Origin of the sequence: Burkholderia stagnalis, assembly GCF_039848545.1 — a bacterium.
Taxonomy (GTDB): Bacteria; Pseudomonadota; Gammaproteobacteria; order Burkholderiales; family Burkholderiaceae; genus Burkholderia; species Burkholderia stagnalis.
In genome coordinates this window covers 1688945-1803869 of the sequence record NZ_CP156685.1, presented here as the reverse complement: position 1 = coordinate 1803869, position 114925 = coordinate 1688945, and the positions used below count along the sequence as shown (strand labels likewise).

Here is a 114925-nt window from a genome sequence, read left to right as displayed (position 1 = left end):
GCAGTTCCCGGGCAAGATGCTGTCGTACAACTGCTCGCCGTCGTTCAACTGGAAGAAGAACCTCGACGACGCGACGATCGCGAAGTTCCAGAAGGAACTCGGCGCGATGGGCTACAAGTTCCAGTTCATCACGCTCGCTGGCTTCCACGCGCTGAACTACTCGATGTTCAACCTCGCGCACGGCTACGCCCGCACGCAGATGAGCGCGTTCGTCGAGCTGCAGCAGGCCGAATTCGCGGCAGCGGACAAGGGCTTCACCGCGGTGAAGCACCAGCGCGAGGTCGGCACCGGCTACTTCGACGCGGTGACGCAGACGGTCGAACGCGAAGCGTCGACGACCGCGCTGCACGGCTCGACCGAAGACGAACAGTTCTTCGACGGCAAGAAGGTCGCCTGAGACGCCCCGGCGTCATGCCGACGCCCGCCGGTCATGCGGCGGCGGGCGTCGGCGCCCGAATCACGAAAGAGCATCAGGGAGAAGACGGCGGGCGCGCGACGGCAGGCGCGCGACCCGCCGCGCGGCCTGCGGGCCGCACACGACGACGCGCGCCGGCCCAGCCGGCCTGCGCTGCTTTCAGCCTCGGCCGGAAAGCCCGCCCCGCATCGCGCGGGCCGGTGCCTGGCCTACCGATAGACGATCACCGGAATTTTCGTATGGGTCAGCACGCGCTGCGTTTCGCTGCCGATCAGCAGACTGCCGAGCCCGCGTCGCCCGTGCGACGCCATGAAGATCACATCGCAGCCGCCTCGTTCGGCCGCCTCGATGATGCCGAGGTATGGCGACGGATGAACGCTCGTCCAGGTGTCGCAGTGGACGCCCGCCTGCCGCGCGGCAGATTCCACCTCGTCGAGATGCGTGCGTGCCTCGCGCTCGCTGCGCGCCCGGAAATCGGCGGGCGGCTCGATGATCACCTCCGAGAACGGCGAGTACGGATACTGCGGCAGGCACGCATAGGCCGTCACGCGCGCGCCGACCGCGCGGGCGAGATCGATCGCGCCGTCGATCGCCTTCTTCGACAGGTCGGACCCGTCGGTCGGAACGAGGATGTGCTTGAACATCGCGCCCTCCATCGTCAATCGCACGTTGTGCGCCGCGCCGCCTGCCGCGGCCGCGACGCCACCGGTATGCCTGTTTCGATTGTAGTGTGCGAAAACGTGCCGCCAGCCGGGGCAGCGGGTTCGCCCTCATATCGGAAACACGCGGGTCGGGCGTCCGCGCCGCTCGCCCCGCTGCCGCTAGCCCCAATAACCGGGCCGCTCGTACGTGTGCTTCAGGTAATCGAGAAACAGCCGTACGCGCAACGGCAGGTGCCGGCGCTGCGGAAACACCGCGTGGATGCCGATCGGCGGCGCGGCGAACGCGTCGAGCACGCTGACGAGGCGGCCGGCCGCGATGTCCTCGCCGACTTCCCACCACGAGCGCCACGCGAGGCCGTGGCCCGCCAGGCACCACTCGTGCAGCACCGCGCCGTCCGAGCACTCCATCATGCCGCTCACGCGGATCGACACGACCTTGCCGTCCTCCTGGAATGCCCAGCCGCGCTGCTGGTTCGCGTTCGCGGCGAGCGCAAGGCAGTTGTGCCGCGCGAGCTCCGCGAGCGTCGCCGGCGTGCCGCGCCGCGCGAGATACGCCGGCGACGCGACGCACACCCGGCGGTTCTCGCCGAGTTTCAGCGACACCAGCGACGAATCGGGCAGCTCGCCGAGCCGCACCGCGCAATCGAAGCCCTCGTTGACGAGGTCGACCATCCGGTCGGACAGGTCGAGCGTGACCGACACGTCCGGATGCGCGCAGCTGAATTCGGGCACGAGCGGCGCGACGTGCCGCCGGCCGAAACCGGCCGGCGCGGAGATCCGCAGGTGGCCGCTCGCCTTCACGCCGCCCGCGGACACGCTCGCCTCCGCGTTCTGCATGTCGTTGATGATGCGCTGGCAATCCTCGAGGAACGCCGAGCCTTCGAAGGTCAGCGTGAGCTTGCGCGTCGTGCGCACCAGCAGCTTGACGCCGAGCCGCTCCTCGAGCGCGTCGAGCCGGCGGCCGATGATCGCCGGCGCGACCCCTTCCGCGTGCGCGGCCGCCGACAGGCTGCCTTTCGCCGCGACCGCGGCGAACGTTTCGATCTGTTTGAACCGGTCCATGAATCGGGAGGACGGCGCCAACCGTCCCTCATATTGACTGAAGCGGCTCCAGATTAGGTATATGAAAGTAAAAGATCAAGTGATGTTTAGCGTCTTTTTTAGCACTGACGAGCACGAATAAAATCGTTTCCGACCTCTGATACTGGAGCGCAAGGCTATGTCGGCCACAACGACACTCTCTCCTGACGCCATTCTCTTCGACGCATACGGCACGTTGTTCGACGTGCATGCGGTCGTGGCCGCGGCAGAGCAGATGTTCCCCGGCCACGGGGAACGGTTGTCGCAGCTGTGGCGACGCAAGCAAATCGAATACTCGCAGCTGCGTACGCTCGCCGATCCGGCCGGCGCACGCTACCGCCCGTTCTGGGACATCACGCTCGACGCGCTGCGCTTCGCCGCGCGCGCGCTCGGCCTCGCGCTCAACAGCGCCGCCGAGAAACGCCTGATGGACGAATATGCGTGCCTGTCCACCTATCCCGATACCGTGCCCGCGCTGCGCAAGCTGCGCGCGCTCGACCCGCGCCCGCAACTCGCGATCCTGTCGAACGGCAACCCGCAGATGCTCGACATCGCGATCAAGAGCGCCGGCATGAACGGCCTGTTCGACCGCGTGCTGTCGGTCGATGCGGTGCGCGCGTACAAGCCGTGCCCGGCCGCCTATGCGCTCGGCACCGCCGCGTTCGGGGCGCACCCGCGCGACATCGTGTTCGTGTCGTCGAACGGCTGGGACGTGACGGGCGCCGCATGGTTCGGCTACACGACGTTCTGGCTCAACCGCACGGGCGCGCCCGCCGAGGAACTCGGCGCGCCGCCGGACGGCACCGGCGCCGGCATGGCCGACCTGCTCGCTTTCCTCGCCACCCCGGCTCCGTCCGGCAGACCTGCCAGCCGCGCGCGCCCCGGCCCGGGCGCGTAACGCCTGCATCGCTGCCGGCCACTTCCCCCTTTACCGAAACCGCAACTGACCGACCAAGGAGATGAGACTCATGACCACCCCGCTCACGCTGCCGCAAGGCATGGCGATTACCGGCGAGATTCGCCCGGGCTACGAAGCAATCCTGACGCCCGACGCCCTTGCGCTCGTCGCGGCGCTGCACCGCACGTTCGAACCACGCCGCCAGATGCTGCTGCAGGCGCGCGCCGAACGCACGAAACGCCTCGACGCCGGCGAGCGCCCCGACTTCCTGGCCGACACGAAGGCGATCCGCGAAGGCGACTGGAAGGTCGCGCCGCTGCCGGCCGACCTGCAATGCCGCCGCGTCGAAATCACCGGTCCGGTCGAGCGCAAGATGATCATCAACGCGCTGAACTCGGGCGCCGATTCGTACATGACGGACTTCGAGGATTCGAACGCGCCGAGCTGGACGAACCAGATCGACGGGCAGATCAACCTGAAGGACGCCATTCGCCGCACGATCTCGCTCGAGCAGAACGGCAAGTCGTACAAGCTGAACGACAAGGTCGCGACGCTGATCGTGCGCCCGCGCGGCTGGCACCTCGACGAGAAGCACGTGACGGTCGACGGCCAGCGCGTGTCCGGCGGCATCTTCGATTTCGCGCTGTTCCTGTTCCATAACGCGAAGGAGCTGATCGCACGCGGTTCGGGCCCGTACTTCTACCTGCCGAAGATGGAAAGCCATCTCGAGGCGCGCCTGTGGAACGACATCTTCGTCGCCGCGCAGGAAGCGGTCGGCGTGCCGCGCGGCACGATCCGCGCGACCGTGCTGATCGAGACGATCCTCGCCGCGTTCGAGATGGACGAAATCCTGTACGAGCTGCGCGAGCACAGCTCGGGCCTGAACGCGGGCCGCTGGGACTACATCTTCTCGGCGATCAAGAAGTTCAAGAACGACCGCGACTTCTGCCTCGCTGACCGTTCGAAGATCACGATGACCGTGCCGTTCATGCGCGCATACGCGCTGCTGCTGCTGAAGACCTGCCACAAGCGCAACGCGCCGGCGATCGGCGGCATGAGCGCGCTGATCCCGATCAAGAACGATCCGGAAGCGAACGACAAGGCAATGGGCGGCGTGCGCTCGGACAAGCAGCGCGACGCGACCGACGGCTACGACGGCGGCTGGGTCGCGCACCCGGGCCTCGTGCCGATCGCGATGGAAGAGTTCGTCAAGGTGCTCGGCGACAAGCCGAACCAGATCGCCAAGCAACGCGACGACGTGCAGGTCGACGGCAAGAACCTGCTCGACTTCCAGCCGGAAGCGCCGATCACCGAGGCCGGCCTGCGCAACAACATCAACGTCGGCATCCACTACCTCGGCGCATGGCTCGACGGCAACGGCTGCGTGCCGATCCACAACCTGATGGAAGACGCGGCGACGGCCGAGATTTCCCGTTCGCAGGTGTGGCAGTGGATCCGTTCGCCGAAGGGCGTGCTAGACGACGGCCGCAAGGTGACCGCGGAGCTCGTGCGTGACTACGCGAAGGCCGAGCTCGAGAACGTGAAGAAGTCGGTCGGCGGCAACACCCAGCCGTACGAGCGCGCCGCGGCGATCTTCGAGCAGATGTCTACGTCGGAAGGCTTCACGGAGTTCCTGACGCTGCCGCTGTACGAGGAGATCTGACGCGGCCGGCTAGGTGCGGCCGGCTAGGTGCGGCCGGCCAGGTGCGGCCGGTTGGGCGCGGCCGGTTGGGCGCGGCCCGCGGTCGCACCTTTCACACCGCGCACGGCACACGAAAAAGGCGCCCTCGGGCGCCTTTTTCTCATGCTGCGTCGACCGTCACGCGCTCACGCGTTCACGCTCGCGCCGATGCTGAACCCAGTCGCCCGACGCGATGCGCGGCTTGTCCGTCACCGCGTGCGCGGCAATCGGGTAATACAGGCATGCGTACTGCCGGCCGCCCAGCTCGACGGTTGCCGTCTCGGGCTTGAACAGGCTGTCGACGCCCGGATAGACGCGCTCGATCTCGTCGAGCACCGGCACGAGCCGCTCGTCCACTTCGTAGACGTCGCCCCAGACGAGCGCCCTGGCATCGGCCGCGGCGACCATGCCCGGATACGTGCCGCAATCGTAGAGTTCGCCCGGCAACGCGGCCGCACCGACGAGCGTCGGCGCGGCGATGCCATGCTTCGCCGCCGCGTGGCCGATATCGTTGGCCTCTCCCGCTCTCAACGTGCCGTAGACGAAAACGTGGCGCATCGTGTTCCTCCTTCTTCGATTCGTGGGTTGCCGTGTCAGGTCAGCGGCGTCGCGCTGACGAGCACGCCGTCCTCGTCGGCGTAGATCCATTCGCCGGGGGCGATCCGCGTGCCGAGCACCGTGACGGGAACATCCCGTTCGCCGGCGCCGCGCTTGTCGCTCTTGCGCGGATGCGTCGCGAGCGCGAGCACGCCGACGTTGCAGGCGCGCAATTCTTCGGAATCGCGCACGCATCCATAGACCACGATGCCGGCCCAATGGTTCTTCTCGGCCAGCGCACCGAGGTTGCCGCCGACCAGCGCGCAGCGCCGGCTGCCGCCGCCGTCCACGACCAGCACGCGCCCGCCGCCGTCCTGCTCGAGCGCCGCGCGCACGAGCGTGTTGTCCTCGAACAGCTTGAGCGTCGCCGCGGGGCCCGCGAAGCGCGCCGCGCCGCCGTACGGGCGCAGCGCCGGCTCGAGCACGCGCAAGGTGCCGGCCGCGAGCTGGCCTTCGTGGGCATCGCAGAGGTCGGTCGTGGCAAACGTCATGTCATCGTCTCCTGTCGATCGAACCCGGCGCGCCTGCGCCCGATTCGGTCGCGTGGTTCACACGCGGGGTCCATGCAAGGGGCATTCGAACGCTGCATTATCGGCGGAAAAACCACCGCGTGCGTTTGCACGGCGCCTTCTACAATAGCGGCATCGCTGCGTATCGCCCGAATCGCCCATGAATTCGCCCGCCCGCGCCGACGAGCGCGCCCATCAGGACGTCATCGACATTCCACCGGAATTCGCGCCGACTCCCGCTCATCCGATGCGCGTGCGCGCACGGCCGCTTCCCGCCGGCGTGCGTGTGCCGCGTCACACGCACGCGTGGGCGCAGCTCGCGTACGCGTCCCGCGGCGTGCTGCGGATGGCGACGACAGGCACGACGTGGATGGTGCCGCCGTCGCGGGCGATCTGGGTGCCGCCGCGCGTGACCCACGAGGTCGTGATCGTCGAGGATGCCTATCTGCGCACGCTGTACATCGACGCGTCGATCGTGCCGGACGGGCTCGACGCGTGTCGCGTCGTCGAGGTGACGGGGCTGCTGCGCGAGCTGGTCGTCGCGCTCGATGCGCGCGACCTGAGCGCGACGCGCGAGCGCATGCTCTGCGCGCTGGTGCTCGACGAGCTGAGCCGCGCCGAACCGTTGCCGCTCGCCGTGCCGATGCCCGACGAGAAACGGCTGCGCACGCTGTGCGAGGCGATGCTCGCGCAGCCTGCGCATGCGGAATCGCTGGAACACTGGGCGAGCGAAATCGGCGCGAGCACGCGCACGGTTTCGCGGCTGTTCAAGCAGGAGCTCGGCGTGAGCTTCTCGCAATGGCGGCAGCAGGCGCTGCTTGCGCGCGCGATCCCGCTCCTGAACCAGGGGCGCCCGCTGTCGCATATCGCGCGCGAGCTCGGCTACCAGAGCCAGAGTGCGTTCTCCGCGATGTTCCGGCGGGCATTCGGAGAGAGCCCGCGCGCGTTCATGCTGCGCGGCCACGAACACGAGGCCGCCGAAAACCCTGCGGGAGACGACGAGCATCTGCCCGACGACACGGCGGACGCGCGACGCTGACGCCGCGCCCTCGCATCAGACTCGCCGCACCATGTGCCGGATCGAGCCGAGTTGCGCGAAGCGCGCGCCGGTCACGCGATAGCCCATGCGCTGGTAGAGGCGCGCGGCGGGATTGTCGACGAACACGCGCAGCTGCAGCTCGCTCAGCCCGCGCGCCCTCGCCCAGCGATGCGACATCTCGAGCAGATACGTGCCGGCGCCCTGCCCGCGATGGCCGGCCGCGATCTGTACGTCGCGGATATGCAGCGAATCGCCCTCTTCCGTAATGCGCAGCACGCCGATGCGTTCGCCGTCGGCTTCGAGGATGAAGTTCTCGGACTCGCGCCAGCTCGCGTAGAACAGGTCGCTGCGCCATACGAGCCCGTGGCGCTTGTAATAGCCGCCCATGTTGCCGTGCGTCAATGCTTCGGCAAACGGAAAATCGCCGGGCTCCGCGGGGCGGAGCTGGTACAGGATTCGCAGGTCGGTAGGATCGAGCATCGCGCAAGGGTCAGGGACGCATCCCGCCAAGATAGCGCAGTCCGATGCGGATGCAATCGCGGTTTTCGCGTAGCCGAACGACACAAACAAAAATGCCCGCACGAGGCGGGCATTTATTGTTTTGGCGGAGCGGACGGGACTCGCCTACATCCCGCAGGCCGCGGATGCGCCTGCAGGCGCATCCCTTCGACTCCCGCCGGAAGCCGCGCAGGCGGCTTCCTCCACTCCGCAGTCACGCGCCCGCAAGCGGGCACGACCGAACGACACAAACAAAAATGCCCGCACGAGGCGGGCATTTATTGTTTTGGCGGAGCGGACGGGACTCGAACCCGCGACCCCCGGCGTGACAGGCCGGTATTCTAACCGACTGAACTACCGCTCCAGTCTTGCTGCTTGCCTGGCAGGCGTCGGTTGCTTCCTGCCGGCGCATCGTTTGTTCGAACGACGCCGAAATCTGGCGTCCCCTAGGGGATTCGAACCCCTGTACTCACCGTGAAAGGGTGATGTCCTAGGCCTCTAGACGAAGGGGACAACATACTGCTTACATCTTTAATGCAAAAGCCCGTTCAAAAGACGCTTGAACGGGCTTCGTTCTGGCGGAGCGGACGGGGCTCGAACCCGCGACCCCCGGCGTGACAGGCCGGTATTCTAACCAACTGAACTACCGCTCCAGCTTTCTTCACCCAACCTGCAGAACATTGCTGCGCGCCTGCAGGCTTTGCGACACTTCCAACGAAACGCCGCTGAATCTGGCGTCCCCTAGGGGATTCGAACCCCTGTACTCACCGTGAAAGGGTGATGTCCTAGGCCTCTAGACGAAGGGGACAACGTACTGCTTACACCTTTAATACAAAAGCCCGCTCAAAACACCTCTTGAGCGGGCTTCGTTCTGGCGGAGCGGACGGGACTCGAACCCGCGACCCCCGGCGTGACAGGCCGGTATTCTAACCGACTGAACTACCGCTCCAGCTTTCTGCACCCTACCCGCAGGACGTCGGTTACGTTCCTGCCGGCTTCGCGACACTTCCAACGAAACGCCGCTGAATCTGGCGTCCCCTAGGGGATTCGAACCCCTGTACTCACCGTGAAAGGGTGATGTCCTAGGCCTCTAGACGAAGGGGACAAAATCTTTTCAGATCTGTCTGGTTTTCGCTATTAATTTTTCATCAACAGCGAAGACCGAAATTCTAACTGCTTTAAATCGTTTTGTGAAGCATTTTTTAACTACCCTGCTTCGCGTCACGACTTGTTTGTTCTGTTGGTGGAGGTAAGCGGGATCGAACCGCTGACCTCTTGCATGCCATGCAAGCGCTCTCCCAGCTGAGCTATACCCCCTTGCAGAACAGAAATGAGATTATATGGACCTGCTTTGAACTTGTAAATACCCTTTTTGCGATTCGAGCAGATTTTTTTGCGAAACCGCCGAACGACGGTTCCGCAACGGCTCGGACCTCAGGCCAGCGCGGCCTCGATACGCGACACGACGACGTCACGGCCGAACAGCATGAGTACCGCGTCGATCGACGGCGTATGCGTCGTGCCCGCAACCAGCAGGCGCACCGGCATCGCCAGTTGCGGCATCTTCAGCTTGTGCGCGGCGAGCGTCGCCTTCAGCGCAGCCGCGATCGCTTCCTTGCTCCACTCGGCCGCCTTCAGCGCGGCAGCCAGTTCGGCCAGCGCCGGACGCACCACGTCGGTCACATGCTGCGCAAGCGCATCCGCTTCCGGCGCGGGCACGCGGTAGAACATCGCCGCGCCTTCCGCGAGCTCCTTGAGCGTCGACGTGCGATCCTTCATCAGGCCGATCACCGATACGAGGTCCGGGCCGGCCGCGAGCGCCGCGTCGTCGACGCCGAGCGCCGCGAAGAACGGCTTCGACAACTCGGCGAGACGCGCGTTGTCCGCTTCCTTGATGTAATGGTTGTTCAGCCAGTTCAGCTTGCTGTGGTCGTACTGCGCCGGCGACTTGCCGAGGTGCTCGAGATCGAACCATTCGACGAACTGCTCGCGCGAGAAAATTTCGGCGTCGCCGTGCGACCAGCCGAGACGCGCCAGGTAGTTCACGACCGCTTCCGGCAGATAGCCTGCTTCGCGGTACGCCATCACGCTCATCGCGCCGTGGCGCTTGCTCATCTTCTCGCCCTGCTCGTTGAGCACGGTCGGCAGGTGGGCGTACACCGGCACCTCGCCGCCCAGCGCACGCAGGATGTTGATCTGGCGCGGCGTGTTGTTCACGTGGTCGTCGCCGCGGATCACGTGCGTGATCGCCATGTCGAGATCGTCGACCACCACGCAGAAGTTGTACATCGGCGTGCCGTCCGGGCGCGCGATCACGAGATCGTCGAGCTCCTCGTTCGAAATCTCGACGCGCCCCTTCACCGCGTCATCCCACGCGACGCTGCCGGTCAGCGGGTTGCGGAAGCGCAGCACCGGCTTCACGCCGGCCGGCGGCTCGGGCAGCACCTTGCCCGGCTCCGGGCGCCACGTGCCGTCGTAGCGCGGCTTCAGGCCGGCTTCGCGCTGGCGCTCGCGCAGCGCGTCGAGCTCTTCGGTCGACATGTAGCACGGATACGCGAGCCCTTCCGCGAGCATCTTCGCGAGCACCTCGCGATAGCGGTCCATCCGCTGCATCTGGTAGAACGGGCCTTCGTCGAAATCCAGGCCAAGCCATTCCATCCCCTCGAGGATCGCGTCGACCGCCTCCACCGACGAACGCTCGACGTCGGTATCCTCGATGCGCAGCACGAACGTGCCCTTCGTCTTGCGGGCGAACGCCCACGGATAGAGCGCGGAGCGGATGTTGCCGAGGTGGATGAAGCCGGTGGGGCTCGGCGCGAAGCGGGTACGGACAGGACGGGTCATAAACGGTAACTCGAACGCCTGGGGCGCGTGAATGATTCGACGCGGGGCCGGCAGCGGCTGCCCGATTGCTGCGGATGCAGTAACGGAGCCGGCGGCGCCCGGAACGGAAATGAAGCCGGAATTATACCCGCGCCGCCCATCGCGCCAAGCGCGCCGCTTGCTTTATGATGTGCGCGCCGCGGCCGCCAGCCGGCGCCGCGCCGGCCGCGCGGCGGATGTCGCGCCGCCGCCCGGAACCTACCGCCGCGGCGGGCCCGTCGCCCGCCGCCCGACGCTGGAGAACCCTCGATGTCGTCCCCTCGCCTGTCGCGCCGTCAATTCACGATCGCCGCCGCTTCCGCCAGCCTCGCCGCCTGCACGTCGCTCGGCGGCAAGAGCCGCCCCGACAATGCCGCCACGACGGCCCAGCCGCACGAGAAGCCGGTGAAGATCGGCATCGCGCTCGGCGGCGGCGCCGCACGCGGCTTCGCGCACATCGGCGTGCTGAAGGGGCTCGAGGCGCGCGGCATTCCGCTCGACCTCGTCGCCGGCACGAGCGCGGGTTCGGTCGTCGGCGCGCTCTACGCGTCGGGCATGAACGCGCTGCAGCTGAACAAGCTCGCGCTCGAAATGGACCAGACCGCGATCAGCGACTGGGCGCTGCCGTTCCGCTCGCGCGGCCTGCTGCAGGGCGTCGCGCTGCAGAACTTCCTGAACAAGTCGCTGAACAACCGGCCGATCGAGAAGATGGCCAAGCCGCTCGGCGTGGTCGCCACCGATCTGCAGAACGGCCAGCCGATCCTGTTCCAGCAGGGCAACACGGGGCTCGCGGTGCGTGCGTCGTGCAGCGTGCCGTCGGTGTTCGAGCCAGTGAAGATCGGCAGCCGCGAGTATGTCGACGGCGGGCTCGTGAGCCCGGTGCCCGCATCGTACGCGCGCAAGATGGGTGCGACCTTCGTGATCGCGGTCGACATCTCTTCGCGCCCGGACGGCGCGGCGACCGGCAACCCGATCGAGATGCTGCTGCAGACCTTCACGATCATGGGCCAGACGATCAAGACCTACGAGCTCGACAAGTACGCCGACGTCGTGATCCGGCCGAACCTCAGCGCGATGGGCGGCAGCGACTTCAACCAACGCAACGCGGCGATCCTCGCCGGCGAGGAAGCGGTCGCGCGCATCATGCCCGAACTGCAGCGCAAGCTCGCGGCAGCGCGCGGCGCGGCCGCGTAAGCGACGCCGGCCGGCGGCAGCGGCATCAGCCGCTACCGCCAAAACAAAAAACCCTGCCGCCTTTCGGGCGACAGGGTTCTGTCTGATCCAACTGCCTGCGAACGCTCAGTTGCTGCCGTTCGCCGTATCGTCGCCGAGCGTCGCGCGCACGCGCTGGCGCAGGTCGTCGGCCTTCATCGGAAACTGCGACTCGATCCGGCGCGCGCCGTTGAAGCGCTTTTCCCAGTAGGTGCTGTCGAGATCGTCGACGCGCACCGTGCTGCCGGTCGACGGCGAATGCACGAACTTGTTGTCGCCGATGTAGATCCCGACGTGCGAGAACGTGCGGCGCATCGTGTTGAAGAACACCAGGTCGCCCGGCTTCAGCTCGCTCACGCGCACCTTCTCGCCGACCCGGCTCATCTCTTCCGCGCGGCGCGGCAGCGACATGCCGAGCGTGTCCTGGAACACATAGCGGACGAAGCCGCTGCAGTCGAGGCCCGAATCCGGCGTGTTGCCGCCCCAGCGGTAGCGCACGCCGATCATGTTCAGCGCGCCGACGACGACGTCGCCCGCCTTGCCCGCCATGCCGGACAGGAACGACTTCGCGCCGCCGCCCGACGACGGCTGGCTGCTGGCTTGGGAATTCTGGGCGGACGCCGACCCGGATTGGGTCGAGAATGCGGCATTCTGGTTAAAACTGCTTGCTTCGTCGGCGAACGCGCCGGAACTCGCAGCCAACAGGACGCCGATAAACATCCCGGCGACGGCGCGCGCGCATGCCTGGGTCAGGGATCGGTGCTGCATTGGTCGATGGATTGTGCTTAAAAATCAGCTGATTGGCGGAAAATTTCGGTCGATACTAGCCAGCGCGTATCCGTTTGTCAAAACAAATTAAAAAATACAATCGAGATGGTCAGACCATTGGCGGCCTATCACGCTTTCCAGACGGCTTTCAACAGCTTTTGTGTGTAAGGATGTGACGGTTTGCCAAAGATGTCGGCGACCTCGCCGGACTCCACGATCGCCCCGTCCTGCATCACCGCGACGCGGTGCGCCATCGCGCCGATCACCTCCAGGTCGTGGCTGATGAACACATAGCCGAGGTTGTATTTCTGTTGCAAATTCGCGAGCAGCTTCAGCACCTGCTGCTGGATCGACACGTCGAGCGCCGACGTCGGCTCGTCGAGGATCAGGATGCGCGGCTCGAGCACCAGCGCGCGGGCGATCGCGATCCGCTGCCGCTGCCCGCCGGAGAATTCGTGCGGATAGCGATGCATCACGGTGCGGTCGAGGCCGACCTCGCGCAGCACCGCGAGCGACTTCGCGCGCCGCGCGTCGGCCGACAGGTCCGGGCGGTGCAGCTCGAGCCCCTCGCCGACGATCCGTTCGATCGTGTGACGCGGCGACAGCGAACTGTAAGGATCCTGAAATACGACCTGCAGGTTCGAGCGCAGCGCGGTCTGCTCGCGGCCGCGATAGCTCGACAGCGCGCGCCCCTGGAATTCGATCTCGCCGTGCGCCGTCTTCTGCAGCCCGAGCAGCGCCATCGCGAGCGTCGACTTGCCGGAGCCCGACTCGCCGACGATGCCGAGCGTCTCGCCCTGCCGGACCGACACCGACACGTCCGCCACCGCGGTGACCGGCGCCGTGCGGAACCAGCCGGCGATGCCCGGCCGCTTGCGCGCGAACTGCACGCTCACATGGCGGGCGTCGAGCAGCACGGGCGCGATCGGCATGACCGGCGCGACCGCGCGCTGCGGCCGGCTGTTCAGCAGGCGCTGTGTATACGGGTGCTCGGGCGCCGCGAAGATCCGCTCGACCGGCCCGCTCTCGACGAGCCGGCCCCGCTCCATCACCGCGACGCGCTGCGCGAAGTGCCGCACGAGGTTCAGGTCGTGCGTGATCAGCAGGATCGCCATCCCGCGCTTCTCGGCTTCCTCGCGCTGCAGCGCGAGCAGCAGCTCGACGATCTGCGCGCGGATCGTCACGTCGAGCGCGGTGGTCGGCTCGTCGGCGAGCAGCAGGCGCGGCCGGCACGCGAGCGCCATCGCGATCATCGCGCGCTGCCGCTGGCCGCCCGACAGCTGGTGCGGATAGCTGTCGACGCGCTTGTCGGGCTCGGCGATGCCGGTGCGCGCGAGCAGCGCGATCGTGCGCTTGCGCGCCTCGGCGGCCGTCACGCCGTCGTGCAGCACGATCGTCTCGCCGATCTGCGCGCCGATCGTATACAGCGGGTTGAGCGCGGTCATCGGCTCCTGGAAGATCATCGCGATGTCCGAGCCGCGCAGCCCGCGCATCTCGCGCTCGCTGCGCGCCGCGAGATCCTGGCCGGCGAAGCGGATCGTGCCGCCCACCTCGGCGTCGCGCAGCAGCCTCAGGATCGACAGCGCGGTCACGCTCTTGCCCGAGCCCGACTCGCCGACCAGCGCGACGCGTTCGCCGCGCCCGATCGCGAAGGTCACGTCCTCGACCGCGACGGTGTCGCCGAAGCGCACCTGCAGGCGTTCGAGCGACAGCAGCGGCTCGCCGTCCGGCGGCGGCATCGTCGAGGCGTTCATCGCTGGCCTCCCGCAGCCCGCACCGAGTCGGAGATCCGCGTATCGAGCGCATTGCGCAGCGCGTCGCCCATGAAGGTCAGCAGCAGCAGCGTCGCGACCAGCACGCCGAAGGTCGACAGCGAGATCCACCACGCATCCAGGTTGCCCTTGCCCTGCGCGAGCAGTTCGCCGAGGCTCGGCGTCGGCGGCGGCACGCCGAGGCCGAGGAAGTCGAGGCTCGTGAGCGCGAGGATCGCACCGCTCATCCGGAACGGCAGGAACGTGATCACCGGCGTCAGGCTGTTCGGCAGCACGTGGCGCCAGATGATCTGCGCGTTCGACAGCCCCATCGCGCGCGCCGCGCGCACGTAGTCCTGCGTGCGGTTGCGCAGGAACTCGGCGCGCACGTAGTCGGCGAGCCCGATCCAGCCGAACAGCGACAGCAGCACGATCAGCAGCAGGAAACTCGGCTCGAAGATCGACGCGAAGATGATCAGCAGGTACAGCTCGGGCAGCGAGCTCCAGATCTCGATCAGGCGCTGCCCGACGATGTCGATGCGGCCGCCGAAGAAGCCCTGCACCGCGCCCGCGGCGATGCCCAGCAGCGTGCCGATCAGCGTCAGGACCAGCCCGAACTCGACCGACACGCGAAACCCGTAGACGAGCCGGGCCAGCAGGTCGCGGCCCTGCGCGTCGGTGCCGAGCCAGTTCTCCCGCGAGGGCGGCGCCGGGTTCGGCACGCGCGAGAAGTAGTTCAGCGTGTCGTAGTGGTAGCGGTTCGGCGGGTAGACGACGAAGTTGCCGGGCGCGTCGAGGCGCTTGCGGACGTACGGATCGAGATAGTCGGCGGGCGTCGGGAAGTCGCCGCCGAAGGTCGTTTCCGGATACGCCTTGAACATCGGGAAGTAGTACTGCCCGTCGTAGCGCACCACCAGCGGCTTGTCGTTCGACCACAGCGGCGCGGCGAGGCTCGCGGCGAACGCGACGACGAAGATCACGAAGCTCCAGTAGCCGAGGCGCTGCTGCGTGAAGCGCCGCCACACGCGGCGCACGGGCGACGGCGACACGCGCGCGCGGGCGGCGTCGAGGCGGGACGAGGCGGCGGCCTGGCTCATGCGCGCGCCTCCGGGAGGGCCCGGCGCGCGCGGGCGGCCGGATGATCGAAGCGCCGCGGAGAGCGCGGTCGTGCGAGGTGCGTCATGTCAGCGCTCCAGGTTCTCGAATTGAATCCGCGGGTCGACCCACACGTAGCACAGATCGGAGATCAGCTTGGTCGCCAGTCCGATCAGCGTAAACAGGTACAGCGTGCCGAGCACCACCGGGTAATCGCGCCGCACGACCGACTCGTACGACAGCAGCCCGAGGCCGTCCAGCGAGAACAGCGTCTCGATCAGCAGGCTGCCGGTGAAGAACGCGCCGATGAACGCGGCCGGAAAGCCGACGATCAGCGGCAGCAGCGCGTTGCGGAACACGTGCTTCCACAGCACGGTCCGCTCCGACAGCCCCTTCGCGCGCGCGGTCAGCACGTATTGCCGGCGGATCTCGTCGAGGAATGCGTTCTTCGTGAGCATCGTCACCACCGCGAAGCTGCCGACGACCGACGCCGTGATCGGCAGCGCGATGTGCCACAGGTAGTCGAGCACCTTGCCGGCCATCGACAGCTGCGCGAAGTTGTCCGACGTGAGCCCGCGCAGCGGGAACAGTTGCCAGAACGAACCGCCGCCGAACAGCACGAGCAGCAGCACGCCGAGCACGAAGCCGGGAATCGCGTAGCCGACGAGCACGACGAGGCTCGTCGCGACGTCGAACGGCGAGCCGTTGCGCACGGCCTTCGCGATGCCGAGCGGCACCGAGATCAGGTAGGTGAGGAAGAAGGTCCAGAGCCCGATGCTGATCGACACCGGCAGCTTCTGCACGATCAGCGACCACACGCTCTGGTGGCGGAAGTAGCTGTCGCCGAGATCGAAGCGCGCGAAGCGCTTCAGCATCAGCACGTAGCGCTCGAGCGGCGGCTTGTCGAACCCGTACAGCGCCTTGAGCTGCGCGACCTGCTGCGGGTCGACGCCCGTATGCGCGCGCATCCCGAACGGCACGGCGCCCTGCTCCGTCGCGCCCTTGCGCAGCTCCTGCACGGCCTGTTCGACGGGGCCGCCCGGCACGAACTGGATCACGAAGAAGGTCAGCGTCAGTACGCCGACGAGCGTCGGGATCATCAGCAGCAGGCGTTTGAGGATGTAGCTCCACATAGGCGTCGACTCGCGATCGATAAGCAATGGTTGGGACGGCGGCCGCCGTGCTCAGCTGCCCGGCTTGATCCACCAGGTCGACACGACCCAGTCCTCCGCCGAATAGTACAGCGGCAGCGTCTGCGGATAGGCAAGCGTGCGCTTGTACGCGACCCGGTGCGTCGTGCTGTACCACTGCGGGATCGCGTAGTGGCCGTGCATCAGTACGCGGTCGAGCGCATGCGTCGCGTCGAGCAGCTGCTCGCGGGTCTCGGCCGCGCCGAGCGCCGCGAGCAGCGCGTCGACGGCCGGCGACTTGAGCCCGATCACATTGGACGAGCCCGGCTCGTCCGCGAACTTGCTGCCGTAGCGCGCCAGCTGCTCGGGTCCGGGCACCTGCACCCCGAGGTAACGGATCGTCGTCATGTCGTAGTCGAATGCGTCGAGACGCTTCTGCAGCAGCGCGTAGTCGGCGGTACGAAACTTCACGTCGATGCCGAGCTTCGCGAGGTTGCGCTGGTATGCGATCACGACCGGCTCGAACGCGGAGCCCGCATCGTCGAGGATCTCGAACGTGAACGGCTCGCCCTTCGCATTGCGCAGCGCGCCGTCGCGATACGTCCACCCGGCCGCGGCGAGCAGCGCGCGCGCCTTCAGCAGGTTTGCGCGCAGCGAGCCGGGCGGGTTCGTGTTCGGCTGCACGACCATCGGGCCGAATACTGCCGGGTCGAGCTGCGCGCGAAGCGGCTCGAGCAGCTTGAGTTCGCCCGGGCCCGGCATGCCGGTCGCCTGCAGGTCGGTGTCGGCGAAATAGCTGTCGAGGCGCGTGTAGCCGCCGTAGAAGAGCTGGCGGTTCAGCCACTCGAAATCGAACGCGAGATCGAGCGCCTGGCGCACCCGCACGTCGCGAAACTTCGGCCGCCGCAGGTTCAGCATGAAACCCTGCATGCCCGCGCCGTTGTGCTGGCGGAATTCGCGCTTGACGAGCTCGCCGCTGTCGAAGCGCTTGCCGACGTCGCGCCGCACCCAGTTGCGCGCGATGTATTCGACCAGCACGTCGTACTCGCCGGCCTTGAACGCCTCGAGCCGCGCGACGCCGTCGCCGTACAGCTTGTAGACGATCCGCTCGAAGTTGTGGGTGCCCACCCGCACCGGCAGGTCGGCACCCCAGTAGGCGGGGTTGCGCCGGTACGTGATCGTGCGCCCGTTGTCGTAGTGCTCGATCAGGTACGGCCCGCTGCCGATCGGCTGCTCGAACGCGATCTGGTCGAACGGAACGCGCGTGCCGTCCGCGCGCAGCCCCCATTTGCGCGAGAACACCGGCACGCCGCCCGCGATCAGCGGCAGCTCGCGGTTGCGCCGGCGGAACTCGAAGCGCACCGTGGCCGGATCGACGATCACCGCGCGCGCGATGTCCGCGAAATACGCGGCGTACTGCGGCGCGGCCTGCTTGCTCTTCAGCATGTCGAACGAATGCTTGACGTCGGCGGCCGTCACCGGGTCGCCGTTCGAGAAGCGCGCGCGCGGGTTCAGGTGGAACGTGACCGACAGGCCGTCCGGCGCGACCGCGATATCGTCGGCGAGCAGGCCGTACGCGGACGCCGGCTCGTCCGAGCTGCCGGTCGCGAGGCTTTCGAACAGCAGGTCGATGCCGGGCGCGATGTTGCCGCGCATCGTATACGGGTTGAACTTGTCGAACGACGTCAACCGGCTCGGGTTCGCGAGCACGAGCGTGCCGCCCTTCGGCGCATCCGGGTTCACGTAGTCGAAGTGCTTGAAGCCCGGCGGATACTTGGGCTCGCCGTACTGGGCGATCGCATGGGCGGCATGCGCGGCGGTCGCGGCCAGCGCCGTCTGCACCAGCAGCGCCGCAGCCGTGCGGCCGGCGGCCCGCACGGCACGCGCGATGCCGGAACGGGCGCACGCGGCGGCCCGGGGCGAACCTTGCGTCATAAGGCTCCTGTCGGTCGATTGAAGGTGGCGATGTGCGGGAATTCTACCTATTCGCACCCGCTTGCAGCCACTGCGCGCCATGCCGCCACGGATGCGGGCTGCGCGCCCATAAAAGAAAACCGCCCCGAAGGGCGGTTTCTCACGAACCTGCGACGCGCGTGCGTATCAACGCCAGCCGTTGTGGCGGCCGCGATCGTGATCCCAGTGGCCACGGTCATCCCAGCCGCGGCCGCGATGGCGATACCACTCGTCGCGGCCCCAGTAGCGGCGGCCGTCCCAGTAGCGATCGCCGTGCCAGCCGATCACGATGGCCGGCGCGGGCGCGACGTACACCGGCGCGGCATACGCAGGCGCCGCATACACCGGCGCCGGCTGGTAGACGACCGGCGGCGGCGGCGGCGCGTACACCGGCGCGGGCGCGACGTAGACCGGCGCCGGCACGCCGACGTTGATCCCGACATTGACACCCGCCATTGCTGCGCCCGACACGAGCAAGGTCGCCATACCGGTCATGAGCGACGCAATACGCAAGGTCTTCATGGAGTCCTCTTCTGGTTGTTTCGTGGGTGATTCGACTATAGCGGGATGCCCCGCCCGCGCATATTTCAAGTTTGTAAGAACTGATGCGCGGGATCGCAACCGGGAAGCAGCGCTAACGTCTTGTAACATTCGCCCCGCCGCGGCCGGCCGGAATGATAGCGCAGCGGCTTGCCCGTGCCCCGCGTGCGGCGCCGCAACGACAAAGAGCGGCACATGCGTGCCGCTCTTTTCATCATGCCCGGAAACCGCTGCGCGCTAGCGCGACATCATGTTCATGCTGACGTTGTGCATCACCCACATCGTGCCGACGATCAGGATCGCGGCGGTCAGCACCGTGTAGCTGAACGCCATCACGTTCCAGCGCTGCCCGGACGAGCTGTTCATGTGCAGGAAGTACACGAGGTGCACGACGATCTGCACGAACGCCAGCACCGCGAGCGCGACGAGCGACGCATGCGGCGACAGCACGCCGCCCGTCACGAGGCCGAACGACGCGGCCGTGAGCACGACCGACAGGATGAAGCCGGCGACATAGCCGCCGACGCTGCCGTGCCCTTCTTCGAGTTGAGACGAATGCGAATGGGCCATTTAGATCACGCTCGCGAGATAGACAAAGGAAAACACGCAGATCCAGACGATGTCGAGGAAGTGCCAGAACAGGCTCAGGCACGTCAGGCGCCGGATGTCGCGATCGCTCAGCTCGGGCCGGGCGACGATCTGCGCGGCCAGCACGATCATCCAGATCAGGCCGGCCGTCACGTGCAGCCCGTGCGTGCCGACCAGCGTGAAGAACGCCGACAGGAACGCGCTGCGCTGCGGGCCCGCGCCGTCGGCGATCAGGTGCGAGAACTCCCGCATTTCCATCGCGAGAAACGCCGCGCCGAGCACGAACGTCACCGCGAGCCAGCCGAGCGCCGCGCCGCGCTTGCCGCGGTGCGCACCGAGCATCGCGAAGCCGTACGTGATGCTCGACAGCAGCAGCGCCGCCGTCTCGAGCGCGACGCCCGGAATGTCGAACAGGTCCTTGCCGGTCGGGCCGCCCGCATACTGGTGGCCAAGCACCGCGAAGGCTGCGAACAGCGCCGCGAAGATCACGCAGTCGGTCATCAGGTACAGCCAGAAACCGAACACCGAATGCGACGGCGGATGATCGTCCGCGTGCTCGTGCACGTGCAGGTTCACGTCGAGGGTTTTCTGCAACATCAGTTGGCCTCCAGTTCCACGTCGTCGACGCGCGCGGCCACGCGCGCCGTGTGTCGCGACTCTTCGATCCGCCGCACCGTCGAGGCGGGAATGTAATAACCGTCGTTGTCGCGCGAGCTGTAGATCGCCAGCGTCGCGACGATGCCGACCAGGCCGGCGATCGCGAGCCACCAGATGTGCCACACCAGCGCGAAACCGAGCGCCAGGCTGAAGATCCCGATCACGAGGCCCGCGCACGTGTTCGACGGCATGTGGATGTCGCGGTACGTCGCCGGATTCGGCCGGCCGTCGCCGCGCGCCTTCATGTCGGCGAACGCATCGAGCGCGCGCACCTGCGGGATGGCCGCGAAGTTGTAGTCCGCCGGCGGCGACGTGGTCGCCCACTCGAGCGTGCGGCCGCCCCACGGGTCGCCCGTCGTGTCGCGATTCTCGGGCAGGTTGCGATTGCGGATGCTGACGACGAGCTGCAGCAGCTGGCACGCGATGCCGACCGCGATCAGCACCGCGCCGAATGCGGCCACCAGCAGCCACGGGTGCCAGGCCGGGTTGTCGTAGTGGTTCAGGCGGCGCGTCATGCCCATGAAGCCGAGCACGTAGAGCGGCACGAACGCGACGTAGAAGCCGATCTGCCAGAACCAGAACGCGGCCTTGCCGAGCGTCTCGTTCAGCTTGAAGCCGAACGCCTTCGGGAACCAGTAGTTGAAGCCCGCGAGATAGCCGAACAGCACGCCGCCGATGATCACGTTATGGAAGTGCGCGATCAGGAACAGGCTGTTGTGCAGCACGAAGTCCGCGCCCGGGATCGCCATCATCACGCCGGTCATCCCGCCGAGCGTGAACGTCACCATGAAGCCGATCGTCCACAGCACCGGCGTCGTGAATTCGATCCGGCCGCGGTACATCGTGAACAGCCAGTTGAACACCTTCACGCCGGTCGGGATCGCGATGATCATCGTCATGATCCCGAAGAACGCGTTCACGTTCGCGCCCGAGCCCATCGTGAAGAAGTGATGCAGCCACACGAGGAACGACAGCACCATGATCGCGCAGGTCGCGTACACCATCGTCTTGTAGCCGAACAGCGGCTTCTTCGCGAACGTCGCAATGACCTCCGAGAAAATCCCGAACGCCGGCAGGATCAGGATGTACACCTCCGGATGCCCCCACGCCCAGATCAGGTTCAGGTACAGCATCGCGTTGCCGCCCGCCTCGTTCGTGAAGAAGTGCATGCCGAAGTAGCGGTCGAGGCCGAGCAGCGCGAGCGTCGCGGTCAGGATCGGGAACGACGCCATGATCAGCACGTTCGTGCAGAGCGCCGTCCACGTGAACACCGGCATCTTCATCAGCGTCATGCCCGGCGCGCGCATCTTGATGATCGTCACGAAGAAGTTCACGCCCGTCAGCAGCGTGCCGACGCCGGAGATCTGCAGCGCCCACAGGTAGTAGTCGACCCCCACCCCGGGGCTGTACTGCAGCTCGGAGAGCGGCGGATACGCGAGCCAGCCCGTCTGCGCGAACTCGCCGATCACGAGCGAGATGTTGATCAGGATCGCGCTGACCGCCGTCATCCAGAAGCTGAGCGAGTTGATGAACGGAAACGCGACGTCGCGCGCGCCGATCTGCAGCGGCACGACCAGGTTCATCAGGCCGACCATGAACACCATCGCCATGAAGAAGATCATGATCACGCCGTGCGCGGTGAAGATCTGGTCGTAGTGGTGCGGCGGCAGGAAGCCGGGCGCGTTGTACGACAGCGCGAGCTGCATGCGCATCATGATCGCGTCGGCGAAGCCACGCAGCAGCATGATGAATGCGACGATGATGTACATCACGCCGAGCTTCTTGTGATCGACCGACGTGAGCCATTCGCTCCACAGCCATTTCCAGCGGCCGGTGATCGTCAGTGCGGCGAGTATGCCCAGTACGACGAGCCCCATGAAGGCGCCCGCCCCCATGATGATGGGCTGATCGAACGGGATCGCCGAAAGTGTCAGTTTGCCGAACATGCGTTACCCCTTCGTGCCGCAGGCGGCGTCCTTCAGGTCGAGGACGTGGCCATCGTTGTATTTCGCGATGATGTTGTGAAAGAGCCGTGGATCGACCGACGAGAAGTAGCGCACCGGCGCCTTCTCGCTCGGCTGCGCGACGGTGCCGTACGCGGTCATGTCGAGCCGGTCCGGCGACGCCCTCACCTTCTTCACCCATGCATCGAACTGCTCGCGCGGCTCGGCGAGCGTGCGGAATTTCATGTCGGAGAAGCCGCGGCCGCTGAAGTTGGCGGACGTGCCCGCGTAGTTGCCGGGTTCATCCGCGATCAGGTGCAGGCGCGTCTGCATGCCGGCCATCGCATAGACCTGGCCGCCGAGCTGCGGGATGAAGAACGAGTTCATCACCGAATCCGACGTGATGCGGAAATTCACCGGCGTGCCGACCGGAATCGCAAGCTGGTTCACCGACGCGATGCCGAGCTCCGGATAGATGAACAGCCATTTCCAGTCGAGCGCGACGACCTCGACGTCGATCGGCTTGACCGACGACTCGAGCGGCTTGTACGGGTCGAGCTCGTGCGTGGTCTTCCACGTGAGGATGCCGAGGAACAGGATGATCAGCGTCGGCACCGTCCAGATCACGACCTCGATCGCGGTCGAGTGCGACCAGTCCGGCGCATAGGTCGCATTGCGGTTCGACGCGCGGTAACGCCATGCGAAGAACAGCGTGAGCAGGATCACCGGCACGACGACGAGCAGCATCGTCCATGTCGAGGTCGCGATCAGCGCTTTCTCCGCGACGCCCACCGCGCCCTTCGGATTCAGCACGTCGAGCTTGCAGCCGGACACGCCCAGTGCAGCGGCGAGCGGCAGCAGTCTCGACGCGCCTTTCAAAGCCTTTTCATTCATCACACAGCCTGATTGTCATTGAATCCATCCACGCCCGATGCGCATTCGATCCACGAAAGTGGCCGCATCTTACGGCGATAGGATTTGTCGAAAATCAACAAATGTGACAAATCATCGTTGCAGGATTTGTCGTGTGTCAGATTGTCGCGGGGTTGTGCGGCGCGCGCGCCGAGAAGGATGCGCGCGCAACCATGCGCGCCCGCGGTCTCCCGCATGCGACGCATGAAGCACGACGACGATGACGCTCAGCTGTTGGGCGCGGATGCCACGTACGACGATTGCGCGGGCGCGGGGCCGTCCCCTGCCGGCATCTTCGAATGATCCGCTTCGTCGATCAGGCGCGCGACGGTTGGGTCGATCGCGTCGGTGAACGGCTTCGGATACAGGCCGACCATCAGCACGATCAGCGCGAGCGACGCGAACATCGCGATCTCGCGGCGGTTCAGGTCGACGAGCTGCGCGATGCGCGGGCTCTTGATCTTGCCGAACACGACGCGCTTGAGCATCCACAGCGTGTACGACGCGCTGAGGATCAGCGTCAGCGCCGCGATTGCGCCGATCCAGAAGTTGAAGCGGATCGCGCCCATGATGATCATGAATTCGCCGACGAAACCCGACGTGCCGGGCAGCCCGACGTTCGCCATCGAGAACAGCAGCGCGAACGTCGCGAAACGCGGCATCACGCTCGCGACGCCGCCGTAGGCCGCGATCTCGCGCTGCTTCGTGCGGTCGACCAGCACGCTCACGCACAGCAGCATCGCGCCCGCGACGAAGCCGTACGACACGAGCTGCACGATCGCGCCTTCGACGCCGATCTGGTTGAACAGGAACAGGCCGAGCGTGACGAGCCCCATGTGCGCGACCGTCGAATACGCGAGCAGCCTGGTGAGATCGGTTTGCGCGAGCGCGAGCAGGCTCGCGTAGATGATCGCGAACAGCGACAGCGCGAGCACGGCCGGCGCGAAGAAGTGGCTCGCGTCCGGCGTGATCGGCAGCGCGAAGCGCAGGAAGCCGTAGCCGCCGAGCTTCAGCATGCCGAGCATCAGCGCGGCGCCGGTCGGGCCGTCCGTGTACACGTCGCGCAGCCACGTATGCACCGGCCACATCGGCACCTTGACCGCGAACGCCGCGAAGAAGCCGAGGAACACCAGCAGCTGCGGCGCGAAGCCGAGCCGCAGCGTGCGCCACGCGTTCATGTCGAACGTGTGCGACTGCGCGTACAGGTACAGCATCGCCATCAGCAGCAGCAGCGAACCCGCGAACGAGATGAAGAAGAACTTCACCGCCGCATGCACGCGGTTTTCGCGGCCCCACGTGCCGATCAGCAGGTAGAGCGGGATCAGCGTCGCCTCGAAGAAGATGAAGAACAGCAGGCCGTCCTGCGCGGCGAACACGCCCACCATCAGCCCCGACAGGATCAGGAACGATGCGAGGTATTGCGCGACGCGCACGGTGACGGATTCCCACGATGCGACGACGATCACGAGCGTGGTGAATGCCGTCAGCACGACGAGCCACAGCGATGCGCCGTCGATGCCGAGGCGCCAGCCAGCGTCGAACGCCGCGAGCCAGTTGCGATGCTCGACGAACTGCATCGCGGCCGAATGCGAGTCGAAGCCCGTGATTAGCGGCACGACAGTCGCGAGCCCCGCCACCGCGCCGGCAAGCGCGATCAGCCGCGTGCGGCGCGGATGGCGGTCGGAACCGGCGCGCAACAGGCACGCGCCGAACAGAATCGGAACCCAGATCGCCAGGCTCAGAATGGGGAGATCATGCATGTCAGTAAGGCCCACAGAGTGCCGCGCGCTGGATCGGGGGCAGGCGCGGCGAAAGGAACGAAATCAAAAAGAAAGGTAGATTTCGTGGATCGCCGGTGTCGGGCAAATGTAAAGCGGCATCGTGCGAAAGCTTGATGCCGCTCAAACGCTACCGGGTTAACCAGCATAATTCGGTTGATTATTTTTTGCAGCGCAGCAATGCACCCCTGTGGAGCGGGTATTTAAATCGATGATTTTTCTGCGCTAATTTGTGCAGGACAGCAAAACAAGATTTGCCGGTTTCGTACGAGGACAGGTTATTTTGATATATCGGGGCGGCGCCGCGGCTCGCGAGCAACGTCACGGATTGCACGGTGTGCCGTGAGTTGCGCCGGCGTTTCCTTACATCGAAAATTACATAATCCATTCATTTCGTCCGACACCGCGCGCATCGAACATGTCGATCGCAGTGCACGCCGACGCTTCAAGGTCACTCTGCGCGCACGCCTGTTTCCTTGTCAGACGTTTCACGCCCGAAACACCGTGCGCCACGCAACGTTTCGTTCGGCGCGTTTTCAGTCGTAACGCACTGCCCCGACACCGGGAAAGCCGGGCGCACCGTGGCCCCAACGATGCCGCATGTTGCAGGACTGAAACATTTCCGCCTTCGAAATCCCCGCCGCATGTGAAGCGGCAGCCGATCGTCAGGCAGCAGGCTCGTCCCGGCCAATTGGCACGCTCCCTGCGTGCGGGATTGATCAGCCCCACCGGCGATACGCAACCCGCTAGTCGGAGGATTTGCGTAAACGCTGGTTGGGCGGCGCATGTAGACGCCATACACTCAGATAAAACATTTCGTATTCGGGGTGAATATGAAAACCAGAGCGAAAGCCGCATGGGCGGCGAATTCGGGGTTGAGCAGCATGCTGCGCTCATTCATTTCGGCATGGCGGAAAACATGCCGTTTCGGCAGCCCTTTCCGGAATCGGCTTGCGCCTTCCCGCAGCCGTGGCCGCACACGCTTCGACACACCCAGCCATATCGCGCCGTGGCCCGCAGCGTCCTACGCGACCGTCCGCGTGCGGCCGCCGCATCGCCGCACGCGATCGCAGTCAGGATGGTGATGACGCCGGCACCGGCCGCACCGGATGCCGGTGCGGTCCGCCGTCGGGCCCTGCGCTGAACACCACGCATTGCATTCGCCGCAGATGGGCGAAATGGCGCCGACGCGTCGGCAGGTGACGTCGGGCCGGCCCGCCATCGAGCAAGAACCAGAAAAAGCACGAGACCAATCGGGAGATCCAGCATGGCGAGCGATATTCTTCTGCGCCCGGATTACGGCAGCACGTCGGGTTCGCCTCGCGCCGCGCCGGCCGCAGTCGCGAACGGGGCCTCGTCCGGACGAATCCGGGTGTCGGCCGTCATGCCTTGCCTCAACGAGGAAATGACGCTGGCGATGTGCATCGAGAAGGCGCAGCGCAGCTTCGCCGAGCTGGGCGTCACCGGTCAGGTCGTCATCGCCGACAACGGCTCCACCGACCGCTCGGTCGAGATCGCACGCCAGCTCGGCGCGAAGGTGGTGCACCAGCCGGTGCGCGGCTACGGTGCGGCGCTGATGGCCGGCATCGCGGCGGCCGACGGCGACATCGTCATCATGGGCGACGCGGACGACTCGTACGACTGGTCGAACCTGCGCGGCTTCATCGAGAAGATCGACGAAGGCTACGAGTTCGTGATCGGCAACCGCTTCAAGGGCGGCATCATGCCGCATGCGATGCCGCCGCTGCATCGCTATCTCGGCAATCCGGTGCTGTCGACGATCGCGCGGCTGATCTGCCGGGTTCCGGTCGGCGATTTCCATTGCGGGATGCGTGCGTTTACGCGCGAGGCGTTTGCGCGCATGGAACTTCAAACGACCGGCATGGAGTTCGCGTCGGAAATGGTGATGAACGCGGCGCGCAATGGACTACGCATCGTAGAGATTCCGACGGTTCTGTACCCCGACAAACGCAACCGTCCGCCGCACCTGCGTTCGTTCCGGGACGGGTGGCGACACCTGCGCTTCCTCCTCACATACGCACCCAACGAGGTCTTCCTGGCGCCCGGACTGTTGCTGCTCGTGGTCGGTCTGCTGTTGCTGGGCATGCTGACCGGCGGGCCCATCACCGTCGGCGGGCACTTCTTTGGCCCGCACTTTCTCGCGCTGGGCAGCCTGCTGTCGTTGATCGGCTTCAACTTCATCACGATGGGTGTGCTCGCCACGGTCATCATGGCCGGCAAGCATCCCTCATTGCGCGGGCGCATCGTTCAATGGGCCACGGCGCCCTTTGCGATGGAGGCCTGCATGCTAGGTGGCGCAGCGATCGCAATCTTCGGCATCGTCCTCGATGCAGGCATGCTCGCCAAATGGTTGGCCTACCCGTTGCACCCGATGGAAAGCACCGTGCATCTCTCGATCGTGGCCACGACGTTGATCGTGCTGGGAACGAATGCGGTCTTCTCCGCCTTCATTCTCAATCTGGTCGCCTCGGAACGGGAAAGGAGGAAGAGCCGGGATGCCAATGCGCCGGTCCAACACGTTCAAAACGGATTCCTCTAACCATGTCCAGACTGCACCCACCCATATGGCGGCACGACGCCTATGTTCTGCGTCGACTGGCAAACACGATCGGCGCCGTCCTCGATCGCCACTTGTCCGATTCTTCGGGCCATGTCGCGGACATCGGTGCCGGCGACGCGCCATACAGGTCGCTGTTTGAACAGAAGGGCTTCGACTACCTTTGCCTGGACCTTGCGGAAAGCAAGTGCGATCTGATTATCGAACCCGGACAGCCTCTGCCCGTCTCGGATGAATCCATCGCGGTCGTGACGTCCTTTCAGGTTCTGGAGCATGTTTGGGACCTTGACTGGTACCTGTCGGAGGCTCGCCGAATTCTTGCGCGAAACGGGAAGCTGGTACTTTCGACCCACGGCGTCTGGCTCTATCACCCGCATCCCGGAGACTATCGCCGATGGACCAGGAATGGCCTCGTGTCGGAGACTGAATCCCGAAGCTTCAGAGTCTGCGAAATCGTCGGTGCCGTGGGCCCCCTCGCATGGACCACCCTGTTCCGTTCAATCGGAATGAGCAAGCTGCTGTCGAGGATTCCGGCCGTCGGCGCGCTGCTGAGCGCATTTTTCTGCGGCTTCGGGTATTTGAGAATGGCCTTCGAAGACAGGATTACCCCATCGTCGTGGAAGCAAGATAATGCCGCGGTCTATGTCGTCGTAGCCGAACCACTTCCGGGTAACGGTCCACTATGAACCTCTATCGTCAACGCACCTTCAGCATGATGGATCAGATCCTGCGCCCTCACGGACCATTCGGCGACACCCTCGATTTCGGCTGCGGAGATGGCTGGTTCACGTCTCGCATGAAAAGCGAGGGACTCGCACACGCCATCGTTCCGCTGGATGTCACGCGCCGGAAAAAGAATTACGCCGACACGGTGCTCTATTCGGGCGACACCTTGCCCTTTCAGGATCGGACGTTCGATCTCGTATATGCCATCGATGTTCTGCATCACTGCCCCGATCCGGCCCATTTCGTTCGGGAAATCGCTCGCTGCAGCCGCCGCTGGCTACTCATCAAGGACCATACCTATCGATCGTTGATGGGCTGGCTAACCCTCTGCGCACTAGATGAACTCGGCAACCGGCGATTCAGCATCCCTTCTCTTTACAAATATCAGCGCCAGTGGGAATGGCTTCCGTTGATCGAGGAGCAGGGTTTCAAATGCGTCACCACGATTCATCCTGCTCCTTGTCATCAGGGGTTGTTGGGATCGTGCACAAACTCCCTGCAATTCATCGGGCTCTGGTGCAAATCGTGATGCCCTGCGAGCCGATGGTTGATTGCGAGGTCGAACGTGCATCCCGAGCACCCGGCATCGATTCAACGGGCGCAATGCGACGCGCCTGCTTTCCCTGACGACGAAGATGGAAGATGCCGGCTCACTCACGCGTGCGGGCAACGACAGGATGATTTGCGGAGGCCTTGGCCTATGCTTTCGAAAATGGTGAATCCGACAGAATGGTTCCAGTTGGCCCGCTATGGCGGAGTCGGCGCGCTCTGTGCAGCAATGAACCTGGCCATTCTCTACGTTGGCACTGGAATCTTCGGCCTCCACTATCTACTTTCGTGCGTGTGGTCATTCGGCATTCTCGCGCCGTTGAGCTACGTCCTGCACAAGCGCATCTCATTCAGGGGCGACGATCCGAATTCGGCCGCGCAGTTCATGCGGTACGTCGCGAGCCTGCTGACCAGTACGTTCATGAACGTAGGGCTTCTGGCTCTGCTGGCGAATGTATTCCATATTCATTATCTGCTTGCAGCAGTTCTTTCGACGGCGCTGTCCTTCCTTTGCGGCTATGTCTACCAATCGTCCAGAGTATTCTGCCGTGGCCTCTGAAGCCCCAGGTAACGCACCATGCCTTCGCCCGGTGCGCATCGCATTGATCACCCACTTCTTTCCTGCCCACCGAGGCGGCATAGAGATCGTCGCGGGTCATCTTGCGGAGACGCTGACCCGCGACAAGAGGACGATCGTTACGTGGTTCGCCAGCGACTGCGATCCCGCTCCGGCGCTTGGCGGCGTCAATTGCCTGCCGGTGCGTGCATGGAATCCTCTGGAACGCCGATTCCACATGCCTTACCCGATTTGGTCCCCACTGCGCCTGAAGTCACTCTGGAACGCGGTTCACGAAGCCGACCTCGTGTACCTGCATGACTACATCTACATCGGCAGTCTCGCGGCATTCGCGATCGCAAAAGTCCTGCGCAAGCCGATCCTCATCACCCAACACGTCGGCGAAGTTCCGTTTCGCAGCAGGCTGATTTCCCGGTTGCTCGCCGTGGCGAACCTGACGCTCGGAAGATCAATGCTCAAGTACGCCGACGCCGCCGCCTTCGTTAGTGACACCGTCAGGACATTCTTCCTGCCCGATGGCAGGACCGGCCGCAGGGGCCTGTTGATTCCCAACGGTCTCGACCTTTCCACGTTCTCACCCATCACCGACGCTGCGCGTGACCAGTTGCGCGTCAACCTGAATATTCCTGCCGGCCACGCATGCCTGCTCTTCGTCGGCCGCTTCGTCGAGAAAAAGGGTTTGGGTCTACTGGAAAAATTGACGGCACTGCTCCCGGATGTCACCTGGATTTTCGCTGGCAAAGGCGAGATGGATCCGGAGAAATGGGCGCGAAACAATGTCCGGGTTTTCCGTGATCGTTCTGGGGCCTCGCTCGCCGAGCTATATCGCGCTGCCGATCTGCTCGTACTGCCGAGTACTGGCGAAGGCTTTCCGCTCGTCGTACAGGAATCGATGGCCTGCGGCACGCCAGCCATCGTCGGTCGCGATACGGCTTCTGCCCTACCCGGCGTCGACCAGATGCTTTTTTTCGAAAGCGTCGATGTCGATAGCGCATTGCCGGCCTGGCATCGCCGTCTGACCACACTCGTCGCCGACCCGCAGCAGCTCGCCCGACGACGCCGCGAAGTCGCAGACTGGGCCTCCAATCATTGGTCCTGGGAACGCTGTGCCAATGCCTACCTCGAAGTCATCCGCGAAATCCTCGAGCGGCGGAGATAAAGCATGACGACCGCTGAGAAAGCCGAGCCCCGCGCTCGAAGCCTGGCATCCCCGGTCACGCAGCTGGCCATCCGGACAGGCATCGTCGGAACCATCTGCGCCCTGCTGCTCGCGTTCGACCCGCACGTGCCGGGCCTGATGTCGTCGTTCTTCTTCTACCTGCTCTACACATACGATCGCCCGGTGGCCGAAGCGAGCGTCTTGCTGATCCTGCTGGCCACCGCGATCGCCCCGTTCTGCGGCCGCGTGTCCACCGTGGCCGCCGCGTGCGGGCGCCATCCGTGGCGTGTGGCCGCCGTGACCGGCGCCGTGCTCGCGCTGGCCGCGCGCTATGTCTATCACGCGCATCCGCTGTCGATGGACGAATACACCGCGTGGTTCCAGAGCCGCATCTTCGCGAGCGGCGCGCTGTCGGCGCACTTCCCGCCGTCGTGGCTCGACCGGCTCATCTATCAGCCATTCCAGAACTACTTCCTGGTCGTATCACGCGCCAGCGGCGATGTGACCTCCGCCTACTGGCCCGGTTTCGCCCTCGCGATGGCGCCGTTCAGCCTGATCGGCGCCGAATGGCTGTGCAATCCGGTGCTGTCGGCGCTGACCATCGTCGCGATCGCGCGCACCTGTCGCCTCGTGTTTCCGGAGAACGAAGCGGTGGCCGGCTGGGCGATCCTGTTCACCGTCGCCTCGCCCGTGTTCGCGGGCTCGGGCATTTCATACTTCGCGATGACCGGCCTGCTGCTGGCCAATCTCGTGTTCATCTGGGGTTTCCTGCAACCGACCGCGCGCCGCCTGTTCGTCAGCGGCATCGTCGGCTCGCTTGCGCTGACTTTCCACAATCCGCTGCCCCACGCGCTGTTTGCACTGCCGTGGCTGATCTGGTTTCTCGGCCGCCGCCCACCGCTGCGACAAACGGCCGCGCTCATCGCGGGATACGCGCCGATCACCCTGCTGCTCGGCCTGGGCTGGGTTCTGTTCAAGGCCCACGTCGCCGCCGACGGGGCCGGCCAGCTGGCGCACGCGCCGTCCCAAGGCTTCCTCGCGCTGGTCGCGTCGGTGTTTTCGTTGCCCAGCGCATCGATATTCGTCATCCGCGCGGCCGGCGCCATCAAATTGTGGGTATGGGCGGTGCCGGGCCTCCTGATCCTCGCATGCATGGGATACGCACGTTGGCGGGAGAACCGCGCGGTGCAACTGCTCGCCGCATCGGCCCTCTTGACCTTCTTCGCCTACTTCTTCGTGCCGTTCGATCAGGGGAACGGCTGGGGATACCGCTATTTCCATCCTGCGTGGGGCGTGCTGCCGATCCTCGCGGGCGCCGCCGTCGCCGGCGGATTGCGCAACGACGACGGCGAAGCGCTGCCGGCATTCCGTAACCTGGCCGGCGCCTTCATCGTGTGCAGCCTGCTGATCCTCGTGCCGTGGCAGTTGCGGAATATCGAAACGCACATCAGCACCCAGCTCGCGCGGATACCCGACGCGCCGGCGAACCGGCGCAGCATCGTGTTCGTGTTCGTCGATCGCAACGTGTTCCTCAACGACCTCGTGCAGAACGACCCGCTCCTGCGGAATCGATCGATTCGCATGGTCGGCAAGGGGGAACAGGCGGACGGGGAATTCCTGCGCAGCGCGCACATCGCGGCGACGCCGCTGCCGGCCACCGAATTCGGGCAGATCTGGCTGATCGGGCAATGAAGCGAAACGACTGCGCCGCGTGCGGCAGTCGGCGCGGCGGAGCCGGAAAAAGAAAAGCCCCGCAAGTCCGAGAACTTGCGGGGCTTGTTCCGCCATTTCTGGCGGAGACGGAGGGATTCGAACCCTCGATCCAGGTTTTGGCCCAGATGCTCCCTTAGCAGGGGAGTGCCTTCGACCTCTCGGCCACGTCTCCCAAACTTTCGCTCGCACCAGGGAGGCAGTGCGACGAGAACGAAATAATATAGGGTTTCGAACTGCGCGTCAATTTCCGTGATGCATTTTCTTCAACGCATCACGAAAATTTCATCATGCCTGGTCGAGTTCGAATGCCTTGTGCAGCGCGCGGACGGCCAGCTCCATGTATTTTTCGTCGATCAGCACCGAAATCTTGATTTCGGACGTCGAGATCATCTGGATGTTGATGCCCTCTTCCGACAGCGTGCGGAACATCTTGCTCGCGACACCGACGTGCGAACGCATGCCGACGCCGACGACCGACACCTTCGACACCTTCGGGTCGCCCTGCACCTGCTCGGCGTTCACGTGGCCCTTCACCTGGTTGGTGAGGATGTCCATCGCCTTCTGGTAGTCGCCGCGGCCGACCGTGAACGTGAAGTCCGTCTTGCCCTCGACGCTCTGGTTCTGGATGATCATGTCGACGTCGACGTTCGCGTCGGCGACCGGGCCGAGGATCTGATACGCGATGCCCGGCTTGTCGGGCACGCCCATCACCGCAATGCGTGCTTCGTCGCGCTGGAACGCGATGCCGGAAATGACTGCCTTTTCCATGGTCTCGTCTTCTTCAAAAGTAATCAGGGTGCCCGAGCGCATTTCCTCGTCGAGCGCAATCATCGGATCGGTCAGGCTCGACAGCACGCGCGTCTTCACCTGGTATTTGCCGGCGAATTCGACCGAGCGGATCTGCAGGACCTTCGAGCCGAGGCTCGCCATTTCCAGCATCTCCTCGAACGTCACGCGATCGAGGCGGCGCGCCTCCTCGACGACGCGCGGGTCGGTCGTGTAGACGCCGTCGACGTCCGTGTAGATCAGGCACTCCTCGGCGCTCAGCGCGGCCGCGACCGCCACGGCCGACGTGTCCGAGCCGCCGCGGCCGAGCGTCGTGATGTGACCGTCCGGGTCGACGCCCTGGAAGCCCGTGATGATCACGACCTTGCCTGCGTCGAGATCCGCCTTCACGCGCTCGTCGTCGATCGAGTGGATGCGCGCTTTCGTGAATGCGCTGTCGGTCTTGATCGGCACTTGCCAGCCGGCATAGCTCACGGCCTCGACGCCGATCTCCTGCAGCGCGATCGACAGCAGGCCGACGCTGACCTGCTCGCCGGTCGACGCGATCATGTCGAGCTCACGCGGGCTCGGCTGGCTCGAAATCTCTTTCGCAAGACCGAGCAGACGGTTGGTTTCGCCGGACATCGCCGAAGGCACGACCACCATCTGGTGCCCGGCCTGATGCCATTTTGCAACGCGTTTCGCGACGTTCTTGATGCGCTCGACCGAGCCCATCGAAGTGCCGCCGTATTTATGTACGATGAGTGCCATTGTCGTTCTGAACTGGAGGAGAGACCGCACGGGCGCGCTGGACAGGCCGCGTTGCCGTTCGGTCACGCGGCTTGTGGCTGTGGACGGACGACGAGAGGGACGGCTGGGACGCAACACGCAAGCGTGACGGATTTTGCCCGGAAGGCCGATCAGGCCGCGCAAACCGGGTACGTCACGCGGAAAACCTGCACAAAATGCTCAAAAATCGAGCCGAGCAAACAACTGAGCGTACCCGATCGACGCCCGCTTGACAAGCCGAAGGCCGCGCTGGCGCGCGTTCCGCCGCTGTTTACCGAATAGTGAAAATTGGCGCGGCATCGCCCGCCACACAAGGCCCGCTCACGCGATCAGCAAGTCCGGGCGCCATTCGATCCGGCGCCACGCGCCGTCGCCGGCCGCGCTGCCGTCGCGGTTCACGCCGAGCCGCGGCACATAGAGCAGCCGGTCGCCCGCGAACAGCAGCGGCACGTCGCGCTGCCATGCCGGCACGCCGCGCTCCTGGAACAGGTTCTTCAACGTGCGGCCCGGTGCGCCGGGGGCCACGCGCATCCGTTCGCCGCCCGCGCGGGCACGCGCCACGAGCGGCGCGGCGCGCAGCAGCGTCTCGGGCACCGCATCCGCGTCGCCCGCGCCGGCCGGCGCGAATACGTAGGTGCCGCGCCACGCGGGCAGATGCCAGACCTCCTGCCCGCTCCACGCACACGCGCTGTCGGGGCGCGGCGTGCCGCGGCCGTCATCCGCCGGCTCGCTGCTGTCGCCCGCTTCCCAGTACACGGCGCCGCGGTACAGCCGCAGGCATTGCCCCGCGTGATCGACGCGCAGCGCGTGCGCGTCGTGCGCATCGCGGAGCTGCCGCATCATGTTCGCGAGCCGTGCTGCCGATGCGCCCGGCAGGCCGAGCGTGCGCATCCAGAAGCGCAGCAGGTTCGCGCCGCGCGTATCGTCGAGCGCGACCAGCGCGTCGCGCGACAGCGCGCGCCCGTCGTCGCGCGCCGCGCCGGCAAAATCGAGCTCGGCCAGGTCGTCGAGCAGGCGCTGCGCCGATGCCGCATGCTGCGCGGCGCGGCCGAGCGCATCGCGAAAACCGGGAAAGTGCACGGCGAGCGCCGGCAGCACGTCGATGCGCAGCGCATTGCGCGCATAGCGCGTGTCGAGGTTCGATTCGTCGTCGATCCACACGAGCCCGCGCTGCACCGCATAGCGCTCGAGTTGCGCGCGCAGCAATCGCAGCAGCGGCCGCACGCGCTCGACGCGCACCGCCGCAGGCCGGTAGCGTGGCGCCATCGCCGCGATGCCGGCAATGCCCGCGCCGCGCAGCAGCTGCAGCAGCACCGTTTCGGCCTGATCGTCGGCGTGCTGCGCGAGCCACAGCACGTCCACGCCGTGCCGTTCGCACATCGCGTCGAGCGCCGCGTAACGGCTTTCGCGCGCGCTCGCCTCGATCCCTGCGCCGCTGTCGCGCGGCACGTCGACGCGCAGCGCGTCGAACGCGACGCCCAGCGACGCCGCGGTCGCCTCCGCGTGGGCAGCCCACGCATCGGCGTTCGCGCTCAATCCGTGATGCACATGCAGCGCGATGCAGCGCGACGCGCCCGCGACGCGCACGGCCGCGTCGAGCAGCACCGACGAGTCGAGCCCGCCGCTGTACGCGACCGCGATGCGCGCGCCGGACGGCAGCGCGGAAAGTGCAACGCCGACCGCATCGAGGACGACGTGGTCGGCGGAGAATTCGCTCGGAGGGATCACGATGTGAACGCGCGCGGGCGCGCGCGCCGGGATGAATGCACGCGGCGGGTCATGCGCCCGGCGTGGTTTCCTTGAACTTGCCGTAGGCCATCAGGCGTTCGAAGCGGCGCTCGCGCAGCGCATCGATGCTCATGCCCTGGAACTGGCGCAGCGAATCGGCGAGCGCACGGCGCAGCAGCGCGGCCATGCCCTTCGGATCGCGGTGCGCGCCGCCGAGCGGCTCGTTGATGATCTTGTCGATCAGGCCGAGCGCCTTCAGGCGATGCGCGGTCAGGCCCAGCGCCTCGGCCGCCTCGGGCGCCTTCGCGGCGCTCTTCCACAGGATCGACGCGCAGCCTTCCGGCGAGATCACCGAATAGGTCGAGAACTGCAGCATCATCACGGTATCGGCCACCGCGATCGCGAGCGCGCCGCCCGAGCCACCCTCGCCGATCACCGTCGTGATGATCGGCGTCTTCAGCTCGGCCATCACATACAGGTTGCGACCGATCGCCTCGGACTGGCCGCGCTCTTCCGCGCCGATGCCCGGATACGCGCCCGGCGTATCGACGAACGTGAAGATCGGCAAACCGAACTTCTCGGCGAGGCGCATCAGGCGCTCGGCCTTGCGATAGCCTTCCGGGCGCGGCATCCCGAAGTTGCGCGCCGCGCGCTCCTTCGTGTCGCGGCCCTTCTGGTGGCCGATCACCATGCACGGATGGCCGCCGAAGCGCGCGAGGCCGCCGACGATCGACAGGTCGTCCGCGAACGCGCGGTCTCCGTGCAGCTCGTGGAAGTCGGTAAACAGTTCCGAGATGTAGTCGAGCGTGTACGGACGCTGCGGATGCCGCGCGATCTGCGAGACCTGCCACGGCGACAGGTTCGCGTACAGGTCCTTCGTCAGTTGCTGGCTCTTCTTCGACAACCGCTCGATTTCTTCCGAAATATCGACAGCCGAGTCGTCCTGCACGAAGCGCAGCTCTTCGATCTTGGCCTCGAGTTCGGCGATCGGCTGTTCGAAATCCAGAAACGTGGTCTTCATGTGTTTGAATCCTTGGGTCTTGCGGCAGCGCGTATTCTACCCGCGCGGGCGGCGCTCAAAACCGGCTCTCAACTATTGATGTTTAAAACCCGATAGCCCAGGTCAGCCCTCGGCGTCCTGCGAATCCAGGCTGCGCCACATATACCAGGTTGCGACGGTGCGCCACGGCTCCCAGTTGGCCGCCACTTCCCGCGCCTCGCTGCGCGTGACCGGCTCCCCGCTGAAATAATTGACGCTGATCGCGCGGATCAGGCCCGGATCGTCGAGCGGCAGCACGTCCGGCCGCGACAGGTTGAAGATCAGGAACATTTCGGCGGTCCAGCGGCTGATGCCGCGGATCTGCGTCAGTTCCGCGATCACGTCCTCGTCGTCCATCGACGTCCACTTGTCGACGTGCAGCGCACCCGACACGAAGTGCTGCGCGAGATCGAGGATGTATTCGGTCTTGCGCTTCGACAACCCGCACGCGATCAGCTTGTCCGCGCCGAGCTTGATCACCTGCTGCGGCGCGAGCTTCGGGCAGGCCGCCTCGATGCGCGCCCACACCGATTGCGCGGACGCCACCGAGATCTGCTGGCCCACCACCGAGCGCGCGAGCGTGACGAACGGATCGCCGCGCTTGACGAGATGCGCGGGGCCGAACTTCGGGATCAGCTTCTTCAGGATGCGGTCGCGCTTGACGAGATCGGCGCACGCCTTGTCCCAGTATGCGGGGCGCACGACGACGTCGACGCCGTCGATCTCCGCCGGCGCGATCGTGTCGGACGCGCGCGCCTTGCGGCCCGCGACATCGACTGCCGGCACGGCGCCGTCGACCTGCACCGCGTCGACGACCTTCACCCGCGCCGGCTGCGCCTGACCGTTGAGCGCGCCGTTCGGCGCGGCGCGTTTCGCGTCCGCCTTTGCCGCAAGCGCGCGCTTGGCTGCCGGACGCGTAGCGACAGGCGTCGCGCGCTTGACCGGCGCTTTTCTGGCCGTTGCCATCTTGCCTCCTACCTGACGAATCGGTCAGTGGAACGCACCGCGCTCATACGCGACGCCATTCGGTCGATCCGCCCGGTTTGTCTTCAAGCGCGATACCCGCATCGAGCAGTTCCGCCCGGATCCGGTCCGCTTCGGCATAGTCCTTTGCTTGTTTCGCCGCGCCGCGCGCGGCGATCCTCGCTTCGATCTCGTCGGCCGACAGCCCGCCTTCCTGCGCGGCACCCGCCGCCTGCTGCAGGAATGCGCGCGGCTCGCGGCCGAGCAATCCCAACAATCCACCCAGATGCTTCAGCTGGCGCGCCAGCGCCGCGTCGCGCGTGCGGTTCACCTCGCCCGCCAGCTCGAACAGCACCGACACGGCGAGCGACGAGTTGAAGTCGTCGTTCATCGCAGCCGCGAAGCGCTGTGCGTGCGGCTCGTTCCAGTCGAGCGCGGCCGCGTCGGGCGTCACGTCCTTCAGTGCGGTATAGAGCCGCGTCAGCGACGCGCGCGCATCGTCGAGATGCACGTCGCTGTAGTTGAGCGGCGACCGGTAATGCGTGCGCGTGATGAAGAAGCGCATCACTTCGGCATCGTACTTCTCGAGCACCTCGCGGATCGTAAAGAAGTTGCCGAGCGATTTCGACATCTTCTCGCTGTCGACCTGCACGAAGCCGTTGTGCATCCAGTAATTGACGAATGTCACGCCGGTCGCGCCTTCGCTCTGCGCGATCTCGTTCTCGTGGTGCGGGAACTGTAAATCCTGGCCGCCGCCGTGAATGTCGAAATGATCGCCGAGCAGCGTGCAGCCCATCGCCGAACATTCGATGTGCCAGCCGGGCCGGCCCGCGCCGTACTTCGATTCCCACGACGTGTCGGCCGGCTCCTCCGGCTTCGCGCGCTTCCACAGCACGAAGTCGAGCGGATCTTCCTTCGCGTCGTTCGCGGCGACGCGCTCGCCGGCGCGCAGGTCGTCGAGCGACTTGCCGGACAGCTTCCCGTAGTTCGCGAACTTGCGCACCGAATAATTGACGTCGCCGTCGGCCGCCTGATACGCGTAACCGTTTGCCTCGAGCGTCTCGATCATCCCGAGCATCTGCGGAATGAACTGCGTCGCACGCGGCTCGATGTCCGGACGCTCGACGCCGAGCGCATCGACATCCTCGTGCATCGCGGCGATGAAACGGTCGGTCAGCGAGCGGATCGTCTCGCCGTTCTCGACCGCGCGGCGGATGATCTTGTCGTCGATGTCGGTGATGTTGCGCACATACGTGACCCGGTAGCCGATCGCGCGCAGCCAGCGCTGCACCAGGTCGAACACGACCATCATGCGCGCATGGCCCACGTGACAATAGTCGTAGACGGTGATCCCGCATACGTACATCCGCACCTCGCCGGGCTGGCGCGGCACGAAGACTTGCTTGTCACGCGCGAGCGTGTTGTAGATGCGCAGTGATTCCATAGAGATGAACCGTGAGCCGAAGGAAACCGCCCTGGCGATGCTCGCCCAGCATGCGACACGATCGAACCGCCGCCGCGGCGTCGTGCCGCGCGTCCTCGTATCACATGGGGCGGTCAGGCTGCAAGCACAGCGGTGACGGCCACGAGAGGCAAAAAGAAAGACTGCCTGCGGCTCGCCGGAACGCGCAGACGTTTTGTTAGAATGGCTCGGAGTATAACATTCCGATTTACGCCTATGAAATCTCCTCGCGGCCGTGCGCAGAGCGCTGCGACCCTCGTTGCGACCGCCGTCATGGGCGCCGCGCTGACGCTTCTGCCGGCCGCCGCGGCCTTCGCGCAGAAGGCCCCGTCCACCGCCGACGGCACGCCCGAGATCGACTCGTCGATCGCCGGCAAGCAGTGGAAACAGGCGCTCGCGCAGCTCGACGCGCGCATCGCCGCGAGCCCGCACGACGTGCAGGCGCAATTCAAGCGCGGCACCGTGCTCGCCCGCCTGAACCGCGACGACGACGCGATCCAGCAGTTCGTCGCGATCACCCAGGCCTACCCCGAACTGCCCGAGCCGTACAACAACCTCGCGGCACTCTACGCGAAGCACGGCCGCTACGACGAGGCGCGCGCCGCGCTCGTCACCGCCACGCAGTCGAACCCGAGCTACACGCTCGCGTACGAGAACCTCGGCGACCTGTACCTGCGCCTCGCGGCCGAATCGTACAAGCGCGCGCAATCGCTCGGCCGCACGAGCGGCCCGACCGCGCAGCGCCTCGCCGATCTGCAGAAGATCATCACGCCGCCGAAACCCGCGCCCGGCAGCCGCGCCGCCGCGCCGTCGACGCGCGCGTATTCCGAGCGCGCGGCCGCGAACGTGACCACCACCACGCTGCCGCTGTCGCCGACGTTCCAGTTCGGCGGCCCGTCCGGCGCGATGGCCGCCCCCTACGTCGCGCCGGCGCAGTAAGCGGCGCGCAGCACTTCACCCACCCAACCAGAGGATCGCAATGAAACGTCTGTTGCTGGCGCTTGGCGGCGCCGCCCTGCTCGCGACCGCGCCCGCGTTCGCGCAAACGGCCACCGCACACCCTGTCGTGCAACTGAAGACCTCGCAGGGCGACATCCGCGTCGAGCTGTATCCGGAGAAGGCGCCGAAGACGGTCGCCAACTTCCTCGACTACGTGAAGGCGGGCCAGTACAACGGCACGATCTTCCATCGCGTGATCAAGGGCTTCATGATCCAGGGCGGCGGCTACAAGGCGAACTTCGACGAGAAGCCGACGCGCGCGCCGATCCCGCTCGAGAGCCGCAATGGTCTGAAGAACGCGACCGGCACGATCGCGATGGCGCGCACGAGCGACCCGAATTCGGCCACCGCGCAGTTCTTCATCAATACAGTGGACAACACCGGCCTCGATTACCCGAACCCGGACGGCAACGGCTACGCGGTGTTCGGCAAGGTCGTGTCGGGCCTCGACGTCGTGAAGAAGATCGAAGCGGCGCCGACGACCGTGCGCGGCCCGATGCGCGACGTGCCGGAGCAGGCCATCCTGATCGAATCGGCGAGCATCGTTTCGAAATAACCCGGCCGGACCCGTTCCGGCACCTCACGCGGCCGCGTCGCACGACCGGCCGCGTGCCATTTAAACCGCCCTATCGAAGGAATTCATCATGGTTGAACTGCACACGAACCACGGCGTGATCAAGCTCGAACTCGACGCCGCGAAAGCACCGAAGACGGTCGAGAACTTCCTGAACTACGTGAAGAAGGGCCACTACGACGGCACGGTGTTCCACCGCGTGATCAACGGCTTCATGATCCAGGGCGGCGGCTTCGAGCCGGGCCTGAAGCAAAAGCCGACGGACGCGCCGATCGACAACGAGGCGAACAACGGCCTGAAGAACGACACGTACACGATCGCGATGGCGCGCACCAACGATCCGCACTCGGCGACCGCCCAGTTCTTCATCAATGTGAACGACAACGACTTCCTGAACCACTCGTCGCCGACGCCGCAGGGCTGGGGCTACGCGGTGTTCGGCAAGGTCGTCGAAGGCCAGGACGTGGTCGACAAGATCAAGGCCGTGAAGACGGGCAATGCCGGCTTCCATCAGGACGTCCCGACCGACGACGTCGTGATCGAGAAGGCAGTCGTCGTCTGACGGCCGGCGACGGAGGCACTTCGATGCTGCAGGAGACTCCGCCGCGAAGCGTCTCCGCGGGCGTGCCGGGCGAGCGCGAATACGCGCAGGCCGCACGCCCGTTCCTGTTCCTGTCCGACCTGCACCTGAGCGAGGCGATTCCGAAGACGGTCGCCGCGTTCGAGCATTTCGTGCGATACACGGCGGACAGCGCCGATTCGGTGTTCATCCTCGGCGACCTGTTCGAATACTGGATCGGCGACGACGTGCTCGACGACGATCCGTTCGCCGCGCGCATGGCCGCATTGCTGCACACGTTCTCGGAGCGCGGCATCGCGCTGTACGTGATGCACGGCAACCGCGACTTCCTGCTCGGCAGGCGCTTCATGAAGGCGGCCGGCGCGATGCTGCTGCCCGATCCGGCGCTGATCATGGCGTTCGGCCAGCGCATCGTGCTCGCGCACGGCGACGCGCAATGCACGGCCGATCGCGGCTATCAGATGTTCCGGCGCTTCGCGCGCAACCACTTCGTGCAGTGGCTGTTTCTCGCGTGGCCGTTTCGCTGGCGCCGCACGCTCGCGCAGCGCATGCGCGCGAACAGCGAAGCCGGCCGCATGCGCCCCGCTTCGCCGATCTACGACGTCACGCGTGAAGGCGTCGCCGCGCTGTTCAGGAAAAGCCGTGCGAGCGTGATGATCCACGGCCATACGCATCGCCCCGCGCGCCACCTCGAACCGGGCGGCGTGCGCTGGGTGCTGCCGGACTGGGATCTCGATCACGGCGCGCCACCGCGCGGCGGCTATCTGCGCGTCGACGCGGACGGTATCCGCGCGCTGCCGCTCGACTGACGGCCGACCGGCCGTCGGCCGCCCCCGCGACCGCGGGCGGGCCGCCGCCAGAACGGCGGCCGCCCCGATCATCCTACGACTGGCGCTCGACCACCTTGCCTTCCAGCACCGCCGACAGGCGGCGCAAGTCGAGCCGCGCCGCGTCGGCGCCCTGCAGCGATTCGAGATGGGTGCCCAGTTGCTCGAGCGCCGCGACGATTTCGTCGACGCGCCGGGTTTCCTTCGCCGCATGATCGATCAGCCCATGGATCGCGAGCGACATCGGATCGTCCGCGTTCGGCGTGATGCCGTATGCGCAGAACGCCGCACGCTCGGGCTGCGGCTTCGGCTGCGCCGGCATCACCACGCGCGCCGGGTTGCCGACGGCCGTGCCGCCTGCCGGCACCGGCTTCACGACCACCGCGTTCGAGCCGATCTTCGCGCCCGCGCCCACCGTGAACCCGCCGAGCACCTTCGCGCCCGCGCCGACGATCACGCCGGCCTCGAGCGTCGGGTGACGCTTCGCGCCGCGCGTGAGCGACGTGCCGCCGAGCGTCACGCCCTGGTAGATCGTGCAATCGTCGCCGACGATCGCCGTCTCGCCGATCACGACGCCCATCCCGTGGTCGATGAATACGCGCCGGCCGACCGTCGCGCCCGGGTGGATCTCGATGCCGGTCAGGAACCGGCCGACCTGCGACGCGAAGCGCGCGACCCAGTACCGCTTCGCGCGCCAGCATGCATGCGCGAAACGGTGCAGCACGAGCGCATGCAGCCCCGGATAACAGGTCAGCACTTCCCAGGCACTGCGAGCGGCGGGATCCCGCTCGCGTATCGTCGCAACGTCTTCGCGAAGTCTCGTGAACATGATCTGATCTGGGAAAAGGGCCGGCGCGCACCGCCGGCGATGGCCGGCGCTTATTACGCCGGCTGATTTGTATATGACGCTCGGCGATTGTAGGGCGAGTCGCGCCCGCCCGCACGGCGTCGCGTGTTCACCCCGCCGACGGCGCGGGTATTCGCGCCGCGGCGCGTCAGGCGTCGCCTTCCGGCGTGCGCGACTTCAGCAGGATGTGCTTCGCGATGCCGCGCAGGATGTTCACTTCCTCCCGCTCCAGCCCCGTGCGCGCAAACAGGCGCCGCAGCCGCGGCATCAGCTTCTTCGGATTGCGCGGGTCGAGAAAATCGAGCGCGATCAACGCGTTCTCGAGGTGCACGTACATCCGCTCGATCTCGTCGCTCTGCGCGAGCGTGCCGGCTTCCGGCAGTTGCGCCGGCGCGCTGGCCTGCTCGAGAAATGCGATGCGCAGCTCATAGGCCAGCACCTGCACCGCCTGGGCGAGATTCAGCGAACTGTAGGCCGGGTTCGCCGGGATATGCGCGAGCGCGCGGCACTGCTCGACGTGCTCGTTCGACAGGCCGGTGCGCTCGTTGCCGAACACGAGCGCGATATCGCCCGTGCCGACCTGCCGGCGCGCCTGCTCGGCCGCTGCGCGCGGCGCAAGGCGCGGCGGGCCGTATTCGCGCGATCGCGCGGTCAGCGCGATCGACCAGTGCACGCCCGACAGCGCGTCGCCCAGCGTCGGCACGACGTGAGCGGACGCCAGCACGTCGTCCGCCCCGCTCGCCATCGCGATCGCGTCGGGGTCGCTCTGCACGTGCGGCACGCGCGGCGCGACCAGCACGAGCCGCGAAAAGCCCATCGTCTTCAGCGCACGCGCGGCCGCCCCGACGTTGCCGGGATGGCTCGGCTCGACGAGCACGAAGCGGGTTGACGTAAAGCCGCCGCTGAGCGGCCCGGTTGGCTGTGCCGCGTCCGACGCGGCAAGGTTCTGCAAGGTTTCCAACACCATACGACTCGTTTCACCAGAATGGCCGTATGGTATCGCCAACGCCCCGGCAAGCCCACCCGTCCGGACGGCCAGTGGGGTTTCCCCGCATGCAGGCTGCCTAATCGGGGCGAAAGTCGGGTAAAATCATGCCTTTATACGCGCCGCACCTGCAGCGGCGCGGGTTGTCCCCGCTCTTTGTCAATTCGCGTCTCATCTCGTTCCGGCACCCTGCGCGCCGGGCGGGTTGTTCCACTTTCGTGGCGGCTTGTTGCCGCCGGCTACAGGATCCAGGCTCATGCATCCCATGCTCAACATCGCTGTCAAGGCTGCGCGCCGCGCCGGACAGATCATCAACCGCGCGTCCCTCGATCTCGACATGATCGAGATCCGCAAGAAGCAGCAAAACGACTTCGTCACCGAAGTGGACAAGGCCGCCGAAGACGCGATCATCGAGACGCTGAAGACCGCCTACCCCGATCACGCGATCCTCGCGGAAGAATCGGGCGAATCCGAGAACGAATCCGAATTCCAGTGGATCATCGATCCGCTCGACGGCACGACCAACTTCATCCACGGCTTCCCGTACTACTGCGTGTCGATCGCGCTCGCGCACAAGGGCGTCGTCACGCAGGCCGTCGTCTACGATCCGAACAAGAACGACCTGTTCACCGCCACGCGCGGCCGCGGCGCGTACCTGAACGACCGCCGCATCCGCGTCGGCCGCCGCGACCGCCTGTCGGAATCGCTGATCGGCACGGGCTTCCCGTTCCGCGAGAAGGACGGCCTTGACGCATACGCGCGCCTCTTCACCGAAATGACCCAGGCGTGCACGGGCCTGCGCCGTCCGGGCGCCGCCGCGCTCGACCTCGCGAACGTCGCGGCAGGCCGCCTCGACGGCTTCTTCGAGCAGGGCATCAACGTGTGGGACATGGCTGCGGGCAGCCTGCTGATCACCGAGGCCGGCGGCCTCGTCGGCAACTACATGGGCGACGCCGACTTCCTGCATCGTCACGAGATCGTCGCGGCGAACCCGAAGGTCTACGCGCAGATGATCCCGATCCTGAACCGCTACAGCCGCGTGCATCCGGCAGCGGAATAACGCCGCCGCGCGTGGGACGCACCGACGGCCCGAGTCCGCTCCGCGCGGCTCGGGCCGTTGTTTTTTCCGGCTCGTCGAATCGCGCGATGACGTGCGAGAGGGTTCGAACCGCAGGCCCCATACCCGTCGCCGTAAAAGAGGACACCCTAATGATGAACATCGATCAAGGGGCAGCTTCGATCTTTGGCGTCGTCGGCTCGGCTGTGTCTCTTTTGGCGGCCATTCCGTACGGACTGGCGATTTTCAGGCGCGCCGTGCGTCCCCATCTGTTCACATGGCTGATCTGGTCCGCCGTCACGGCGATCGCCGCGGCCGGCCAATGGGCCGCCGGTGCGGGCCCCTCCGCGTGGTGCACGGCGGCAATCGCCGCGACGTGCTTTCTGACCTTCGTCGCCAGCATCTTTCGAGGCGAGCGCGGCTGGACCCTATCCGATTGGGTGTTTCTCGGCGCTGCCCTTTCGGCCATCCCCGTCTGGGTCCTGACCAAGGATCCGACCGCCTCGATCTGCCTCGTCACGCTGATCGAACTGGCCGGACTCGGCCCGACCGTCCGCAAGACGTTCCGCGATCCGTGGAGCGAAAGCCTCGTGTATTTCGCACTGTGCGTCGTCAAATATGCACTGGCCGTGCTGGCCCTGCGAACGTGGAGCGTGGCGGTCGCGTTTTATCCGATCGTCAACATCGCCGCATCGGTCGGCGTGTGCATGCTGATGATCGTTCGGCGGCGAGTGCTGTCGGGTGCGTGAGCATCGCCGATGGCCGTGCCGCCCCGCCTGTGGAGTCACGCGCCAGCGCCGCGCCCACCGGCCAAAAGGCGAATATCGCGCTGCCAAGTCGAGCCCGCTGATAAGCTCGGGCACCAAAGAAACTTCACGCCAGACCGATGAGCACCATGCCGACCGATGCCCTCGCCGGCCATACGCCGATGATGCAGCAGTACCTGCGCCTTATCTGACAAGGCCTAGCACACAAACCTGCGCAAAAACCTACGCTCGCCCTCTTGGGGTATGACCGTTACCGCCCGAACCCAGTCATCGCCACGAGAAACTTGAATGTCCAGAGTGCAATCGGTTCCGGTCGCTGGCGGCGACACAGTCCGCGAAGCAGGTCCGCGCGCCCAGACGCGTTGACGGCCAGCATCCCGCGTACGCGCTAGTATCGTGTTGCCAGAATGTCTGCGTCCACGGCCTTGATATCCGTATACCCGCACAGTGCCATCGAGGTATCGAGTTCGCGCGCAATGATGTCGAGACACTTCCCTACACCTTCTTCGCCCATCGCTGCGAGACCATAGAGAAAAGCACGTCCGATCATCGTGCCGCGTGCCCCGAGTGCCAACGCCTTTAACACATCCTGCCCGCTCCGAATGCCTCCGTCGAGCCACACTTCAACGTGGTTTCCAGCGGCATCGACGACGGCAGGCAACGCTTTGATCGACGATAGCGCGCCATCAAGCTGACGGCCCCCGTGATTCGATACCACAATGGCATCCGCACCTGCATCGGCCGCAAGCCGCGCATCGACTGGATCCAGTACGCCCTTGAGGATCAGTGTCTTATCCCAGCGCTTTCGCACCCACGCGACGTCCGCCCAGCTGAGAGTCGGATCGAACTGATCTTGCGTCCACGAATCGAGAGAAGACATGTCACTCACGCCCTCGACGTGTCCGACGATATTGCCAAAATGGCGGCGCCGGGTGCGCGCCATCTGAAAACACCACTGCGGCTTGCTAGCCATATTCAGCAAGTTCGGCAGCGTAATGCGCGGCGGTGTGGACAAGCCGTTCTTGATGTCTTTGTGGCGCTGGCCGCCGATCTGGAGATCCAGCGTCAGCACGAGTGCCGAGCAACCCGCGCTCCTCGCGCGCTCGATCAGATGCTCCATAAAGATGCGGTCACGCATCATATAGAGCTGGAACCAGAATGGTCCCGGTGCGTTTTCTGCCACGTCCTCGATCGAACAGATGCTCATCGTCGACAACGTGAATGGCACACCGAATCGCTGTGCCGCTCGTGCCGCCAGAATCTCTCCGTCGGCTCGCAGCATCCCGGTCAGGCCGGTCGGTGCCAGCGCAATCGGCATCGCGACACTGTGCCCCGCCATCGTCGTGCTCAGTGACCGAGTTTCAATATCGATGCCCACACGCTGCCGTAGCTTGATAGCCTGGAAATCAGCTTCGTTGGCCCGATATGTCGACTCCGTGTAAGACCCTACGTCAACATAGTCATAGAACATACGCGGAACGCGTTGTTTCGCCAGCAAGCGAAGATCTTCAATGCAGGTAATCGGGACGGGCATGGGTCGCTCCAAAAGGTGCAACCGATGCTACCGATCTCAACTGTTTCGCTGGCGGAAATATCGTCATGCCTGTCGCGAAAGAAATTCCGATGCCTGCTGCACCGCTTGCTGACAGATTTCGACGAGCCATCGCGCAAACGCCCCGGTTGCCCCTTCTGGCGAATGCGACATCAGGCAATAAGGCGTGCCGGGGCACACTATCAGAGGAAACACAGGAACGAGTGTGCCGGTCGTGAGCCAGTGGCGCGCCAGCGCGGGGCTACCGAGCGCGACGCCCTGGCCGCTCGCCGCAGCCTCCAGAAGAAGTCCAAGGTCCATCAATTTCGGGCCGTGGGGCGGCTCCGGCCAATCGAGATTCGCGACGTGGAACCACGGCATCCAATGTTCCAGCGGGGTACGCAGCAAGGGCATGGAAGCAAGGTCGGAGGGTTCGCGCATAGGCCCGTGTCGTCGCAGCAACGAGGGTGCAGCCAACGGCGTGATGCAATCGAGCATCAGCACCGTTCCACCGATGATGACCGGGTCGCCCCCGCGAATCCAGATATCGGAATCAGGCGCCGGGCTATCCGCGTTGGGTGCAGCGAGCACAATCTCGAATTCCAGCTCGGGATGCACGGCCGTGAACGCTTCAAGGCGAGGCATGATGATCTGCCGCGCGAATGTTGGGGGCGAGCAAACGCGCAGTCGTTCCTTTCGCTTGCCATGTTTCTGGTGCAGCGGCACTGCGGCGAGCAAGCGCAGCGGACCTCGCACCTGATCCAGGTACTCGATGCCGGCGGATGTCAATGTCAACGACTTTCCGTTGCGCACGAGCAATTGCACGCCCAGCAATTGCTCCACGGCCGCTACGCGCTTGGCTATGGCGCTACCGGTCACGCAAAGTTCATCCGCCGCCCGTTCGAAAGCGCCGTGGCGCGCAGCCGCCTCGAAGGCTAGCAGGCCATCGAGAGAAGGGAGTCGGAGACGTGAAGCGTTCATTCGGAGATTCTAATGGAATGGGCGCGCGCAGGCCTCGTCACGATGCATGCCCCAGCCCGTGAATGCGGCATGCCAACTTCCACGCACCGGCTGTCGCCACGCAAGATATTGCGAGACAGCTGATTCCCGGCGGCCACATCGCGCAGGAGGCGACTGGATCAGGGCGGAGTTCGGCCATTCGCTCCCCGCAGCGTACGTCCATTCGCGGCCTCTAGCGGCCTCTAGCTGTCTCTCGCCATCGCGGACAACTAATCGCTTCGATCGGCACCTCCACCGACGCGAAACACGCCGAACGCTCGGCATCGACAATCCGATACTTTCTCGCAGCCGACACCCCACCCACCGGCCAAAAGGCGAATATCGCGCAGGCAAGTCGAGCCCACTGGTAAACTCGGGCACCAAAGAAACTTCACGCCAGACCTATGAGCACCATGCCGACCGATGCCCTCGCCGGCCATACGCCGATGATGCAGCAGTACCTGCGCATCAAGGCCGACCACCCCGACACGCTTGTCTTCTACCGGATGGGCGACTTCTACGAGCTGTTCTTCGAGGATGCGGAAAAGGCCGCACGCCTGCTCGACCTGACCCTCACGCAGCGCGGCGCGTCCGCCGGCAATCCGATCAGGATGGCCGGGGTGCCGCACCACGCGGTCGAGCAATACCTCGCAAAGCTCGTGAAGATGGGCGAATCGGTCGCGCTCTGCGAGCAGATCGGCGACCCGGCCACGTCGAAGGGCCCGGTCGAGCGCAAGGTCGTGCGCGTCGTCACGCCGGGCACGCTGACCGACGCCGCGCTGCTGTCCGACAAGAACGACGTCTACCTGCTCGCATTGTGCGTCGGCCACAACAAGCGTGGCGTGACGACCAATGTCGGCCTCGCATGGCTCAACCTCGCGAGCGGCGCGCTGCGCCTCGCCGAGATCGAGCCCGACCAGCTCGGCGCCGCACTGGAACGCATCCGCCCCGCCGAAATCCTGACCGCCGACGGGCAGACCGACGCGATTCCGGCCGCCGCCGGCGCGCTCAGGCGCGTGCCGGCATGGCATTTCGACATCGCGTCCGGCACGCAGCGCCTGTGCGACCAGCTCGACGTCGCGAGCCTCGACGGCTTCGGCGCACACTCGCTGACGAGCGCCTGCGGCGCCGCGGGCGCGCTGCTGCTGTATGCGGCGGCCACCCAGGGCCAGCAGCTGCGGCACGTGCGCAGCCTGAAGGTCGAGAACGAAACCGAGTACATCGGGCTCGATCCGTCCACGCGCCGCAACCTCGAACTGACCGAGACGCTGCGCGGCACCGAATCGCCGACGCTCTATTCGCTGCTCGATACCTGCTGCACGACGATGGGCAGCCGGCTGCTGCGCCATTGGCTGCACCATCCGCCGCGCGCATCCGTCGCCGCGCAGTCGCGCCAGCAGGCGATCGGCGCGCTGCTCGACGCCCCCGCGGACGCAAGCCTCGACGCGCTGCGCAGCGCCCTGCGCCAGATCGCCGACGTCGAGCGGATCACCGGGCGCCTCGCGCTGCTGTCCGCGCGTCCACGCGACCTGTCGAGCCTGCGCGACACGTTCGCCGCGCTGCCGGCGCTGCGCGAGCGCATCGGGCCGATCGTCGGAAATGCGGATTCGCTCGCGCGCCTCGACGCGGCGCTCGTGCCGCCGGCCGAATGCCTGGACCTGCTGACGAGCGCGATCGCCACCGAGCCGGCCGCGATGGTGCGCGACGGCGGCGTAATCGCGCGCGGCTACGACGCGGAGCTCGACGAGCTGCGTGACATCTCGGAAAACTGCGGGCAGTTCCTGATCGACCTCGAGGCGCGCGAGCGCGCCCGCACCGGCATCGCAAACCTGCGCGTCGAATACAACAAGGTGCACGGCTTCTACATCGAGGTCACGCGCGGGCAGACGGACAAGGTGCCGGACGACTACCGCCGCCGCCAGACGCTGAAGAACGCCGAGCGCTACATCACGCCCGAGCTGAAGACCTTCGAGGACAAGGCGCTGTCCGCGCAGGAACGTGCGCTGGCACGCGAGCGCGCGCTGTACGACGCGGTGCTGCAGGCGCTGCTGCCGTTCATCCCCGAATGCCAGCGCGTCGCGTCCGCGCTCGCGGAGCTCGACCTGCTCGCCGCGTTCGCCGAGCGTGCGCGCGCGCTCGACTGGGTCGCGCCGACGTTCACCGACGAGATCGGCATCGAGATCGAGCAAGGCCGGCATCCGGTCGTCGAGGCGCAGGTCGAGCAGTTCATCGCGAACGACTGCAAGCTCGGCGCCGAGCGCAAGCTGCTGCTGATCACCGGCCCGAACATGGGCGGTAAGTCGACGTTCATGCGGCAGACCGCGCTGATCGCGCTGATGGCCTACGTCGGCAGCTATGTGCCGGCCAAGGCGGCCTGCTTCGGCCCGATCGACCGGATCTTCACCCGCATCGGCGCGGCGGACGACCTCGCCGGCGGCCGCTCGACGTTCATGGTCGAGATGACCGAGGCGGCGGCGATCCTCAACGACGCGACGCCGCAGAGCCTCGTGCTGATGGACGAAATCGGCCGCGGCACGTCGACGTTCGACGGCCTCGCGCTCGCCTGGGCGATCGCGCGGCACCTGCTTGCGCACAACGGCTGCTATACGCTGTTCGCGACGCACTACTTCGAACTGACGCAACTGCCTGCCGAGTTCCCGCATGCGGCCAACGTGCATCTGTCGGCGGTCGAGCACGGCCACGGCATCGTGTTCCTGCATGCGGTCGACGAAGGCCCCGCGAACCAGAGCTACGGCCTGCAGGTTGCCCAGCTCGCGGGCGTTCCGGCGCCGGTGATCCGCGCGGCGCGCAAGCATCTTGCCTATCTGGAGCAGCAGTCCGCCGCGCAGCACACCCCGCAGCTGGACCTGTTCAGCATGCAGCCGGCAGCCGACACACTCGAATGCGCGGAGGCGCCGGCGCAACCGGCCGCCCCGCACCCGGCGCTCGAAAAACTGCGCGACATCGACCCCGACGACCTGAAACCGCGTGAAGCGCTCGACCTGCTGTACGAACTGCGCGCCCTCGCGCAGTCGCACGATGTCGACGGGCTTGCGTAAGCGCACCGCGTCCGGCCTGCGCACGCGCATCGCGGCCGCGCTCGCGGCGGCGGCGCTGGCGCTGGTGCCGCCCGCGCTCGCCCACGCGGCACCCGCGAAGCGGGTCAGTGCGCCGGCGCCCTATTCGTTCGCCGTCGTCTCCGGCGTGCTGGGCTCGTCCGCGGACGAGCCGGCCGCCCAGCGAATGTTCGAGGCGATGGCGCGTGAGCGCAACCTTGCGTTCGTCGTGTACGCCGGCAACCTGAAGGGGGCGAAAGAAGCCTGTCGAGACGCTGTATACATGCAGCGCGGCGCCCTGCTCGACTCGGCGCGCGTGCCGCTCGTGTTCATTCCCGGCCATGACGACTGGGTCACGTGCAACACCACGGCGGGCGGCGGCTACGATCCGGTCGAGCGGCTCGATTACCTGCGCCAGACCCTGCTCGCCGACGCAGCGCTGCCCGACCCGGGCGCACTGCAGATCACGCGCGAGAGCGAAGTCGCGCGCTTCCGGCCGTATCGCGAGAACGCGCGCTGGGTGCGCGACGACATCGTGTACGTCGCGCTCAACGCACCCGCGCCGAACAATCACTTTTCAACGGCGGGCGGCCGCAACGGCGAGTTCGAGGACCGGATCATCGCGAACGGCTTCTGGATCGACCATGCGGCCGAATACGCGAAGCGGCGCGATGCGCGCTCGCTGGTGCTGATATTCGAAGGCGACCCGCAATTCGATCGCTATGAACGCGCGGAGCGCTTCGCGTGGCTGCGGTTCAACCGCCCGCGCACACGCGATGGCTTTCGTGAATTGAAACGCACGCTGGTGAAGGCAGCGGCAACCTTTCGCGGCCCGATACTCGTGATGCATGCGAGCAGCACGCCGCTTGCGAACGGTTTCGTGATCGACCGGCCACTGCGTGCCGATGGCGGAGAACTCGTCGGCAACGTGACGCGCGTCGCGATCGGGCCGCGCCAGCCGGCGAGTCAGTGGGTAAGGGTCGGCGTGTCGCCCGCACGGCAAACGCATTTCAACGTCAGCGTGCAGGACGTGCCGAAAAACCTGCCGGTGCCGCCGGCCCTGCCGGCCTCACCGCACGACGACGTGCCGCTGCCGCAGATGCCGGAAATCCCGGCATTGCCGGCGCTGCCGGATGCCTCGTCGGCGCCGCCGCTGCCGGGCGACAGCACGGCGCCGTATGGTGCTCCGGGCGCTTCAGGCCCTGCGCCGGCCCCCTAGCCGGCCCCGACGCAAGGCGCGCCCGCCCGCTCAGTGCAGCGTGCGCCCTGACGGTTCGCCGTCCTCGTCGTCCTCATCCTCGTCGACGATTTCCAGCCCGTCCGCGCCGTGCGCGTGCTCATGCTCGATTTCGTCTTCGGTAGCAACGCGCACGTCCTTCACGGTCAGCGAGAAACGCAGCGCCATGCCGGCGAGCGGATGGTTGCCGTCGAGCACGACCTTGTCCTCGGCGATGTCCGTCACCGTGTAGATCAGCGAATCGACCTCTTCGTCGCCGTCTTCCGGCGTGCCTTCGAACTGCATGCCCACTTCCAGCGGCTCGGGAAAACGATCGCGCGGCTCGATCTTCACGAGCTCCGGGTCGTAATCGCCGAACGCATCCTGCGGTTCCAGCTGGATCTGCGCCTGGTATCCCGGTTCCTGGCCATCGAGCTGTTCCTCGATCTTGGGGAACGTGCCATCATAGCCGCCGTGCAGATAGACCATCGGCTCGTCGCTTTCCTCGATCAGATTGCCTTGCGCATCCGACAGCTTGTAAGCGACCGACACGACGGTGTTTTTTGCGATTTTCATCCAATTCTCCCAAATACAAGTCCCATTATACGATGCGCAACCGGTCTCAAGCCGAACCGCGGGACGGCGCCGCCGCCTCAATCGGCGCGCCGCCCACCGATCTTCCCACGCCGCTGCTCGGCGGCCTCACCCCGGCGCAGTTCATGCGCCGCTACTGGCAGAAAAAGCCGCTGCTGGTCCGCCAGGCGATCCCCGGCGTGAAGCCCCCGCTGTCGCGCGACGCACTGTTCGAGCTGGCCGGCGACTACGACGCCGAAGCACGGCTGATCACGCATTTTCGTAACAAGTGGCAACTGGCTCATGGCCCGTTCGACGCCGACGCGCTGCCGCCCGTCACCCGCAAGGCCTGGACGCTGATGATCCAGGGCCTCGACCTGCATGTCGACGCGGCGCGCACGCTGCTCGAACGCTTCCGCTTCATCCCGGATGCGCGCCTCGACGACCTGATGATCTCGTACGCGACGGACGGCGGCGGCGTCGGCCCGCACTTCGACTCGTACGACGTGTTCCTGCTGCAGGTCGAGGGCAAGCGCCGCTGGCGCATCGGCGCGCAGAAGGATCTGTCGCTGCAGCCGGGCGTGCCGCTGAAGATCCTCGAGCATTTCGAACCGAGCGAAGAATGGGTGCTCGAGCCGGGCGACATGCTCTACCTGCCGCCGCACATCGCGCACGACGGCGTGGCCGAAGGCGAATGCATGACCTGCTCCGTCGGCTTCCGCGCCCCGTCCGCCGGCGAATTGGGCGCGCAGTTCCTCTACTACCTCGCGGAGCGCGGCGGCCTGCGCAACGGCGCGCGCAGCGACGACCTCTACCGCGACCCGAAGCAGCCCGCGGTCGATACGCCGGCGCAACTGCCGCCCGCGATGGTCGAACGGGTCGCCGCGATCGTCAACGGCATCCGGTGGCGCGAGCAGGACGTCGCGGAATTCCTCGGCTGCTACCTGAGCGAACCCAAATCGAACGTCGTTTTCGACCCGCCCGCACGCGCGCTTTCCGAGGCGGCGTTCATCGCGCAGGCAACACGGCGCGGCGTATGTCTCGACAGACGCGCCGCATTGTTGTATAACGCGCGCTCGTACTTCATCAACGGCGAGGAATGGCCGCTCGATCGGTCCGCCAAATGGCTGCCCGAACTGGCCGATCAGCGCCGTATGGAGGCGAAACGGTTTGTAACACTATCCCGGGATCCCTCCATGACAGCATTACTGCACGAGTGGTATTGTGCGGGCTGGATACGGGTCGGAAACCGGGATTAGTGTGAGTTGACCCGTAGCCCATGCAAATCAAAATTTGTATGGGAAAGACAACGTATTGACCCCGCATTTGTCGACGGTCGATAGGAAAGTGCATATAATTTCCGCCCAAGCCGTAGGGAAGATTCACGCTCTAGAAGTGCGTCTCCACCAGCGGCCCAGGTCGGTGTTGGAGCACATTACCGGTATTGTTTCGCGCTGTTGCTTACCCTTTAACCATAAAAGGACGTGATCATGAAGAAATCCCTCCTCGTAGCTTCCCTGTTGGCTGCTGTTGCACTGGCTGCTTGCAACAAGAGCGCTGACCAAGCTGCTTCGTCGGCTGCTAGCGACGCTGCTGCTGCCGCTTCGTCGGCTGCTTCGGCAGTTGCTGGTGCTGCGAGCGAAGCGACGGCTGCTGCTTCGTCGGCTACGGCTGCTGCGAGCGACGCTGCTGCTGCAGTGGCGTCGGCTGCTTCGGCAGCGACGGCTGCTCCGGCTTCGGGCGCAAGCCAGTAAGCCTCAGCATCAGCTGAAAAAAAACCGGCCCTCGGGCCGGTTTTTTTACGTCTGCAGGTTTTGTGCGGTAAGCGCCCGATACAGGCCGCCGCGCAAGCGTCAGCCCCGCCTACCCCAGCCCGAGCCAGTCGAAGCCCGCTTCCTGCGAAGCGACGACCACGTCGCGCCCGTCGGTGCCCAGCACGCTTCCGAACGCCTGGCGGGCCAGTTCCGGCAGGTTGTTCTGCTGGCTCAGGTGGGCCGCGACGAGATGGCGCAGGCGGCTGCGCTCGAGCGACGCAAGGATCCCCGCCGCCGCATCGTTGCTCAGGTGGCCATGACTGCCGCCGATCCGCGCTTTCAACGACTTCGGATAGCGGCTCGCGGCCAGCATCGCGGTATCGTGGTTGGATTCGAGCACCAGCGCGTCACAGCCGCTCAGGACGGCCGTAATGTGCGGCGTGGAGGTGCCCACGTCGGTCAGCACGCCGAGGCGGCTGCAGCCATCCATGAACACGAACTGGAGCGGTTCCCGGGCGTCGTGCGGCACCGTATAGGGCTGCACGGCCAGATCGCGTATCTGGGCCGTCTCGTCGCCCCACAGCACATGCAGGTCGACGTCCGCTTCGTCCGCGCCGACCGCGCGCGCGGTGCCCCAGCTCATGTAGAGCGGCAGCGACGCGCGCCGGGCAAGCGTCAGCGCGCTGCCGACATGGTCGCTGTGTTCGTGGGTGATGAGGATCGCATCGAGATCGTCGATGCCGAGATTCAGGCGGCCGAGCCGGCGCTCGACCTCCTTGGCCGAAAAGCCGCAGTCGAGCAGCACGCGGGTGGTGGTCGTGCCGCTCGCGGCTTCGACCACCAGTGCATTGCCTTCGCTGCCGCTTCCGAGGCTGGCGAATCGCACGCGCTTAGTTCAGCTGCGCGTGGAGCAGCGAGATGATCCGCTTGGCATCCGACGAGTTGTCGACCTGCCCGTTCGCGTCGACGACCGCGACCTGCGTGCCGCCGTTGCCCTGCGCACGCACGTTGACGACGTATTCCTTGCCCGGCTTCGCAGCCGACGGGCCGCCGTAGAACAGCTTGCCGAACAGGCCGTCGCGCTTGAGCTCTTCCATCGAATTCGCGTAGCGCACGCGATACACGCCCTTCTCGCGGTCGCGGCTGTCGACCGTGAAGTTGGTGCGGTCGAGCGCGAGGCCGACGCGCAGCCACGCGCGATCGAACGATTCGGCCAGTTGCAGCGTCGCCGCGCCGGCGCTCGAGTCGAGAACCTGCGCGGGCGCCGTCGCCGGCTTCGCGTCGGTCAGCATCTGCTTCGCCTGCGCTTCGGTCAGGCCGAATTTCTGCATCAGCTTGGTCAGGAACACCGCCTCCAGCACCGGGTTGCGCGGACGCTCCTCCCAGCGCGACGACGTGCCGCCCTGCGGGCCGACCATCATCTCCTCCATCGCGCTGTGCGTGATCGAGATGTCGGTATTGCCGTCCGCGGTGCGGTTCACGAGCGTGCGGAAGCGATCGCGGGTGCCGGACGAGTACACGAAGTCGACGACCTTGCCGATCGTGCGGCGGAACCAGTCGTCAGGGATGCTCGCGCGGTTCTCCGCCCAGTCGGTGACCATGATGCCGGTGGACGGCGCGTCGGTCTTCAGCGAGAAGCCGTTGTCCTGCCAGAAGTCCTTCAGGAGCGGCCACAGCTGCTCCGGCGTGCGGCCGTCGACGACGAGCCAGCGGCGATCGCCGTCGCGCTCGATGTGCATGCCGAGCGGATCCTGCGCGGTCGGCACGCCGTCCGTCGCGGTGCCGGCGGCCGTCGTCACGCGCGGCGGCAGCGAGCCGAGGCCCGCATTGACCGGCGGCGCGACGAACTGCTGGCCCGTCGGCACCGGGTTCAGGTCGCTCGGCACCGCGAGCGGCGGCGCCGAGCCGGTGTTCTTGTAGTTGACCTTGTCGGGGGCCAGATAGTCGTTCAGCGTATCGCAGCCGGCGAGCGCGCCCAGCGCAAGCGCCACCACCGAAACCTGGATGGCGCGAGAGGAAAAGGCGAAACGTTTCATGAAATCCTTCGTCTTGCTAGAACGCTCGTCAGGAGCGGCGCCGGACGGAGCCGGCCGGTGCGGGTTGATCGGGGTTGGAATCGGCGGCCGGTGCGCGGCCGCCGCATCTCACGCGAGGACGCCGCCCTCGACGAGCGCCGAGCGCACCGCGTCGTGGCAACGTTCGTCGAGCGGCGTGAGCGGCAGGCGGATACCGCCCTGCATCTTGCCCATCGCCTGCAGCGCCCACTTCACCGGGATCGGATTCGCCTCGATGAACAGGTTCTTGTGCAGCGACAGCAGCTGCATGTGCAGCTCGCGCGCCGTCTTCACGTCGCCCGCCAGCGCCGCGCGGCACAGCGCGCTCATCGCACGCGGCGCGACGTTCGCGGTCACCGAGATGTTGCCGTGGCCGCCCAGCAGCATCAGCGCGATCGCGGTCGGATCGTCGCCGCTGTAGATCGCGAAGTGCTTCGGCGCGGCCTTGATCAGCTGCGCGGCGCGATCGATGTTGCCGGTCGCTTCCTTCACGCCGACGATGCCCGGCACCTGCGCGAGGCGCAGCATCGTCTCGTTCGACATGTCCGCCACCGTGCGGCCCGGCACGTTGTACAGGATCACCGGCAGGTCGATCGCCTCGGCGATCGCCTTGAAATGGCGATACATGCCTTCCTGCGTCGGCTTGTTGTAGTACGGCACGACCTGCAGCGTCGCATCCGCGCCAACCGCCTTCGCGTGCTTCGTCAGCTCGATCGCCTCGGCGGTCGAATTGCCGCCGGCGCCCGCGATGATCGGAATGCGTTTCGCCGCATGCTCGACCGCGGTGCGGATCATCAGGATGTGTTCCTCGACGTTGAGCGTCGCCGATTCGCCGCTCGTGCCGACCACGACCAGCGCATCGGTGCCTTCGTCGATGTGCCAGTCGATCAGTTTGCGAAACGCCGGCAGGTCGAGACTGCCGTCTTCGAGCATCGGGGTGACGATCGCGGGGATGCTGCCGCGGATTTGAATGCCGTCTTGAGTGCCGTTAGCCATGAAACGCGATTGATTTAGAACCGGTAAACGTTGAGATTGTAGCGGATTAGCCGGGCAGTTCGAAACGCGGAATACCCGCCTCCGACCCCGGAGCCGCCGCGTCGCGCACTGCGCAGATGCGCTGGATGAATGCCGCGCGCGGCGCGGCGATGAAACCGTCTTCGTACGCCACCACCCGCAGCCGCCCGCGCACCGCTTCCAGCAGTTCGCCCGGCGCGAGCAGGAACGCGGGATTGGACGGCTTGCCGACCGTTTCGTTTCCTTGCGCGAAGGTTTCGTAGATCAGCACCCCGCCCGGCGCCAGCGCGTCGAGCAGATGGGGCCAGAGCGGACGATGCAGGTAATTCGTGACGACCACGGCCGCGAACTGCGCGCCGGCCGGCAACGGCCAGGGCGCACCCTCGAGATCGGCGTCGCGCGCGTCCACGCCGGGAATCGTACGCAACGCGGCAAGCGCGGCCGAATCGCGTTCGAGCGCGACGACCGGATGCCCGCGCGATGCGAACCAGCGCGCATGCCGCCCGCCGCCCGCGGCGACGTCCAGCACCGCGCCGCCGGCCGGGACGAGCCGGGCCCAGCCGGCGACCCAGCGCGACGGCTCGGCGAGCCCGACGTGCGCGCCGGCGGCCGGCATCACGGGTTCATGCGTGCTGCTCACGTGTACGACAGGCCCATCGCGTCGCGCACGTCGCGCATCGTCTCGGTCGCGTACTTGCGTGCCTTGTCGCAGCCGTCGGCGACGATCGCGCGCAGCAGCGACGGGTCGTCCATGTACTTCTGCGCGCGCTCGAGCATCGGCTGCTGCTCGCGCAGGATCCCTTCGACCACCGGCTGCTTGCAATCGAGGCAGCCGATGCCCGCCGAACGGCAGCCCTTCTGCACCCACTCGTGCGTCGCTTCGTCCGTGTAGACCTGGTGCAGCTGCCACACCGGGCACTTGTCCGGATCGCCCGGATCGGTGCGGCGCACGCGCGCCGGGTCGGTCGGCATCGTGCGGACCTTCTTCGTGATCGTCTCCGCATCCTCGCGCAGGCCGATCGTATTGCCGTACGACTTCGACATCTTCTGGCCGTCGAGGCCCGGCATGCGCGACGCTTCCGTCAGCAGCGCCTGCGGCTCGACCAGGATGATCTTGCGCGCGCCTTCGAGATAGCCGAACAGGCGCTCGCGGTCGCTCATCGACAGGCTCTGCGACTCCTGCAGCATCGCGCGCGCCTGCTCGAGCGCCTCGTCGTCGCCTTCCTGCTGGTACGCGTTGCGCAGCTCGCGGTACAGCTTCGCGCGCTTGCCGCCCAGCTTTTTCGCGGCTTCGAGCGCCTTCTCCTCGAACCCGGGCTCACGGCCGTACAGGTAGTTGAAGCGGCGCGCGATCTCGCGCGTCATCTCGACGTGCGGCACCTGATCCTCGCCGACCGGCACGAGCGAGCCGCGGTACAGCAGGATGTCCGCCGCCATCAGCACCGGATAGCCGAGGAAGCCGTAGGTCGACAGGTCCTTGTCCTTCAGCTTCTCGATCTGCTCCTTGTAGGTCGGCACGCGCTCGAGCCAGCCGAGCGGCGTGCTCATGCCGAGCAGCAGCGCGAGTTCCGCATGCTCGGGCACCTTGCTCTGGATGAACAGCGTCGCCTGCGCCGGATCGATGCCCGAGGCGAGCCAGTCGATCAGCACGTCCCACACGTTCTTCTCGATGACCTCGGGCGTCTCGTAGTGCGTCGTGAGCGCATGCCAGTCGACGACGCAGAAGAAGCACGGGTACTCGGACTGCAGCTTCACCCAGTTTTTCAGCACGCCGTGGTAGTGGCCGAGGTGCAGGGATCCGGTGGGCCGCATGCCGGAGAAAATACGATCTGGGAACATGGTTGTCGTTAGAAAAGCGAGGCGAAAGGAGTCAGGATGGCGGACACGACGTCGTAGCCCACGTTGACGAGCGGACGCAGCCAGAATTTCGTCAGCACGCCCGTCGTGACCAGCAAGAGGACGATGATGAAGCCGTACGGCTCGATGCGCGACAGCGCGATCGATTGCTTCGGCGGCAGCAGCGCCGCCAGGATGCGGCCGCCATCGAGCGGCGGCAACGGGAACAGGTTCAGCACGCCGAGCACGAGGTTCACGCTGACGCCGGCGAGCGCCATGCGCGTGAAGAACGGCTCGTCCACGCTCGCGGCGGCGAGCACGACGCTCAGCACGCCCCACAGCAGCGCCTGCACGAAGTTGCAGCCGGGGCCCGCGAGCGACACCCACAGGCTGCCCCAGCGCGGGTTGCGCAGGTTGCTGAACGCGACCGGCACCGGCTTCGCATAGCCGAACAGGAATGCGCCGCCGGTCAGGAAATACATCGCGAGCGGAATCGCGATCGTGCCGATCGGATCGATGTGGCGCATCGGGTTGAACGACACGCGCCCCATCATGTAGGCGGTGTTGTCGCCAAGCAGGCGGGCGGCGTAGCCGTGCGCGGCCTCGTGCAGCGTGATCGCGAAGATCACCGGCAGCGCGTAAACGGCGATGGTCTGTATCAGGGAAGCGTCCATATCGCGTTATTGTAACAAGCGCAATCGTGCGGAAACGGATTGGCGCGGGCTCACGCCGACAGGCCGAACGGCTCGAGCGGCCCGCGCCCGGCGCGCACGAGCTGCGGCTCCGCGTCCGTCAGGTCGATCACCGTCGACGGTTCGCGCGGGCAGGCGCCGCCGTCGATCACGAGATCGACCTGTTTCTCGAGCCGCTCGCGGATCTCGTCCGGATCGTTGAGCGGGTCCGTATCGGGCGGCAGGATCAGCGTCGTGCCGAGCAGCGGCTGGCCGAGCGACTCGAGCAACGCGAGCGTGATCGCGTGCTCCGGCACCCGCAGCCCGATCGTCTTGCGCGACGGATGCGACAGCCGCCGCGGCACCTCCTTCGTGGCCTGCAGGATGAACACGTACGGGCCGGGCGTCACCGACTTGATCAGCCGGTACTGCCGGTTGTCCACCATCGCGAAGTTCGCGAGTTCGGACAGGTCGCGCACCAGCAGCGACAGGTGCTGCTTGTCGTCGAGGCCGCGGATGCGGCGCACCCGCTCGACCGCGTCCTTGTCGTCGAGGTGGCATGCGAGCGCGTAGCTCGAATCGGTCGGCATCGCGACCACCCCGCCCTTGTTGACGATTTCCACCGCCTGCTTGATCAGGCGCGGCTGCGGATTATCCGGATGAATCCTGAAGAACTGGGACATTGGGGGAAGGTGAAGAGGGAATGATCGGGTGCGCGCCGCGCCTGCGGCACGCGCGGCCAGCGGCCGCGGCGGGTCAGAGCCAGCGTTCCCAGACCGGTTTCAGGTCGGATGGCAGCGGCGGCAGGCTGCCCAGCTCGATGCGGCCCTCGCCCGGCGCGTGGAAATCCGAGCCGCACGACGCCTCGAAGCCGAAACGGCGCGCGACGTCCGCATATTCGCGGTACTGGTCCGGCGTATGGCTGCCGGTCACGACCTCGATCGCGCGGCCGCCGAGATCGATGAACTCGCCGAAGAACGCGTCGAATTCGACCGGCGTGTAGCGGTAGCGGCCCGGATGCGCGACCACGGCCTCGCCGCCGGCGCCGCGAATCCATTGCACGGCGTCGGACAGCGTCGCCCAGCGGTGCGGCACGAAACCGGGCTTGCCGTCGCCGAGCAGGCGGTCGAACACGTCGGCCGTCGAGGCGGCATGGCCGCTCTCGACGAGAAAGCGTGCGAAATGCGTGCGCGAGATCAGGTCGGGATTCGACACGTATTTCAGCGCGCCGTCGTATGCACCGGGGATGCCGAGTGTCTCGAGCTGCGCGGCGATCGCCCGCGCGCGGGCTGCCCGGCCGTGGCGCGTGCGGTACAGGCCGTCGACGAGCGCCGGGTTCGTGGGGTCGATGTTCAGGCCGACGATGTGCACCGTGCGCGATGCCCAGGTCACCGAGATTTCGACGCCGCTCAGGTAGCGCATGCCGAGCGCCTCGGCCTCGCTGCGCGCCGCCGCCTGGCCGCCGACCTCGTCGTGATCGGTGAGCGCCCAAAGCGTCACGCCGCCGGCGTGGGCGCGGCGCGCGACATCAACGGGCGACAGCAGGCCGTCGGAGACATTCGAATGACAGTGGAGATCGGCGTTCATTTTTGGCAAGGGAAATCACGCTTCATTCTACTGCAATGCGGCATTCCGCCGCCGCTCCCCTGCCGCCGCGCCGGTCGCGCGCGTTACGCGCAGAACGCCTCGATCAGCGCGGCGATCTGCTCCGGCTGGTCGTGGTGAACCATGTGGCCGGCATCCTCGACGAGCTTTTCGCGCCAGTCCGGGAATGCAGAGAAGCGCGCCTTGAATTCCGCCAGCGGGATGTCGCCGGCCAGATGCGCGAGCGTCGGCGAATTGACCGCCTCGACATGCAGCACCTTCGCGCGCACCTGCGCCCAGGTCGCCATCACCTCGTCGAGACGGTACAGCAGCGGGCCCATCATCTTGTGCGCGGGATCGGCCAGCAGATGGAAGCGCCCGTCGTCGCCCCGCTTCGACCAATGCCCGGCCAGGAACGCGGCGCGGCGCGGATCGAGCCGTGGATTGGTCTTGACCAGGCGGGCCGCGACGTCGTCGAGCGACGCATAGGATTTCAGGGCGGGCGGCTCGCGCAGCGCGTCGAGCCAGCCGCGCAAGCGGCGCGGCGACTGCTCGGCACGGGCCGGCGCCAGGCCGAAGCCTTCCAGGTCGACGACACGCCGCACGCGCTCCGGCCGTGCGCCCGCATACAGGCACACGACGTTCGCGCCCATGCTGTGCCCGACCAGATTGACCTCGCCGGCCGGCGCATAGTGGTCGACCAGTGCGTCGAGGTCGCCGAGGTATTCATGGAACCAGTAATGGCCGCCGCCCTGCTGTGCAACCGGCCAGTCGGACAGCCCGAAGCCGCGCGCGTCCGGCGCGATCACCTGCCAGTCGCCCGCGAGCGCGTCGACGACGAACTGGAACGACGCCGCGACGTCCATCCAGCCGTGCAACATGAACAGCGTCGGCGCATCCGGCCGGCCCCAGCGCCGGACGTGCAGCCTGACGCCTCGCACCGTAACGAAATCGGAAACAGAACTCGTGGCATTCATCGCAGCCGCCAAAAAAGAATGATCGTTCGATTATAGCGGCGTCGCCTGCACCGCCGTTACCCCTGCCGACGATCATGGCGCGTGTCGAGGCACTCCTCTATGCCGGCGCGGCCGGCCCGATCAGCGGATTTCCGGGCCTCATGCCGCGCCCGCCCGGTCCTGGGCGGCAAGTTCTTCCAATTCGGCCGTGTCGAATCCCGCGCTGCGGCGCGCGTCGAAATTGAACGGCCCGCGCAGCCGCGGCGCGTGGTATTGCTCGGCGAGCTGCCGGTAGGTCGGCACCGGATCGCGACCGGCCTCGTCGCACAGATGGCGAAACCAGCGGTTGCCGATCGCGACGTGGCCGATTTCGTCGCGCAGGATCACGTCGAGGATCGCCGCCGCTGCATGGTCACCCGCCTGCGCGAGCCGCGCGCGGATCGGCGGCGATGCGTCGAGCCCACGCGCTTCGAGCGTGCGCGGCACGAGCGCCATGCGCGCGAGCACGTCGCCCGCGGTGCGCTCGCACATCTCCCACAGCCCGTTGTGCGCGGGAAAATCGCCGTATGCGTGACCGAATTCGGCGAGCCGGCCGGCGAGCAGCGAAAAGTGATATGCCTCCTCGGCCGCGACCTTCAGCCAGTCCGCGTAAAACGCGTCCGGCTGGCCGGCAAAGCGCCACACCGCGTCGAGGGCCAGGTTGATCGCGTTGAATTCGATATGCGCGAGCGCGTGCAGCAGCACCGCCCGCCCTTCCGGCGAGCGCATGCTGCGCCGCTCGAGCTGGCGCGGCTCGACCAGCACGGGCCGCGCCGGCCGCCCCGGCAGCCCGGCGGGCTCGGGCAGCACGAGCGACGGATCGATCGCCGCCTGCCCGGCCAGCAACGCGTCGCGGAGCGCGCGCACCCGGACGGCTTTTTCCGCCGGCTCGGGCACGGCGAGTGCGGCAAGCGCTGCGCGGCGCACGCAGGCCGGCGCGTCGGAGAACGAGGAAAAGTCCATGCTCATAAACGGGGACACCGTGAAAAGCGCGGCGAGAGCCGCCGGACACAACGGTTTACAATACGCAGCTGTGCCGCGGCGACGCACGCCGCGCGAAACGCGCCATTTTACCGGCGCGCCCAACGAACGAGACCAAGGAGACTCCGTGACGATCTACAAGCTGGGCGACACCGCCCCGACGATCCACGAAAGCGTGTTCGTCGCCGATACGGCGGCCATCATCGGCAAAGTCGTGCTCGAGGAAAATTCGAGCGTATGGTTCGGCGCGACGCTGCGCGGCGACAACGAGCCGATCACGGTCGGCGCGGGCAGCAACGTGCAGGAAGGCGCGGTGCTGCACACCGACCCCGGCTATCCGCTGACGATTGCCGGGAACGTGACGATCGGGCACCAGGCGATGCTGCACGGCTGCACGGTCGGCGAAAACTCGCTGATCGGAATTCAGGCGGTGATCTTGAATGGCGCGGTCATCGGCCGCAACTGTCTGGTCGGCGCCGGCTCGATCGTGACGGAGGGCAAGACGTTTCCGGACAATTCGCTGATCCTCGGCGCCCCGGCGAAGGTGGTGCGCGAGCTGTCGGCCGAGGACATCGCGCGCCTGCGCGCAAATGCGAAAACGTACGTCGACCGGCGTGCGCATTTCAAGGAGCAACTCGTGCGGATCGGCTGACACCGCGCGATTTTCAAGGAACAAGAGTGAGCGACCAGTTACAGAAATTCATGTTCAATGCGGCGCCCGTGCGCGGCGAAATCGTTTCGCTGCGCAACACGTGGCAGGAAGTGCTGACCCGCCGCGACTACCCCGCGCCCGTGCGCACGGTGCTCGGCGAGATGATGGCCGCCTGCGCGCTGCTGTCGGCGAACCTGAAATTTCACGGCACCCTCGTCATGCAGATCTTCGGCGACGGGCCGGTGAAGATGCTGGTCGTGCAATGCAGCTCGGATCTGTCGATGCGCGCGACCGCGAAGTTCTCCGGCGACGTCGCGCAGACGATCGGCGACGACACGCGCTTCGCCGATCTCGTCAACGCGAGCGGCCACGGCCGCTGCGTGATCACGCTCGATCCGGCCGACAAGCTGCCGGGCCAGCAGCCGTACCAGGGCATCGTGCCGCTCAACGGCGAACACGGCTCGCTGGAATCGATCGCGCAGGTGCTCGAGCAGTACATGCATCACTCGGAACAGCTCGACACGCGCCTGTGGCTCGCCGCCGATCGCGATCGCGCGGTCGGCATGCTGCTGCAGAAGCTGCCCGGCGACGGCGGCATCGTGCCGCGCACCGCGGAAACCGACGCCGACACGTGGGAACGCGTGTGCACGCTCGGCGGCACGCTGTCCGCGCAGGAACTGCTCGAAGTGGAACCGGAAGTCGTGTTCCGCCGGCTGTTCTGGCAGGAAAACGTGCAGCACTTCGAGCCCGCCGTCACGCGCTTCCAGTGCACGTGCTCGCGCGAAAAGGTGGGCGCGATGCTGCGCATGCTCGGCCAGGACGAAGTCGACGGCGTGATCGTCGAGCGCGGCCACGTCGAGATCCATTGCGAGTTCTGCAACCAGCGCTACGAGTTCGATCCCGTCGATGTCGCGCAGCTGTTCGCGTCGCCCGAACTCGCGAGCGGCGTGACGCCTGCCGCCGGGCAGCGTCACTGAGCCGCGCGCCCGCGCACCGGCCGGTGCGCGGGCGCATAATGACGCACGCGTATCGAGCGCGCCGCCTCGCGGCCCGAAGCGTCGGGCCGCCCCGAACCCGGCGCGCAGCTGGAGAAGGTCATGAATCGCCTGTTTCGCCCCCTCTTGTCGACGAGCGCCGCAGCCGGCCTGCTCGTCCTCGCCGGCTGTGCGGTGCAGCCGCCCTCCACGATCCTGAGCCGCCTGCCGGAGCAACGCGCGGCCGGCCAGCCGCCGACGCTGACACCCGCCGAACGCAAGCGCTACGACGAGATCGACAGGCAGGCGCTGCGCGAACAGAACGATGCGATGGCGGCGGAAGCCGCGATACGCGCATGGTCGTACTACACGCCGCCGCCCGTCACGTTCTACGGCAGCTACTACGGCGGCGGCTGGGGGCGCGGCTGGGGCACCGGCGTCAGCTATGGCTATCCGGGCTGGTGGTGGTAGCCGCCGCATCGGCCCGATTATCGACCGTCAGGAAATAAAAAAGCACGGCATTTACCGTGCTTTTTCAATGGCATTGCTGAACCTGCTTCAGCGTCTTCAGTGGTGGGCCGGCTTGCCCTTCTCGCCGCCGCGATGCCGCGACGGCTTCGCGATCGACTGCGGATTCGGCACGACACGCACCGGTGCCGCGGAGACTTCGCCGCGCGTCGACGTGTTGGACAGCGTGTTGGCGACCGGCGCGGGCTGCGCGTTCGGCGATACGAACTGCACGAACACCTCGCCGTCCTTCACCATCCCCATCTCGTAGCGCGCGCGCTCCTCGATGGCTGCCGTGCCGCCCTGCAGGTCCTGCACTTCGCCTGCGATCCGCTCGTTGCGCAGCTTCTCGTCCGCGTTCTTCCGCAACTGGCCGTCCAGCTGCTGACGCAGCTCGTGCACCCGCAACCAGCCCCCATGTCCCCACCATAGGGGGTACTGAATGAGCGCCAGCAAGGCAATCAGGACGACAGTGACAAGCCGCATGTACGAGACGCAGATATAAGAAGCGCCGCTCCACGCATCACGCAGAGCGGCGTCGAAGCAACTAACGCGATAGTAGCGTGTTAGCGCAGGTTATAGAAAGCCGATTTGCCCGGGTAGCTGGCGATATCACCGAGATCTTCCTCGATGCGCAGCAGCTGGTTGTACTTCGAGATGCGGTCGCTGCGCGACAGCGAACCCGTCTTGATCTGGCCGGCGTTCAGGCCGACCGCGATGTCCGCGATCGTCGAGTCTTCCGTTTCGCCCGAGCGGTGCGAGATCACGGCCGTGTAGCCCGCGCGCTTCGCCATCTCGATCGCCGCGAACGTTTCGGTCAGCGTACCAATCTGGTTGATCTTGATGAGGATCGAGTTCGCGATGCCCTTCTCGATGCCTTCCTTCAGGATGCGCGTGTTGGTGACGAACAGGTCGTCGCCGACGAGCTGCACCTTCTTGCCGAGACGCTCGGTCAGCAGCTTCCAGCCGGCCCAGTCGCCTTCGTGCATGCCGTCCTCGATCGACACGATCGGGAACTTGTCCGCGAGCGTCGCGAGGTAGTCGGTGAACTCGGCCGACGACAGCTGCAGGCCTTCGCCCGCGAGCTGGTACTTGCCGTCGTGGTAGAACTCGGAGGCCGCGCAGTCGAGCGCGAGCAGCACGTCTTCGCCCGCACGGTAGCCGGCCTTCTCGATCGCCTGCAGGATCGTCGACAGGCACTCGTCGTTGCTGCCGAAGTTCGGTGCGAAGCCGCCTTCGTCGCCCACCGCCGTGCTCATGCCGCGGTCGCTGAGGATCTTCTTCAGCGCGTGGAACACTTCCGCGCCGCATCGCAGGGCTTCACGGAACGTCGGCTGGCTCACCGGGACGATCATGAATTCCTGGATGTCGAGGCTGTTGTTCGCGTGCGCGCCGCCGTTGACGATGTTCATCATCGGGACCGGCAGCTGCATCGCGCCCGAGCCGCCGAAGTAGCGGTACAGCGGCAGGCCGGCTTCCTCGGCCGCAGCCTTCGCGACGGCCATCGACACGGCCAGCATCGCGTTCGCGCCGAGGCGCGACTTGTTGTCGGTGCCGTCGAGCTCGAGCAGCGTCTTGTCGAGGAACGCCTGTTCCGACGCGTCGAGGCCCATGATGGCTTCGGAGATTTCGGTGTTGATGTGCTCGACCGCCTTCAGCACGCCCTTGCCGTTGTAGCGGCCGGCTTCGCCGTCGCGCAGTTCGATCGCTTCACGCGAGCCGGTGGATGCGCCCGACGGCACGGCCGCGCGGCCCATCGTGCCCGATTCGAGCAACACGTCGCATTCGACGGTGGGGTTGCCGCGCGAATCCAGAATCTCGCGGCCGATGATATCTACGATGGCACTCATGGGTTTCCTCTGAGAATGACGATGGATTCTTCAAACTGCGACGGCGCTCGCGCGAAAGCCGCTTTCGCTACTGACGCGCGAAGCCGCCGCAAGGTTCATTCGGTCTTTAATTGAAATCGTTTTCCAGGAACGGATTGCGCTTCACCGCCTGGTCGAGCGTGACGAGCGTCTCGAGCAGCGCGCCCATCCGGTTCACCGGCACCGCGTTCGGGCCGTCCGACTTTGCTTCGGCCGGATTCGGGTGCGTTTCCATGAACAGGCCCGCGACGCCCGTGGCGACCGCCGCGCGCGCGAGCACCGGCACGAATTCGCGCTGGCCGCCCGAGCTCGTGCCCTGCCCGCCCGGCAGCTGCACCGAGTGGGTCGCGTCGAACACGACGGGCGCGGCCGTCTCGCGCATGATCGCGAGCGAGCGCATGTCGGACACGAGGTTGTTGTAGCCGAACGACACGCCACGCTCGCACGCCATGAAGCGGTCTTCCGACAGCCCCGCTTCACGTGCCGCGTCGCGCGCCTTGTCGATCACGTTCTTCATGTCGTGCGGCGCGAGGAACTGGCCCTTCTTGATGTTGACGGGCTTGCCCGAGCGCGCGCACGCGTGGATGAAATCCGTCTGGCGGCACAGGAAAGCGGGCGTCTGCAGCACGTCGACGACCGACGCGACCGTTTCGATCTCCTCGATCGAATGCACGTCGGTCAGCACCGGCAGGTCGAGCTGGCGCTTCACCTCGGACAGGATGCGCAGCCCCTCGTCCATTCCGAGGCCGCGAAACGACTTGCCCGAGCTGCGGTTCGCCTTGTCGTAGGACGACTTGTAGATGAACGGAACGTTCAGCTTCGCGCAGATCTCCTTCAGGCGGCCCGCCGTGTCGATCGTCATTTGCTCCGATTCGACGACGCAGGTACCCGCGATCAGGAAGAAAGGCTTGTCGAGACCGACCTCGAAATCGCACAGCTTCATGCTTGCACTCCGCGCGCTTGCTTGTTGGCGAGCGCGGCTTCGACGAACGACTTGAACAGGGGGTGACCGTCACGCGGCGTGGACGTGAATTCCGGGTGGAACTGGACGCCGACGAACCACGGGTGCATCGAGTGCGGCAGCTCCATCATTTCCGGCAGGTCCTCGCTCGGGGTACGGGCGCTGATGATAAGGCCGCCGGCTTCGAGCTGGGGCACGAAGCGGTTATTGACTTCATAACGGTGGCGATGGCGTTCGTTCACGTCCTTGCCATAGATTTCTTCCGCCATCGTGCCCGGCTTGATCGGGCAGCGTTGCGAACCCAGGCGCATCGTGCCGCCGAGATCGGATTCCTCGGTGCGCGTCTCGACCTTGCCTTCGCGGTCGTACCATTCGGTGATCAGCGCGACCACGCGTTCCGGCGTGTCCGGATCGAATTCCGTGCTGTTCGCCTGCTTCAGGCCGACGACGTCGCGCGCGAATTCGATCACCGCGAGCTGCATGCCGAGGCAGATGCCGAGGTACGGCACCTTGGACTCGCGCGCATAGCGGATCGCCGCGATCTTGCCTTCCGTGCCGCGACGGCCGAAACCGCCCGGCACCAGCACGGCGTCGAGATGCTTCAGGCTGTCGACACCGTTCGTCTCGATCTCTTCCGAGTCGATGTACTCGATGTTGACCTTGGTCGACGTGTGGATCGACGCATGGCGCAGCGCCTCGATCAGCGACTTGTACGACTCGGTCAGTTCGACGTACTTGCCGACCATGCCGATCGTCACTTCGTGCTTCGGGTTCTGCAGCTTCTCGACGAGCTCCGACCACATGCTCAGGTCGGCATCCTTCGGCGACAGCTTCAGCTCTTCGCAGATGATCCGGTCGAGGCCCTGGTCGTGCAGCATCTGCGGAATCTTGTAGATGCTGTCGGCGTCCCACACCGAGATCACGGCGTCTTCGGGCACGTTCGAGAACATCGAGATCTTCTTCGATTCGTCGTCCGGAATGGGGCGATCCGCACGGCACAGCAGCACGTGCGGCAGGATGCCGATCTCGCGCAGCTTCTGAACGCTGTGCTGGGTCGGCTTCGTCTTCAGCTCGCCGGCCGTCGCGACGTACGGCACGAGCGTGAGGTGCACGAAACATGCGCTGTTGCGGCCGAGGCGCAGGCTCATCTGGCGCGCGGCCTCGAGGAACGGCAGCGACTCGATGTCGCCGACCGTGCCGCCGATCTCGACGATCGCGACGTCCGGCTCACCGCAGGTGGCCGACGCGGCGCCGCGCTCGACGAACGCCTGAATCTCGTTCGTGATGTGCGGAATCACCTGCACGGTCTTGCCGAGATAGTCGCCGCGGCGTTCCTTGCGGATCACCGATTCGTAGATCTGGCCGGTCGTGAAGTTGTTGGCCTTGCGCATCTTCGTGCTGATGAAGCGCTCATAGTGGCCGAGGTCGAGGTCAGTCTCCGCTCCGTCCTCCGTCACGAACACTTCGCCGTGCTGAAACGGGCTCATCGTGCCGGGGTCGACGTTGATGTAGGGATCGAGTTTGAGGAGGGTGACTTTCAGACCGCGCGATTCGAGGATCGCGGCGAGGGAAGCGGCGGCAATACCCTTGCCGAGGGAAGAAACTACGCCGCCGGTGACGAAAACATATTTGGTCATCGCTGGATGCTCGCGGGAAAAACGGATTATACCGTAAAGCCCGCGCTTCTCTCAGCAATTGACGTGATGATCGTACCCTATCCCGATATGCCGCGCCGCAAGCGTCCGGCGCGCCGTAACCGGCCGGCCTGTCGGGCCGCGCGCGTCAGGCGCTCTGCGCGTACGCGACGCTCCCCTCTTCCGCGCGCAGCATGTTCAGCATCCGCTGCAATGCGCGCGCCGTCTCGAGCGGCCGCTCCATCGGAAACAGGTGGCTGCCCTCGAGCCATTCGATGCGCCCGCGCGTCGCCCGGCGCGTCGCATCGAGCCCGACCTGGCGCACTTCGCGCGAGCGGGTGCCGGCGAGGAAGCCGAGCGGCACCGGCACGCCGTGCGCAAGCCGCGGGCCGAGCGTATGCGGCAGCGTCCGGTAGATCAGGTATTCGACCTGGCGGTCGAACGCGAGCGTGCGCTCGCCGGCGACGTCCGCCTGCGGAATGCCGTAGTCGATGTAGTCGGCCAGCATCCGCTCGTCCCAGCGCGCGAACGCCGGCTTTTCGCGGAAGTGCCGCCACGCTTCGTCGCGGCTCGCCCAGTGCGTGCGCCGGTTGCGCGTCGCCGCGGCCGGCGACAGCCGCTCGTCGAGCCCCGCCCACTGGCTGGCGCGCAATGCACCGCTGCGCCAGCCGGCGATGATCGGCGAATCGAGCATCACCACGCCGCGCACCCATTGCGGCTTCTTCAGCGCGGCCATCAGCGACAGGTAGCCGCCGAGCGAATGGCCGACGAGCCACACCGGCCGCTCGTAGCGGCCGCCGATGTCGTCGAGCAGCTGCTCGACGAGGTGCGGCCAGTCGCGGGTGACCGGGTAGCGCCGGTCGTGACCGATCCGCTCGATGAAGCGCAGCTCGTAGTCGTCGGCCAGCTCGGCGAAGATCGTCCGGTACGTCGACGCCGGAAAGCCGTTCGCGTGCGAAAAATGGAGGATGTCCTTCAAGCGCCCGTGTCTCCTTTATCGGCCGGCGCCAGCGCCGCAGCGCGGGCTCCGGGCCCTTCCGTATGGCTATCGTCCCGCGGCGCGCGTCACCGGTCCATCCAGTAGCGGCGCTGCGCATCGCGGTGACGTTCGAGCCCGAAGCCACCTTCCGCCGGCGCGACGTCGAACCGCACCGCGCCGTCGCGATCGGTGCGCGGCAACGGAATTCCGCGCCCCGCGTAGCGCGCGAGGACGGTCGGGTGCGGATGCCCGAAACGATTGCGATAGCCTACAGGAAAAGCCGCGGCGAGCGGCCCGACCGAGTCGAGGAAAGGCTCGGTCGACGACGAGCGGCTGCCGTGGTGCGGGACGATCAGGATCTGCGCGGCGAGCGCGTCGCGATCCGCGGCGATCAGCCGGCGCTCGACGCGCGCGTCGATGTCGCCCGTCAGCAGCGCGGACGTGCCGCCCGCGTCGACGCGCAGCACGCACGACTGCGCGTTCGTCGCGCCGCCGTTGGGGCCGCCTTCCGGCCAGAGCACCGTAAACGTCACACCGTCCCAGTGCCAGCGCTGCCCCGCCGCGCACGGCACGAGGCTCGCGACGCCGGCCGCCCGCGCGTCGCGCCACAGCCGGTTGCCGGCCGGCATGCCGCCCAGCAGCTGGCGCACGTCGATGGCCGCCTGGACCGCGGCGGCGCCGCCGGCATGATCGGCATCCGCATGGCTCAACATCAGCGTATCGAGCGTATGGAGACCGCGGGCACGCAGGAACGGTACGACGATCCGCTCGCCGGCATGGGTCGATTCCGGCCCCGGTCCCGCGTCGAACAGCAGGGTTCGGCGCGCGGTCTCGACCAGCACCGACTCACCCTGCCCGACATCGAGCACGGTCAGCCGGAAGCCGCCTTCCGGCGGCCGGTCCGGCGCCGGCGCGACGAGCGGCAGCCACGTGAGCGGCGCCGCCCAGCGCAGCGGAAAGCCGCGCGGCAGCAGCGCCCATACGACGCCCGCGCATGCGAGCAGCAGCACCGGCCAATCCGGCACCGGCAGCCAGAGCACGCTTCGCGGCCAGCCGGCCAGCCAGGCGAGCGCCGCCATCATCGGTTCGAGCGCCGCATGCGCGAGCCGGAAAGCGTACGCGTCGAGCGGCGCCGGCAGCGCGATGCCGGCCAGCACGACCGGCGTCACGACGCTGCCGACCCACGGAATCGCGAACGCGTTGGCGAGCGGCCCCGACACGGAAACCTGCGCGAACCACGCAACCGTCAACGGCGCGAGCCCGATCGTCACCGCATACTGCACGCGCGATGCTTCCATCACGCGCCGGGCGCCGCGCAGGCACGCGGCGCGCAGGCGCTCGCGGAGCCCGCCGTCGGCCGGCGCGGCGCCGCTCGCGTGCACCGCGCGCCAGCCCGCAACCGCCAGCAGGATGACGGCGACCGCGCCGAACGACAGCCAGAAGCCGGCCGACAGCACCGCCCAGGGATCGGCCAGCAGCACTCCGCCGAGCGCCGCGCACAGCACCGATGACGCCGGCACGCTGCGCCCCGCCAGATACGCGGCGCCACCGGCCGCGATCATCCACCACGCACGCTGCGCCGGCACGTTGAAGCCGGCGAGCGCGGCGTACCCGAGCGCCCCCGCCAATGCCGCGAGCGCGGCGACGTAAGGCGCGGGCACGACGAGCGCGGCCGCGTGCCGCCGCCAGCGGATACGCCGCCAGACCGCCGACGCGAGCCCGCCCGCAAGGCCGCCGACCATGCCGACGTGCAGGCCCGAGATGGCGACGAGATGGCTGGTGCCGGTGTCGCGCAGCACGCGCCAGTCGTCGCCGCCGATGCCGGATTGATCGCCGATCGCGAGCGCGGCGACGATGCCGCGGTGCGGCGCATTCGCGCCGAGCGTCGCGCCGATGCGCGCCCGCAACCCGTCGCGCAGCCGGTCGATCGATGCCTGGAGGCCGCGCGCTCGCGCGTCGAGCAACGCCGCCCGTCGCGAGTCGGCCACGTAGCCGAGCGCGCGGATTCCCGCGCCGAGCCATGCCGCCTCGACGTCGCGCACGCCGGGATTCGCCTCGCCATGCGGCCGCTTCAGCCGCACCGTCAGCCGCCAGCGCTGCGCGGCACGCACGTCCGGGATGGCCGCCGGCGCCGTGCGCGCGCCGTATGTGCGCCACGACAGCCGGATCAGCGGCGGGAAACGGGCGAGCCCGGCGTCGTTCGATTCGACCGCGAACAGAAACCGCGCGCCGTCGTCACCGACGGCCGGCAGCCCCTTGACCACGCCCGTCACCGTGATGTCGCGCCCTTCCCATTCGACCGGCAGGCCGTCGCGCAGCCGCCATTCGGCCCGCGCTGCCGCATAGCCGAAGCCCGCGACGCAGGCGGCGGCCACGCACAGCGCCCAGCCGGCCGCCACGGTCGCGCGGGTCCGCCGAGCGCGACGCGCGCACGCGATGCCCGCCACCGCAAACGCCGCCAGCGCGGCTGTGCCCACCAGCCATCCCGCGACGCCCGGCAGCGCCGCCTGCCGCTGCAGCACGACGACACCGAGCGCGAACGCCACCCACCACACGCGCATTCCGCCTCCTCGCCAACCCGGCGGCGCCATCGCGAAACCGGCGCCTGCGGGAAACGATTATGCGGACGAAAGCGCGAGACGGGGCAGCGCGGCGCGCGCGTTAGCCGAAGTGGATAGGGCCAGCGCGGACGCGTCGATGCCGCGCAGTTCGGCGAGCACGTCGCCGATGCGCGGCACCTGGTCCGGCGTATTGCGGGATTTGTACGCCCACTCGGGCGCGATGTCGGGCGCATCCGTCTCGACGACGAGCGCGTCGACGGGCAGCTGCGCCGCCAGCCGGCGGATCTGCAGCGCACGCCCGAACGTGACGTTGCCGCCGAAGCCGAGATGCAAACCCTGCGCGAGATAGGCTTCGGCCTGCTGGAAACTGCCGTTGAATGCATGGGCGATGCCGCGCCGCACGCCGAAACGGCGCAGCCCCGCGAGCACGCGGTCCTGCGACTTGCGGACGTGGCACAGCACCGGCAGGTCGAACTCGCGCGCGAGCTTCAATTGGCCCTGGTAGAAGAATTGCTGCAGCGCCTCGTCGAGCCCCGGCACGAAATAGTCGAGCCCGATTTCGCCGATCGCGACGAAGCGCGGATCGTCGATGCTCGCCTCGATTTCCATGCGCAGCAGGTCGAGGTCGCCGTCGCGCGCATGCGGCGTGTACATCGGATGGATGCCGAGCGCATAGACGGCCCCCGGCGTACGCTGCGCGAGTTCGCGCACCGTCGCGAAGTTGTCGCGTCCGACGCTCGGGATCACGATGCGCGACACGCCCGCTTCGCGCGCCGCCTGCGCGACCGCGTCACGGTCGGCGTCGAATTCGGCGGCATCGAGATGGCAGTGCGTATCGATCCACATGTCGGCATTCACCGGAGCGCCCCGTCGCGGATTGCGCCGGGGCAAGGGTTATCGTCAGACCGGCACGGCCGGCTCTTCGTGCAGCACGCCGTCGCGCAGCCGCATGGTGCGGTCGCACCGCGCGGCGAGATCGGGATCGTGCGTGACGATCACGAAGCTCGTTTCGAGCGTCTCGGACAGCTCGAGCATCAGGTTGAACACCGTATCGGCGGTGCCGCCGTCGAGGTTGCCGGTCGGCTCGTCGGCGAGCACGCACGCGGGCTTCGTCACGAGCGCGCGCGCGATCGCGACGCGCTGCCGCTCGCCGCCCGACAGCTCGCCCGGACGATGCTTCGCGCGCGCGCCGAGCCCGACCCGCTCGAGCATCGCCTGCGCTTCGGCGCGCGCGGCCTCGGTCGTCATCCGGCGGATGCGCAGCGGCATCGCGACGTTGTCGAGCGCGGTGAATTCCGGCAGCAGGTGATGGAACTGATAGACGAAGCCCAGCGCGCGATTGCGCAGGTCGTTGCGCTCGCGCTCGCCGAGCTGCGTGAACGGCTTGCCGAGCAGCGACACCTCCCCCGCGCTCGGTTCGTCGAGCCCGCCGAGCACGTGCAGCAGCGTGCTCTTGCCGGAACCCGACGCGCCGACGACCGCGAGCTTCTCGCCGCGCCGCACCGACAGCTCGGTGTTGTTGAGCACCTGCACGTTGAAGCCGCCCTGCACGAATGCCTTCGTGATGCCGCGCGCCTGAAGCACGTATTCCTGCATACCTGCCGAATCCTGGTTGAGTGGTTGAGTGGAACCCGCGAACGCGGCGGCGCGGTCATTCATAGCGCAGCGCCTCCGCCGGCTTCACCTTCGCGCCGCGCCAGCTCGGGTACAGCGTCGCGACGGCCGACAGCGCGAACGCGATCAGGCCGATCCTGATCACGTCGCTCGCGACGAGTTCGGACGGCAGTTCGCTGATGAAGTACACCGACGGCGGCAGGAACTGCACGCCGAACGCATGCTCGATCATCGGGATCAGCCACGGGATGCTCCACGCGATCAGGCAGCCGAGCGCGACGCCGGTCGCGGTGCCGACGAAGCCGATCGTCACGCCCTGCACGACGAAGATCTTCATGATCGAGCCGGGCTGCGCGCCGAGGGTGCGCAGGATCGCGATGTCGGCCTGCTTGTTGGTCACCGTCATCACGAGCGACGACACGAGGTTGAACGCGGCCACCGCGATGATCAGCGTGAGGATGATGAACATCATCCGCTTCTCGATCTGCACGGCCGAGAACCAGGTCTTGTTCTGCTGCGTCCAGTCGCGGATGTACAGGCTGCCCGACAGCGAACGCGACAGCTCGAGCGCCACCTCGGGCGCCTTCTGCATGTCCGTCACCCGCAGCCGCACGCCGGTCGGCGCGCTCAGGCGGAACAGCGCCTGCGCGTCGCGGATATCGATCATCGCGAGCGTGCTGTCGTATTCATAATGGCCGGACTCGAAGATGCCGACCACCGTGAACTGCTTGAGCCGCGGCATCATGCCGGCCGGCGTGATCGTGCCTTCGGGCGCGACGAGCGTGATCTTGTCGCCCACCGTCACGCCGAGATTGCCGGCGAGCGCGTCGCCGAGCACGATGCCGAACTGGCCGGGCGCGAGCGCGGTGAGCCGGCCGGCCTTCATGTCCTTGCCGATGTCCGACACCTGCGGCTCGAGCGTCGGCTCGATGCCGCGCAGCATCACGCCGCTCACCGCGTCCTGGCGCGTCAGCAGCGCCTGCGCCTCGACGTACGGCGCCGCGCCGATCACCGACGGGTTGCGGCGCGCCTCCTGCGCGGTCAGCTGCCAGTTCGGCATCGAGCCGGTCGGCGAGAACACCTCGACGTGCGCGAGCACCGACAGCATCCGGTCGCGTACCTCTTTCTGGAAGCCGTTCATCACCGACAGCACGACGATCAGCGCCGCGACGCCGAGCGCGATGCCGAGCATCGAGACGAGGGCGATGAAGGAAATGAAGCCGTTGCCGGTCGTGCGTTTGCCGGCGCGCGTATAGCGCCAGCCGATCTGCCATTCGTACGGAAGTTTCAAGCGAATCCTTTCTGCTGGTTGCGGCGTGGGGAGCGGCCCGCGATGGCGGTCGCCGCCCGGCCCGGGCGGGGACGAAAACCGCCGCCGGACGCAAGCGGGCCGTCGGCCCGCCCGATCACGCGCGCAGTTTGCCATACAATGCGCACCATCATGCACGACCGACGCCTCCATTTTCTCGTTCCGTTCGCGCTGCCGTCGGCGGCCGATGCGGCCTCGTCCCTGCACACGCTGGACAGCCCCGCGCTCGAAAAGTTGCTGTCGCGCGCGAGCCTCGTCGAACGCGTGGCCGGCGAGGACTTCCAGCGCACGCTGCCGCACGAGCGCTGGCTCGCCCGCCAGTTCGGCGCGGCCCAGGGCAGCGCCGCCGACGAGGCGCCGCTTGCCCCGTACATGCTGCTCGCCGACGGCGGCGAGCCCGGCGAGCACGCATGGGCCTGCGTCGAGCCCGTGCACGTCGAAATCGCGCACGACCACCTCGTGCTCGTCGATCCGGCCGCGCTCGCGCTGGACGACGGCGACGCAGCCGCGCTGCTCGCGGTCGCCCGCCCGCTGATCGAGGAACTCGGGGTCCGGCTCGAAGCGCCCCGGCCGACCCGCTGGTACCTGTCGAGCGAGCAGCTGCGCCATCTGGCCGGCGCCGCGCCGCTGCGCGCGAGCGGCCGCAACATCGAAATCTGGCTGCCGCACGAGGCGCACACCGGCGAACGCTCGCGGATGTGGATGAAGCTGCAGAACGAGGTGCAGATGGCGTGGTTCCAGCATCCCGTCAACGAAGCCCGCGAGGCGCGCGGGCTGCCGGCCGTCAACTCGATCTGGTTTCACGCGCAGGGCACGCTGAAGCCCGTCGCCAAGCCGTTCGCGCGCGTGCTGTCCGCGGCGCCGGCGGCGCTCGGCCTCGCCCGCGCGGCCCGTGCCGACACCGGCGCGCCCCCCGCCGCGCTCGACGCGCTCGCACCCGCCGACGGCACGACCCTTGTCGAGCTGTCGACGCTCACCACCCCATTCATCGAACAGGACTGGGCACGCTGGCACGACGCGCTGGCCGCGCTGGAACGCGACTGGTTCGCGCCGGCCCTCGCCGCGCTGCAACGCGGCGAGCTGGCGAGCGTCGAGCTCACGCTGTGCGGCGACACCAGCTCCGCGACCCTGCGCGCGACGCGCGGCGACCTGCGCAAGTTCTGGCGCCGCCGCGCGATCGCGTCCCTGTTCGAATAAAGAAGCGACCCAGCATGACCCGCATCGTTACCCGTTCCGTCGCGCCCGCCGACGCCGAGGCGCTTGCCCGCCACGGCCTGCACCCGGTGCTCGCGCGCCTGTATGCCGCGCGCGGCGTGCAATCCCCGACCGACATCGAGACCGCGCTCGCGCGGCTCGTCCCGCCCACCGAACTGAAAGGCTGCGCCGACGCGGCCGCGCTGCTCGCCGACGCGATCGCCGACAAGCGGCGCCTGCTCGTCGTCGCCGACTACGACTGCGACGGCGCGACCGCCTGCGCGGTCGCGGTGCGCGGGCTGCGGATGTTCGGCGCGCAGATCGACTACCTGGTGCCGAACCGCTTCGAGTACGGCTATGGCCTCACGCCCGAGATCGTCGAACTGGCGGCCGCGCGCAAGCCCGACCTGCTGATCACGGTCGACAACGGCATCGCCAGCGTCGCGGGCGTCGAAGCCGCGAACGCGCGCGGCATCGACGTGCTCGTGACCGACCACCACCTGCCCGGCGACGCGCTGCCGGCCGCGCGCGCGATCGTCAACCCGAACCAGCCGGGCTGCGCGTTCCCGAGCAAGCACATCGCCGGCGTCGGCGTGATGTTCTACGTGCTGCTCGCGCTGCGCGCCGAGCTGCGCCGCCGCGGCGCGTTCCCGAGCAAGGAAGCCGAGCCGCGCCTCGACGGCCTGCTCGACCTCGTCGCGCTCGGCACCGTCGCCGACGTCGTGCGGCTCGACGGCAACAACCGCGTGCTGGTCGCGCAGGGGCTGCAGCGGATCCGCAACGGCCGGATGCAGCCGGGCATCGCCGCGCTGTTCCGCGCGGCCGCCCGCGACGCGCGCACCGCATCGGGCTTCGATCTCGGCTTCGGCCTCGGGCCGCGGCTGAACGCGGCCGGCCGGCTGTCGGACATGTCGCTCGGCATCGAGTGCCTGACCACCGACGACGTCGGCCGCGCGTGGGAGCTCGCGCAGCAGCTCGACACGATGAACCGCGAGCGCCGCGAGATCGAGGCCGGCATGCAGCAGCAGGCGCTCGCCGATCTCGCCGACGTCGATCCGGCCGACGCGTGCACGATCACCCTGTTCAACCCCGAATGGCATCAGGGCGTGATCGGCATCGTCGCCGGGCGCCTGAAGGAGAAATTCCACCGCCCGTCGTTCACGTTCGCGCACGCGGACGAGCAAGGCACGCGGGTCAAGGGCTCCGGTCGATCGATCCCCGGTTTCCACCTGCGCGACGCGCTCGACCTCGTGTCGAAGCGCGAGCCGGACCTGATCGTCGCGTTCGGCGGCCATGCGATGGCGGCCGGCCTGACGCTCGACACCGAGAACGTGCCGCGCTTCGCGGCCGCGTTCGAGGCCGTCGCGCGCGAATGGCTGTCCGACGACGCGCTCGCCCGCGTGATCGAGACCGACGGCGAGCTCGAGGATGCGTACTTCACGCCGCAGTTCGTCGGGCTGCTCGACGAGGCCGTCTGGGGCCAGGGCTTTCCGGCCCCGCTTTTCTCCGGCGAATTCGACGTCGTGTCACAGAGCCTCGTGAAGGAAAAGCACCTGAAGCTGCAGCTCGCGCGCGGCCGCCAGCGCTTCAACGCGATCTGGTTCAACCACACCGAGCCGCTGCCGGCGAGCGCGCTCATCGCGTACCGCCTCGTTGCCGACACGTGGAACGGCGTCACGCGCGTGCAATTGATCGTCGAGCACGCAGCGGCATAAAGGAAGACGGGCGGGGAAGGCGCGCGAACATGCGCGCCGCCCGGCCCGGCGGGGCGCGAACGCGCATACGCACCCCGAGCCGCCGTCCGGCCGACCCTCCCGATCAGCTATAATTCCGCTTTTTTACGAAGCACGAAAAGCGAAACGATCATGGAAGCGGAACGTCTCAACGCGATCGAAAGCTCCCTGCTCGACCTGCGCAACCGCGCGGGCGAGCTTCGGGGGTATCTTTGACTACGACGCCAAAGCTGCGCGTCTGACCGAAGTCAACAAGGAACTCGAAGACCCGAACGTCTGGAACGATTCGAAGAACGCCCAGGCGCTCGGCCGCGAAAAGAAGCTGCTCGAAGGCGTCGTCACGACGCTGACGGCGCTCGATAGCGACCTGCGCGATGCGCTCGACCTGTTCGAGATGGCCCGCGAGGAAAACGACGAAGACACCCTCGTCGCATCGGAAGAAGACGCCGCGAAGCTCGAGGCGCGCGTGGGCGACATCGAGTTCCGCCGGATGTTCTCGAACCCGGCCGACCCGAACAACTGCTTCATCGACATCCAGGCCGGCGCCGGCGGCACCGAGGCGTGCGACTGGGCGTCGATGCTGCTGCGCCAGTACCTGCGCTACTGCGAGCGCAAGGGCTTCAAGGCCGAGGTGCTCGAAGAATCCGACGGCGACGTCGCCGGCATCAAGAACGCGACGGTCAAGGTGTCGGGCGAATACGCATACGGCTTCCTGCGCACCGAAACGGGCATCCACCGCCTCGTGCGCAAGTCGCCGTTCGACTCGTCGGGCGGCCGCCACACGTCGTTCTCGTCGGTGTTCGTGTATCCGGAAATCGACGACTCGATCGAAGTCGAGGTCAACCCGGCCGACCTGCGCATCGACACGTACCGCGCATCGGGCGCGGGCGGCCAGCACATCAACAAGACCGACTCGGCGGTGCGGATCACGCACATGCCGACCGGCATCGTCGTGCAGTGCCAGAACGACCGCTCGCAGCACCGCAACCGCGCGGAAGCCATGGCGATGCTGAAGTCGCGCCTGTACGAAGCCGAGATGCGCAAGCGCCAGGCCGAGCAGGACAAGCTCGAATCGAGCAAGACCGACGTGGGCTGGGGCCACCAGATCCGCTCGTACGTGCTCGACCAGAGCCGCGTGAAGGACCTGCGCACGAACGTCGAAATGAGCAACACGAAAGCGGTGCTCGACGGCGATCTCGACGACTTCATCAGCGCGAGCCTCAAACAGGGCGTGTAAACGCCGCGGCGCGGCCTGCCCGGGCCGCGCCGCCCTTGCCCTCCCCGTTTGCGTTGCCGCACCCACCCCGAATTCCGACCATCATGACCGAATCGACCCAAACGCAGCCCGCCGTCGCGGCGGACGAAAACCAGATCATCGCCGAGCGCCGCGAGAAGCTGCGCGCATTGCGCGAGCAAGGCGTCGCCTATCCGAACGACTTCCAGCCGACGCATCACGCAGCCGAGCTGCAGGCTAAATTCGCCGACTCGGACAAGGCCGCGCTCGAAGCGAACCCGGTCGAGGTGGCGGTCGCCGGCCGCATGATGCTCAAGCGCGTGATGGGCAAGGCGAGCTTCGCGACGGTGCAGGACGGTTCGGGCCAGATCCAGTTCTTCGTGACGCCGAACGACGTCGGCGCGGAAACCTACGACGCGTTCAAGAAGTGGGATCTCGGCGACATCGTCGCGGCGCGCGGCGTGCTGTTCCGCACCAACAAGGGCGAGCTGTCGGTCCAGTGCAAGGAGCTGCGCCTGCTGTCGAAGGCGCTGCGCCCGCTGCCGGACAAGTTCCACGGCCTCGCCGACCAGGAAATGCGCTACCGCCAGCGCTACGTCGACCTGATCGTCACGCCGGAAACGCGCGACACGTTCCGCGCGCGCACCAAGACGATCACGTCGATCCGCAATTTCATGAGCAACGCCGACTTCATGGAAGTCGAGACGCCGATGCTGCACCCGATCCCGGGCGGCGCGGCCGCGAAGCCGTTCGTCACGCACCACAACGCGCTCGACATGCAGATGTTCCTGCGCATCGCGCCGGAGCTGTACCTGAAGCGGCTGATCGTCGGCGGCTTCGAGCGCGTGTTCGAAATCAACCGGAATTTCCGTAACGAGGGCGTGTCGCCGCGCCACAATCCGGAATTCACGATGATGGAGTTCTACGCCGCGTACACCGATTACCGCTGGCTGATGGACTTCACCGAGCAGCTGATCCGCCAGGCGGCGATCGACGCGCTCGGCACCGCGACGATCCAGTATCAGGGGCGCGAGCTCGACCTCGCGAAGCCGTTCCACCGCCTGACGATCACGCAGGCGATCCAGAAGTACGCGCCGCAGTACACCGACGGCCAGCTGTCGGACGACGCGTACCTGCGCAGCGAACTGAAGCGCCTCGGCGTCGACGTCATGCAGCCGGCGTTCCTGAACGCGGGCATCGGCGCACTGCAGCTCGCGCTGTTCGAGGAAACCGCCGAAGCGCAGCTGTGGGAGCCGACCTACATCATCGACTACCCGGTCGAGGTGTCGCCGCTCGCACGCGCCTCGGACACGGTGCCGGGCATCACCGAGCGCTTCGAGCTGTTCATGACCGGCCGCGAAATCGCGAACGGCTTCTCCGAGCTGAACGATCCGGAAGACCAGGCCGCGCGCTTCAAGAAGCAGGTCGAGCAAAAGGATGCGGGCGACGAGGAAGCGATGTTCTTCGACGCCGACTACATCCGCGCGCTCGAATACGGGATGCCTCCGACAGGCGGCTGCGGGATCGGCATCGACCGTCTCGTGATGCTGCTGACCGACAGCCCGACGATCCGCGACGTGCTGCTGTTCCCCCACCTTCGCCGCGAAGACTGACCCGCTTCGCCTGCGCGCCCTGCGGCGCGCAGGCGACAGCTTTGTAACCGCGCGTAAATCCTGCCTGCCGGCACTCGCCGGCAACCGATCCTCCCCCGTTTTATCTCCTCGCCGATTCGACCTCTCCTGGGTTTTCCCGGTGCCGACGGACGTTTTCCCGCTGCGAATCGTTACAACTTGATACGGCGGCTCGCTCGCGCCTGGACGACACTGCCTTTGCAAAATAAACGCACGATCGCGTGCGAGCTTTGCATGGGACCGACACAAGCGCCGAGGCGCCCACTCCGGTCGACATAGGAGAGCAAAAAATGGACAACCCGAACCAGACCACGCCGCAAAAGCAACGCCTCCACCCGCTCATCGCCACCGCGGCGGGTGCCGTCATCGTCGCGAGCCTCGCGGCGACCGCCGCCATCACGGGCGTGTTCCCGAAGGCTACCGGCAACAACGAGCAGAACGGCCAGACCCAGGCCGCGCTGATCGCGTCGCAACCGGCCATCGACACGGCGGCGGCAGCCAGCGCCGCTCGCGCCGCGCAAGCACAGCAGATCGCGGCCCAGCAAGCCCTGCAGCAGCAACAGCAGCAGCCGGTCGCCCAGGCCCAGCCGCAACCCGCACCGCGTCCGGCACCCACGCACCATCGCCGCCACGCGTCGACCGCACCGCAGCCGCCTCAGTATGCGCAGCAAGGTGGCGGTTACGCTCAACAGCCGTCCCCGTCCTACTGCCAGACCTGCGGCACGGTCGTCGCGATCAATCAGACGCGCACGCCCGGCCAGAGCACGGGTATCGGCGCAGTCGGCGGCGCGGCGGCAGGCGGCCTGCTCGGCAACCAGTTCGGTCACGGCAACGGCCGTACCGCGATGACGGTGCTCGGCGCGCTGGGCGGCGGCCTCGCCGGCAACCAGGTCGAGAAGCAGGTGCGCGCGGAAACCGACTACCAGGTGCAAGTGCAGATGGAAAACGGCACGACGCGCACGTTCACGTATCACAACCCGCCGCCGTTCGGTCAGGGCCAGCGCGTGCGGATCGAGAACGGGACGCTGGTCGGCGCGTGACCGATCCGCTGCACGCGCGTGATGCGCGGGCAGCGTGACGAAGCAACGAAAAACGGCTCGTGATCGCTCACGAGCCGTTTTTCTTGCCGGGGCCGCGCGCACGATGCGGCGCGCGCCGTTCAGTCTTCGTCGTCGAAGTCGGATTCGTCGATCCAGTGCGCCTGGATCGCTTCGAGGATCTTCTCGCCGGAATGCTTCGGGTCGTCGCTGAACCCGTCGAGTTCGAGCACCCACTGACGCAGATCGACGAAGTTGATCCGCTGCGGATCGATGTCGGGATGCTTTTCCGCCAGCGCGATCGCGATCTCGCGCGAATCGGTCCATTTCATCGCCTGCCCTCCTCGGTCAGTGATTTTCCTTCGCATGGTTGATCGAGTACTTCGGAATCTCGACCACCAGGTCCGAATCTTCCTTCACGATCGCCTGGCACGACAGGCGCGACGTCGGCTCGAGGCCCCACGCCTTGTCCAGCAGATCGTCCTCGTCCTCCTCGGACGGCGTCAGGTCGTTGAAGCCCTCGCGGATCACTACGTGGCACGTCGTGCAGGCGCACGACTTCTCGCATGCGTGCTCGATCTCGATGCCGTGGTCGAGCAGGTTGTCGCAAATACTCTTGCCGGGCGTCGCGTCGATCACCGCGCCTTCCGGGCACAGTTCGACGTGAGGCAGCACTACCAGTTGAGGCATGTCCGTTCCGTCAGTCAGGTGCGGCAGGCTGCACCGCACGATTCATCATAACGCCGGCCGCAATCGGCCGGCATGCAAGTCGTTCGCTCAGATCTCGTCGAGCCGGCGGCCTGCCAGCGCGCGCTTGATGCTCTTGTCCATCCGGCGTGCGGCGAATTCGTCGGTGCCTTCGGCCAGCGCCTTGGTCGCCGCCTCGATTGCGTCCGTGTCGTCGCCCTGCGCGACCGTGCGCAGCGCCGCGACGCTCGCATCGACCTGCGCGCGCTCCGCCGCATCGAGCAGTTCGCCGTCGGCGGCGAGCGCCGCGTCCGTCGCCTCGAGCATCCGCTCGGCCTCGACCTGCGCCTCGCGCAGTGCACGCGCGCGCATGTCGACCTCGGCAGTCTTGAAGCTGTCCTCGAGCATCTTCGCGATGTCGTCGTCGGCGAGGCCGTACGACGGCTTCACGACGACCGACGCCTCGACGCCCGAGTGCTGCTCGCGCGCGAACACGGACAGCAGGCCGTCCGCATCCACCTGATAGGTCACGCGGATGCGCGCCGCGCCCGCCACCATCGGCGGGATGCCGCGCAGCTCGAAGCGCGCGAGCGACCGGCAGTCGGCGACGAGCTCGCGCTCGCCCTGCACGACGTGGATCGCCATCGCGGTCTGGCCGTCCTTGAAGGTCGTGAATTCCTGCGCGCGCGCGATCGGAATCGTCGAATTGCGCGGGATGATCTTCTCGACGAGGCCGCCCATCGTTTCGACGCCGAGCGACAGCGGGATCACGTCGAGCAGCAGCCAGTCGTCTCCGCCGCCGCGGTTGCCGGCCAGCAGGTCGGCCTGGATCGCCGCGCCGAGCGCGACCACCTGGTCCGGATCCAGATTGACGAGCGGCGGCTGGCCGAAATGCTTCGCAACGGCGTCGCGGATCACCGGCATGCGCGTCGCGCCACCGACCAGCACCACGCCCTTGATGTCGGCCGGCGCCACCTGCGCGTCGCGCAGCGCCTTGCGGGTCGGCGTCAGCGTGCGCTGCACGAGCGGCTCGACCAGCGCGGCGAAGGTGTCGTGCGTGACCGTCTGCGCAAGCGTCGCGCCGGTCGACAGCGTGACGTCGAGCGACGCCTGCGGCGCCGCCGACAGCGCTTCCTTCAGCACACGCACGCGGTCGAGCAGCAGGCGCACGTCTTCGGGCGCGAGCGTATTCGCGTCGATGCCGGCCTGCGCGAGCACATGGCCGAACAGCGCGTGATCGAAATCGTCGCCGCCGAGCGCCGAATCGCCGCCTGCGGCGAGCACTTCGAACACGCCCTTCGTCAGTTTCAGGATCGACAGGTCGAACGTGCCGCCACCGAGGTCATAGACGGCGTACAGGCCTTCCGCCGCATTGTCGAGGCCGTAGGCGATCGCCGCCGCGGTCGGCTCGTTCAGGAGACGCAGCACATTCAGGCCGGCGAGCCGCGCGGCGTCCTTGGTCGCCTGGCGCTGCGCGTCGTCGAAATAGGCCGGCACCGTGATCACCGCGCCGACCAGGTCGTCGCCGAGCGTATCTTCGGCGCGCTGGCGCAGCGTCGCGAGGATCTCGGCCGACACCTCGACCGGGCTCTTCACGCCGTCGACGGTGCGGATCTGCACCATGCCCGGCGCGTCGACGAATTCGTACGGCGCATTCGCCGCGCCTTCGACCTCGGCCTTGCCGCGGCCCATGAAGCGCTTGACCGACACGATCGTGTTGAGCGGATCGGTTGCGGCCTGTTCCTTCGCTTCGTGGCCGATGCGGCGGCCGCCCCTCTCCAGGTAACGCACCACCGACGGCAGCAGCACGCGGCCTGCGTCGTCCGGCAGCACTTCCGGCACGCTGTTGCGCACGGCCGCGACGAGCGAGTTCGTCGTGCCGAGGTCGATCCCGACGGCAAGCCGCCGCTGGTGCGGCGCCGGCGCCATGCCCGGTTCGGAAATTTGCAGTAAAGCCATCTTGGTTCGTTCGGGCGCTCACGCCCGTTTGCTGCGCATGCCGCGAGGCACGCGGTTAATGTTCGAGACGCTCGATCTGCGCGCTCACTTCCGACGCGACCCGCTCGATGAACATCAGCTGGCGCACCGCCTCGGCGGCGGCCTGGTCGGCGCCGCTGTCGAGCAGCGTGCCGAGGCGCGCGAGCCGCGCGCGCTTCTCGTCGCGCAGTTCGGCCAGCAGCGCGTCGAGCGCATCGACGTTGCGCGCCGCGGCGGCATCCTCGATGCCTTCGCGCCACTCCATCTGCTGCATCAGGAACGCCGGCTCCATCGCGGTGTTGTTCTCCGCGCCGATGTCCACGCCGCGCAGCGACAACAGGTAGGTCGCCCGCTTCAGCGGATCGCGCAGCGTCCGGTATGCCTCGTTCGCACGGGTCGCCCATTGCATCGCGATGCGCTTCTGCGCGTCGCCGGCCGCCGCGAAGCGGTCCGGATGCACCTGCGTCTGCACAGCTCGGTACGCGGTGTCGAGCGCCGCGTCGTCGAGCGCGAATTGCGCCGGCAGGTGGAACAGGTCGAAGTGGCTGTCTTTCAGCGAGACCATCGTCGCGTTCAATCCCAATTCGTCGCGCGGCGAACGCCGCGCATTAAAAAGGCGGCCTGTGCCGCCTCTTGCCCGCATCGCGCGGAACCCGTCACACGCGGAACGATTCGCCGCAGCCGCATTCGTCCTTCACGTTGGGGTTGTTGAACTTGAACCCCTCGTTCAGGCCTTCGCGCGCGAAATCCAGTTCGGTGCCGTCGATGTACGCGAGGCTCTTCGGATCGACGACGACCTTCACGCCATGGCTTTCGAACACCTGATCCTCGGGCGCGAGGTCATCGACATACTCGAGCTTGTACGCAAGGCCGGAGCACCCGGTCGTGCGAACGCCGAGCCGCAGGCCCACCCCCTTGCCGCGCCGGACCAGGTACTTCTGGACGTGCTGTGCTGCTTTTTCGGTCAGTGTAATTGCCATGATGTCCTTGCCGCGGCGCATCGATCGCGATGCGCCGCGCTCCAGCTAAGTCGCTCGATGCCCGCTCAGGCCGCTGCCTGATCGCCTTCCGCGCCGTCGTGGCGCTTCTTGTAGTCGGCCACCGCCGCCTTGATCGCATCTTCCGCGAGGATCGAGCAGTGGATCTTCACCGGCGGCAGCGCCAGCTCTTCGGCGATCTGCGTGTTCTTGATGGCGAGCGCCTCGTCGAGCGTCTTGCCCTTCACCCACTCGGTCACGAGCGAGCTCGACGCGATCGCCGAGCCGCAACCGTAGGTCTTGAACTTTGCGTCTTCGATCACGCCGTCCGCGCCCACGCGGATCTGCAGCTTCATCACGTCGCCGCAGGCCGGCGCGCCGACCATGCCGGTGCCGACTGCGTCGTCGTCCTTCGCGAACGAGCCGACGTTGCGCGGGTTTTCGTAGTGATCCAGAACCTTGTTGCTGTAAGACATGACTCAGACTCCTTGACTCGTTGCGTCTGCGTGCGCCAATCCGCCCGCGGATGTGTTTAGTGCGCGGCCCATTCGATCGTCGACAGATCGATGCCTTCCTGGTGCATTTCCCAAAGCGGCGACAGTTCGCGCAGCTTCGCGATCTTGCTGTTCAGCAGATTGACCACGTAGTCCACCTCCTGCTCCGTCGTGAAGCGGCCGACCGTGAAGCGGATCGAGCTGTGCGCGAGTTCGTCGTTGCGGCCGAGCGCACGCAGCACGTACGACGGCTCCAGCGACGCCGACGTGCACGCGGAGCCCGACGACACCGCGACGTCCTTGATCGCCATGATCAGCGACTCGCCTTCGACGAAGTTGAAGCTGATGTTCAGGTTGTGCGGAATGCGGTGCTCCATGTCACCGTTCACGTACGTTTCCTCGATCTGCGACAGGCCGCGCAGCAGCTTGTCGCGCAGCATGCGGATGCGCTCGTTCTCGGTCGCCATTTCCGCCTTGGCGATGCGGAACGCTTCGCCCATGCCGACGATCTGGTGCGTCGGCAGCGTGCCCGAGCGCATGCCGCGCTCGTGGCCGCCGCCGTGCATCTGCGCCTCGATGCGCACGCGCGGCTTGCGGCGCACGTACAGCGCGCCGATGCCCTTCGGGCCGTAGGTCTTGTGCGCCGAGAACGACATCAGGTCGACCTTCAGCTTTGCGAGGTCGATCTCGACCTTGCCGGTCGATTGCGCCGCATCGACGTGGAACACGATGCCCTTCTCACGGCAGATCTCGCCGATCGACTCGATGTCCTGGATCACGCCGATCTCGTTGTTGACGTGCATCACCGACACGAGGATCGTGTCCGGGCGAAGCGCCGCCTTGAACGCGTCGAGATCGACCAGGCCGTTGTCCTTCACGTCCAGGTACGTGACTTCGAAGCCGTCGCGCTCGAGCTCGCGGCAGGTGTCGAGCACGGCCTTGTGCTCGGTCTTCACCGTGATGATGTGCTTGCCCTTGCCCTTGTAGAAGTTCGCGGCGCCCTTGATCGCGAGGTTGTCCGATTCGGTCGCGCCGGAAGTCCAGATGATCTCGCGCGGATCGGCGTTCACGAGTGCGGCCACCTGTTCGCGCGCCTCTTCGACGGCACGCTCCGCATCCCAGCCGTACGCGTGACTGCGCGACGCCGGGTTGCCGAACTGCTCGCGCAGATACGGCACCATCTTGTCGACCACGCGCGGGTCAACCGGCGTCGTCGCGCTGTAATCCATGTAGATGGGCAGGTGGAGAGTCTCTTGGGTCATCTGTCGCTCCGGGTATTCTGTGCAGGGACGTTGTGCGTTGTAGGGTATCGGCGGGCCGCGTTCGCGGTCACGAGCTCGCGATGTTGAACACCGAATTCGGGCCGAGCGGCATCGTGCGCACCGGCTCGGCGGGCGCGGCGACGGGCTCCGGCGAGCGCCGGTCGCGCAGCACCGCGGGCGCGCCTTCGCGCGTGCGCTGCTGATCGACGAGATCCTGCAGCGACACCGAATCGAGGTATTCGACCATTTTCTGATTGAGGGTCGCCCACAGCTCGTGCGTCATGCAGTGGCCGTCGGGCTGCTTCGAGCCGTCGCACGTGCCCTTGCCGCCGCACTGCGTCGCGTCGAGCGGTTCGTCGACGGCAATGATGATGTCGGCAACGGTGACGTCCTGCGCGCGGCGCGCGAGGTTGTAGCCGCCGCCCGGCCCGCGCACGGACTCGACGATTTCATGCCTGCGCAGCTTGCCGAACAGCTGTTCGAGGTACGAGAGCGAAATCCGCTGGCGCTGGCTGATGCCTGCAAGCGTCACCGGGCCCTGCTCCTGGCGCAGTGCCAAGTCAATCATCGCTGTAACGGCGAAACGACCTTTGGTGGTGAGTCTCATGGTGTAAGGGGACCGCAATCTTGACGATTTTGGTCAAGTATAAATATTTGACGATTTTAGTCAAGTATCCATGTCTCTGACAGGGTATTCGCGAAGCGGCTAACGAAAACCTCGGAACGTCAGCGCGGCACGCGCCGGCGCAGCGTATCGAGCAGGCCGCGGCACGCGGCCTCGCATTGGTCGAGCACCTGCTCGAAGCCCTGCGCGCCGCCGAAATAAGGGTCGGCGACTTCGGATTCCGCCGCTCCGGGCGCGAACTCCATCAGCAGCCGCACCTTGTCGCGATGCTCGGCGGGGCAACGGCGGCGCAGTTCCGCGAAATTCGCGCCATCCATCGCGAGCAGCAGGTCGAAGCGCTCGAAATCCGCCCCGCTCACCTGCCGTGCCCGCAGCGCCGACAGGTCGTAGCCGCGCGTGCGCGCGGCTGCCTGCGCCCGGCTGTCGGGTGCCTCGCCGACATGCCAGTCGCCGGTGCCGGCCGAATCGACGTCGATCCGGTCGGCCAGCCCGGCGGCCTCCACCTGATGGCGCATCACGCCCTCGGCGGTGGGAGAACGGCAGATGTTGCCGAGACAGACGAAACAGATCGCAACGCGGGTCATCGCACTACCGGAACACCGCGGCGAGCCGCGCAATCGGGGGAAGGCGCCATTATACAAAGGCGCCCGGAATCTCGCCGCCGCGCAACGCGACGGCAAACTGCGCTACAGCGCCTTCGGCGCGGCGAGCACGACGTCGCCGGCTGCGGCAGGCAGCGGCCGCGCCGCGTCGCCGACGAGCCCGAACGACACGGTGCGCGCCAGTTCGGCCGATGCCTGGTCGACCTCGAGCGGCCCCCGCGACGGCGCGGCGCCGACGGCATGCAGATACGCGGCAGCCGCAAGCGGCACCACGATCGCCAACGGCCAGTACATCGATATTCTCTTTTTCATGATGCGACCTCCTTGACCTGATGCCCCGGAAACCCACTCCCGGGGACTACAGGGCAGATTCTATAGATCGCATCTATCAGGATAAATACGCAAATAGCGAACTCAGTGTTGCGGCCGGATGAACAGTCGCGCGACGTTCAGCCGAGATGGCTGCGCGACGCCGCGTAGAGCTCGCGGAACGTGCGGCCCGTCGGCACCGGCAGGTCGCGCGTATCCATCCAGCCGCCCATCATCGGCAGGCGCCGCAGCATCCCCCCGCCGCCGCCGAGCCGCTCGAGGATGCGCACCATCAGCTTCGTCGTCAGCGCATAGAGCGTCGGGCGGCGCGCGACGAAGCCCCACGCGGCGAGCGCCGCGCGTTCGCGCCACGGCCGCAGGTGCCGTTCGACCTGCTTCTCGCGCAGCGTGCGCAGCAGGTGCGACAGCGGGATGCCGACCGGACACACGCTGTCGCACTCGCCGCACAGCGTCGCCGCCTGCGGCAGGTCGAGCGTGCGCTCGAGGCCGACGTAGCTCGGCGTCAGCACCGAGCCCATCGGCCCCGGATAGACCCAGCCATACGTATGGCCGCCGACCTTCTGGTAGACCGGGCAATGGTTCATGCACGCGCCGCAGCGGATGCAGCGCAGCATCTCCTGGAACTCGCCGCCGATCAGGCCCGTGCGGCCGCCGTCGACGAGCACCACGTACATGTGCTCCGGGCCGTCCTCGTCGCCCGGCCCGCGCGGGCCGGTCAGCAGCGAGAAATAGTTCGACGTCTTCTGGCCGGTCGCCGAGCGCGGCAGCAGGCGCATCGCGGTCGAGAGATCCTCGAGCGTCGGCAGCACCTTCTCGATGCCGGTCACCGCGACGTGCACGCGCGGCATCACCGTGCACATCCCCTCGTTGCCCTCGTTCGTCACGAGCACGACCGAGCCCGTCTCGGCGATCACGAAGTTGCCGCCCGTCACGCCCATGTCCGCCGACAGGAAATGCGGGCGCAGCACCTCGCGGGCCTCGCGCGTCATCTCCGGGATCTCGGTCAGCCGCTCGCGATGGTGGGTGCGCGCGAACAGGTCGGCGATCTCGTCCTTGTCCTTGTGCACGACGGGCGCAATGATGTGGCTCGGCGGCTCGTTGTCGTTGATCTGCAGGATGTACTCGCCGAGATCCGTCTCGATCGACTGCACGCCCATCTCGCCGAGCACCGCGTTCAGGCGCATTTCCTCGGACACCATCGACTTGGTCTTGATGACCTTCTTCACGTCGTGGCGGCGCGCGATGTCGGCGACGAGCCGCGCGGCGTCGGCCGTCGATTCCGCGAACAGCACGGTCGTGCCGCGCCGCGCCGCCTCGCGCTCGAACGCCTCGAGCCACACGTCGAGGTTCTCGAGCGCGCGGTTGCGGCGCGCCTTGAGCGCGGCGCGCGTCGCCGGGAAGTCGATCTGCGTGATCGCGTCGGCGCGCGCGGATACGAACTTCGCCGACAGCTTCTTCAGGTTCTGCTGCAGGCGCTGGTCGGCGAGCTTCTGGCCGGCGCGCGCCTTGAAATGCATCGATTGGACTTGCATCGCGGTATCGGGGGAAATGTGAGCGGAACCGGGCGTCAGACGTCGCCCGCCAGCACCTGCGCGATGTGCAGCACGCGCGTGTCGCGGTCGCCGGTGCGGCGCAACCGCCCTTCGATGTTCAGCATGCAGCCGAGATCGCCGAGCACGACGGCGCCCGCGCCCGATGCGCGCACATTCGCGCATTTCTCGTCGGCGATCGCTGCGGAGATGTCGCCGTACTTGACCGCGAACGTGCCGCCGAAGCCGCAGCAGTGCTCGCAATCCTTCATCTCGGCCACCGCGACGCCGCGCTGCGCGAGCAGCGCGCGCGGCTGCGCCTTCACGCCGAGCTCGCGCAGCCCCGAGCACGAATCGTGGTACGTGACCGGGCCCGCGAATTCGCCCCGCTCGAGCGTGACCTTCGCGACGGTCGCGAGGAAGTCGGTCAGCTCGTAGACCTTCTGCTGGAACCGCGAGAAACGCCCCATCATTTCAGGATCGTCGCGGAACAGGTTGCCGTAGTGCGCGCGGATCATGCCGCCGCACGACCCCGACGGCGCGACGACGTAGTCGAACTGCTCGAACTCGCGCAGCGTCTTTTCGGCGAGGTCGCGTGCGAGCGCGCGATCGCCCGAGTTGTAGGCCGGCTGGCCGCAGCAGGTTTGCGCGGGCGGCACGATCACCTCGAAACCCGCGTCGCGGATCAGCTTGAGCGCGGAAAAACCGATCTCGGGACGCATCAGATCGACCAGACAGGTCACGAACAAACCGACTCGCATAGGCGCTCCTTCGAGAAAACGGCTCTCATTATCCGCCGTTTGCCCGGCAAGACCAACGCCGGCGCACGCGGGCAACCCGCCGGAAACGGATGCGAGGACTTCCTCGAACGCCGTTCGCTTTTTTCACGATACGAGATACAATCGTCGCAATAGCGCTTGCCGCATCAACCGATTCCCCCCGACATGACCAACCCGACCCCGGATTCCAAAACGTCGATCCAGGTGATCGAACGCATGATGAGGCTGCTGGATGCACTCGCCGAGCACAGCGACCCCGTGAGCCTGAAGGAGCTGGCGCAGCGCACCGAGCTGCACCCGTCTACCGCGCACCGCATCCTCAACGACATGGTGACCTGCCGCCTCGTCGACCGCTCCGATCCGGGCACGTACCGGCTCGGCATGCGGCTGCTCGAACTCGGCAACCTCGTGAAGGCGCGCCTGTCGGTGCGCGACGCGGCGCTGATGCCGATGCGCGAGCTGCATCGCCTCACCGGGCAGACCGTGAACCTGTCGGTGCGACAGGGCGACGAGATCGTCTATATCGAGCGCGCGTATTCGGAGCGCTCCGGGATGCAGGTCGTGCGCGCGATCGGCGGCCGCGCGCCGCTGCACCTGACGTCGGTCGGCAAGCTGTTCCTCGCGGCCGACGAGACGTCGCGGGTGCGCGCGTATGCGACGCGCACGGGGCTCGCGGGCCACACGCAGAACAGCATCACCGACATCGCGAAGCTCGAGCGCGAGCTGACGATCGTGCGCCAGCAGTCGTGCGCGCGCGACAACGAGGAACTTGAGCTCGGCGTGCGCTGCATCGCGGCCGGCATCTACGACGACTCGGGCAAGCTCGTCGCGGGCCTGTCGCTGTCGGCGCCGGCCGACCGGCTGCAGGACGCGTGGCTCGGCCAGCTGAGCCGCACCGCGCTGACGATTTCGGAATCGCTCGGCTACCGGCCGGAGAACACGAAGGAACTGGACGGCCTGCAGCGCCAGGCCTGAGCCGCCGCGGCACGGTCCGCCGGACGAAAAAAGCCCCGCGATTGCGGGGCTTTTTGTTGGCATGGGCGCTGACTTCGGCCCGGCGACGGCGCACCGCCGCTGAACCGGATCAGGTGCCGCCGTTCGGCGCATTGGCCGCCGTCAGGCGCTCGCCGCCGCCGTTGTCGAGCCAGTTGCGCAGCCGCGCGGCATCCGCGAAGCGCGAGTACTTGCCGTACGAATCGAGCAGCACGATGACCATCGGACGGTTGTGGATCGTCGCCTGCATCACGAGGCATTCGCCCGCCTCGTTGATGAAGCCGGTCTTCTGCAGGCCGATGTCCCACGTATTGTTGCCGCGGATCAGCGCGTTCGTGCTGTTGTAGGCCAGGTTCCGCTTGCCCGTGTACACCTCGTAGCTGCGATCGGTCGAGAACTTGCGGATCATCGGATACTGGTACGCCGCGTTGACCATCTTCACGAGGTCGCGCGCGCTCGACACGTTCTGGCTCGACAGCCCGGTCGAATTCTCGAAGTGCGTGTCGGTCATGCCGAGCGTCTTCGCCTTCGCGTTCATCGCCGCGATGAACGCCGGACGGCCGCCCGGGTAGTAGCGCGACATCGACGCCGCCGCGCGGTTCTCCGACGCCATCAGCGCGATGTGCAGCATGTCCTCGCGCGACAGCACCGAGCCGACCGACAGGCGCGAGCCCGTGCCCTTCTCGTAGTCGCGGTCTTCGTCGGTGACTTCGATCTGGTCGGTCAGCGGCAGCTTCGAGTCGAGCACGACCATCGCCGTCATCAGCTTGGTGATCGACGCGATCGGCACGACGGCATGCGAATTCTTGTCGAACAGCGGCTCGCCGGTGTTCTGGTCGACGACATACGCGACGCTCGAACGCAGCGCGAGCGCATCGGGCGTGTCGTGCAGGCCGAATGCCTGGCCGACAGACGGCTGGCGCGGCTGGAACGCGACCCGGCGCACGGCGCCATGGTGGCCGCGCACGTTCGCGGCGAGCGTCGCGCGCTTGCGCGCGGACTTGGCACGCGGCGCCTCGGCGTTGGCGGACGCCGATTTCACCGACTTCTTCGCGGACGACGAAGCAGTCGCTTTCTTCTTGGCGGCTTGTTGGGACTTCGCAGTGGCGGCAAAGGCGTCAGCGGGCGCAACGGTGGCGGTGGCCGCGAACAAGGCGACGGCAACCGACACCGCTGTGCCGAGCGCCATGCTCTGCAACATTCTGCGCGGTGAAAACGATTCGGCTTTCATTGGGGTCTGGACAAAGCGGGGGAGGTTTCCGCAAGTGTAGTTAAGGCTGAAAAAATAAGCAATATTAGGCACTTACCGATCGTCTTTAAACCGGATTGTAAGCGTCGCCGAACATTCGCTCGATCGACTCCCCTGCCCCCATCGAAAAAAATCATGACGGAGGCACAGCCCCACAGTGCTCGTCTCCCGATTACCACGCGGTTAATTGAGATAACGTCACTTTCAGGGCGATTTAAAGCGGGGAAACTACGTATCCGGCGCTCGGAGCGGCTGCGGCGCGCGTTCCGCGTCACGGCGAAGGCACATCGCCGCAGTCGCGTCGGAACGGCGCGCTTTTCGACAAGAACATGATCACAACGTTCCACCCCCCTGTCAGGTTTACTTGTGCGCGATGTTGGTGCGCCGCATGCGCCGGGCGGCCCTGCGCAACATGTGGGACAGCCACTGAAACCGTTTCCGAAAAGCTCAACTAACCCGTTGTTTTGTCGATAAATTGTCGGTATTGTGCATCGCACAAAAAATGCTTGACATCGGCTTGTTCTGCCCTAAAATAGGTTCCATTGCTGCGTTGCACAAAGCACGCGCATCCGAAGTTCCCCTGCGTAGTGCCCTTTATCCTTGCGATCGACGCGATCGCTTTTCAGGAGCATGACATGTCCTTGCTGACCCCGGAGCAAATCGCCGCCGCACAGAAAGCCAACCTCGAGAGCCTGTTCGGTCTGACGACCAAGGCATTCGAAGGCGTCGAAAAGCTGATCGAACTCAACCTGCAAGTCGTGAAGTCGACGCTCGCGGAATCGCAAGAAAACGCCCAGCGCCTGCTGTCGGTGAAGGATGCGCAGGAACTGATCGCGCTGCAGACGAGCCTCGCGCAGCCGGTCGCGGAAAAGGTGCTGTCGTACGGCCGTCACGTGTACGAAATCGCATCGGCGACGCAAGCCGAGTTCGCGAAGGTCGCGGAAGCGCAGTTCGAAGAGCAGAACAAGAAGGTCCAGGCCCTCGTCGACAACGTCGCGAAGAACGCGCCGGCCGGTTCGGAAACGGCTGTCGCCGCGCTGAAGTCGGCGCTGAACGCCGCGAACACGACGTACGAAACGGTGCAGAAGGCTGCCAAGCAAGCAGTCGAGATCGCCGAAACGAACTTCAACGCCGCCGCCGCCGTCGCGACGAAGGCTGCCAGCGCAGCGGCTTCGCGCCGTTCGAGCAAGCCGGCCGCGTAAGCGTCCGTCGCTCCCGAAAAGCCGCGCCCAGCGCGGCTTTTTCTTTTTGGGGTGCGATAACCGATAACCGGCCGTGGCGCACGGCCCTGCTTCCACGCCGTCGCGCACAAAAAGCAACGCCGCTTCCCGGTGCCCCGGAAAGCGGCGTTGTTCATGGCCGGCGCGGACCGCCGGCCATGGCTGCTGCGGCGCGTTACTTCTTGCGCTGCGGCGGCAGGTCCGTGCAGACGCCTTCGTACAGTTCGGCCGCCATGCCGACCGATTCGCCGAGCGTCGGGTGCGGATGGATCGTCTTGCCGATGTCCTCGGCGTCCGCGCCCATCTCGACGGCCAGGCACACTTCGCTGATCAGGTCGCCCGCGTTCAGGCCGACGATGCCGCCGCCGATCACGCGATGGGTTTCCTCGTCGAAGATCAGCTTCGTGAAGCCTTCGTCGCGGCCGTTCGCGATCGCACGGCCCGACGCGGCCCACGGGAACACGGCCTTGCCGTACTTGATGCCTTCGGCCTTGCACTGCTCTTCCGTCTTGCCGGCCCACGCCACTTCCGGATCGGTGTAGGCCACCGACGGGATCTGCAGCGCGTCGAAGTACGCCTTCTCGCCGTGCGCCGCTTCCGCCGCGACGTGGCCTTCGTGCACGGCCTTGTGCGCGAGCATCGGCTGGCCGACGATGTCGCCGATCGCGAAGATGTGCGGGACGTTCGTGCGCATCTGCTTGTCGACTTCGATGAAGCCGCGGTCCGTGACGGCGACGCCGGCCTTGTCGGCGCCGATCTTCTTGCCGTTCGGGCTGCGGCCGACCGCGACCAGCACGAGGTCGTAGCGCTGCGGTTCCGCCGGCGCCTTCTCGCCCTCGAACTTCACGTAGATGCCGTCTTCCTTCGCTTCCGCGCCGACCGTCTTGGTCTTCAGCATCACGTTGCCGAAGCGCTTCGCGTTGTACTTCTCCCAGACCTTGACGAGATCGCGGTCCGCGCCGTTCATCAGGACGTCGAGCATTTCGACGACGTCGATCTCGGCGCCGAGCGTCGAGTAGACCGTCGCCATTTCGAGGCCGATGATGCCACCGCCGATCACGAGCATCCGCTTCGGCTGCTGGCGCAGCTCGAGCGCGCCGGTCGAATCGACGATGCGCGGGTCGTCCGGCAGGAACGGCAGCTTCACCGATTGCGAGCCGGCCGCGATGATTGCCTGCTTGAACCTGACGACCTTCTTGCCGCCCTCGCCCTGCACTTCCATGTGATGCGGATCGACGAACGTGCCGACGCCCGTCACGACTTCGACCTTGCGCGCCTTCGCCATGCCGGCGAGGCCCGTCGTCAGCTTCTTGACGACGCCGGACTTGAAGTCGCGCAGCTTGTCGAGGTTGACTTCGGGCTTGCCGAACGTGATGCCGTGCGCGGCGAGCGCTTCCGCCTCTTCGACGACGAGCGCGGTATGCAGGAGCGCCTTCGACGGGATGCAGCCGACGTTCAGGCACACGCCGCCGAGCGTCGAATAGCGTTCGACGAGCACCGTCTTCATGCCGAGGTCGGCTGCGCGGAACGCGGCCGAGTAACCGCCGGGGCCGGCGCCGAGCACGAGCATGTCGCACTCGATGTCGGCCGTGCCGCCGAAGCTGCCTGCTTGCGGCGCCGGGGCCGGCGCGGCGGCGGGCGCAGCCGCGGCCGGCTTCGCCGGTTCGGCGGGCTTCGCGGGTGCGGCGGCGCCTGCTGCTTCGACGAGCGCGATCACCGTGCCCTGCGAGACCTTGTCGCCGGCCTTGACCTTGATTTCCTTCACGGTGCCGGCGATGTCGCTCGGCACTTCCATGGATGCCTTGTCCGATTCGAGCGTGATGAGCGTCTGCTCTTTTTCGATCGCGTCGCCCGGCTGGACGTTGATTTCGATGACTTCGACGCCGCTGAAATCGCCGATATCCGGAACCTTGACTTCGATGAGACTCATGTACGTCCCCTTCTTGTTTAGCTGCTGACAGACGGAGGGAAACCCGCGAGATGAACCTGACTACGGCTTGACTGGAGAACGGGGGCATGGGCAGGACCACCTTTGCCGTCCGCCCAAGGACGCGCCTTTCTTTTGGTTACTTTTCTTTGGACGACAAAGAAAAGTGACCGCCGCCCCGCGCAGGGGCGACGCCAATAGACCGTTACCAAAACAGGTTCAACGACGAGGCGTGGCCAACCGACACAAGACCCCCCCCCCGCGAGCCCCACCGCTCGTCAAAGAATCACGCGACGGAAGTCGCCCAGAATCGCGGCGAGATACGCATTGAACCGCGCGGCTTCCGCGCCATCGATCACGCGATGGTCATACGACAGCGACAGCGGCAGCGTGAGGCGCGGCACGAACTGCTTGCCGTCCCACACCGGCTTCATCTGGCCGCGCGACAGGCCGAGGATCGCCACCTCCGGCGCGTTGATGATCGGCGTGAAGTTGGTGCCGCCGATCCCGCCGAGCGACGAGATCGAGAAGCAGCCGCCCTGCATCTGGTCCGGCTTCAGCTTGCCTTCGCGCGCGGCCTTCGACAGGTCGCTCATTTCCTTCGCGATGTCGACGAGGCCCTTCTTGTCCGCATCGCGGATCACCGGCACGACGAGGCCGTTCGGCGTGTCCGCGGCGAAACCGATGTGGTAGTACTGCTTGAACACCAGGTTGTCGCCGTCGAGGCTCGCGTTGAAGGTCGGGAACTTCTTCAGCGCCGACACGACCGCCTTGATCACGAACGCGAGCATCGTGAACTTCACGCCCGCCTTCTCGTGCTCCTTGTTCAGTTGCACGCGCAGCGCTTCGAGCTCGGTGATGTCCGCTTCGTCGTTGTTCGTGACGTGCGGGATCATCACCCAGTTGCGATGCAGGTTCGCGCCCGAGATCTTCTTGATGCGCGACAGCGGCTTCGCCTCGAACGGGCCGAACTTCGCGAAATCGACCTTCGGCCACGGCAGCAGGTTCAGCTCGCCGCCGCCGGCCGGCGCGGCTGCTGCAGCCGGCGCCGCACGCTGGCCCGTCATCACGCCCTTCACGAAGCTCGTGACGTCTTCCTTCGTGATGCGGCCCTTCGGGCCGCTGCCGCCGACGCGCGACACGTCGACACCGAGCTCGCGCGCGAACTTGCGCACGGACGGCGATGCATGGCTCGCGCGGTATTCGCCGGACGGCGCGGCAGCAGGTGCTGCGACCGGAGCCGGCGCTGCCTGCGGCGCGGGCGCCGCAGCGGCCGGGGCCGGAGCGGCAGCGGGCGCCGGTGCGCTGGCCTGCGGCGCGGCGGCTGCAGGTGCACCAGCAGCTTCGAGCAGCACGATCAGCGTCCCTTCGGACACGGCATCACCGACCTTCACCTTGATGTCCTTCACGACGCCGGCGGCCGGGCTCGGCACGTCCATCGTCGCCTTGTCCGACTCGAGCGTGACGAGCGACTGTTCCTTCTCGACCGTGTCGCCGACCTTCACGCCGATCTCGATCACCGGCACGTCCTTGTAGTCGCCGATGTCGGGCACCTTCACCTCGAGCGTGCCGCCGCCGGCTGCCGCGGGCGCCGCGGCCGGAGCCGGCGCCGCTGCGGGCGCAGCCGCCGCCGGTGCGGCGGCAGGCGCGGCCGCGCCGTTCGGCTGCGCCGCGGCGCCGCCTTCGAGCAGGATGATCAGCGTGCCTTCCGACACCGAGTCGCCGACCTTGACCTTCACTTCCTTGACCGTGCCGCCCGACGGGCTCGGCACGTCCATCGTCGCCTTGTCCGATTCGAGCGTGACGAGCGACTGCTCGGGCTCGACCGTGTCGCCCGCCTTCACGAGCACTTCGATGACGGGCACGTCCTTGTAATCGCCGATATCCGGCACCTTCACTTCGATCGCTTGACTCATCTTTTTGTGTCTCCAAAGCCGCGCGCGCCCCTCCCGGAGGCGGCGCGCGGCATCACACGGCGCGTGTGCGTTAAACCGTCATCGGGTTGGGCTTGGACGGATCGAGGTTGTACTTGGCGATCGCGTCGGCGACGACCTTGCGCTCGATCGTGCCTTCGTCCGCGAGCGCGTTGAGCGCCGCGACCGTGACCCAATAGCGGTCGACCTCGAAGAAGTGACGCAGGTTCTCGCGGGTGTCCGAGCGGCCGTAGCCGTCGGTGCCCAGCACGACGAAGCGGCGATCGATCTGGCCGCGGATCTGGTCGACCAGCGCGCGCACGTAGTCGGTCGATGCGATGACCGGGCCCTGCGTGTCCTTCAGGCACTTCTGCACGTGCGACAGGCGGCGCTCCTCGGTCGGATGGAGCAGGTTCCAGCGCTCGACCTGATGGCCTTCGCGCGCGAGCTCGGTGAAGCTCGGCACGCTCCACAGGTCGGCGGCGACGCCCCAGTCGTTCTTCAGCAGGTCGGCGGCGGCGATCACTTCGTTGAAGATCGTGCCCGCGCCCAGCAGCTGCACGCGCGGCGCCTTCTTGTCGGCGTCGGCCTTCTTGAACGCGTACATGCCCTTGATGATGTCGGCCGCCACGTGCTCGCCCTGCGGAATCGCCGGGTGCTCGTAGTTCTCGTTCATCACCGTGATGTAGTAGTACACGTCTTCCTGGTCCTGCACCATGCGGCGCAGGCCGTCCTGGATGATGACCGCGAGTTCGTAGCCGAAGGTCGGGTCGTAGCTCACGCAGTTCGGCACCGATGCCGCCCACAGGAGCGAGTGGCCGTCTTCGTGCTGCAGGCCTTCGCCGTTCAGCGTCGTGCGGCCCGCGGTGCCGCCCAGCAGGAAGCCGCGCGAGCGCATGTCGCCCGCGGCCCATGCCAGATCGCCGATGCGCTGGAAGCCGAACATCGAGTAGAAGATGTAGAACGGCACCATGATCTCGCCGTGCGTCGAGTACGACGTCGCCGCCGCGATCCAGTCGCACATGCCGCCCGCTTCGTTGATGCCTTCCTGCAGGATCTGGCCGGTTTCCGATTCCTTGTAGAACATCAGCTGGTCGGAATCTTCCGGCACGTACTTCTGGCCCTGCTGGTTCCAGATGCCGATCTGGCGGAACAGGCCTTCCATGCCGAACGTGCGCGACTCGTCGGGGACGATCGGCACGACGCGCTTGCCGAGCGCCTTGTCCTTCAGCAGGATGTTCAGGATCCGCACGAACGCCATCGTCGTCGAGATCTCGCGGCCTTCGCCCGTGCCCTTCAGGAGCGGCTCGAACGCGTCGAGCGCCGGCACCGGCAGCGACGTCGCCTTCTCGCGGCGCTGCGGCAGGTAGCCGCCGAGGTCCATGCGCTGCTTGCGCATGTATTCGAGCTCCTTCGAGCCTTCCTCGAACTTGATGTACGGCACGTCGGCGATCTGCTCGTCGGTGATCGGCAGGCGGAACTGGTCGCGGAACTTCTTCAGTTGCTCGACCGGCAGCTTCTTCTGCTGGTGCGTGATGTTCATCGCCTGGCCCGACTCGCCCATCCCGTAGCCCTTGATGGTCTTCGCGAGAATGACGGTCGGCGCGCCCTGCGAGTTGCTGGCTTCGTGGAATGCCGCGTAGATCTTGTGCGGATCGTGGCCGCCGCGGTTCAGCGCCCAGATGTCGTCGTCGGACCAGTCGGCGACCAGCGCCTTCAGTTCCGGCGTGTTGAAGAAGTGCTCACGGACGAACGCGCCCGATTCCGACTTGTAGGTCTGGTACTCGCCGTCGACGACTTCCATCATGCGGCGCATCAGCACGCCCGTCTTGTCGCGCGCGAACAGCGCATCCCAGCGGCTGCCCCAGATCACCTTGATCACGTTCCAGCCGGCGCCGCGGAATTCCGATTCCAGTTCCTGGATGATCTTGCCGTTGCCGCGCACCGGGCCGTCCAGACGCTGCAGGTTGCAGTTGATCACGAACACGAGGTTGTCGAGCTTCTCGCGGCTCGCCATGCCGATCGCGCCGAGCGATTCCGGCTCGTCCGTCTCGCCGTCGCCGAGGAACGCCCACACCTTGCGGCCGTCCGTCTTCGCGATGCCGCGCGCCTGCAGGTACTTCATGAAGCGCGCCTGGTAGATCGCCATGATCGGGCCGAGGCCCATCGACACGGTCGGGAACTGCCAGAAGTCCGGCATCAGCCACGGGTGCGGATACGACGAGATGCCGTTGCCGCCGACTTCCTGGCGGAAGTTGTCGAGCTGCTCTTCCTTCAGGCGGCCGAGCAGGAACGCGCGCGAGTACACGCCCGGCGACGAGTGGCCCTGCACAAACACGAGATCGCCGCCGTGGTTCTCGGACGGCGCGTGCCAGAAATGGTTGTAGCCGACGTCATAGAGCGTCGCGGCCGACGCGAACGACGCGATGTGGCCGCCGACGTTGGTGTCCTTGCCCGCGCGCAGCACCATCGCGAGCGCGTTCCAGCGGGTGTACGAACGGATCTTGTGCTCGATTTCCTGGTCGCCGGGGATCTTCGCCTGCGCGCCGACCGGAATCGTGTTGATGTACGGGGTGGTGGCCGAGAACGGCAGGTGCTCGCCGCGCACGCGCGCGAATTCGATCTGCTTCTCGATCAGGTAGTGCGCACGACCGGTGCCGACGGAGGAGATCACGCCGTCGAGCGCCTCGAGCCATTCGACGGTTTCCTGCGGATCGTCGTCACGCTCGGCGGCGACATACTTCATCACTTCGTTAGGTACAGCGGACATTCTCGTCTCCTGGTCCGGAAATGTGAGGATCGCTCTTCGTGCAGACGACGCGACGCGACCGGCTGCGGGCAAGCTCCAGCGGATTGTAATGAGGCCTCGCGGCGGCGTGCAACAAAATTTTCGAATTGTGAGATCTTTTCTCGCAATACGGAATATTGCTGCGCTGCACCCTTGCTGCGGGGCTCCCGGGCGCGTCATCGCGCGGTAAATCCGTTTCGGTTCAACATATCCGGTATAGGTTTTCCATCAATAGTGCTGCGCTACAATCCTCGCATGTTGACCGACCGGCTTTTCGCACGCTCGGCGCGACCGTCGGGCCCGCCGGCGGAATCGCAGCCGTCCCGTTGGCACCACGGACCGTGGTGGTCCAATTCCTATTTGCTCACGCCGCTCCTGTCGATCCTCGTCTTCCTCGTGGTGATGAGCCTGATCCTGTGGAGCCTCAACCGCCGCGAGCAGCAGCAGCAGGAAGACACGCTGTTCCGCAACGTCGCGTGGGCGCAGCAGCAGATCCGCCTGTCGATGACCGGCGCGCAGGAACAGCTCCAGGCACTGTCGCGCGATCTCGCGTCCGGCCGTCTCGACCAGAACGGCTTCCAGATGGCGGTCGCGGACGTGATGCAGACGCATCCCGAGATCCTCTATCTCAACTGGTACACGTCGCCCGGCACGCAGCGCTGGCCGGCCGTGCATCCGCCGCTGCTCGGCCAGCGGCTCGCGCGGCCCGGCGACGCGCAGATGCAGGAGGCGGTGCGCGGCGCGTACGACGAGGCGCGCAACTCGCGCCGCCAGGCGTACGCCCCGATCGTCTACGACGACTTCGGCAACGGCTACATCACGCTGCAGACGCCCGTGATGCGCGGCGACCGCGAATACCTCGGCTCGCTCGCCGCCGTGTTCTCGGTCGAAGGGATCCTGAAGCACGACATCCCGCAGGAACTGTCGTCGAAATACAAGATCTCGATCACCGACGCGAACAACCGCGAGCTGTCGTCGACGTCGTCGCGCCCGCGCCTGCCGCGCGACTCGCACTACGACCTGCCGCTCGACCCGCCCGGCCAGGGCCTGACCGTGCGCGTCTACGCGTTCCCGCAGCTCACCAACCTCACCAACAATACGCTCGTCTGGCTCGTCGCGGGGCTGTCGTGCTTCGTGCTGTGGAGCCTCTGGAGCCTGTGGAAGCACACGCGCCAGCGCTTCGAGGCGCAGCAGGCGCTGTACGCGGAGGCGTTCTTCCGCCGCGCGATGGAGAATTCGGTGCTGATCGGCATGCGCGTGCTCGACATGCACGGCCGCATCACGCACGTGAACCCGGCGTTCTGCCGGATGACCGGCTGGGACGAGAGCGACCTCGTCGGCAAGGTCGCGCCGTTCCCGTACTGGCCGCGCGATTCCTACCCCGAGATGCAGCGCCAGCTCGACATGACGCTGCGCGGCAAGGCGCCGAGCTCGGGCTTCGAGCTGCGCGTGCGGCGCAAGAACGGCACGCTGTTCCATGCGCGGCTGTACGTGTCGCCGCTGATCGACAGCGCCGGCCGCCAGACCGGCTGGATGTCGTCGATGACCGACATCACCGAGCCGAAGCGCGCGCGCGAGGAGCTCGCCGCCGCGCACGAGCGCTTCACCACGGTGCTCGAGAGCCTCGACGCCGCGGTGTCGGTGCTCGCCGCCGACGAAGCCGAGCTGCTGTTCGCGAACCGCTACTACCGCCATCTGTTCGGCATCCGCCCGGACGGCCACCTCGAGCTGTCGGGCGGCGGCTTCGACCGCGCGCAGGCGTCGTCCGACTCGATCGACATGGTCGACACGTTCGCCGGCCTGCCCGCCGCCGCGCTGACGGGCAGCACCGCGGACGCGCAGGAAGTCTACGTCGAGAGCATCCAGAAGTGGTTCGAGGTGCGCCGCCAGTACATCCAGTGGGTCGACGGCCACCTTGCGCAGATGCAGATCGCGACCGACATCACGACCCGCAAGAAGGCGCAGGAACTCGCACACCAGCAGGAAGAGAAGCTGCAGTTCACGAGCCGATTGATGACGATGGGCGAAATGGCGTCGTCGATTGCTCACGAATTGAACCAGCCGCTCGCCGCGATCAACAACTACTGCTCGGGCACGCTCGCGATGGTCAAGAGCGGCCGCGCGACCAACGAAATGCTGGCGCCCGCGCTGGAGAAAACCGCGCAGCAGGCGCTGCGCGCCGGGATGATCGTCAAGCGGATCCGCGAATTCGTGAAGCGCAGCGAACCGAAGCGCCAGCCGGCGCGGGTCGCGGACATCGTCGCGGACGCGGTCGGGCTCGCCGAAATCGAGGCCAGGAAGCGCAGGATCCGGATCGTCACGGAAATCCTCGCAAGAATGCCTATTATTTATGTCGACCCCGTGCTGATCGAGCAGGTGCTCGTGAACCTGATGAAGAACGCGGCCGAAGCGATGGCCGACGTGAAGCCGGCATCGGCCGACGGCGTGATCCGCGTCATCGCCGATCTGGAGGCGGGCTTCGTCGACATCCGCGTGATCGACCAGGGTCCGGGCGTCGACGAAGCGACCGCCGAACGCCTGTTCGAGCCGTTCTACAGCACCAAGTCCGACGGAATGGGCATGGGGTTGAACATTTGCCGCTCGATCATCGAATCGCATCGCGGGCGTCTGTGGGTGGTCAACAACGTCGAGGCGGATGGCCGCATCTCCGGCGCGACGTTCCACTGCAGCCTGCCCATTGGGGAACCCGCTGATCTCGCCCGAGGGGGGGCAGAGGCATCGGCATCACACACCGTTACGGGAGAACTATGAATAGCCCTGTCACCACCACTCAGGAAACCGTCTTTGTCGTTGACGATGACGAGGCCGTGCGCGACTCGCTGCGCTGGCTGCTGGAGGCGAACGGCTATCGCGTGCAATGCTTCTCGAGCGCCGAGCAGTTCCTCGATGCGTACCAGCCGGCGCAGCAGGCCGGCCAGATCGCGTGCCTGATCCTCGACGTCCGGATGTCCGGGATGAGCGGCCTCGAACTGCAGGAACGCCTGATCGCCGACAACGCCGCGCTGCCGATCATCTTCGTCACCGGTCACGGCGACGTGCCGATGGCCGTGTCGACGATGAAAAAGGGTGCGATGGACTTTATCGAGAAGCCGTTCGACGAGGCGGAGTTGCGCAAGCTCGTCGAGCGGATGCTCGACAAGGCCCGAAGCGAGAGCAAGAGCGTCCTCGAACAGCGCGCCGCGAGCGAGCGCCTGTCGAAGCTGACCGCGCGCGAGCAGCAGGTGCTCGAGCGCATCATCGCCGGCCGCCTGAACAAGCAGATCGCCGACGATCTCGGCATCAGCATCAAGACGGTCGAGGCGCACCGCGCGAACATCATGGAAAAGCTCAACGTCAACACGGTGGCCGACCTGCTGCGCCTCGCGCTGTCGAAGAAGCAGGCGTAAGCGCCCGCGCGGCCCGGTAAACCTGCCGGGCCCCCGTGCCCCGCCCCACCCCGCGCGACGCGGGCGCGGGGCGGCCCGTCTCGGTCGTGGCCGGCACGCCGCCGGCCGCGCCGATGACGCTTCCCGCGCATTCGCTGTCGGACGACGGCAGGCGGACGGTATAATTCCGTGCTTTGCTGCGGCGCACCCCACGCGCCGCACGCCCGCATTCCAACTTCCCGGCAAAACCCACCACCATGACAGCCCTCCTCATCGACGGCAACGCCCTTTCGAAGACCCTGCGCGCCCAGGCCGCCGAGCGCGCCGCCGCGCTGACCGCCCGCGGCCACCAGCCCGGCCTCGCGGTGATCCTCGTCGGCGACAACCCGGCGAGCGAAGTCTACGTGCGCAACAAGATCAAGGCGTGCGAGGACAACGGCTTCTTCTCGCTGAAGGACGCGTATCCGGCATCGCTGTCGGAGGCCGACCTGCTCGCGCGCATCGACGAACTGAACCGCGACCCGAAGATCCACGGGATTCTCGTGCAGCTGCCGCTGCCGAAGCACATCGACAGCCACAAGGTGCTCGAGGCGATCGCCCCGGAGAAGGACGTCGACGGCTTCCACGTCGCGAACGCGGGCGCGCTGATGACCGGCAAGCCGCTGTTCCGCCCGTGCACGCCGTATGGCGTGATGAAGATGTTCGAGGCCCACGACATCCCGCTGCAGGGCGCGAACGCGGTCGTGATCGGCCGCTCGAACATCGTCGGCAAGCCGATGGCCATGCTGCTGCTCGAAGCGGGCGCGACCGTCACGATCTGCCACAGCAAGACGCGCGACCTCGCCGCGCACACGCGGCAGGCCGACATCGTCGTCGCCGCGGTCGGCAAGCGCAACATCCTCACCGCCGACATGGTGAAGCCCGGCGCGACCGTGATCGACGTCGGCATGAACCGCGACGACGCCGGCAAGCTGTGCGGCGACGTCGATTTCGCGGGCGTGAAGGAAGTCGCCGGCCACATCACGCCGGTGCCGGGCGGCGTCGGCCCGATGACCATCACGATGCTGCTGATCAACACGATCGAAGCCGCCGAGCGCGCCGCCGCGGCCGCCTGACCCCACGCATTCCGCTGTCTCCCGCCGGCGCGCCCAGCCGCGCCGGCGCTCTCCCAAGCCGCCCGCCCGGCGCGCGCCCGCCCCAGCGTCAATCAAGCCGTTAGAAACTATCGATTGGAAAGCGCGCGTTGCGCCCCAATAATGTCGATATCGGGCGCTGCCGCGCCCTGCCCCCATCATCCCGGTACATCCGGCAACAGACAGGGAGTCTTATGTCCGCAAGCGCCAACACCAACCCGCTCCTCGACTTCTCCGGCCTGCCCCGCTTCGGCGAAATCCGCCCCGAACACGTGACGCCCGCGCTCGATACGCTGCTCGACGACGCCAACCGCGCGGTCGATGCCGCGAGCGCAAGTGCGACGCCGGCGACCTGGGCCGATGTGGTCGAGACGGTCGAGCGCGCGACGGAGCCGCTCGGCCGCGCGTGGGGCGTCGTCGGCCACCTGAATGCGGTCGCCGACACGCCCGAGCTGCGCGCCGCGTACGGCGAGAACCTGCCGCGCGTGACCGAGTTCTGGTCGAGCGTCGGCCAGAACCTCGCGCTGTACGAGAAATACAAGGCGATCGCCGCGAGCGCCGAATACGCGACGCTGTCCGTCGAGCGCAAGAAGATCCTCGACAACGCGCTGCGCGATTTCCGCCTGTCGGGCGCGGAGCTGCCGGAAGACCGGAAGCCGCGCTTCGCCGAGCTGCAGGAGCAGCAGGCCGCGCTGTCGAAGTCGTTCTCCGACCACGTGCTCGACGCGACCAACGCCTATGCGTATATCGCGCAGGACGCGGCTGAACTGGCCGGCCTGCCCGACGACGCGATCGAAGCCGCCCGCGAAGCCGCGCAGAAGGACGGCAAGGACGGCTGGAAATTCACGCTGCACTTCCCGTCGTACTTCCCGGTGCTGCAGTACGCGGACAACCGCGCGCTGCGCGAGACGCTGTATCGCGCCTACGTGACGCGCGCGTCCGAGCTCGGCCCGCAGTACGGCGGCGGCAAGGCCGAATGGGACAACACCGCGATCGTCGCCGACGAGCTGAAGCTGCGTCGCGAGGAAGCGCAGATGCTCGGCTACCGCAATTTCGCCGAGGTGTCGCTCGCGCCGAAGATGGCCGAATCGCCGCAGCAGGTCGTCGCCTTCCTCGAGGATCTGGCCAAGCGCGCGCGCCCGCATGCAGACAAGGACTGGGACGAGCTGCGCGCGTTCGCGAAGACGCTCGGCCTCGCCGAGCTCGCGCCGTGGGACGTCGCGTACGCAGCCGAGAAGCTGCGCCAGCAGCGCTATGCGTTCTCGGAAAACGAGGTCAAGCAGTACTTCCCGGAACCGGCCGTGCTGAAGGGCCTGTTCACCGTCACCGAGACGCTGTTCGGCGTGCGGATCAAGCCCGACGACGCGCCGGTCTGGCACAAGGACGTGCGCTTCTTCCGCGTCGAGAACCGTGACGGCTCGCTGGTCGCGCAGTTCTATCTCGACCTGTACGCGCGCGAAGGCAAGCGCGGCGGCGCGTGGATGGACGACGCGCGCTCGCGCGCGAAGCGCGGCGCCGGCGTGCAGACCCCGGTTGCGTACCTGACCTGCAACTTCTCCGCGCCGATCGGCGGCAAGCCCGCGTGCTTCACGCACGACGAGGTGATCACGCTGTTCCACGAGTTCGGCCACGGCCTGCATCACATGCTCACGCGCATCGACGAACTCGGCGTGTCGGGCATCAACGGCGTCGAATGGGATGCGGTCGAGCTGCCGTCGCAGTTCATGGAGAACTTCTGCTGGGAATGGGACGTGCTGTCGTCGATGTCGTCGCACGTCGACACCGGCGCGACGCTGCCCCGCGCGCTGTTCGACAAGATGATCGCCGCGAAGAACTTCCAGAGCGGCCTCGGCACGCTGCGGCAGATCGTGTTCTCGATGTTCGACATGCTGCTGCACGTCGATTTCGATCCGGCGGGCGCGGTCGGCGTGAACGACTTCGCACGCGAGATCAACGAGCGCTACCACGTGATCCCGCAGGCGCCGTTCTCGCGCTGGTCGAACACGTTCAGCCACATCTTCGCGGGCGGCTACGCGGCCGGCTACTACAGCTACAAGTGGGCGGAAGTGCTGTCGGCGGATGCGTACGCGGCCTTCGAGGAAGCCGCCGCGGCCAGCGGCAGCGTGCTCGACGCGGCCACCGGCACGCGCTATCGCCGCGAAATCCTCGAGGTCGGCGGCAGCCGCCCGGCGATGGATTCGTTCAAGGCGTTCCGCGGCCGCGAACCGCAGATCGACGCGCTGCTGCGCCACAACGGGATGGCCGCGCCCGCGCACTGAGCGCCCCGCCCCGTTGCTCCGCCACGATGAAGACGGCACCGCGTTTCGCGGTGCCGTTTTTCATGGCGCGGGCGATTCGTCGTCGAACAGCGCGATCTGGCCGTGACGCTCGGGCGTGTCTTCGTCGATGCGCACGCCGACGCCGAGCAGCCGCACCGGCTGCGCGCGCCGCAGCAGGCCCTTCGCGAGCAGCGTGACGGCCGTGTCCGCGTTCGTCGCGTCGGCCACGCATTCGACCGTCGTGCGCTGGAAGTCGGCGAAGCGGATCTTCACGTACAGCTTGCGGATCGACCGCACGGCGCCCGCGCGCGCGATCCGCGCGTCGAGCTGGACCGTCAGCCTGCGGATCTCGTCCGCGCATTGCTCGAGCGTCGTCAGGTCGGTCACGTAGGTCGTCTCGACGCTGACCGATTTGCGTTCCTGGTCCGCCTGCACCGACCGTTCGTCGATGCCGCGCGATAACTGGAAAAGGCGCCGCCCGAACGCGCCGAATTCGCGATGCAGGTCGATCAGCGACCAGTCGCGCAGTTGCGCGCAGGTCTGAATGCCGAGCCGGTCGAGACGCGCGGCCGTCACCTTGCCGACGCCGTGCAGCTTGCGCACCGGCAGCGCCGCGACGAACGCGTCGACTTCATGCGGCCGCACGACGAACAGGCCGTCGGGCTTGTTCCAGTCCGACGCGATCTTCGCGATGAACTTGTTCGGCGCGACGCCGGCCGACACCGTCACGCCGACCGTTTCGAACACCCGCTCGCGGATCTCGCGGGCGATCAGCGTCGCGCTGCCCTGGCAGCGCTCGGCGTGGCTGACGTCGAGGTACGCCTCGTCGAGCGACAGCGGCTCGACGTCGGCCGTGTAGTCGCGATAGATTGCCATGATCTGGCGCGATGCGGCGCGATACTTGTCCATCGCCGAGGGCAGGATCAGCAGGTCGGGGCACTTGCGCATCGCGAGCGCCGACGACATCGCCGAATGCACGCCATAGCGCCGCGCCTCGTAGTTGCAGGTCGCGATCACGCCGCGCTGGTCGGGGCGGCCGCCGACCGCGAGCGGCCGGCCGCGCAGCGACGGGTCGTCGCGCATCTCCACCGACGCATAGAAGCAGTCGCAATCGCAGTGGATGATCTTGCGCGCGCGCGGCGGCGCGTCGCTCGGCAACGGCGGCGGGTTCGGATCGGCGGGCGAAATGACGGTCGGGTTCACGGTGCCGATACTGTACAAAAACACAGTGGCCGTTTCAACTGCCGCGTGCTGCCGCGCGCGGCCGCGCCGTACTGGCCCGCTTTGCGCGGATCGTACCGCCGTGCGCGCGCGGCGCCGCCTATACTCGCGGCGATGCTGGCAATGGAAACGGGAGCGTGGCGGATGAAGACGATCGGACTGATCGGCGGGATGAGCTGGGAATCGTCGGCGGAATACTACCGGATGCTGAACCAGCATTCGAAGGCGCTGCACGGCGGGCACCACAACGCGAAGAGCGTGATGGTGACCGTCGACTTCGCGGAGATCGAAGCGCTGCAGCGCGCGCACGACTGGCCGGCGCTCGGCGAACGGATGGCCGCGGCCGCGCGGCAGCTCGAGGCGGCGGGCGCGGAACTGATCGTGCTCACGACCAACACGATGCATCGCGTGCACGACGCGATCGAGGCGGCGGTCGCGCTGCCCTTCCTGCATATCGCCGATCCGACCGGCGAGGCGCTGCGCGCGGCCGGCATCGCGCGCGTCGGGCTGCTCGGCACGCGATATACGATGGAATTGCCGTTCTACGCACAGCGGCTGCGCGAGAAGTTCGGGCTCGACGTGCTGGTGCCGGACGAGCGCGAGCGCGCCGACGTGCACCGGATCATCTACGACGAGCTGTGTCACGGCGCCGTGCTGCCGGCATCGCGCGCGACGTACGTGCGGATCATCGAAGCGCTTGCGCAACGCGGCGCGCAGGGCGTGATCCTCGGCTGCACGGAAATCACGCTGCTGATCGGTGCGGAAGATTCGCCGCTGCCGGTGTTCGATACGACCGCGCTGCATGCGAAGGCGGCGGTCGAGTGGGCGGCGGGCTGACGATGGCGAATGAAGCCCCGTCCTGGTGACGGGATCAGAGGCGCACGCTTCTGGGCGTGCGCGCGCGGCGAATGCACGCAGAAAACAAAAAACCCGGCATTGAGCCGGGTTCCTGTCGACGAAGCGCGCATCGGTCACTTGCGCTGCACATCGTCTGGTGTGCTTGGTTGCGGGGGTAGGATTTGAACCTACGACCTTCGGGTTATGAGCCCGACGAGCTGCCAGACTGCTCCACCCCGCGTCAGAGAAATAAATTATAGGGCTGTTAAGCACTCACGTCAATACTTTTGTCACGATTCTGCGCTGGAGCCACGCGATGCGCATCGCGGTAAGATGGCGGCCTTCGCATTCACCCCGCTCTCGCACTCGTCCATGAAGATCGCCACCTGGAACGTCAATTCGCTCAACGTCCGCAAGCAGCATGTGCTCGACTGGCTCGCGCAAAGCGGCACCGACGTGCTGTGCCTGCAGGAACTGAAGCTGCCCGACGACAAGTTCCCCCGCGCCGATCTCGAGGCGGCCGGCTATCGCGCCTGGTTCTCGGGCCAGAAGACGTACAACGGCGTCGCGATCCTCGCGCGCGACACGCTGCCGTTCGACGAATCCGACGTCACGCGCAACATCCCCGGCTTCGACGATCCGCAGCAGCGCGTGGTGGCGGTGACGATCGACGGCGTGCGCATCATCTCCGCGTACTTCCCGAACGGCCAGGCGCCCGACTCCGACAAGTTCGTCTACAAGATGCAGTGGCTCGACGCGCTGAACGCGTGGCTGCGCAGCGAACTGCAGCGCTATCCGAAGCTCGCGCTGCTCGGCGACTACAACATCGCGCCCGAAGACCGCGATGTGCACGATCCGGCCAAATGGGAAGGCCAGAACCTCGTGTCGCCGCAGGAACGCGCGCACTTCGCGGGCCTCGTCGAACTCGGGCTCGTCGATGCGTTCCGCCGCTTCGAGCAGCCCGAAAAGACCTTCACGTGGTGGGACTACCGGATGATGGCGTTCCGCCGCAACGCGGGGCTGCGCATCGATCACATCCTGCTGTCGCCGGCGCTGGCCGAAACCTGCGCGTCGTGCGTAGTCGATCGCACGCCGCGCACGTGGGAGCAGCCGTCCGACCATACGCCGGTGGTCGCGGTCGTCGGCTGAGCACGCCCTTCCGCGCGCGCTCAGCCGCGCGCGGGCGCGGGCCCGAGATGGGCCCACAGGAAACCGAATTCGGCCGCGTCGGATTCGGCGCGCTCCAGATCGTCGGCGCTGCCGTGGCCGCCGTCGGTGTTCTCCCAGTACCACACCTGGCCGTGACCGAGCGCATGCATGCGCGCGGCCATCTTGCGCGCGTGCGCGGGATGCACGCGATCGTCGCGCGTCGACGTCGTCAGCAGCAGCGGCGGATACGCGACGCCCTCGCGCACGCGGTGATACGGCGAGTATGCGGCCAGCGCCGCGCCCTCCCGAGGGTCGTCCGGGTCGCCGTACTCGTCCAGCCATGCCGCACCCGCATGCAGCTTCGGATAGCGTCGCATGTCGAGCAGCGGCACCCGGCACAGCACCGCGCCGAACAACTCCGGCCGCTGCACCATGCACGCGGCCACCAGCAGCCCGCCATTGCTGCCGCCCTCGATGCCGAGTTGCGCGGCCGTCGTCACGCCCGTGCCGATCAGATCCTCGGCAACCGCGATGAAGTCGTCGAACGAACGCTGCCGGTGCTCGCGCTGCGCGTCGACATGCCATTGCGGCCCGAACTCGCCGCCGCCGCGGATATGCGCGAACGCCGCGACGCCGCCGCGCTCGAGCCACGCGATGCCGAGCGCGTCGCTGTAGCCCGGCAGGTTCGGCAGCGCGAAGCCGCCGTAGCCGGACAGCAGGCACGGCCGCGCGACGCGCGCGTCGCCGTCGCGCGCATCCAGCGCATCGCGCGGCCCGATCAGCGTGTACGGCACCACGGTGCCGTCGCGCGAGCGCGCGCTCGCGCGGCGCACGACGAGCCCGGCCGCGTCGAACTGCACCGGCGGCCGGTCGAGCAGCACGCGGCGCGACGGCGCATCGGCCGCGCGATCGGCAAGATCGGCCAGCCAGCATTCGGGCGGATCGAGATAGGTGTCGACGTCCACGTACACGTCGTCGTTCAGCGTCGACTCGACGGGCTCGACGTCGATCTGCGCGTCGCCCGGCCAGTCGAACCGCCGCGCATCCCACGTCCACGCGCCGTCGTCCGCCTGCCGCGGCTGCCACAGCAGCGTGCGGTTGTTCACGTCGTCCAGCCAGCTCGCGATCAGCGTATGACGCGTGTTCGTCCACGTGCACGCGGACGTCGTCGGCCCCGGTTCGAACAGCGTGTCGAACGCACGCGAACCGGCAAGAAACGCGTCCTCGCGAATCGCGAGCAGCGAGCCGCCCGCGTGGCGCACGCCGCCGCATTCCCAGTCGAGCCGCGGCTCCATCACGAGCCAGCCCTGCCAGAACCCGACCTCGACATGCGTCGGCACGTCGTAGCGCGCCCACTCGCCGTCGGCCGTCAGTCGGTACGAATGCATATCGAAGAAATCGACGCTGCGCCATGCGCCGTGGCGGCCGTCGACCGGATCGAACCACGCGCCCGCGCTGATGTCGTCGGGCTCGCCGCGAAACACGACCGGCGCGTCGGCGAGCGGCGTGCCGCGCGTCCAGCGGCGCACTTCATACGGATAGCCGGCCTCGGTTGCGTGCGCTTCGCCGCGATCCCAGCTCACGTAGACGGTATCGCGATCGATCCAGCCGATCGTATGATGGCCCGGCTCGTCGATCGTGAAACCCGCGTCGACGAAACGGCGCTCGACGAGATCGAACTCGCGCACGACCACCGCGTCGGCGCCGCCCGGCGACAGCGACAGCAGCGCGCGATCGCCGTCCGGATACAGGATCGCGTCCGACTCGAACACCCACGACTCGCCCTCCTGCGCGCCGAGCGCGTCGACGTCGAGCAGCGTGTCCCACGCCGGCCGGCCCGCGCGCCAGTCGTCCCAGCGCGCGCGGCGCCACAGCCCCTTCGGATGCAGGTCGTCCTGCCACAGGTCGTAGGCCCAGTCGCGCCAGCGGGTCGGGATCACCGGGCGCTCGCGCGGCAGATAGGCTTGCGCGAGACGCGCGACGAGCGCGCGATAGGCGTCGTCGTCGCGCAGCGCGGCGCGCGTGCGCGCGTTCTGCTCGTCGACCCACGCGCGGGCGCGCGCGCTGTCGAGCGCTTCGAGAAAACGGAACGGGTCGGCCCCGGCGGGCCAGCGGAAGGAATCGGACATGGCGGAACGGCGTGACGGCAAACCGCGATTATGTC

At 66.9% G+C, this 114925-nt stretch carries 101 protein-coding genes, 9 tRNA genes and 2 pseudogenes (1 of these 112 only partly in view); 39 read left to right on the top strand and 73 right to left on the bottom strand.

Translation table 11 applies throughout. The features are described from left to right. Nucleotides 1-397: the 3' end of an isocitrate lyase gene (gene aceA, locus ABFO07_RS08520; protein ID WP_347468628.1), read on the top strand. 911 nt of this gene lie to the left of the window's left edge; the window shows 397 of its 1308 coding nt (coding positions 912-1308); its start codon lies off the left edge, out of view; the stop codon is at nt 395-397. Nucleotides 398-624: 227 nt separating this feature from the next. Here the strand turns inward: aceA and ABFO07_RS08515 are convergent, their stop codons facing one another. After that, nucleotides 625-1059, bottom strand: coding sequence for a universal stress protein (locus ABFO07_RS08515; protein WP_059885212.1), 435 nt, complete (start codon nt 1057-1059; stop codon nt 625-627). Nucleotides 1060-1236: 177 nt separating this feature from the next. Beyond that, a complete protein-coding gene (locus ABFO07_RS08510; protein ID WP_017331733.1) occupies nt 1237-2139 on the bottom strand; it encodes a LysR family transcriptional regulator in 903 nt (300 codons plus the stop codon). A gap of 157 nt (nt 2140-2296) precedes the next feature. Between ABFO07_RS08510 and ABFO07_RS08505 the strand changes: the two genes are divergently transcribed. Then, the gene (locus tag ABFO07_RS08505; RefSeq protein ID WP_059885199.1) at nt 2297-3055 is read left to right on the top strand and encodes a haloacid dehalogenase type II; all 759 of its coding nucleotides are present in this window, start codon (nt 2297-2299) and stop codon (nt 3053-3055) included. Between the two features lie 70 nt (nt 3056-3125). Then, the gene (gene aceB, locus ABFO07_RS08500; protein WP_347468627.1) at nt 3126-4718 is read left to right on the top strand and encodes a malate synthase A; all 1593 of its coding nucleotides are present in this window, start codon (nt 3126-3128) and stop codon (nt 4716-4718) included. Nucleotides 4719-4874: 156 nt separating this feature from the next. Here the strand turns inward: aceB and ABFO07_RS08495 are convergent, their stop codons facing one another. Together ABFO07_RS08495 and rraA are read right to left on the bottom strand one after the other, a co-directional pair. Beyond that, a complete protein-coding gene (locus tag ABFO07_RS08495) occupies nt 4875-5294 on the bottom strand; it encodes a gamma-glutamylcyclotransferase family protein (protein WP_059885201.1) in 420 nt (139 codons plus the stop codon). A gap of 35 nt (nt 5295-5329) precedes the next feature. Then, nucleotides 5330-5824 carry a ribonuclease E activity regulator RraA gene (rraA, locus tag ABFO07_RS08490; RefSeq protein ID WP_059563499.1) on the bottom strand — a complete coding sequence of 165 codons (495 nt, stop codon included), beginning with the start codon at nt 5822-5824 and terminating at the stop codon, nt 5330-5332. A gap of 178 nt (nt 5825-6002) precedes the next feature. Here rraA and ABFO07_RS08485 point away from each other — a divergent pair, with 178 nt between their 5' ends. Continuing rightward, nucleotides 6003-6881 (top strand): AraC family transcriptional regulator, encoded by an 879-nt coding sequence (locus ABFO07_RS08485; RefSeq protein WP_060018080.1) that lies wholly within the window; start codon nt 6003-6005, stop codon nt 6879-6881. Between the two features lie 15 nt (nt 6882-6896). Here ABFO07_RS08485 and ABFO07_RS08480 read toward each other — a convergent pair whose 3' ends face one another. The 9 genes from ABFO07_RS08480 to gltX all read right to left on the bottom strand — a co-directional run bounded on the left by ABFO07_RS08480 (nt 6897) and on the right by gltX (nt 10223). Further along, nucleotides 6897-7361 (bottom strand): GNAT family N-acetyltransferase, encoded by a 465-nt coding sequence (locus ABFO07_RS08480; RefSeq protein WP_059563501.1) that lies wholly within the window; start codon nt 7359-7361, stop codon nt 6897-6899. Nucleotides 7362-7666: 305 nt separating this feature from the next. Next, nucleotides 7667-7743 (bottom strand) — tRNA-Asp (locus ABFO07_RS08475). A 73-nt stretch (nt 7744-7816) separates the two neighbouring features. Continuing rightward, nucleotides 7817-7892, bottom strand: a tRNA-Glu gene (locus tag ABFO07_RS08470). 63 nt (nt 7893-7955) lie between these two features. Then, a tRNA-Asp gene (locus ABFO07_RS08465) sits at nt 7956-8032 on the bottom strand. A 79-nt stretch (nt 8033-8111) separates the two neighbouring features. After that, nucleotides 8112-8187 (bottom strand) — tRNA-Glu (locus ABFO07_RS08460). A 64-nt stretch (nt 8188-8251) separates the two neighbouring features. Beyond that, a tRNA-Asp gene (locus tag ABFO07_RS08455) sits at nt 8252-8328 on the bottom strand. 80 nt (nt 8329-8408) lie between these two features. Next, nucleotides 8409-8484, bottom strand: a tRNA-Glu gene (locus ABFO07_RS08450). A gap of 136 nt (nt 8485-8620) precedes the next feature. Then, nucleotides 8621-8696 (bottom strand) — tRNA-Ala (locus tag ABFO07_RS08445). Nucleotides 8697-8813: 117 nt separating this feature from the next. Further along, a complete protein-coding gene (gltX, locus tag ABFO07_RS08440; RefSeq protein ID WP_060289259.1) occupies nt 8814-10223 on the bottom strand; it encodes a glutamate--tRNA ligase in 1410 nt (469 codons plus the stop codon). Between the two features lie 288 nt (nt 10224-10511). On the opposite strand from gltX, the gene ABFO07_RS08435 reads away from it, so the two are divergent. Continuing rightward, nucleotides 10512-11435: a patatin-like phospholipase family protein gene (locus ABFO07_RS08435; RefSeq protein WP_059565755.1), complete on the top strand. Its 924-nt coding sequence runs from the start codon at nt 10512-10514 to the stop codon at nt 11433-11435. A gap of 105 nt (nt 11436-11540) precedes the next feature. On the opposite strand, the gene ABFO07_RS08430 is transcribed toward ABFO07_RS08435, so the two are convergent. From ABFO07_RS08430 to ABFO07_RS08380, 11 genes are all read right to left on the bottom strand, one after another. Next, entirely contained in the window at nt 11541-12221 is a 681-nt protein-coding gene (locus tag ABFO07_RS08430; protein ID WP_059885719.1) for a C40 family peptidase, read from the bottom strand. A 128-nt stretch (nt 12222-12349) separates the two neighbouring features. Next, entirely contained in the window at nt 12350-13975 is a 1626-nt protein-coding gene (locus ABFO07_RS08425) for an ABC transporter ATP-binding protein (RefSeq protein ID WP_059565753.1), read from the bottom strand. Next, nucleotides 13972-15069, bottom strand: coding sequence for an ABC transporter permease (locus ABFO07_RS08420; protein ID WP_059885722.1), 1098 nt, complete (start codon nt 15067-15069; stop codon nt 13972-13974). The genes ABFO07_RS08425 and ABFO07_RS08420 overlap by 4 nt, the downstream gene beginning before the upstream one ends. An 87-nt stretch (nt 15070-15156) precedes the next feature. Further along, on the bottom strand, nt 15157-16200 hold the full coding sequence (locus ABFO07_RS08415) for a microcin C ABC transporter permease YejB (RefSeq protein WP_059920241.1): 1044 nt from the start codon (nt 16198-16200) through the stop codon (nt 15157-15159). Between the two features lie 51 nt (nt 16201-16251). Then, the gene (locus ABFO07_RS08410) at nt 16252-18132 is read right to left on the bottom strand and encodes an extracellular solute-binding protein (RefSeq protein ID WP_347468626.1); all 1881 of its coding nucleotides are present in this window, start codon (nt 18130-18132) and stop codon (nt 16252-16254) included. A 165-nt stretch (nt 18133-18297) separates the two neighbouring features. Next, nucleotides 18298-18672, bottom strand: coding sequence for a hypothetical protein (locus ABFO07_RS08405; protein ID WP_059885729.1), 375 nt, complete (start codon nt 18670-18672; stop codon nt 18298-18300). Nucleotides 18673-18927: 255 nt separating this feature from the next. Continuing rightward, on the bottom strand, nt 18928-19260 hold the full coding sequence (gene cyoD, locus ABFO07_RS08400) for a cytochrome o ubiquinol oxidase subunit IV (protein ID WP_017331748.1): 333 nt from the start codon (nt 19258-19260) through the stop codon (nt 18928-18930). Next, nucleotides 19261-19875, bottom strand: a complete 615-nt coding sequence (gene cyoC, locus ABFO07_RS08395; RefSeq protein WP_060150122.1) for a cytochrome o ubiquinol oxidase subunit III — start codon at nt 19873-19875, stop codon at nt 19261-19263. It abuts the gene before it with no gap. After that, nucleotides 19875-21881, bottom strand: coding sequence for a cytochrome o ubiquinol oxidase subunit I (gene cyoB, locus ABFO07_RS08390; protein ID WP_060016416.1), 2007 nt, complete (start codon nt 21879-21881; stop codon nt 19875-19877). Before cyoB ends, cyoC begins: the two co-directional genes overlap by 1 nt. Before the next feature lie 3 nt (nt 21882-21884). Next, a complete protein-coding gene (cyoA, locus tag ABFO07_RS08385) occupies nt 21885-22772 on the bottom strand; it encodes a ubiquinol oxidase subunit II (protein ID WP_347468625.1) in 888 nt (295 codons plus the stop codon). A 245-nt stretch (nt 22773-23017) separates the two neighbouring features. Next, nucleotides 23018-24550 carry a complex I subunit 4 family protein gene (locus tag ABFO07_RS08380; RefSeq protein WP_347468624.1) on the bottom strand — a complete coding sequence of 511 codons (1533 nt, stop codon included), beginning with the start codon at nt 24548-24550 and terminating at the stop codon, nt 23018-23020. Nucleotides 24551-25424: 874 nt separating this feature from the next. Here ABFO07_RS08380 and ABFO07_RS08375 point away from each other — a divergent pair. The 7 genes from ABFO07_RS08375 to ABFO07_RS08345 all read left to right on the top strand — a co-directional run bounded on the left by ABFO07_RS08375 (nt 25425) and on the right by ABFO07_RS08345 (nt 31849). Next, nucleotides 25425-25712, top strand: a complete 288-nt coding sequence (locus tag ABFO07_RS08375; protein ID WP_155636044.1) for a hypothetical protein — start codon at nt 25425-25427, stop codon at nt 25710-25712. A 123-nt stretch (nt 25713-25835) separates the two neighbouring features. After that, nucleotides 25836-27128, top strand: coding sequence for a glycosyltransferase family 2 protein (locus tag ABFO07_RS08370; protein ID WP_060016407.1), 1293 nt, complete (start codon nt 25836-25838; stop codon nt 27126-27128). Between the two features lie 2 nt (nt 27129-27130). After that, on the top strand, nt 27131-27832 hold the full coding sequence (locus tag ABFO07_RS08365) for a class I SAM-dependent methyltransferase (protein ID WP_060016404.1): 702 nt from the start codon (nt 27131-27133) through the stop codon (nt 27830-27832). After that, a complete protein-coding gene (locus ABFO07_RS08360) occupies nt 27829-28401 on the top strand; it encodes a class I SAM-dependent methyltransferase (RefSeq protein WP_060016400.1) in 573 nt (190 codons plus the stop codon). Before ABFO07_RS08365 ends, ABFO07_RS08360 begins: the two co-directional genes overlap by 4 nt. Before the next feature lie 171 nt (nt 28402-28572). Continuing rightward, a complete protein-coding gene (locus ABFO07_RS08355; protein ID WP_060016397.1) occupies nt 28573-28980 on the top strand; it encodes a GtrA family protein in 408 nt (135 codons plus the stop codon). Nucleotides 28981-29023: 43 nt separating this feature from the next. Next, the gene (locus tag ABFO07_RS08350) at nt 29024-30157 is read left to right on the top strand and encodes a glycosyltransferase family 4 protein (protein ID WP_060016394.1); all 1134 of its coding nucleotides are present in this window, start codon (nt 29024-29026) and stop codon (nt 30155-30157) included. Between the two features lie 3 nt (nt 30158-30160). Further along, nucleotides 30161-31849, top strand: coding sequence for a hypothetical protein (locus tag ABFO07_RS08345; RefSeq protein WP_347468623.1), 1689 nt, complete (start codon nt 30161-30163; stop codon nt 31847-31849). A 99-nt stretch (nt 31850-31948) separates the two neighbouring features. On the opposite strand, the gene ABFO07_RS08340 is transcribed toward ABFO07_RS08345, so the two are convergent. Then, nucleotides 31949-32042 (bottom strand) — tRNA-Ser (locus ABFO07_RS08340). Nucleotides 32043-32155: 113 nt separating this feature from the next. Next, nucleotides 32156-33406 carry an aspartate kinase gene (locus ABFO07_RS08335; RefSeq protein ID WP_059567433.1) on the bottom strand — a complete coding sequence of 417 codons (1251 nt, stop codon included), beginning with the start codon at nt 33404-33406 and terminating at the stop codon, nt 32156-32158. Here ABFO07_RS08335 and ABFO07_RS08330 point away from each other — a divergent pair. Continuing rightward, a pseudogene (locus ABFO07_RS08330) lies at nt 33389-33632 on the top strand (hypothetical protein). The gene ABFO07_RS08335 and the pseudogene ABFO07_RS08330 sit on opposite strands and share 18 nt — an antisense overlap. Before the next feature lie 113 nt (nt 33633-33745). Here the strand turns inward: ABFO07_RS08330 and tilS are convergent. The 4 genes from tilS to cysS form a co-directional block, all read right to left on the bottom strand. Next, complete coding sequence (tilS, locus tag ABFO07_RS08325) at nt 33746-35152, bottom strand: tRNA lysidine(34) synthetase TilS (RefSeq protein ID WP_347468622.1); 1407 nt, start codon at nt 35150-35152, stop codon at nt 33746-33748. A 49-nt stretch (nt 35153-35201) separates the two neighbouring features. Next, nucleotides 35202-36173 (bottom strand): acetyl-CoA carboxylase carboxyltransferase subunit alpha, encoded by a 972-nt coding sequence (locus tag ABFO07_RS08320; RefSeq protein ID WP_059567437.1) that lies wholly within the window; start codon nt 36171-36173, stop codon nt 35202-35204. A gap of 102 nt (nt 36174-36275) precedes the next feature. Next, complete coding sequence (locus tag ABFO07_RS08315) at nt 36276-37157, bottom strand: DNA-3-methyladenine glycosylase family protein (protein ID WP_059809667.1); 882 nt, start codon at nt 37155-37157, stop codon at nt 36276-36278. Nucleotides 37158-37200: 43 nt separating this feature from the next. Beyond that, on the bottom strand, nt 37201-38598 hold the full coding sequence (cysS, locus tag ABFO07_RS08310) for a cysteine--tRNA ligase (protein ID WP_059567442.1): 1398 nt from the start codon (nt 38596-38598) through the stop codon (nt 37201-37203). Nucleotides 38599-38832: 234 nt separating this feature from the next. On the opposite strand from cysS, the gene ABFO07_RS08305 reads away from it, so the two are divergent. The 4 genes from ABFO07_RS08305 to ABFO07_RS08290 all read left to right on the top strand — a co-directional run bounded on the left by ABFO07_RS08305 (nt 38833) and on the right by ABFO07_RS08290 (nt 41578). Next, nucleotides 38833-39555 (top strand): tetratricopeptide repeat protein, encoded by a 723-nt coding sequence (locus ABFO07_RS08305; protein WP_081059766.1) that lies wholly within the window; start codon nt 38833-38835, stop codon nt 39553-39555. Between the two features lie 40 nt (nt 39556-39595). Beyond that, on the top strand, nt 39596-40171 hold the full coding sequence (locus ABFO07_RS08300; protein WP_059567445.1) for a peptidylprolyl isomerase: 576 nt from the start codon (nt 39596-39598) through the stop codon (nt 40169-40171). An 88-nt stretch (nt 40172-40259) separates the two neighbouring features. Next, nucleotides 40260-40751 (top strand): peptidylprolyl isomerase, encoded by a 492-nt coding sequence (locus ABFO07_RS08295; protein ID WP_059567447.1) that lies wholly within the window; start codon nt 40260-40262, stop codon nt 40749-40751. A 23-nt stretch (nt 40752-40774) separates the two neighbouring features. Next, a complete protein-coding gene (locus ABFO07_RS08290) occupies nt 40775-41578 on the top strand; it encodes a UDP-2,3-diacylglucosamine diphosphatase (RefSeq protein WP_059567449.1) in 804 nt (267 codons plus the stop codon). Nucleotides 41579-41651: 73 nt separating this feature from the next. Here ABFO07_RS08290 and cysE read toward each other — a convergent pair whose 3' ends face one another. After that, nucleotides 41652-42425, bottom strand: a complete 774-nt coding sequence (cysE, locus tag ABFO07_RS08285; RefSeq protein WP_059908622.1) for a serine O-acetyltransferase — start codon at nt 42423-42425, stop codon at nt 41652-41654. Nucleotides 42426-42591: 166 nt separating this feature from the next. Continuing rightward, nucleotides 42592-43404: an RNA methyltransferase gene (locus ABFO07_RS08280; RefSeq protein WP_059809846.1), complete on the bottom strand. Its 813-nt coding sequence runs from the start codon at nt 43402-43404 to the stop codon at nt 42592-42594. Between the two features lie 280 nt (nt 43405-43684). Here ABFO07_RS08280 and ABFO07_RS08275 point away from each other — a divergent pair, with 280 nt between their 5' ends. Together ABFO07_RS08275 and ABFO07_RS08270 are read left to right on the top strand one after the other, a co-directional pair. Continuing rightward, nucleotides 43685-44488 carry an inositol monophosphatase family protein gene (locus ABFO07_RS08275; protein WP_059567453.1) on the top strand — a complete coding sequence of 268 codons (804 nt, stop codon included), beginning with the start codon at nt 43685-43687 and terminating at the stop codon, nt 44486-44488. A 149-nt stretch (nt 44489-44637) separates the two neighbouring features. After that, nucleotides 44638-45234 carry a hypothetical protein gene (locus tag ABFO07_RS08270; RefSeq protein ID WP_347468621.1) on the top strand — a complete coding sequence of 199 codons (597 nt, stop codon included), beginning with the start codon at nt 44638-44640 and terminating at the stop codon, nt 45232-45234. Between the two features lie 406 nt (nt 45235-45640). Here ABFO07_RS08270 and ABFO07_RS08265 read toward each other — a convergent pair whose 3' ends face one another. After that, nucleotides 45641-46786 (bottom strand): alpha-hydroxy acid oxidase, encoded by a 1146-nt coding sequence (locus ABFO07_RS08265; protein WP_059879021.1) that lies wholly within the window; start codon nt 46784-46786, stop codon nt 45641-45643. A gap of 63 nt (nt 46787-46849) precedes the next feature. Further along, entirely contained in the window at nt 46850-47764 is a 915-nt protein-coding gene (locus ABFO07_RS08260) for a LysR substrate-binding domain-containing protein (protein ID WP_059567466.1), read from the bottom strand. Nucleotides 47765-48186: 422 nt separating this feature from the next. On the opposite strand from ABFO07_RS08260, the gene mutS reads away from it, so the two are divergent. Together mutS and ABFO07_RS08250 are read left to right on the top strand one after the other, a co-directional pair. Beyond that, entirely contained in the window at nt 48187-50841 is a 2655-nt protein-coding gene (gene mutS, locus ABFO07_RS08255; RefSeq protein ID WP_347468620.1) for a DNA mismatch repair protein MutS, read from the top strand. Next, entirely contained in the window at nt 50822-52057 is a 1236-nt protein-coding gene (locus ABFO07_RS08250) for a hypothetical protein (RefSeq protein ID WP_347468619.1), read from the top strand. Before mutS ends, ABFO07_RS08250 begins: the two co-directional genes overlap by 20 nt. Nucleotides 52058-52087: 30 nt before the next feature. Here ABFO07_RS08250 and ABFO07_RS08245 read toward each other — a convergent pair whose 3' ends face one another. Then, nucleotides 52088-52630, bottom strand: a complete 543-nt coding sequence (locus tag ABFO07_RS08245) for an FKBP-type peptidyl-prolyl cis-trans isomerase (protein WP_059809681.1) — start codon at nt 52628-52630, stop codon at nt 52088-52090. A 32-nt stretch (nt 52631-52662) separates the two neighbouring features. On the opposite strand from ABFO07_RS08245, the gene ABFO07_RS08240 reads away from it, so the two are divergent. Together ABFO07_RS08240 and ABFO07_RS08235 are read left to right on the top strand one after the other, a co-directional pair. Further along, a complete protein-coding gene (locus ABFO07_RS08240) occupies nt 52663-53886 on the top strand; it encodes a cupin domain-containing protein (RefSeq protein ID WP_059567475.1) in 1224 nt (407 codons plus the stop codon). A gap of 55 nt (nt 53887-53941) precedes the next feature. Further along, a pseudogene (locus ABFO07_RS08235) lies at nt 53942-54188 on the top strand (hypothetical protein). 302 nt (nt 54189-54490) lie between these two features. Here ABFO07_RS08235 and ABFO07_RS08230 read toward each other — a convergent pair. The 10 genes from ABFO07_RS08230 to ABFO07_RS08185 all read right to left on the bottom strand — a co-directional run bounded on the left by ABFO07_RS08230 (nt 54491) and on the right by ABFO07_RS08185 (nt 63504). After that, nucleotides 54491-55267 (bottom strand): MBL fold metallo-hydrolase, encoded by a 777-nt coding sequence (locus ABFO07_RS08230; protein ID WP_017331776.1) that lies wholly within the window; start codon nt 55265-55267, stop codon nt 54491-54493. A gap of 4 nt (nt 55268-55271) precedes the next feature. Continuing rightward, nucleotides 55272-56417 carry an outer membrane protein assembly factor BamC gene (bamC, locus tag ABFO07_RS08225; protein WP_059879008.1) on the bottom strand — a complete coding sequence of 382 codons (1146 nt, stop codon included), beginning with the start codon at nt 56415-56417 and terminating at the stop codon, nt 55272-55274. 108 nt (nt 56418-56525) lie between these two features. Then, nucleotides 56526-57431 carry a 4-hydroxy-tetrahydrodipicolinate synthase gene (gene dapA / locus ABFO07_RS08220; RefSeq protein ID WP_059567481.1) on the bottom strand — a complete coding sequence of 302 codons (906 nt, stop codon included), beginning with the start codon at nt 57429-57431 and terminating at the stop codon, nt 56526-56528. 46 nt (nt 57432-57477) lie between these two features. Beyond that, nucleotides 57478-58065, bottom strand: coding sequence for a class I SAM-dependent methyltransferase (locus ABFO07_RS08215; RefSeq protein WP_347468650.1), 588 nt, complete (start codon nt 58063-58065; stop codon nt 57478-57480). A 20-nt stretch (nt 58066-58085) separates the two neighbouring features. Continuing rightward, a complete protein-coding gene (locus ABFO07_RS08210; RefSeq protein WP_059879005.1) occupies nt 58086-59288 on the bottom strand; it encodes a tryptophan--tRNA ligase in 1203 nt (400 codons plus the stop codon). A gap of 8 nt (nt 59289-59296) precedes the next feature. After that, nucleotides 59297-59959 carry a site-2 protease family protein gene (locus ABFO07_RS08205; protein ID WP_059567486.1) on the bottom strand — a complete coding sequence of 221 codons (663 nt, stop codon included), beginning with the start codon at nt 59957-59959 and terminating at the stop codon, nt 59297-59299. Nucleotides 59960-60009: 50 nt separating this feature from the next. Continuing rightward, a complete protein-coding gene (locus tag ABFO07_RS08200) occupies nt 60010-60639 on the bottom strand; it encodes an L-threonylcarbamoyladenylate synthase (protein ID WP_059567488.1) in 630 nt (209 codons plus the stop codon). A 73-nt stretch (nt 60640-60712) separates the two neighbouring features. Next, nucleotides 60713-61543 carry a 3',5'-nucleoside bisphosphate phosphatase gene (locus ABFO07_RS08195; RefSeq protein WP_059809687.1) on the bottom strand — a complete coding sequence of 277 codons (831 nt, stop codon included), beginning with the start codon at nt 61541-61543 and terminating at the stop codon, nt 60713-60715. Between the two features lie 83 nt (nt 61544-61626). Then, nucleotides 61627-62517 carry an alpha/beta fold hydrolase gene (locus ABFO07_RS08190; RefSeq protein ID WP_059809688.1) on the bottom strand — a complete coding sequence of 297 codons (891 nt, stop codon included), beginning with the start codon at nt 62515-62517 and terminating at the stop codon, nt 61627-61629. Nucleotides 62518-62655: 138 nt separating this feature from the next. Further along, the gene (locus tag ABFO07_RS08185; RefSeq protein ID WP_347468649.1) at nt 62656-63504 is read right to left on the bottom strand and encodes a ferritin-like domain-containing protein; all 849 of its coding nucleotides are present in this window, start codon (nt 63502-63504) and stop codon (nt 62656-62658) included. A 139-nt stretch (nt 63505-63643) separates the two neighbouring features. Here ABFO07_RS08185 and ABFO07_RS08180 point away from each other — a divergent pair, with 139 nt between their 5' ends. From ABFO07_RS08180 to ABFO07_RS08170, 3 genes are all read left to right on the top strand, one after another. Continuing rightward, nucleotides 63644-64168 (top strand): gamma carbonic anhydrase family protein, encoded by a 525-nt coding sequence (locus tag ABFO07_RS08180; RefSeq protein ID WP_059809692.1) that lies wholly within the window; start codon nt 63644-63646, stop codon nt 64166-64168. Between the two features lie 26 nt (nt 64169-64194). Further along, complete coding sequence (gene hslO, locus ABFO07_RS08175) at nt 64195-65145, top strand: Hsp33 family molecular chaperone HslO (protein WP_059567495.1); 951 nt, start codon at nt 64195-64197, stop codon at nt 65143-65145. Nucleotides 65146-65265: 120 nt separating this feature from the next. Beyond that, nucleotides 65266-65613 carry a hypothetical protein gene (locus ABFO07_RS08170; RefSeq protein ID WP_059567498.1) on the top strand — a complete coding sequence of 116 codons (348 nt, stop codon included), beginning with the start codon at nt 65266-65268 and terminating at the stop codon, nt 65611-65613. Between the two features lie 96 nt (nt 65614-65709). Here the strand turns inward: ABFO07_RS08170 and ftsB are convergent, their stop codons facing one another. From ftsB to ABFO07_RS08125, 9 genes are all read right to left on the bottom strand, one after another. Continuing rightward, nucleotides 65710-66135: a cell division protein FtsB gene (ftsB, locus tag ABFO07_RS08165; protein ID WP_059567500.1), complete on the bottom strand. Its 426-nt coding sequence runs from the start codon at nt 66133-66135 to the stop codon at nt 65710-65712. Between the two features lie 80 nt (nt 66136-66215). Then, on the bottom strand, nt 66216-67499 hold the full coding sequence (eno, locus tag ABFO07_RS08160) for a phosphopyruvate hydratase (RefSeq protein WP_017331789.1): 1284 nt from the start codon (nt 67497-67499) through the stop codon (nt 66216-66218). Nucleotides 67500-67605: 106 nt separating this feature from the next. Beyond that, on the bottom strand, nt 67606-68460 hold the full coding sequence (kdsA, locus tag ABFO07_RS08155) for a 3-deoxy-8-phosphooctulonate synthase (RefSeq protein ID WP_124491695.1): 855 nt from the start codon (nt 68458-68460) through the stop codon (nt 67606-67608). Beyond that, nucleotides 68457-70115, bottom strand: coding sequence for a CTP synthase (locus ABFO07_RS08150; RefSeq protein WP_059567504.1), 1659 nt, complete (start codon nt 70113-70115; stop codon nt 68457-68459). Before ABFO07_RS08150 ends, kdsA begins: the two co-directional genes overlap by 4 nt. Before the next feature lie 145 nt (nt 70116-70260). After that, the gene (locus ABFO07_RS08145; RefSeq protein ID WP_059567506.1) at nt 70261-71091 is read right to left on the bottom strand and encodes an alpha/beta fold hydrolase; all 831 of its coding nucleotides are present in this window, start codon (nt 71089-71091) and stop codon (nt 70261-70263) included. Between the two features lie 86 nt (nt 71092-71177). Further along, nucleotides 71178-73652, bottom strand: a complete 2475-nt coding sequence (locus ABFO07_RS08140; protein WP_347468618.1) for a DNA internalization-related competence protein ComEC/Rec2 — start codon at nt 73650-73652, stop codon at nt 71178-71180. A gap of 57 nt (nt 73653-73709) precedes the next feature. Then, nucleotides 73710-74498 (bottom strand): TatD family hydrolase, encoded by a 789-nt coding sequence (locus ABFO07_RS08135; RefSeq protein ID WP_059879055.1) that lies wholly within the window; start codon nt 74496-74498, stop codon nt 73710-73712. Between the two features lie 54 nt (nt 74499-74552). Beyond that, the gene (gene lolD, locus ABFO07_RS08130; RefSeq protein ID WP_081059765.1) at nt 74553-75311 is read right to left on the bottom strand and encodes a lipoprotein-releasing ABC transporter ATP-binding protein LolD; all 759 of its coding nucleotides are present in this window, start codon (nt 75309-75311) and stop codon (nt 74553-74555) included. Further along, nucleotides 75304-76557, bottom strand: a complete 1254-nt coding sequence (locus ABFO07_RS08125; protein ID WP_059567512.1) for a lipoprotein-releasing ABC transporter permease subunit — start codon at nt 76555-76557, stop codon at nt 75304-75306. Before ABFO07_RS08125 ends, lolD begins: the two co-directional genes overlap by 8 nt. 150 nt (nt 76558-76707) lie before the next feature. On the opposite strand from ABFO07_RS08125, the gene ABFO07_RS08120 reads away from it, so the two are divergent. The 5 genes from ABFO07_RS08120 to ABFO07_RS08100 all read left to right on the top strand — a co-directional run bounded on the left by ABFO07_RS08120 (nt 76708) and on the right by ABFO07_RS08100 (nt 83407). Next, on the top strand, nt 76708-77772 hold the full coding sequence (locus ABFO07_RS08120; protein ID WP_150999048.1) for a regulator: 1065 nt from the start codon (nt 76708-76710) through the stop codon (nt 77770-77772). Between the two features lie 14 nt (nt 77773-77786). Next, nucleotides 77787-79484, top strand: coding sequence for a single-stranded-DNA-specific exonuclease RecJ (gene recJ / locus ABFO07_RS08115; protein ID WP_059809702.1), 1698 nt, complete (start codon nt 77787-77789; stop codon nt 79482-79484). A 150-nt stretch (nt 79485-79634) separates the two neighbouring features. Next, a protein-coding gene (gene prfB / locus ABFO07_RS08110; RefSeq protein ID WP_124483289.1) for a peptide chain release factor 2 occupies nt 79635-80739 on the top strand; the annotation gives its coding sequence in 2 pieces (ribosomal slippage) (nt 79635-79715 and nt 79717-80739; 1104 coding nt in all). 83 nt (nt 80740-80822) lie between these two features. Beyond that, on the top strand, nt 80823-82349 hold the full coding sequence (gene lysS / locus ABFO07_RS08105) for a lysine--tRNA ligase (protein WP_347468617.1): 1527 nt from the start codon (nt 80823-80825) through the stop codon (nt 82347-82349). Between the two features lie 308 nt (nt 82350-82657). After that, a complete protein-coding gene (locus tag ABFO07_RS08100) occupies nt 82658-83407 on the top strand; it encodes a glycine zipper 2TM domain-containing protein (protein ID WP_059567519.1) in 750 nt (249 codons plus the stop codon). Nucleotides 83408-83526: 119 nt separating this feature from the next. On the opposite strand, the gene iscX is transcribed toward ABFO07_RS08100, so the two are convergent. The 12 genes from iscX to ABFO07_RS08040 form a co-directional block, all read right to left on the bottom strand. Then, nucleotides 83527-83736, bottom strand: a complete 210-nt coding sequence (gene iscX, locus ABFO07_RS08095; protein ID WP_059567520.1) for a Fe-S cluster assembly protein IscX — start codon at nt 83734-83736, stop codon at nt 83527-83529. A gap of 16 nt (nt 83737-83752) precedes the next feature. After that, the gene (gene fdx / locus ABFO07_RS08090; RefSeq protein ID WP_059567711.1) at nt 83753-84094 is read right to left on the bottom strand and encodes an ISC system 2Fe-2S type ferredoxin; all 342 of its coding nucleotides are present in this window, start codon (nt 84092-84094) and stop codon (nt 83753-83755) included. Nucleotides 84095-84181: 87 nt separating this feature from the next. Further along, nucleotides 84182-86050 (bottom strand): Fe-S protein assembly chaperone HscA, encoded by a 1869-nt coding sequence (hscA, locus tag ABFO07_RS08085; RefSeq protein WP_060363625.1) that lies wholly within the window; start codon nt 86048-86050, stop codon nt 84182-84184. Nucleotides 86051-86105: 55 nt separating this feature from the next. Next, entirely contained in the window at nt 86106-86633 is a 528-nt protein-coding gene (hscB, locus tag ABFO07_RS08080; protein WP_017331805.1) for a Fe-S protein assembly co-chaperone HscB, read from the bottom strand. Between the two features lie 91 nt (nt 86634-86724). After that, nucleotides 86725-87048 carry an iron-sulfur cluster assembly protein IscA gene (iscA, locus tag ABFO07_RS08075; protein ID WP_011549461.1) on the bottom strand — a complete coding sequence of 108 codons (324 nt, stop codon included), beginning with the start codon at nt 87046-87048 and terminating at the stop codon, nt 86725-86727. A 65-nt stretch (nt 87049-87113) separates the two neighbouring features. Next, the gene (gene iscU, locus ABFO07_RS08070; RefSeq protein WP_059567523.1) at nt 87114-87521 is read right to left on the bottom strand and encodes a Fe-S cluster assembly scaffold IscU; all 408 of its coding nucleotides are present in this window, start codon (nt 87519-87521) and stop codon (nt 87114-87116) included. 56 nt (nt 87522-87577) lie between these two features. Beyond that, a complete protein-coding gene (locus ABFO07_RS08065; RefSeq protein ID WP_026044603.1) occupies nt 87578-88801 on the bottom strand; it encodes an IscS subfamily cysteine desulfurase in 1224 nt (407 codons plus the stop codon). 67 nt (nt 88802-88868) lie between these two features. Next, entirely contained in the window at nt 88869-89408 is a 540-nt protein-coding gene (gene iscR / locus ABFO07_RS08060; RefSeq protein ID WP_059890355.1) for a Fe-S cluster assembly transcriptional regulator IscR, read from the bottom strand. 119 nt (nt 89409-89527) lie between these two features. Further along, nucleotides 89528-90010, bottom strand: a complete 483-nt coding sequence (locus tag ABFO07_RS08055; protein WP_059890357.1) for a low molecular weight protein-tyrosine-phosphatase — start codon at nt 90008-90010, stop codon at nt 89528-89530. A 102-nt stretch (nt 90011-90112) separates the two neighbouring features. Then, entirely contained in the window at nt 90113-90340 is a 228-nt protein-coding gene (locus ABFO07_RS08050; RefSeq protein WP_034177994.1) for a hypothetical protein, read from the bottom strand. A gap of 137 nt (nt 90341-90477) precedes the next feature. Continuing rightward, on the bottom strand, nt 90478-91890 hold the full coding sequence (locus tag ABFO07_RS08045) for a lactate utilization protein B (protein ID WP_059567527.1): 1413 nt from the start codon (nt 91888-91890) through the stop codon (nt 90478-90480). 35 nt (nt 91891-91925) lie between these two features. Next, nucleotides 91926-92648, bottom strand: a complete 723-nt coding sequence (locus tag ABFO07_RS08040) for a (Fe-S)-binding protein (protein WP_347468616.1) — start codon at nt 92646-92648, stop codon at nt 91926-91928. Nucleotides 92649-92831: 183 nt separating this feature from the next. Here ABFO07_RS08040 and ABFO07_RS08035 point away from each other — a divergent pair, with 183 nt between their 5' ends. Then, entirely contained in the window at nt 92832-93641 is an 810-nt protein-coding gene (locus ABFO07_RS08035; protein ID WP_059567532.1) for an IclR family transcriptional regulator, read from the top strand. A 109-nt stretch (nt 93642-93750) separates the two neighbouring features. Here the strand turns inward: ABFO07_RS08035 and pbpG are convergent, their stop codons facing one another. Beyond that, entirely contained in the window at nt 93751-94890 is a 1140-nt protein-coding gene (gene pbpG, locus ABFO07_RS08030; RefSeq protein ID WP_059567534.1) for a D-alanyl-D-alanine endopeptidase, read from the bottom strand. A gap of 653 nt (nt 94891-95543) precedes the next feature. Here pbpG and ABFO07_RS08025 point away from each other — a divergent pair. Further along, a complete protein-coding gene (locus ABFO07_RS08025) occupies nt 95544-96110 on the top strand; it encodes a phasin family protein (RefSeq protein WP_059878984.1) in 567 nt (188 codons plus the stop codon). Between the two features lie 193 nt (nt 96111-96303). Here the strand turns inward: ABFO07_RS08025 and lpdA are convergent, their stop codons facing one another. From lpdA to aceE, 3 genes are all read right to left on the bottom strand, one after another. Then, nucleotides 96304-98058, bottom strand: coding sequence for a dihydrolipoyl dehydrogenase (gene lpdA, locus ABFO07_RS08020; RefSeq protein ID WP_059878980.1), 1755 nt, complete (start codon nt 98056-98058; stop codon nt 96304-96306). Between the two features lie 275 nt (nt 98059-98333). Then, complete coding sequence (gene aceF, locus ABFO07_RS08015) at nt 98334-99971, bottom strand: dihydrolipoyllysine-residue acetyltransferase (protein ID WP_059878978.1); 1638 nt, start codon at nt 99969-99971, stop codon at nt 98334-98336. Nucleotides 99972-100041: 70 nt separating this feature from the next. Further along, complete coding sequence (aceE, locus tag ABFO07_RS08010; RefSeq protein WP_059809715.1) at nt 100042-102738, bottom strand: pyruvate dehydrogenase (acetyl-transferring), homodimeric type; 2697 nt, start codon at nt 102736-102738, stop codon at nt 100042-100044. 273 nt (nt 102739-103011) lie between these two features. Between aceE and fixL the strand changes: the two genes are divergently transcribed. The 4 genes from fixL to ABFO07_RS07990 all read left to right on the top strand — a co-directional run bounded on the left by fixL (nt 103012) and on the right by ABFO07_RS07990 (nt 109554). After that, nucleotides 103012-105528, top strand: a complete 2517-nt coding sequence (gene fixL, locus ABFO07_RS08005; protein ID WP_059567545.1) for an oxygen sensor histidine kinase FixL — start codon at nt 103012-103014, stop codon at nt 105526-105528. Beyond that, a complete protein-coding gene (gene fixJ / locus ABFO07_RS08000; protein ID WP_026044611.1) occupies nt 105525-106163 on the top strand; it encodes an oxygen response regulator transcription factor FixJ in 639 nt (212 codons plus the stop codon). The genes fixL and fixJ overlap by 4 nt, the downstream gene beginning before the upstream one ends. A gap of 236 nt (nt 106164-106399) precedes the next feature. Next, a complete protein-coding gene (gene folD / locus ABFO07_RS07995; RefSeq protein WP_347468615.1) occupies nt 106400-107257 on the top strand; it encodes a bifunctional methylenetetrahydrofolate dehydrogenase/methenyltetrahydrofolate cyclohydrolase FolD in 858 nt (285 codons plus the stop codon). Between the two features lie 212 nt (nt 107258-107469). Then, the gene (locus ABFO07_RS07990) at nt 107470-109554 is read left to right on the top strand and encodes a M3 family metallopeptidase (protein ID WP_347468614.1); all 2085 of its coding nucleotides are present in this window, start codon (nt 107470-107472) and stop codon (nt 109552-109554) included. Nucleotides 109555-109614: 60 nt separating this feature from the next. Here the strand turns inward: ABFO07_RS07990 and dinB are convergent, their stop codons facing one another. Then, a complete protein-coding gene (gene dinB, locus ABFO07_RS07985; RefSeq protein WP_060028703.1) occupies nt 109615-110781 on the bottom strand; it encodes a DNA polymerase IV in 1167 nt (388 codons plus the stop codon). Between the two features lie 138 nt (nt 110782-110919). Between dinB and ABFO07_RS07980 the strand changes: the two genes are divergently transcribed. Next, the gene (locus tag ABFO07_RS07980) at nt 110920-111612 is read left to right on the top strand and encodes an aspartate/glutamate racemase family protein (protein WP_059809722.1); all 693 of its coding nucleotides are present in this window, start codon (nt 110920-110922) and stop codon (nt 111610-111612) included. Nucleotides 111613-111776: 164 nt separating this feature from the next. Here the strand turns inward: ABFO07_RS07980 and ABFO07_RS07975 are convergent. Continuing rightward, nucleotides 111777-111853 (bottom strand) — tRNA-Met (locus ABFO07_RS07975). 131 nt (nt 111854-111984) lie between these two features. Between ABFO07_RS07975 and xth the strand changes: the two genes are divergently transcribed. Beyond that, complete coding sequence (gene xth / locus ABFO07_RS07970) at nt 111985-112761, top strand: exodeoxyribonuclease III (protein WP_059567715.1); 777 nt, start codon at nt 111985-111987, stop codon at nt 112759-112761. A 20-nt stretch (nt 112762-112781) separates the two neighbouring features. Here xth and ABFO07_RS07965 read toward each other — a convergent pair whose 3' ends face one another. Beyond that, nucleotides 112782-114890: a prolyl oligopeptidase family serine peptidase gene (locus ABFO07_RS07965; RefSeq protein WP_060016246.1), complete on the bottom strand. Its 2109-nt coding sequence runs from the start codon at nt 114888-114890 to the stop codon at nt 112782-112784. Nucleotides 114891-114925: the final 35 nt, after the last annotated feature.

Coding starts and splice junctions, on each gene's coding strand:
- ABFO07_RS08025 (WP_059878984.1), top strand. CDS start 95,544: ATGTCCTTGCTGACCCCGGAGCAAATCGCCGCCGCACAGAAAGCCAAC.
- ABFO07_RS08170 (WP_059567498.1), top strand. CDS start 65,266: ATGAATCGCCTGTTTCGCCCCCTCTTGTCGACGAGCGCCGCAGCCGGC.
- ABFO07_RS08375 (WP_155636044.1), top strand. CDS start 25,425: ATGGGCGGCGAATTCGGGGTTGAGCAGCATGCTGCGCTCATTCATTTC.
- bamC (WP_059879008.1), bottom strand. CDS start 56,417: ATGAAACGTTTCGCCTTTTCCTCTCGCGCCATCCAGGTTTCGGTGGTG.
- ABFO07_RS08410 (WP_347468626.1), bottom strand. CDS start 18,132: ATGACGCAAGGTTCGCCCCGGGCCGCCGCGTGCGCCCGTTCCGGCATC.
- ABFO07_RS08485 (WP_060018080.1), top strand. CDS start 6,003: ATGAATTCGCCCGCCCGCGCCGACGAGCGCGCCCATCAGGACGTCATC.
- ABFO07_RS08190 (WP_059809688.1), bottom strand. CDS start 62,517: ATGAATGCCACGAGTTCTGTTTCCGATTTCGTTACGGTGCGAGGCGTC.
- ABFO07_RS08100 (WP_059567519.1), top strand. CDS start 82,658: ATGGACAACCCGAACCAGACCACGCCGCAAAAGCAACGCCTCCACCCG.
- aceB (WP_347468627.1), top strand. CDS start 3,126: ATGACCACCCCGCTCACGCTGCCGCAAGGCATGGCGATTACCGGCGAG.
- ABFO07_RS07965 (WP_060016246.1), bottom strand. CDS start 114,890: ATGTCCGATTCCTTCCGCTGGCCCGCCGGGGCCGACCCGTTCCGTTTT.
- iscR (WP_059890355.1), bottom strand. CDS start 89,408: ATGAGACTCACCACCAAAGGTCGTTTCGCCGTTACAGCGATGATTGAC.
- ABFO07_RS08185 (WP_347468649.1), bottom strand. CDS start 63,504: ATGAGCATGGACTTTTCCTCGTTCTCCGACGCGCCGGCCTGCGTGCGC.
- ABFO07_RS08215 (WP_347468650.1), bottom strand. CDS start 58,065: ATGCCGGCCGCCGGCGCGCACGTCGGGCTCGCCGAGCCGTCGCGCTGG.
- fixL (WP_059567545.1), top strand. CDS start 103,012: ATGTTGACCGACCGGCTTTTCGCACGCTCGGCGCGACCGTCGGGCCCG.
- ABFO07_RS08150 (WP_059567504.1), bottom strand. CDS start 70,115: ATGACCAAATATGTTTTCGTCACCGGCGGCGTAGTTTCTTCCCTCGGC.
- ABFO07_RS08270 (WP_347468621.1), top strand. CDS start 44,638: ATGATGAACATCGATCAAGGGGCAGCTTCGATCTTTGGCGTCGTCGGC.
- ABFO07_RS08250 (WP_347468619.1), top strand. CDS start 50,822: ATGTCGACGGGCTTGCGTAAGCGCACCGCGTCCGGCCTGCGCACGCGC.
- ABFO07_RS08140 (WP_347468618.1), bottom strand. CDS start 73,652: ATGCGCGTGTGGTGGGTGGCGTTCGCGCTCGGTGTCGTCGTGCTGCAG.
- ABFO07_RS08120 (WP_150999048.1), top strand. CDS start 76,708: ATGCACGACCGACGCCTCCATTTTCTCGTTCCGTTCGCGCTGCCGTCG.
- eno (WP_017331789.1), bottom strand. CDS start 67,499: ATGAGTGCCATCGTAGATATCATCGGCCGCGAGATTCTGGATTCGCGC.
- rraA (WP_059563499.1), bottom strand. CDS start 5,824: ATGACGTTTGCCACGACCGACCTCTGCGATGCCCACGAAGGCCAGCTC.
- aceE (WP_059809715.1), bottom strand. CDS start 102,738: ATGTCCGCTGTACCTAACGAAGTGATGAAGTATGTCGCCGCCGAGCGT.
- cyoD (WP_017331748.1), bottom strand. CDS start 19,260: ATGGCCCATTCGCATTCGTCTCAACTCGAAGAAGGGCACGGCAGCGTC.
- ABFO07_RS08380 (WP_347468624.1), bottom strand. CDS start 24,550: ATGCATGATCTCCCCATTCTGAGCCTGGCGATCTGGGTTCCGATTCTG.
- ABFO07_RS08435 (WP_059565755.1), top strand. CDS start 10,512: ATGTCGTCCCCTCGCCTGTCGCGCCGTCAATTCACGATCGCCGCCGCT.
- ABFO07_RS08305 (WP_081059766.1), top strand. CDS start 38,833: ATGAAATCTCCTCGCGGCCGTGCGCAGAGCGCTGCGACCCTCGTTGCG.
- iscX (WP_059567520.1), bottom strand. CDS start 83,736: ATGAAATGGACCGATTCGCGCGAGATCGCGATCGCGCTGGCGGAAAAG.
- ABFO07_RS08045 (WP_059567527.1), bottom strand. CDS start 91,890: ATGCAAGTCCAATCGATGCATTTCAAGGCGCGCGCCGGCCAGAAGCTC.
- cysE (WP_059908622.1), bottom strand. CDS start 42,425: ATGTTCACGAGACTTCGCGAAGACGTTGCGACGATACGCGAGCGGGAT.
- ftsB (WP_059567500.1), bottom strand. CDS start 66,135: ATGCGGCTTGTCACTGTCGTCCTGATTGCCTTGCTGGCGCTCATTCAG.
- kdsA (WP_124491695.1), bottom strand. CDS start 68,460: ATGAAGCTGTGCGATTTCGAGGTCGGTCTCGACAAGCCTTTCTTCCTG.
- lpdA (WP_059878980.1), bottom strand. CDS start 98,058: ATGAGTCTCATCGAAGTCAAGGTTCCGGATATCGGCGATTTCAGCGGC.
- ABFO07_RS08495 (WP_059885201.1), bottom strand. CDS start 5,294: ATGCGCCACGTTTTCGTCTACGGCACGTTGAGAGCGGGAGAGGCCAAC.
- ABFO07_RS08430 (WP_059885719.1), bottom strand. CDS start 12,221: ATGCAGCACCGATCCCTGACCCAGGCATGCGCGCGCGCCGTCGCCGGG.
- cyoA (WP_347468625.1), bottom strand. CDS start 22,772: ATGAATGAAAAGGCTTTGAAAGGCGCGTCGAGACTGCTGCCGCTCGCC.
- ABFO07_RS08205 (WP_059567486.1), bottom strand. CDS start 59,959: ATGGACGCTTCCCTGATACAGACCATCGCCGTTTACGCGCTGCCGGTG.
- dapA (WP_059567481.1), bottom strand. CDS start 57,431: ATGGCTAACGGCACTCAAGACGGCATTCAAATCCGCGGCAGCATCCCC.
- cyoC (WP_060150122.1), bottom strand. CDS start 19,875: ATGTTGCAGAAAACCCTCGACGTGAACCTGCACGTGCACGAGCACGCG.
- ABFO07_RS08200 (WP_059567488.1), bottom strand. CDS start 60,639: ATGTCCCAGTTCTTCAGGATTCATCCGGATAATCCGCAGCCGCGCCTG.
- recJ (WP_059809702.1), top strand. CDS start 77,787: ATGACCCGCATCGTTACCCGTTCCGTCGCGCCCGCCGACGCCGAGGCG.
- ABFO07_RS08245 (WP_059809681.1), bottom strand. CDS start 52,630: ATGAAAATCGCAAAAAACACCGTCGTGTCGGTCGCTTACAAGCTGTCG.
- mutS (WP_347468620.1), top strand. CDS start 48,187: ATGAGCACCATGCCGACCGATGCCCTCGCCGGCCATACGCCGATGATG.
- ABFO07_RS08135 (WP_059879055.1), bottom strand. CDS start 74,498: ATGTGGATCGATACGCACTGCCATCTCGATGCCGCCGAATTCGACGCC.
- ABFO07_RS08035 (WP_059567532.1), top strand. CDS start 92,832: ATGACCAACCCGACCCCGGATTCCAAAACGTCGATCCAGGTGATCGAA.
- iscU (WP_059567523.1), bottom strand. CDS start 87,521: ATGTCTTACAGCAACAAGGTTCTGGATCACTACGAAAACCCGCGCAAC.
- lolD (WP_081059765.1), bottom strand. CDS start 75,311: ATGAATGACCGCGCCGCCGCGTTCGCGGGTTCCACTCAACCACTCAAC.
- ABFO07_RS08355 (WP_060016397.1), top strand. CDS start 28,573: ATGCTTTCGAAAATGGTGAATCCGACAGAATGGTTCCAGTTGGCCCGC.
- pbpG (WP_059567534.1), bottom strand. CDS start 94,890: ATGAAAGCCGAATCGTTTTCACCGCGCAGAATGTTGCAGAGCATGGCG.
- ABFO07_RS08320 (WP_059567437.1), bottom strand. CDS start 36,173: ATGAAGACCACGTTTCTGGATTTCGAACAGCCGATCGCCGAACTCGAG.
- iscA (WP_011549461.1), bottom strand. CDS start 87,048: ATGGCAATTACACTGACCGAAAAAGCAGCACAGCACGTCCAGAAGTAC.
- ABFO07_RS08265 (WP_059879021.1), bottom strand. CDS start 46,786: ATGCCCGTCCCGATTACCTGCATTGAAGATCTTCGCTTGCTGGCGAAA.
- ABFO07_RS08260 (WP_059567466.1), bottom strand. CDS start 47,764: ATGAACGCTTCACGTCTCCGACTCCCTTCTCTCGATGGCCTGCTAGCC.
- ABFO07_RS08040 (WP_347468616.1), bottom strand. CDS start 92,648: ATGCGAGTCGGTTTGTTCGTGACCTGTCTGGTCGATCTGATGCGTCCC.
- ABFO07_RS08195 (WP_059809687.1), bottom strand. CDS start 61,543: ATGAACGCCGATCTCCACTGTCATTCGAATGTCTCCGACGGCCTGCTG.
- ABFO07_RS08515 (WP_059885212.1), bottom strand. CDS start 1,059: ATGTTCAAGCACATCCTCGTTCCGACCGACGGGTCCGACCTGTCGAAG.
- ABFO07_RS08505 (WP_059885199.1), top strand. CDS start 2,297: ATGTCGGCCACAACGACACTCTCTCCTGACGCCATTCTCTTCGACGCA.
- ABFO07_RS08275 (WP_059567453.1), top strand. CDS start 43,685: ATGCATCCCATGCTCAACATCGCTGTCAAGGCTGCGCGCCGCGCCGGA.
- ABFO07_RS08300 (WP_059567445.1), top strand. CDS start 39,596: ATGAAACGTCTGTTGCTGGCGCTTGGCGGCGCCGCCCTGCTCGCGACC.
- ABFO07_RS08370 (WP_060016407.1), top strand. CDS start 25,836: ATGGCGAGCGATATTCTTCTGCGCCCGGATTACGGCAGCACGTCGGGT.
- cysS (WP_059567442.1), bottom strand. CDS start 38,598: ATGGAATCACTGCGCATCTACAACACGCTCGCGCGTGACAAGCAAGTC.
- ABFO07_RS08290 (WP_059567449.1), top strand. CDS start 40,775: ATGCTGCAGGAGACTCCGCCGCGAAGCGTCTCCGCGGGCGTGCCGGGC.
- ABFO07_RS08295 (WP_059567447.1), top strand. CDS start 40,260: ATGGTTGAACTGCACACGAACCACGGCGTGATCAAGCTCGAACTCGAC.
- aceF (WP_059878978.1), bottom strand. CDS start 99,971: ATGAGTCAAGCGATCGAAGTGAAGGTGCCGGATATCGGCGATTACAAG.
- ABFO07_RS08050 (WP_034177994.1), bottom strand. CDS start 90,340: ATGAAAAAGAGAATATCGATGTACTGGCCGTTGGCGATCGTGGTGCCG.
- fixJ (WP_026044611.1), top strand. CDS start 105,525: ATGAATAGCCCTGTCACCACCACTCAGGAAACCGTCTTTGTCGTTGAC.
- ABFO07_RS08055 (WP_059890357.1), bottom strand. CDS start 90,010: ATGACCCGCGTTGCGATCTGTTTCGTCTGTCTCGGCAACATCTGCCGT.
- hscA (WP_060363625.1), bottom strand. CDS start 86,050: ATGGCTTTACTGCAAATTTCCGAACCGGGCATGGCGCCGGCGCCGCAC.
- fdx (WP_059567711.1), bottom strand. CDS start 84,094: ATGCCTCAACTGGTAGTGCTGCCTCACGTCGAACTGTGCCCGGAAGGC.
- ABFO07_RS08360 (WP_060016400.1), top strand. CDS start 27,829: ATGAACCTCTATCGTCAACGCACCTTCAGCATGATGGATCAGATCCTG.
- hscB (WP_017331805.1), bottom strand. CDS start 86,633: ATGGTCTCGCTGAAAGACAGCCACTTCGACCTGTTCCACCTGCCGGCG.
- ABFO07_RS08425 (WP_059565753.1), bottom strand. CDS start 13,975: ATGAACGCCTCGACGATGCCGCCGCCGGACGGCGAGCCGCTGCTGTCG.
- ABFO07_RS08420 (WP_059885722.1), bottom strand. CDS start 15,069: ATGAGCCAGGCCGCCGCCTCGTCCCGCCTCGACGCCGCCCGCGCGCGC.
- ABFO07_RS08315 (WP_059809667.1), bottom strand. CDS start 37,157: ATGGCAACGGCCAGAAAAGCGCCGGTCAAGCGCGCGACGCCTGTCGCT.
- xth (WP_059567715.1), top strand. CDS start 111,985: ATGAAGATCGCCACCTGGAACGTCAATTCGCTCAACGTCCGCAAGCAG.
- ABFO07_RS07980 (WP_059809722.1), top strand. CDS start 110,920: ATGAAGACGATCGGACTGATCGGCGGGATGAGCTGGGAATCGTCGGCG.
- lysS (WP_347468617.1), top strand. CDS start 80,823: ATGACCGAATCGACCCAAACGCAGCCCGCCGTCGCGGCGGACGAAAAC.
- ABFO07_RS08345 (WP_347468623.1), top strand. CDS start 30,161: ATGACGACCGCTGAGAAAGCCGAGCCCCGCGCTCGAAGCCTGGCATCC.
- ABFO07_RS08210 (WP_059879005.1), bottom strand. CDS start 59,288: ATGTTCCCAGATCGTATTTTCTCCGGCATGCGGCCCACCGGATCCCTG.
- ABFO07_RS08415 (WP_059920241.1), bottom strand. CDS start 16,200: ATGTGGAGCTACATCCTCAAACGCCTGCTGCTGATGATCCCGACGCTC.
- ABFO07_RS08405 (WP_059885729.1), bottom strand. CDS start 18,672: ATGAAGACCTTGCGTATTGCGTCGCTCATGACCGGTATGGCGACCTTG.
- ABFO07_RS08480 (WP_059563501.1), bottom strand. CDS start 7,361: ATGCTCGATCCTACCGACCTGCGAATCCTGTACCAGCTCCGCCCCGCG.
- ABFO07_RS08365 (WP_060016404.1), top strand. CDS start 27,131: ATGTCCAGACTGCACCCACCCATATGGCGGCACGACGCCTATGTTCTG.
- folD (WP_347468615.1), top strand. CDS start 106,400: ATGACAGCCCTCCTCATCGACGGCAACGCCCTTTCGAAGACCCTGCGC.
- gltX (WP_060289259.1), bottom strand. CDS start 10,223: ATGACCCGTCCTGTCCGTACCCGCTTCGCGCCGAGCCCCACCGGCTTC.
- ABFO07_RS08510 (WP_017331733.1), bottom strand. CDS start 2,139: ATGGACCGGTTCAAACAGATCGAAACGTTCGCCGCGGTCGCGGCGAAA.
- ABFO07_RS08240 (WP_059567475.1), top strand. CDS start 52,663: ATGCGCAACCGGTCTCAAGCCGAACCGCGGGACGGCGCCGCCGCCTCA.
- cyoB (WP_060016416.1), bottom strand. CDS start 21,881: ATGTTCGGCAAACTGACACTTTCGGCGATCCCGTTCGATCAGCCCATC.
- ABFO07_RS07990 (WP_347468614.1), top strand. CDS start 107,470: ATGTCCGCAAGCGCCAACACCAACCCGCTCCTCGACTTCTCCGGCCTG.
- ABFO07_RS08335 (WP_059567433.1), bottom strand. CDS start 33,406: ATGGCACTCATCGTACATAAATACGGCGGCACTTCGATGGGCTCGGTC.
- ABFO07_RS08065 (WP_026044603.1), bottom strand. CDS start 88,801: ATGACCCAAGAGACTCTCCACCTGCCCATCTACATGGATTACAGCGCG.